Genomic DNA, 115,343 nt, shown 5'->3' on the forward strand with positions numbered 1-115,343 from the left:
TATGCTGATGCACCACGTCACGGCCGCGCTGCGCGCCCATGTGCTGTTTGCCCGTGATGTTGACTACATTGTGAAAGATGGTGAAGTTATCATCGTCGACGAACACACTGGCCGTACTATGCAAGGGCGCCGTTGGTCAGATGGCTTGCATCAGGCTGTTGAAGCAAAAGAAGGTGTGGAAATCCAGAACGAAAACCAAACACTGGCTTCCATTACCTTCCAGAACTATTTCCGTCTTTATGAAAAACTGGCCGGGATGACCGGTACGGCGGATACCGAAGCGTTTGAATTTAGCTCAATCTACAAGCTCGATACCATTGTTGTACCCACTAACCGCCCAATGATTCGTAAGGATTTAGCTGATTTGGTCTATATGACTGAACAGGAAAAAATTGGTGCGATTATCGAAGATATCCGTGAGCGTACTGCGAACGGTCAGCCAGTATTGGTTGGTACTATCTCGATTGAGAAATCTGAAGTGGTATCTGCCGAATTGACCAAAGCGGGCATTGAGCACAAAGTTCTGAACGCCAAGTTCCATGCCATGGAAGCAGAGATAGTCTCTCAGGCGGGTCAACCAGGCGCGGTAACTATCGCTACCAACATGGCTGGTCGTGGTACCGATATCGTGTTGGGGGGGAGCTGGCAGAGTGAGATTGCTTTGCTGGAAGATCCGACCGAAGATCAAATTGCCGCCATTAAGGCCGCCTGGCAGATTCGCCATGATGCCGTGCTGGCATCTGGTGGTTTACACATTATTGGTACCGAGCGTCATGAGTCACGCCGTATTGATAACCAGTTACGTGGTCGTGCGGGCCGTCAGGGTGATGCCGGTTCTTCACGCTTCTACTTATCAATGGAAGATGCCTTGATGCGTATTTTTGCCTCTGACCGTGTGTCTGGCATGATGCGTAAATTGGGTATGAAACCGGGCGAAGCCATTGAACATCCATGGGTGACGAAGGCCATTGCTAACGCACAGCGTAAAGTTGAAAGTCGTAACTTCGATATTCGTAAGCAATTGCTTGAATATGATGATGTCGCCAGTGATCAGCGTCGTGCCATCTATAGCCAGCGTAATGAACTGCTGGACGTATCTGATGTTAGCGAAACCATTAACAGCATTCGTGAAGATGTATTCAAAACAGTTATCGACAGCTACATTCCTACCCAGTCACTGGAAGAAATGTGGGATGTTGAAGGCCTTGAACTGCGCCTGAAAAATGATTTCGACTTGGATATGCCAATTGCACAATGGTTGCAAGATGAGCCACAACTGCATGAAGAAACGTTACGTGAGCGTATTCTTCAACAAGCAATTGAGGTGTATCACCGCAAAGAAGAAGTTGTTGGCATCGATATGATGCGTAACTTCGAAAAAGGCGTGATGCTACAAACGCTCGACTCCTTGTGGAAAGAACACTTGGCTGCAATGGATTATCTGCGTCAGGGGATCCATCTACGTGGTTATGCGCAAAAAGATCCTAAACAGGAATATAAGCGTGAATCTTTCGCCATGTTCGCTGCCATGTTGGAATCACTAAAATATGAAGTGATCAGTGTGCTGAGCAAAGTACAAGTGCGGATGCCAGAAGAGGTAGAAGCGCTGGAAGTACAACGTCGTGAAGAAGCCGAGCGTTTGGCGAAACAGCAGCAACTAAGCCATCAGTCTGACAACAGTGCCTTGATGTCAAAGGATGAAGTCAATGTAGCCGCTAGCCTTGAGCGTAAAGTGGGTCGTAATGATCCGTGCCCATGTGGTTCAGGCAAAAAATACAAACAGTGTCACGGCAGCCTACAGTAATACTTAAGGCCATTGGTAATACTGAAAATGAGGGCGGCTTAAAAACCGCCCTTTATTTTGTCGTTCTTTTTAGGACAGATACCAAGAGGCGATATAACTTACTGTTTATGCTCTGATCAGGAGAGAGAGAATTGAAACATTTACAGATAGCGGTAGGGATTATCCGCAACGCCCAGCAGGAGATTTTTATTACTCAGCGCGCTGCTGATTCTCATATGGCAGGTTTTTGGGAGTTTCCCGGTGGTAAGGTTGAGCAGGGTGAAACAGCGGAACTTGCTTTAAAACGTGAGCTGTCAGAAGAAGTAGGGATCGTGGTACAAGAGGCTGTGTTACTCAACGTCTTGGAGCATACTTTTACCGACCGTATCGTGACATTAAGTTTCTATATGGTTGAAGCGTGGGATGGTGAGCCCTTTGGCCGCGAAGGGCAACCCATTCGCTGGGTAAGGCAATCCGAATTGGTTGCCGAGGAGTTTCCGCCAGCGAATGCCGCAATCATTGCATTACTCACCCGATAACTCCGTGTTGCGCTTAATAAAATTGTAATTAATATAATGGGAAGGGAGCAAAATAGGATTGCTCCCCAATGATATGCGCATCAATGCGTTGGGGGTTCTTCCTCACTCCATTCATCACTGTCAGATAACTCGCCATGGCTTGAAATACGCTTTTCTTCGTCAGCCCATTCGCCTAGGTCGATCAGTTGACAGCGTTTGCAGCAGAAAGGGCGATATGGGCTTTGCTCTCCCCAGATAACGATTTTCCCACAGGTAGGGCAGTTAACTTCGATTTCTTCTAAGTCCATATTCTCTCCTTAAAAACCAACTGATTGATTGCCACATCAGCAGCAGGCTAATTCAAACGATAAACGGGCCGGAACGGTACCATTTTCACTGTCGAGCGGTAAAAAGCGAATAGCATACCGTGTTTTATGACCAGAAATTTGTGGGTATAGTTGTGGGTCTAATGGCAAGCGCAGCCGGAGTAGGTCAGCACCTTCGGCATTATCTTGAAAGAATCCATTCAAGCTGATTTGTGCCCGTAACGGACCCGACTGGCGAATTAAATCTAAAATGATGGTCAGAGACTGATTGAGTGGCGCTAAGCTTACCAGCAATTTATCAATATGTTGGTCACGCTGCTCCTGTGGTTGATGTAGCCAGGTATGTAACGTGGGTAAATCAAAGCTACAGTAGCCACCGGGAATACTAAGACGTTGGCGAACGACAGCGATTAAGCGGTCTTCTTTTAATGATTGCCCGATACGTGGCGCGGACATTAATACTGTGGCATGGCTTTTTAGTTTACTGCGCAAGGAGTCCACTCGCGACATATCCACACCGGGTATATCGGCCCATTGCTGTAACTTCTGTTGTTGGCGCTCAAGCTCTTTGAGCAAATCAGTGCGGACTTCGCCGCGATCCAAAACTTCAATCAAATCGCATGCGGCGCGAAAAAACGTTAATGCAGTGGCAATATTATCTAACGAACGTTGGCTTTCTAATTGTTGTAATAAAAATTCTATTCTCAGCCAGGTACGCATTTTTTCATTCAGCGGATGTTCAAAAAGTATTGTTGAGGTGAGGTCACTCATTGGTGTAGATCCTGTTGGGCCGCGGCTGCCAATATTAAATACTGTTGGTGTAATGAAGCAACTTGCGAGGCGATAATGGATGGATCGCCGCTATTGTCAATAATATCATCGGCACAGGCTAGCCGTTGTTGCCGCGAAACCTGTGACGCTAAAATATGTTCTGCCTGTTGGCGGGTAATACCATCTCTTGCCATCGTGCGCGTGAGTTGTATTTCAGGTGCTACATCTACCACTAACACACGATTAGCACGGTGCTGTAAACCATTTTCAAGCAACAAAGGAACAATCCAAAGTGCATATGGTTTATCAATATTCGCTAATTGGTGCTCAGTTTCTTGCTGAATAAGTGGATGCAACAGTGAATTTAACCATGCTTTTTCCTGCGGCTCACTGAAAATTTTTGCGCGTAATGCACTTCGGTTTAATGAACCATCTGCTTGCAAAATAGTTTCGCCATAGCGGGATGCGATAGCTGCCAATGCTGGCATACCCAGTTCAACAACCTGGCGAGCGATAATGTCAGCATCAACAAGGGGCACCCCAAAATCGGCGAATGCATCTGCTACGGTACTTTTGCCGCTGCCAATCCCGCCGGTGAGAGCCACAATATAGGTCATTGCCTAGCCTTGTATACTGTCAGTGAGTGGTCGAATTGTATCTGAAAGCAGGTGGGAAGAGATAGTAAGGTATGCATTCTGTTTGAGCTACGTGGAAAAATAAGTGAAGTGAGCGCGCAGATAAAAGAGTGGTTGCTATTCTCCAAGTAATTTGTGGGATTATAGCGTAAATAAAGGTGGATTCGCAGTCTTGCCGTAGAATTATTCATGCGTATGATAGCTTCACTGGGATGGCGTGATTTACGCCCGATCACTTTTTGCGATCTATCGCCACTAACCAGGAAATAATAAGCCATGCGTATTGAAGAAGGTTTGAAATTAGGTTTTAAAGATGTGTTAATCCGCCCTAAACGTTCCACACTGAAAAGCCGCTCTGAAGTAGAGCTCGAGCGCCAGTTTACCTTCAAACATTCAGGTTGGAATTGGTCTGGTGTACCTATCATCGCTGCTAATATGGATACTGTTGGCACCTTCCGCATGGCTGAAGTTTTGGCATCATTTGATGTGCTTACCGCAGTTCATAAGCACTACACGGTTGAACAATGGGCTGAATTTGTAAAACGGGTTCCTGAATCTGTATTGCGTCATGTCATGGTGTCGACAGGGACTTCCTCTGCCGATTTCGACAAAATGAAGCAAATTCTGGCATTATCACCGGCACTGAAATTCATCTGTATCGATGTAGCTAATGGCTACTCTGAGCATTTTGTTTCCTTCCTGCAAAAAGCTCGCGAAGCCTGCCCGGACAAAGTGATTTGTGCTGGCAATGTGGTGACTGGTGAGATGGTAGAAGAGCTTATCCTTTCTGGTGCAGATATTGTTAAAGTGGGTATTGGTCCAGGTTCTGTTTGTACCACGCGAGTTAAGACCGGTGTTGGTTATCCACAGCTATCTGCTGTGATCGAGTGTGCCGATGCTGCCCACGGTTTGGGTGGACAGATTGTCAGTGATGGCGGCTGCTCTGCACCGGGCGATGTGGCTAAAGCTTTCGGTGGTGGTGCTGATTTCGTGATGCTGGGTGGCATGCTAGCAGGGCACGATGAGTGTGAAGGCCGCGTGGTGGAAGAAAATGGCGAGAAATTCATGCTGTTCTACGGTATGAGTTCAGAGTCTGCTATGAAACGCCACGTAGGCGGAGTCGCTGAATATCGCGCCGCAGAAGGTAAAACAGTTAAACTGCCATTACGCGGTTCCGTTGATAACACGGTGCGCGACATTATGGGTGGCTTGCGTTCTGCTTGTACCTACGTGGGTGCTTCGCATTTAAAAGAACTGACCAAGCGCACCACCTTTATCCGAGTTGCAGAGCAAGAAAACCGCGTTTTTGGCAGTAACTGATTACGGATGGAAACAGGGCGTTATTTAACGCCCTGTTTCGACCTCCCTTTCCCCACGATACTTCGCCCTTAATACCCGTATTACCCAATAACATCCCCTAGTTGAAATATCGGTAAATACATTGCGATCACTAGAACCCCGACGATGCTGCCAATAATCAACATCAACAGTGGTTCCAACATTTGTGTGAGATTATCGGCTAAATCCTGTGTTTTTTGCCGATGCCAACCTGCTAGTTTTTCTAATAACACATCCAACGCGCCAGATTCTTCACCCACCCGAACCATTTGTTGGCATAGCGGCGGGAATAGATGATGTTGTGCAAGAGCGATATGCAGAGGCTCACCTTGGCTGATCTGTTGTTGAATATGTTTTAATGCTTGCTGATAGGTACAGTTATTGATGGAAAGGAGTGCGGCATCCAATCCGGCAGTTAGCGGTAATCCGGCATGTTGAGTGATAGCGAATGTTTGAAAAATTTGGCTAAGGCAACTTCCTCGGATTAATGTGGAGATGAGTGGGAGACGTAATAACAGTGTTTGCTCCCATTGTTGCACGTGCGCCTGACGCCGCCGCGCATAAAGGTATCCTATACATATTGATGTTAATAACACCGCAATATATGGCCCGTAAGTAGTAAGAAATACTGACATCAGCAGCAGCGTGGCAGTCAGTGTGGGTAATGGTGTATCAAATGATTGATAGATTTGTGCAAATTCAGGCAGCACCATGACCAGCATAACGAGGCTAACAACCATCGCGATAACGCAGACAAATATTGGATATTTGAGTGCCTTAATCACTTTCTTTTGTAATTTTTGTTGCCGTTCTTGGTGCTGTACCAACTGAATACAGCACTGTTCAAGGTTACCTGTCAGCTCCCCCATTGCAATCACTGGGGGGTATAATCGGGGGAACGTGTGTGGGTAACTCGCCATCGCTTCAGATAGTGATTGGCCCTGTGAAACCAGTTGGCTTATGTCCTGCAATAAGCAGCGCCACGGTAATGCATCTATCTCTTTCGCTAGCAGTTGCAGGCTATTAACCAAAGGCAGTCCGGCTTGCAGTAGTGTCGCCAATTGGCGAGTAACAGCCACCAGGTGCTCACCTTGCCAATAACTCATTGATAATCGCTTACCACCCTTAACGTTTAATGGTTGTAACCCTTGGCGGAACATTTGTTCATAAACAATATTTCGCTCTGTTGCCAATTGTGCTCCAGTCTGTAACTGTCCTGTAGTATCAATGGCTTTCCAGTAAAATAAACGTTGATGACTCACAGGATTACCTCGAATTCTTTCAGAGTTCCCACAACACGATTAATTTCACTAAGCGTAGTAACACCGCTTTCAACTAATGCCAAACCAGCAGAAAGTAATGTTACTTGTTCTTGCTCTTGTGCAATCTGAGTGAGCTTTGCCGGGCTGACATTGTTGAGCAAAGCTTGCTGGATTGGCGGGGTGACACTTAACATTTCGTAAATACCTGTGCGACCATAATAACCTGCGCAACAGTGTTCACAGCCCACGGCGAGATAATGTTGCAATGGACTCGCCCAAACACCTGCCGGAACCTGAAAAAGAGTGGGAGATGCCTGGCGACAGTGCAGGCAGAGCCTGCGAACCAGTCGTTGGGCGATAACTAACGTCAGGCTCGATGCAATTAAGTGACGTTCTATTCCCATTTGTGTCAGGCGTATTAGGGTTTCAGATGTTGAGTTGGTATGCAGTGTTGAAAGTACCAGATGCCCCGTTAATGCGGCCTTAACCGCTATCTCGGCAGTTTCATTATCGCGAATCTCGCCGAGCATAATCACATCAGGATCCTGGCGTAGCATCGCGCGTAATACGCAAGAGAAATCCAATCCAATTCTATTGTTAGTCTGAGTCTGATTTATGCCATCAACCTGGATCTCTATAGGATCTTCAACACTACAGATGTTTCTTTGCGGTTGATTGAGTTGGTCTAAACTGCAATAGAGCGTCACAGTTTTTCCACTTCCGGTAGGCCCAGTCACCAGAACTAAACCTTGCGGAGCAGATAATGCGCGCGTGAGTTGTTGGTGGGCCATGGTTGTCAGACCCAGACTGGCCAGCGTTGGTTGTTGATGAATATTCAGTATACGCAGCACCACTTTTTCACCGAACTGTACGGGGAGGGTGGCTATTCTTATGGAGTAGCGGGTGCCATTTAACACTAAAGCTAGCTGGCCATCCTGCGGTAACCGTTTTTCCGCGATATTCAATTTAGCCATAACTTTTAGGCAACTGCTGATACGGCTGGTTAATTCAGTTGTTGGAGGTGGGGATTCGTGTAAAACACCATCAATTCTTAAACGAATACGATAATGATGCTGATAAGGTTCAAAATGGATATCTGAGGAACGTTTCTGAATCGCCAATCTGAGTGTTTGCGTTATAAATTGAATAACGGGAATATCACTTTCATTATCCAGCAACGTCTCATCTAAATCCTGTTGTGGCAGAGAAGCTGAGCCTCCTCCTTGTCGTTTCCTCTCTTGTCGCGATACGCCTTGGCTATTTTCGGTAGATTCTACTTCTAGGTTTAGGTGCTCTTTTGCTGATGGCTCAAGGTTTAATAACTGTTCAATCTTAGCCTCAGGCCAGTATTCTACGGTAATTTTACGACCACAGGTAAAACGCAGAGCAGTTAATAATTCGTCATTCACTGGTTTGGATGACGCTATAGCGAGGTTTTTGCCATCGAGTTTTAAGGCTATTGCCCTATAACGACGACAGAGTTTGTGTAATTCAGCGCTGATTCGCTCGGGTTGGTGTGCCATGAATTCAGTCATTGGATTAGGCCTTATCATTGAAACGGAACACGGTCTTACAGCTATCAGCAAGGTTGTTATCTACGGTGGTACATGTTCTGGTCCAGACAATATTTCCACTACTACTAAGTGTGGGGGTCATCGAGAGAGTCAGGTCAGCAAGGGTATGTTGACCCGTAAGTGTAATCACACCTTGATCAATGGTTGTTGCACTGACATAACGCGATGGTTGCCCAGTCGGTACGCCGTTATTGCCCGCATTACAGCTATCGAACTTGGCATGCTCCAGAGCACAAAGTTCTACCGCCATTTTGTAGGGCACGATGGCTTGTAACATATCGGTGAGGGCTGCTTTTTGGATATAGCGCTGATAGGAAGGAATACCAATACCGCTAAGTACAGCAATGATGGCGATGGCAACCATTAATTCAATTAAGGTAAAACCCTGTTGCTTATTCATTTGTCACTCTCCTTGTGTGTGAGAAAACAAGGGAAGGGTGCAACTTTTTAATTGATGGCAACAGGGGCATTACATTGATTTGCGAAGCAGGCTGTCGAATATTTAGGTTGTTACAGTGAAGTCACAGATAACTTCGGCGATGCTCGCAAAAACAGAATTAGAGTCTGCTAATGGCTATCATCGGCCGAAGATAATTTGGTAGGCTTATTTAAATCGCATGGACAGGTCTAAAGCTGTCACGTGTTTTGTTAGTGCACCGACTGAGATGAAATCAATACCGGTTTCGGCATAGCTTCGCAGTGTTTCTAGCGTAACGTTGCCAGAAACTTCCAGTTGAGCACTCTCTTGGGTCTTAGCCAACTCATTACGCATGTGCACAGCATCACGCATCATTGGAATGGTAAAATTATCCAACATAATGATATCGGCACCAGCGGTTAATGCTTGTTGCAATTCATCAAGGGATTCAACTTCAACTTCGACGGGAACATCGGAATGAATCCAAAATGCTTTAGCAACCGCTTCTTTGATAGAGCCAGCAGCAATAATGTGATTTTCCTTGATAAGGAAAGCATCAGATAAGCCGAGTCGATGATTATTACCGCCACCGCAGAGGACGGCATATTTTAAGGCGGTACGCAGCCCTGGCAAGGTTTTCCTGGTATCGAGTAATTGTGTATGCAACCCAGAGAGCTCCGCCACATAACGGCTGACCTCGGTAGCGACACCGGATAAGGTTTGCAAGAAATTAAGTGCGGTGCGTTCACCGGTAAGTAGGATACGGGCAGGGCCAGTCAGATGGCAAAGTGTCTGATTAGCTATCAACTTGTCTCCATCGTTGACTAACCATTCAACTGTCACTTGGGCGCCAAGTTGAATAAACACTTCATTTAGCCAGCGCTGACCACAAAAGATACCAGCTTCGCGCGTAATAATCGTGGCATTAGCCTGTTTATCTGCTGGGAGTAATTGTGCGGTGAGGTCGCGATCTGCATTAACCTCACCACCCAGGTCTTCGCTCAAAGCTTGGGCAACAGTGAAAGGGATATCACATTGAATTCGTTCCAATAGCTCGGCACGGCGGCTGTCGGCATTATAGCTGCGGGTCGGCATATAAAACTCCGAAATGGCGGATAGATAATAGTTCAAACATGCTACTCTGTTGCTGGCTGAAGTGCCATAAAAGAGCCAGTTGAAGTGTACTATTAGGGGGCTTAGATAAACAATGCAGTTAGAAAATGGCTGGATTTTAGGGGTTAAACGGGTCGTTTCTCCCCATTTTGATCAACGGCCAGAATGCGAGGTACCTTCGCTGCTGGTAATTCATAATATCAGTTTGCCCCCTGGTGAATTTGGTGGCCCATATATCGATCAGCTTTTCACTGGCACACTAAATGCCGATGAACATCCTTATTTTGCTGATATTGTTCACTTGCGAGTTTCAGCCCACTGTCTGATTCGTCGTGATGGTGAAGTTATTCAATATGTTCCGTTTGATCAACGCGCTTGGCATGCTGGAGTCTCAAGCTTTGGCGGGCGTGAGCGGTGTAACGATTTTTCTATTGGGATCGAGCTGGAAGGAACGGATGTGTTACCGTTTACGCCCGCACAATATCGGAGTTTGAATGAGATAAGTGTGCTGTTATTTGCTCATTATCCGATAACTGTTGATCGGGTGACGGGCCATAGTGACATTGCGCCACAACGTAAAACCGACCCTGGCCCCGCTTTTGATTGGGCTTTGTATCAGCAGAGTTTAGTGAAGTTAACATCGCCATCGTGATGCTGGTGATTCAGTCTTCACCGCAGGTTTGTTGTCGAGCAGCTCAGCTGCTTGTTGCCTGGTTTTATAGTGTGGTTTATACATGCCGGGAGGCATATGCCCTGTTTCCAGGGCTGGTTAAGTGCAAAGGGAGAATAAGAGCTAATGACACTGTTTACGCTGTTGCTGGTGCTAGCATGGGAGCGCTTGTTTAAACTCGGCGAACATTGGCAGTTAGACCACCGCCTTGAAGTCGTATTCACGCGTTTACACCGTTTTTCGTTGGCACAAACTATTTTGCTGACTGCCGTGTGGATGGCCTTGGTATGGCTGATTTTGCAGTTAGTGCAGAATATCTTGTTTGGTTTCCCCCTGTTGTTGATTTGGATTCTGATTTGCCTGCTATGCATTGGTGCCGGGGGGATTCGTAAACACTATCGAGCCTACCTTAAAGCTGCCCGCCAAAATGATGCCCATGCCACCGATAAAATGGCAGAAGAGTTAGCATTAATCCATGGTTTACCCATGGATAGCGGAGAGAAAGCTCGCTTACAATCCCTACAAAATGCCTTGTTGTGGATAAACTTCCGTTACTATTTAGCGCCTATCTTCTGGTTTGTTGTATGTGTTAACTATGGCCCCGTAGCGCTAGCAGGCTATGCGATGTTACGCGGATATCAAACCTGGTTAGCCCGACACCATACACCTTTACAGCGTTCTCAATCTGGTATTGATCGTCTGTTACATTGGCTGGACTGGATACCTGTGCGGTTGGTGGGTGTGGCATATGCCTTGTTGGGGCACGGCGAAAGAGCATTACCAGCTTGGTTTGCCTCATTAGGCGATTTCAGAACTCAGCAGTATCAGGTTCTGACCCAATTAGCGCAGTACTCTTTGGCTCGTGAGCCTCATTTAGACCCAGTACAGACGCCAAGGTCTGCGGTCTCGTTAGCACGAAAAGTGACACTAACGGTGATTGTAGTCGTGGCTTTACTGACCATTTATGGTGCACTAGTTTAGTTTTCTGATTTATGGCACTGGCCGGAGAGTTTGTGCTCGGCCAGTGCGGTCTTAACGAAATATGATTAATTAGCCCGCATACCTCATCCCCATCTCATATCTGATCTTTTCCTTCACTATTAGTTCTGTATTCATGGATATTCTCTCCGTTTTGGATCAAAAACAGTCATTGAAGATGGATAATTGCTGTTCAATCGGGGAGATATCAGAAGTTAATGGTTATAGAGATGCACAAATGTACCATCGCCATCAAAGTCTGAACCAGACGGCAAAAAAGGAAACGTGATAAATTCAATACATAAGTAATATCAAACTGTTCATTATCTGGTTTGTACTGTTGGGACGCACAGCACTATAGGATCAATGGGTTATGGAAGATGGCGAGTCAGTCGAACACGGTTTTGTTAAACAATAAAATAAACGGGTCAGCGCTGTGGCTGACCCATTAGCTATGATGTCGTCAGATTCCCGAGAGAAATCTGCTATCAGGATTTGGCGCGTTGGTTACGATTTTTCAGGCTGTAGCCAATAGCCAGTAGCAATACCCAAGCTGGAATCAATAGCACAGAAATCTGGATACCCGGTGTCAGATACATAATGACCAAAATGCCGGTGAGGAACAGCAAGCACAGGTAGTTGCTGAACGGATACCAGAAGGCTTTGAACTGTGGGATCACACCTTGGCGGTTTTTAGCGGCACGGAATTTAAGGTGCGCAAGGCTAATCATCGCCCAGTTGATCACCAGCGCCGATACTACCAGTGCCATCAGTAATTCGAAGGCTCGGCCTGGGATCAGATAGTTAATCAGTACGCAGAAAGCGGTGGCAAATGCAGAGACGGCGATAGCAATAACAGGTACCCCGCGACCATCGACTTTTAGCAGCATTTTCGGGCCGTTGCCTTGTTTGGCTAAACCAAACAACATGCGGCTGTTACAGTAAACACAACTGTTATAGACCGACAATGCTGCTGTCAGTACCACGATATTCAATACAGTTGCGACCACATTGCTGTTCAGTGCATGGAAGATCAGTACAAATGGACTACCGCCTTCGACCACTTTTCCCCACGGGTAGAGTGATAATAAGATTGCCAGAGAACCAATATAGAACAGCAAGATACGGTAGATAACCTGATTGGTTGCTTTGGGGATGCTTTGGGCTGGGTTTTCGGCTTCTGCGGCGGTAATCCCGACTAACTCAAGGCCACCGAAGGAGAACATGATCACCGCCATTGCCATAACCAAGCCCATGACACCGTTAGGGAAGAAGCCGCCTTGTGCCCACAAGTTAGTCACAGTGGCTTCCGGGCCGCCTTGCCCGCTAAGTAGTAACCATCCACCGAACAGAATCATTGCAATGATAGCGACCACTTTAATGATGGCGAACCAAAACTCCATTTCACCATACACTTTGACATTTGCCAGGTTGATGGCATTGATAGCTAAGAAGAATACTGCCGCTGACACCCATGTTGGGATCTCCGGCCACCAATATTGTACATAGATACCTACGGCGGTCAGTTCGGCCATCGCCACTAACACATATAGTACCCAGTAGTTCCAACCAGAAGCGAAACCGGCAAAGTTCCCCCAATATTTGTAAGCAAAGTGGCTAAAAGAACCCGCGACTGGTTCTTCGACTACCATTTCTCCTAACTGGCGCATAATCAGAAACGCGATAAAGCCGCCGATTGCATACCCCAGTAGCACTGAAGGCCCCGCCATTTGAATGGTTTGCGCGATACCAAGGAATAATCCGGTACCAATTGCGCCACCTAAGGCAATAAGCTGTATGTGGCGGTTTTTAAGCCCCCGCTTTAGCTCTGCACCTTCCTGTTGAACACTCATTGTTGCATCCTCTGTCGTTGTCACTTTTAGCGGGCAAACCCGTCATCTTTCAAACTGCAAATATATTGGCTGTACTCGTTACTCAGCCCATCCTTGGAATAATCTCTTACCGCCTTCCCGCAACTTGAAATCTATTGGGTATAAATAGGTGCCGCTTGCTATGCGTAAGGTTTTGATTACATTATTTGTATTATTTTGTTTACGGTGGCTTTTCTGGGAATTTTCTCTTTGGGCTACCGTTTAAAAGAGAATAGTGGTAGGCGAGAATTATTGCATCTGCTTTTTATTTTAATCGGTGAAGTTTTAGCCAAAACAGCAAGAAAAATGTTGATGCGTGATCAAGCTGTTGTTTTGAGGAAAAGCAGGAATGTGCTTTTTTGGGTTGAAAAGCCACCAGTAAGCCATTTTTATAATGGTCATACCAGTTTTAAGGCGAGAGACAGAGGGATACAGACTTTTCTTGTTTTTGTTTGAATATAAATTCAAATTTACAGGATTTATATTCACAAATAAAATCACTTTAACGCTTCAGCTTGCCTAATTACCCGTTTCATAAAAGTTAAAACCCGAGGCTGCCAGGTAATGGTATTACCACTGCTACGTTATCACTTTGCATTGCTTTATCAGTGAAGTTGTTAAAATGTGCTGGGTTTCATGATTTTGGTCAAGGTCCGTATGGACAGCTAGTGAATACTTTGTTACTTTATCGTCACGTTTTTGAAATTGGTATTACCAATTGACTCCGCGCTACTCGCAGAGACGATTCACTCAATACGGCTTACAGCGCGACTTACAACAAATTATGGCCTACAACAAAATACGTCAGCCCAAATTATCAGATGTCATCGAGCAGCAGCTCGAATACCTGATCTTGGAAGGGACGCTGCGTCCGGGGGAGAAATTACTGCCTGAACGCGAGTTGGCGAAGCAATTTGATGTTTCCCGACCTTCTTTGCGAGAAGCAATTCAGCGCTTAGAAGCTAAGGGACTGCTGTTGCGTCGTCAGGGGGGCGGGACTTTCGTGCAAACCAATCTGTGGCAAAGCTTTAGCGATCCGCTGGCAGAGCTACTGGCTGACCATCCAGAATCACAATTCGATCTGTTAGAAACCCGTCATGCTCTCGAAGGTGTTGCTGCCTATTATGCAGCATTGCGCGGCACTGATGAAGATCTGCAACGTATCCGTGAATGCCATACTGTTATTCAGCAAGCGCAGGATAACGGCGATTTAGATGCTGAGGCAGATGCCGTTATGCAGTATCAAGTGGCTGTCACAGAGGCTGCGCATAATGTGGTTTTGCTGCATTTACTGCGTTGCATGGGGCCGATGCTGGAACAAAACGTAAGACAGAACTTTGAATTGCTTTACTCGCGCCGCGAAATGCTGGCAACAGTAAGCAGTCACCGCGCCGGGATTTTTGAGGCGATTGTGGCACGCGAGCCAGAGAAAGCCCGCGAAGCTTCACACCGTCACTTGGCGTTTATCGAGGAAATTCTGTTGGATCTTAGTCGGGAGCACAGTCGCCGTGAGCGATCTTTGCGTCGGCTCCAACAGCGCAAGGACTAGAAACGAATCATTCAGGTTGCGCCTCTGCAAGACCTCAATAACTCGTTTTATACCCCTCGTACTTGAAGCTACAGGGTTGTCAGCTGCGTGAACTCACCCGAATCACTGACTTGGGTCAGCTCATCGAGATTCGTTCTCTGGCAGCGCTGCCGTAACTCCAATTTCGTTGGGTAGTTATTCTCATTTGAGAATTATTAGCGGCAACTATACCCAAAATAATTCGAGTTGTAGGTAGGCGGCAAGGGAATGACAAATCGGTCGTAGGCCGATTTGAACAGCATTTATGCTAGCCCGTAGGGTGAGTCTCAAAGAGACTCATTAATCCTCAGGAGCTTACTTGGGTAAGTGACTGGGGTGAGAGAGTACAGCCAACGCCTCTACAGCTTGAAGTATGACGGGGACAAACTGATGGGCCTATCTTCCGGTGTTTTCACCAGGGCACGTGCTTTAGCCTGGGGTTAAAGCACAGGAAGATAGGCTCCAAATAAACCATTAGAAACAGATAAGGAATACCACCATGTCAGAACGTTTAAATAATGACGTGGATCCGATCGAAACCCGCGACTGGCTACAGGCGATCGAATCGGTCATCCGTGAAGAGGGTGTTGAGCGTGCTCAGTATCTGATTGATCAGGTTTTGGGCGAAGCCCGTAAAGGTGGCGTGAGCGTTGCGGCAGGTTCTGCCAACCGTGATTACATCAACACCATCGCGGTAGAAGACGAACCCGCTTACCCTGGCAACCTGGAGCTTGAGCGTCGTATTCGTAGCGCTATCCGTTGGAATGCTGTGATGACCGTGTTGCGTGCGTCGAAGAAAGATCTGGATTTGGGCGGCCACATGGCATCCTTCCAGTCTTCCGCTACCTTCTACGAGGTTTGCTTCAACCACTTCTTCCGTGCTCGTAACCAAAAAGACGGCGGCGATCTGGTTTACTTCCAGGGCCACATTTCTCCAGGTGTTTACGCGCGTGCTTTCCTTGAAGGCCGCCTGACTCAAGAGCAAATGGATAACTTCCGTCAGGAAGTCGATGGTAAGGGTCTGTCTTCTTACCCGCATCCGAAACTGATGCCTGAATTCTGGCAGTTCCCAACTGTATCTATGGGCCTTGGCCCAATCAGTGCAATCTATCAGGCCAAGTTCCTGAAATACCTCCATCACCGTGGTCTGAAAGACACTGCAGCACAGACCGTGTACGCCTTCTTGGGCGACGGCGAGATGGATGAGCCGGAATCCAAAGGTGCGATCACCATCGCGACCCGTGAAAAACTGGATAACCTGGTCTTCGTTATCAACTGTAACTTGCAGCGCCTGGATGGCCCGGTTACCGGTAACGGCAAGATTATCAATGAGCTGGATGGTATCTTCAATGGTGCTGGCTGGCAGGTTCTGAAAGTGATTTGGGGTAGTCGTTGGGATGAGCTGCTGCGTAAAGATACCAGCGGTAAACTGATCCAATTGATGAACGAAACCCTGGATGGCGACTACCAGACCTTTAAATCCAAAGACGGCGCTTATGTCCGCGAACACTTCTTTGGCCGTTTCCCTGAAACTGCTGCATTAGTGAAAGACATGAGCGACGATGAGATCTGGTCTCTGAACCGTGGCGGTCATGATCCGAAGAAAGTCTTTGCCGCACTGAAGAAAGCACAAGAAACCACCGGTAAACCAACTGTTATCCTGGCCCACACCATTAAAGGTTACGGCATGGGCGAAACAGCAGAAGGTAAAAATATTGCTCACCAAGTGAAGAAAATGAACATGGAAGGGGTTCACCACTTCCGCGATCGTTTCAATGTGCCAGTTGCCGATGCTGATATCGAAAAACTGCCTTACATTACCTTCGAGAAAGATTCCGAAGAGTACAAATATCTGCATGAACGTCGTCAGGCGCTGGAAGGCTATGTGCCAACCCGCATGCCTAAGTTCACCGAGAAGCTGGAAATCCCTGCGTTGTCAGATTTCAGCTCCTTGCTGGAAGAGCAGAACAAAGAGATCTCTACCACTATCGCCTTCGTGCGTGTGCTGAACGTGATGCTGAAGAACAAATCTATCAAAGACAGAATTGTTCCAATCATTGCTGACGAAGCGCGTACTTTTGGTATGGAAGGTCTGTTCCGTCAGATTGGTATTTACAGCCCGAATGGTCAGCAGTACACCCCGCAAGACCGTGAGCAGGTTGCTTACTACAAAGAAGACGAAAAAGGCCAGATCCTGCAAGAAGGGATCAACGAACTGGGTGCTGCCTCTTCATGGCTGGCTGCTGCGACCTCATACAGCACCAATGATCTGCCAATGATCCCGTTCTACATCTACTACTCCATGTTTGGTTTCCAACGTATCGGTGACCTGTGCTGGGCTGCGGGTGACCAACAGGCGCGTGGCTTCCTGATCGGTGGTACTTCAGGTCGTACTACTCTGAATGGCGAAGGTCTGCAACATGAAGATGGTCATAGCCACATTCAGTCACTGACTATCCCGAACTGTATCTCTTACGATCCGGCCTATGCTTATGAAGTTGCTGTCATCATGCATGACGGTCTGGAGCGTATGTACGGTGAAGCGCAGGAAAACGTCTATTACTACCTGACCACGCTGAACGAAAACTACCACATGCCAGCAATGCCACAGGGCGCAGAAGAAGGTATCCGTAAAGGTATCTACAAACTGGAAACTGTTGCAGGTAGCAAAGGCAAAGTGCAGTTGATGAGTTCAGGTGCAATCCTGCGTCACGTTCGCGAAGCGGCTCAGATTCTGGCTAACGACTACGGTGTTGGTTCTGATGTGTACAGCGTAACATCCTTCACTGAACTGGCCCGTGATGGTCAGGATTGTGAGCGTTGGAACATGCTGCACCCAACAGAAACGCCACGCGTTCCTTATGTGGCTCAAGTCATGAACGACGCACCAGCAGTTGCTTCAACTGACTACATGAAGCTGTTCGCTGAACAAATTCGTAACTTCATTCCTGCCAGCGAGTTCCGCGTTCTGGGTACAGATGGTTTCGGCCGCTCTGACAGCCGTGAGAACCTGCGTCACCACTTCGAAGTTGATGCTTCTTACGTTGTGGTTGCAGCTCTGGGTGAATTGGCTAAACGCGGTGACATCGACGCCAGCGTAGTTGCACAAGCAATTACCAAGTTTGGTATCGACGCCGATAAAGTTAACCCGCGTCTGGCATAAGAGGTAAAGAACAAATGGCTATTGAAATTAACGTACCAGACATCGGTGCAGATGAAGTGGAAGTCACCGAAATTATGGTGAAAGTAGGCGATACCGTTGAAGCGGAACAGTCGCTTATCACCGTTGAAGGTGATAAAGCTTCCATGGAAGTCCCATCACCGCAGGCGGGCGTAGTTAAAGAAATCAAAATTGCAGTTGGCGATACTGTCGCGACCGGCAAACTGATGATGATCTTCGAAGCAACAGGTGCCGCTGCGGCGCCTGCAACAGCCGAAGAAAAGCCAGCAGCCCCGGCTCAGGCAGCGGCTTCTGTGGCCAGCGCGGCGAAAGACGTTGCGGTGCCGGATATCGGTTCTGACGAAGTTGAAGTCACCGAGATTATGGTCAAAGTGGGCGACACTGTTGCGGCTGAACAATCGCTGATCACTGTAGAGGGCGATAAAGCCTCTATGGAAGTGCCAGCGCCATTCGCCGGTACCGTTAAAGAGATCAAAATCAGCACTGGCGATAAAGTCAGCACCGGTTCTCTTATCATGGTATTTGAAGTAGCAGGTGCTGCGGCACCCGCTGCGGCAACTGAGTCAGCACCGGCAGCAGCACCGGCGGCGGCAACAGCCTCTGCGGTTAAAAATGTCGACGTGCCAGACATCGGCGATGATGAAGTTGAAGTGACTGAAGTGATGGTTAAAGTCGGGGATAAAGTTGCCGCTGAACAATCACTGATCACCGTTGAAGGCGATAAGGCTTCAATGGAAGTGCCAGCACCATTTGCCGGTACCGTTAAAGAAATCAAAATCAACACTGGCGACAAAGTTAAAACCGGCTCGCTGATTATGGTGTTCGAAGTGGAAGGCGCAGCCCCTGCTGCCGCGCCTGCCCAGCAAGCGGCTCCTGCTGCTGCACCGGCTAAAGCGGCCAGCGCTCCTGGCGCGAAAGCTGAGAGCAAAGGCGAGTTCGCTGAGAATGACGCTTACGTGCATGCCACGCCGGTTATCCGCCGTTTAGCGCGTGAATTTGGCGTAAACCTGGCGAAAGTGAAAGGTACCGGCCGTAAAGGTCGTATCCTGCGCGAAGACGTTCAGGCCTACGTGAAAGATGCGGTCAAACGTGCTGAAACAGCACCAACTGCTGCCACTGGCGGCGGTCTGCCGGGCATGCTGCCTTGGCCGAAAGTTGATTTCAGCAAGTTCGGTGAGATTGAAGAAGTTGAATTAGGCCGTATCCAGAAAATCTCTGGTGCGAACCTGAGCCGTAACTGGGTCATGATCCCACATGTAACTCACTTCGACAAAACCGATATCACCGATCTGGAAGCGTTCCGTAAGCTGCAGAACGACGAAGCTGCCAAGCGTAAGCTGGACGTGAAGTTCACCCCAGTGGTGTTCATCATGAAAGCTGTTGCTGCTGCTCTCGAGCAGATGCCACGTTTCAACAGCTCACTGTCCGAAGACGGTCAGAAGCTGACACTGAAAAAGTACATCAACATCGGTGTCGCGGTAGATACGCCAAATGGTCTGGTCGTTCCGGTATTCAAGGATGTGAACAAGAAAAGCATCACTGAACTGTCCCGTGAACTGATGGCTATCTCCAAGAAAGCTCGTGATGGTAAGCTGACCGCTGGCGAAATGCAGGGCGGTTGCTTCACCATCTCCAGCCTGGGCGGTATCGGGACAACTCACTTCGCGCCGATTGTTAACGCGCCGGAAGTGGCTATTCTGGGTGTATCCAAGTCTGCGATAGAGCCAGTCTGGAACGGTAAAGAGTTCCAGCCGCGTCTGATGATGCCGATGTCGCTCTCCTTCGACCACCGTGTGATTGACGGTGCTGATGGTGCGCGCTTTATCACCATCATCAACAACATGCTGGCCGACATTCGTCGTCTGGTGATGTAATCGTCAAGGCCGGCTTAGCGCCGGCCTTGTTATACCTTTCGTTCTTGAAGTCGCAGGGGTGTTAACGCGCCTACAGTTTGAAAGATGAAGGGTATTTCGCCGGACAAACAATTAAGAGGTCATGATGAGTACTGAAATTAAAACTCAGGTCGTGGTACTTGGGGCAGGTCCAGCAGGGTACTCTGCTGCTTTTCGTTGCGCGGATTTAGGTTTGGAAACCATTCTGGTTGAGCGTTACTCTACTTTGGGTGGTGTTTGCCTGAATGTGGGTTGTATCCCTTCCAAGGCATTGTTGCACGTTGCCAAAGTTATCGAAGAAGCTAAGGCGCTGGCTGAACACGGTATCGTTTTTGGTGAGCCTAAAACTGACATTGATAAAGTCCGTGTCTGGAAAGAGAAAGTTATCAATCAGTTGACCGGTGGTTTGGCAGGTATGGCTAAAGGCCGTAAAGTCAAAGTGGTTAATGGTTTTGGTAAATTTACTGGCGCGAATACCTTAGTGGTTGAAGGCGAAAATGGCCCAACTACCATTACCTTCGATAACGCGATTATCGCGGCCGGTTCTCGCCCAATCCAACTGCCATTTATTCCTCATGAAGACCCACGTGTTTGGGACTCAACTGATGCACTGGCACTGAAAACCGTACCTGAACGTCTGCTGGTTATGGGCGGTGGCATCATCGGTCTGGAAATGGGTACGGTTTACCATGCGCTGGGCTCGAAAATTGATGTGGTAGAAATGGCTGACCAGGTTATTCCGGCTGCTGATAAAGACGTGGTGAAAGTTTTCACCAAGCGCATCAGCAAGCAGTTCAACCTGATGCTGGAAACCAAAGTGACGGCGGTAGAAGCCAAAGAAGACGGTATCTATGTCACGATGGAAGGCAAAAAAGCGCCAGCAGAACCACAGCGCTATGATGCCGTTCTGGTGGCTATTGGCCGTGTACCTAACGGCAAATTGCTGGATGCCGGTCAGGCTGGTGTAGAAGTTGATGAGCGTGGCTTTATCCACGTTGATAAACAACTGCGTACCAACGTGCCGCATATCTTTGCTATCGGTGACATCGTGGGTCAGCCAATGCTGGCACATAAAGGTGTGCACGAAGGTCATGTTGCTGCTGAAGTTATCTCCGGCCTGAAACATTACTTCGATCCGAAAGTCATTCCATCTATTGCGTACACTGAACCTGAAGTCGCATGGGTGGGTCTGACTGAGAAAGAAGCGAAAGAAAAAGGCATCAGCTTTGAGACCTCCACCTTCCCGTGGGCGGCATCGGGCCGTGCTATCGCTTCAGATTGCGCAGACGGTATGACTAAACTTATCTTCGACAAAGAAACTCACCGTATCATCGGTGGTGCCATTGTTGGGACTAACGGTGGTGAACTGTTAGGTGAAATCGGTCTGGCGATCGAGATGGGTTGTGATGCGGAAGATATCGCGTTGACCATCCATGCTCACCCTACCTTGCATGAATCTGTCGGTCTGGCTGCGGAAATCTACGAAGGTAGCATTACCGACTTGCCTAATCCGAAAGCGAAAAAGAAATAATTTTCGCTAATACAGCAAGATAATGAAGCGGCTCCTTAACAGGGGCCGTTTTTTTGTTTAAAGGTTTTTATCACTCAGGTATTTTTTATCGATCAAAAATCGATCCCGCCCGTAGTTGGCTGGGCGAGATATGAAAGGTCCGCCGCAGTGCGGTGGCAAAGTTGGCTGGGCTGGTATAACCAGCAATGGCGGCGGCTTGATCGATACTGACTCCTTCTTTCTGTAATGCCAGCATAGCCCGCTTTAAACGACAATGGCGCAGATATTCAAATACCGTAATGTGGTAACTTTCACGAAAACGTCGCTGCAAGGTACTCTGGCTCATATTCACCAGACCGGCTAATTCACTCATCGATAGGTGGTCAGCCTCACCACTTTCCAGCCAGTCACGTACCCGCTGAACTCGGTTCAATCCACGTAATGAGATTTTATTTTGCTGTTGAGCTTGCTGCTCCAGTGAACTGAACGCTTCAATGATCAGCCCAATACATTGTGTTTCCCATTGCAACCGCTCCAGCGGCGTTGAAAAGGGTGGGGCGCTCGCTATTTTCTGAGCAATGGCTTGCGAGTGAACTGATGGGCGCCATAAATGAATCGCCAGATGCTGTTGGGTAAAGTTATACAACGTATCCCATGCACCGGCTTGTGGCAGCAAATCGCCATACAGCCATTCACGGTCAAAAGTCAGTGTTAATGTGCGCTCGTGACTGTTGTTTTTACCGTGGCGAGTAAACAGGGTGCTTTCAGTTAATGAGACCAGCGAGGCATCGCCTTTTTCCTGCAAATGCAACTGTTGACCGCCGAATGAGATATGCGCGCTGCCACTAACCACAATAGCCAGTTTCAGTGCTGGATTAAGCCGGTTTTGTGTCTTGATATCACAGAGGTTGGTGACATTCGCGGTATGTAAAATCAGATGTGGGTTCAGACGCAATACTTGAAAGTCGCCAAACAATACCGGGTCAGTGGACAATGATTTCACGCTGCTCAGTTGATAATCACTGGCAACCAGATTCGATTGTTGCACAATTTGTTCACGATAAATCGGTTTGGATGAGGGAGAGACATTGCGTAATTTGTTTTGCTTCACCGCCGACATGACGAACTCTCCACTGACATTATGACAACATTGACGTTTTGACAAACAGATTTGCTGTTTGCACAAACCTTTTCCCTATATGCAAATGTAACAATTAACGCGATGAATTGATAATGGAAATAATTATCAATCTTGTTCGCTTTTATCGCCCAACGAATAGATTGCCAGAGATTTTACTCTGCGGATATTTGCTGTGGGCTTTTTTGCATCAGGGGAAAGTGTAATGAAAGTAAAATGGCAACGGCGTTCTCTGACGACATTGATCGGTATTTGCATATCGACTCCGCTCTGGGCACAAACTCAAGCGACAAATCAAGCTGAGTCCACAGCAGCGACACAGACGACAGCGCAAACAACCGCCACCACATCGCAGCAAGAGCCTGCTGTGGCCGGTGGGTCGGCAACCACCGGAGATACGCTGGTGGTGACCGCTCAACAGCAAGTTCGTCAGGCGCTGGGGGCATCCACTATCACCGCAGAAGATATCCGCAAACGGCCACCCGCGAATGACCTGTCCGAAATTATCCGCACCATGCCGGGTGTTAATCTTTCCGGTAACTCTGCCAGTGGTCAGCGTGGCAATAATCGCCAAATTGATATTCGTGGCATGGGACCTGAAAATACGCTGATTATGATTGATGGCATACCGGTCTCCAGCCGTAATGCGGTGCGTTATGGCTGGCGTGGTGAACGTGATACCCGTGGTGATACCAACTGGGTTCCCGCGAATATGGTTGAGAAAATAGAAGTTTTACGCGGGCCGTCAGCGGCACGCTATGGCAACGGTGCAGCCGGTGGTGTAGTGAATATCATCACCAAACAGCCGGACAAAGAACTACATGGTAGCTGGAACGCCTACATGAACCTGCCGCAGCACAGCGAGGAAGGCGCGACTCGTCGTACCGATTTCAGTCTGTTGGGGCCGCTAAGTGATACCGTCAGTTTCCGCTTGTATGGCGGATACAATAAAACCGATGCTGATGATTGGGATATTAACCAAGGCCATGAATCTGCCCGTACCGGTAACCAGGCCGGTACACTGCCTGCTGGCCGTGAAGGGGTACGAAATAAAGATATCAACGGGTTACTGCGTTGGGAATTTGCCCAAGGCCAATCTCTGGAGTTCGAGGCAGGTTATAGCCGCCAGGGAAATATTTATGCCGGTGATACACAAAACACAAACAGCAATGCCATAGTTCGCAGCTTATACGGTGCGGAAACTAACGTGATGTACCGCGATAATTTCTCGCTAACACACCGTGGCTTTTGGGATAACGGCGTCAGTACAACCTCCTATTTTCAGTATGAAGATACGCGCAACTCACGAATTAATGAGGGGCTGGCGGGCGGTACAGAAGGCATATTCTCAAATAAATATTTCAGTACTATCAAGCTGGACAACTATCTGGCCCACTCCGAGGTTAACCTGCCATTTGAATTGGGCGTTAATCAGGTGCTGACCGTGGGGGCGGAATGGAATGACCAGAAAATGAACGATCCAAGCTCTAATACCCAAACGACGAGTGAGGGTGGCAGTGTCAGCGGCTTGACGGGGACTGGGCGTAATACTCGTAGCTCGGCGCAGATAGCCTCGGTATTTGTTGAGGATAATATCGAGTTGACGGATACCACCATGCTCACCCCAGCACTGCGCTTTGATCATCACAGCACCGCGGGAAGTAACTGGAGTCCGGGCCTGAATCTGTCACAGGAACTGGGTGATTACTTCACCATGAAAATGGGTATTGCCCGTTCTTATAAAGCGCCAAATCTCTATCAAACCAACCCTAACTATCTGTTATATAGCCGTGGTCAAGGTTGCTATGGCGGTGGCGGCAGTTGCTACCTGATGGGTAATGATTCTCTGTCTGCTGAAACCAGCGTAAACAAAGAGATCGGGTTCGAGTTCCACGATGACGGCATTATTGCCGGTATCACTTACTTCCGTAATGATTATCGTAATAAGATCGAGCCGGGTTTGGTCTCCCTCGGGACTGCCAGTGGTGGTACCGGTGCTTATGCTAATTCCGATATCTTCAAGTGGAGTAACGTGCCGAAAGCGTTGGTGGAAGGGTTGGAAGGTAATCTGACCGTGCCCTTCACTGAGACAGTACAGTGGAGCAGCAATCTGACCTACATGCTGGAGTCGAAGAACAAAAGCACCGGTGATTACTTATCGATCACGCCGGAGTTTACTTTGAATAGTTCACTGAACTGGCAGGCAACTGATGATTTGTCACTGCTATCCACGGTGACCTGGTATGGGCGTCAGAAGCCGAAAAAATATGACTATCAAGGTCTGCCGGTTACGGGTACGGCACGCAATGAAGTCAGCCCATATGCCATCTTTGGTCTCAGTGCTAGCTATACAGTGACAAAAAATGTCAGTGTCACCACTGGGATTGAAAACCTGTTCGACAAACGCCAGTTCCGTGCCGGGAATGCTCAGAGCGTAGCCGGTATCGCGGGTGCAGGGGCAGCGACTTACAATGAGCCGGGCCGGACCTATTTTGTTAGCTTGAATACCCAATTCTAAATGCCCTTCATACTTGGGGCATAGAGTCTTTTATCAAAGCAGAAACAGTGGTTATCGACTGTTTCTGCTTCATTTATCGCCACAATATCTTCCCTTCGTTATTTATCACCCTAAAAGTCATATCAATAGCACGAGATTCTCATAGAGAGATGGTATCCATTCATTTACTGTGGTTATCATACAGCGGTGTTTTTGCGGATATTGCCCTACGGTGAGAGGCTAACTGAGAGCCATTATCAATACTTCAGGTGATTACACTGCGCTCAACGATTCAGCAAAAATTTAATGTTGCTTTTATGTGAACGAATTAACACTGAGTTCAAATACTGGTATGCTGGCTGGGCAAACTGGGCATCTTACTTACACCTACTGCATCAGTGATGATGGCTGGTGGCTACTGATAGCCTGGAAATATACCCAATAGATTTCAAGGTGCAGGAAGGCGGCCAACGAGAGAGTCCCGATGAGCTTACATAAGTAAGTGATTCGGGTGAGCGAGAGCAGCCAACACATCTGCGGTTTGAAAGATGATGGGTATAAATGACAATAAAAGCGAGGAGAGAGTCGTGCTAGAAGAATACCGTAAGCACGTAGCCGAGCGTGCTGCTGAGGGTATCGTCCCCAAGCCATTAGATGCATCACAAATGGCCGCGCTGGTTGAATCATTAAAAAATCCGCCGGCGGGCGAAGAAGAATTTTTGTTAGATCTGCTGATCAACCGTGTTCCACCCGGTGTTGATGAAGCAGCCTACGTTAAAGCCGGTTTCCTGGCGGCGATTGCCAAGGGTGAAGCCAACTCCCCTCTGATTAACGCTGAAAAAGCGATTGAACTGCTTGGCACTATGCAGGGCGGTTATAACATTCATCCGCTGATTGATGCGTTAGATAACGAAAAGCTGGCACCGATTGCGGGCAAAGCGTTATCTCACACCTTGCTGATGTTTGATAACTTCTACGATGTGGAAGAAAAAGCCAAAGCGGGTAACCCACACGCCAAGAAGGTGATGCAATCCTGGGCTGATGCCGAATGGTATCTCTCCCGACCGCCTTTGGCCGAAAAAATCACGGTCACCGTATTCAAAGTAACCGGTGAAACCAATACCGATGATTTGTCCCCGGCGCAAGATGCCTGGTCGCGCCCTGATATTCCACTACATGCCTTGGCGATGCTGAAAAATGCCCGTGAAGGCATTCACCCAGATCAACCGGGTAGCGTTGGCCCGATCAAACAGATCGAAGAACTGAACAAAATCGGTTTCCCGCTGGCCTACGTCGGTGATGTGGTCGGTACCGGTTCTTCCCGTAAATCCGCCACCAACTCGGTGCTGTGGTTTATGGGCGACGACATCCCTTACGTGCCGAACAAGCGCGGCGGCGGTGTGGTGCTGGGCAGCAAAATTGCCCCGATCTTCTTTAACACGATGGAAGATGCCGGTGCTTTGCCAATCGAAGTGGATGTTGCCAATCTAAACATGGGCGACGTGATTGATATCTTCCCGTATCTCGGCGAAGTACGCCGCCATGATACTGGTGAGATACTCGCGACCTTCGAGCTGAAAACTGACGTGTTGCTGGACGAAGTCCGTGCTGGTGGGCGTATTCCACTGATTGTTGGCCGTGGCTTGACCACTAAAGCTCGTGAGTCGCTGGGTCTGCCAGTCAGCGAAGTATTCCGTGTGGCGAAGCCAGTTGCCAAAAGCAATAAAGGCTTCTCGCTGGCACAGAAAATGGTTGGCCGCGCATGTGGTGTTGAAGGTGTGCGCCCAGGCGAATACTGCGAACCTAAGATGACCTCGGTCGGTTCACAAGACACCACCGGCCCGATGACCCGTGATGAACTGAAAGACCTGGCCTGTCTGGGCTTCTCCGCTGATTTGGTGATGCAGTCATTCTGTCATACTGCCGCTTATCCTAAGCCCGTTGATGTGACCACTCACCATACTTTGCCTGATTTCATTATGAACCGTGGTGGCGTATCGCTGCGTCCTGGTGATGGCATCATCCACTCGTGGTTGAACCGCATGCTGTTGCCAGATACGGTTGGTACCGGTGGTGATTCCCATACTCGTTTCCCGATTGGGATCTCCTTCCCGGCAGGTTCTGGTTTGGTGGCCTTTGCGGCCGCAACAGGTGTAATGCCTTTGGACATGCCTGAATCGGTGCTGGTGCGTTTTAAAGGTAAAATGCAGCCGGGTATCACTCTGCGTGATCTGGTGCATGCAATTCCTTACTACGCGATTCAGGAAGGCCTGCTGACGGTTGAGAAGCAAGGCAAGAAGAACATCTTCTCTGGCCGAATTCTGGAAATTGAAGGCCTGCCAGAGCTGAAAGTCGAACAGGCATTCGAGTTGGCCGATGCTTCCGCTGAACGTTCTGCTGCTGGTTGTACCATTAAATTGGATAAAGCGCCGATCACTGAATACCTGCAATCCAATATCGTCTTGTTGAAGTGGATGATTGCGGAAGGCTACGGCGACCGCCGTACGCTGGAGCGCCGGGTTAATGGTATGGAAAGCTGGCTGGCGAATCCAAATCTACTGGAAGGCGATGCCGATGCGGAATATGCAGCGGTAATCGAAATCGATCTGGCTGATATCACACAACCTATTCTGTGTGCGCCAAACGATCCAGATGATGCTCGCTTGTTGTCTGATGTGGCTAACAGCAAGATCGATGAAGTGTTTATCGGTTCTTGCATGACCAACATTGGCCACTTCCGTGCGGCGGGTAAGTTGCTGGATCAACATAAAGGCCAATTGCCAACACGTTTGTGGGTTGCACCGCCGACCAAAATGGATGCCGCACAGTTGACTGAAGAGGGCTACTACAGCGTCTTTGGTAAGAGTGGTGCCCGTATTGAGATTCCGGGCTGTTCACTGTGTATGGGTAACCAGGCTCGTGTGGCTGATGGTGCGACAGTGGTTTCTACGTCAACCCGTAACTTCCCGAATCGCTTGGGGAATGGGGCAAATGTCTATCTGGCGTCGGCTGAACTGGCGGCGATTGCATCACTGCTGGGGCGTCTGCCAACGCCTGAGGAATATCAAACTTATATGGCTCAGGTTGATAAGACCGCAGAGGATACTTATCGCTACCTGAACTTCGATCAGTTGAGCCAATATACGGACAAAGCTGACGGTGTTATCTTCCAAACCGCAGTCTAAACAGCTATACCCTTTGTCTTTGGAGTTACAGGGCTGTTAGCTTGCCGCCTATCTGTAACACCAATTACTTTGGGTATGATGTATAATACGTATCTGACGGGAGGCCTATGGCCTCCCGTTTCTATTTTAAACAAACCGTCTGGTAGTGAAATCTTAGTGGTATTTACCGGCTTTGCGAGCTTGCGCCAAGTGGGTGGGCTAAATACGGTTACAATAATTATAAGAGCATCAGGAGGGCATGCTATGGACTATGAATTCTTGCGTGATTTAACAGGGCAAGTGCTGGTCAGATTCTCCATGGGACATGAAGTGATCGGCCATTGGCTCAATGAAGAGATTAAGGGCGACCTGGCGAAACTCGATCAAATTGAAGCTGCCGCTATGGAAGTGAAAGGCAGTGAGCGCCAGTGGCAGTTGACCGGCCATGAATATACCTTGTGGCTGGATGGGGAAGAAGTGATGGTGCGTGCCAATCAACTGGATCTAGACGGCGATGAGATGGAAGAGGGCATGAATTACTATGATGAAGAAAGCCTCTGTCTGTGCGGGTTAGAGGACTTTCTGCTGGTATTGAAAGGCTATCGTAACTTCATTACTTCTAAATAAAATATTTACTCAAAGAACTTGGAGTTGCTGCCTATCTGCGGCTTCAAGTCCGAAGGGGATTGCGGCTGGCAGACCAGCACAGCAGAGAACCTACCACCACCATCGCCACTCCAGGCCAGAAAGCGGCTGAGGGCAGGGTATTGAGCCACAAGCTGGCAATCAATATCGATAGCAGTGGTGTGAAGTAGGATAGAGCAGCCACTAATGTGGCATTGCCCTTTTTCATGGCAATATCCCAACACAGATAGGCCAGCGCAGTGTTGGCTCCCATAAGTAACAGTTCAAATGTTGCCCGTGTGGTGAAATGCAACTTGCCGGGGGTCAGCATAAAGAACATGACCCACAAACACAGGGCGCAGGCGAGTAAAAACAGCGGCAACGCCCCTGGTCCACGGCTGTACAAACGGACCAGATTGGAATAAGCCGCCCAGGTAAACGCCGCGATGAGTGCCAGGCTGTAGGCCAGAGGGTTACTGCGAACATTGGTGCTCAATACGTTGATATCTAGTCCGTTTCCACCGCTGACTACCCAGATTACACCGAATAGAGCAAGTGCAACTCCCAGCCATAACCACCAACGGGCACGCAGCTTAAGTAATGGAACCGCTAACAGCAAGGTTAAACTCGGCCACAGGTAATTGATCAAGCCAATTTCCAGTGTCTGCTGACGGTCATTAGCCATACCAATAGCCAAAGCGAACGCCACCATATACACCACAAATAGTAAACCACAACCGTACAGATAAGCTGGATGCTGTCCACGTAACGTAGGTTTACCCGCCACCAACCACACCAAAACTCCACTCAGGCTGTAAATTGCCGCTCCGGCCCCAAACGGACCCAAGGTTTCAGATAGTCCGCGCGTTAAAGCGACACTCATGCTCCAAAGCAGGATTGCAATAATGCCATATAGGGTGGGGAGGCGGTTCATTCGCGGGGTCATTCCTTGAGTTGGAGGTATTAACCGGGCAAAAAGAGTTATGCCCGATTAATCGGTTTCTTGTCTGACTTATTACTGATTAATAACATATAAATACAGTGGTATTACCGGCAACGTATCACATTTCTGGCACATTGCGGCCATAGTAGATTTCCTGCATCTCTTTATATAACAGGCGAGTAATACGTTCTCTTTCTGCGGCACTCAGCTCTTCCGGCTTGGCGTTAAACAGATAATGCTTCAAATCGAAGTCTTTCAACATCATCTTGGTATGAAAGATGTTTTCTTGATAAACATTCACATCCATCATGTGATACAGCGACTTCATATCGTCAGACATGAAATTCTGAATCGAGTTGATCTTATGATCGATAAAATGCTTTATCCCATTGATATCACGGGTAAAACCTCGCACGCGATAATCCATCGTAACAATGTCGGACTCCAACTGATGGATAAGGTAATTCAGGGCTTTCAGCGGTGAAATCACTCCGCAGGTAGAGACTTCGATATCTGCGCGGAAAGTGCATAACCCCGCTTCAGGGTGGCTTTCTGGGTAGGTATGAACGCAGATATGGCTCTTGTCCAAATGGGCAACCACTGCATTTGGCAGCGGGCCGGGGTGCTCAGAGGTATCAACATCGCGCGGATCGACCGGTTCTTCGCTGACCAGAATGGTAACACTCGCCCCCTGAGGGTCGTAATCCTGACGTGCGACATTCAATATATTTGCGCCAATGATCGAGCAGGTTTCGCTCAAGATCTCGGTCAGGCGGTTGGCGTTGTACTGTTCGTCAATGTAGGCGATATAGCCATCGCGGTCGTCTGCGGTCTCGGCATAACAAATATCGTAAATACAAAAACTCAGGCTTTTGGTCAGGTTGTTGAAGCCGTGTAGTTTAAGCTTGGACAATTTAGTTCACCTCCTTATTTGGCTGTTAAGGCATCCAGCAGATACTGCGGCAAGGCAAAGCTGCCGACATGAATGGCTGGGTTATAGTAGCGGCAGTTTAGGCCTGCTTCAGCAAAACGCTGTTGTAGCGTGGCAAGATCCAACTGACGCAGCGAGGGGTTCTGAGTCGCCCACGCGAAGGTCATAATACCGCCATAATAGGTCGGAATTGCGGCCTGATAAAAACTGACATCACTGAAATAGTGGTTAAGCTTATTGTGGCTGCCGACGGCTTCATCCTGTTGTAGGAAGCATACGCCGTTTTGCGCCACAAAAATGCCGCCTTGGTTCAGGCTACGGGCACATCCCTCGTAGAAAACTGAGGTAAACAGGCTTTCTCCTGGGCCGATGGGATCGGTACAGTCGGAGATGATGACATCGAATTTTTCAGTGCTCTGGTTAACGAAATTAACACCATCATCAATAACTAATGTGAAACGAGGATCGTCATAGGCACCCGCACTGTGATTCGGCAGATATTGGCGGCAGAACTCCACGACACCGGCGTCAATTTCCACCATGGTAATCTGTTCGATATTTTTATGGCGGCTGACTTCACGCAGCATGGCACCATCACCACCACCGATGATAAGTACCTTCTTCACCTGACCGTGGGCCAGTAACGGCACATGAGTCATCATTTCGTGATAGATAAACTCATCGCGCTCGGTCGTCTGAACCACGCCATCCAGTGCCATGACACGGCCCAGCACGGGATTTTCAAAAATCACCAGATCCTGATGCTCGGTTTTCTCGTGGTACAGCACATTTTCTACTGAAAAATACTGACCGAAGTTGGCATGCAATGTTTCATACCATAGTTCTTTCTGTGACATGTTCGGGGCTTCTCCTTCGCAGTAACAGCCATGAAAAATGGGGGCAACATCATAGCCAACTCTGGATGAGGTTGCACGGTGGAATTTCAGACTGAAAGGATAAAGGCGGGATTGTTAGTTCGCGTAAGCCAATAAACTCAACGAGTCACGGGCCAGAGACTTGCATTTGGTAGGAACTGGAATAGCAATACCACGCAGGTCGCGATAACTCTCTTCGCCCAACGCTTTCATATTAAAGCTATTATAGTTACGCAGGTCCCAGCGATTTTGCTGAGCAAAATAGACGATAGCCCGTTTGATTTCGTTATTGGGTAATTCGTTATAACCACAATCATTTTTCAGATAGACAAATACCGCAGTCAGATCCGCAAGATCTTCTGCTTCGGATTCACTTAATGCAGAACTGGCAGATGAAAATCCGCACAGAGTAAGCAGCAGCATAACTAACGTTGTTCTTTTCATAGCGGAAACAGGCTTGTTCATTGTTAACAGACGTTATCACACTGTGATGGTTCAGAGTAAATTTTATTATACCCTTCGTACTTGAAGCCGCAGGGTTGTTAGCGATGCAGGTGACTCTCCCGCACCATGCGCCTTGCCAGGCGAGGTTACTGCAAGCAGATTTATCACCAGAATCACTTACCTGATTTGGATTGATTCACCAAGTGATTGATTACGTCTTGACCTTCCTGTAAGGGGAGGGTTTAAGCTCACAGACTGCTGTTTTTGTGTCTTGCAGGCACTCACTCATTATCAAGATGGAGACGACCATGCATCGCCGTGATTTTATTAAGTTAACGGCAGCTCTTGGAGCCGCCACTTCACTGCCGTTATGGAGCCGCGCGGCCTTGGCCGCAGATTTCTCACCACTGCCTATTCCACCTCTGCTCCAGCCCGATGCCAATAGCAAAATTAATTTGAATATCCAGACCGGTACTGTGGCCTGGCTACCCTCCGCAGCAACGCAGACCTGGGGTTATAATGGCAATCTACTGGGGCCTGCCATCCGTTTGCAACGAGGCAAACCGGTCACTATTGATATCACTAATTCCCTACCAGAAGCGACCACGGTGCACTGGCACGGACTGGAAATCCCCGGCGAAGTGGACGGTGGTCCACAGGCACTGATTCAACCCGGCACAACCCGGCAGGTTGTTTTTAGTGTCGATCAACCGGCGGCTACCTGCTGGTTCCATCCCCACACTCATGGGAAGACTGGCCAGCAAGTGGCCATGGGCTTAGGCGGATTGGTCCTGATCGATGACAGTGAGAGCGAGAAACTTCCTCTGCCAAAGCTGTGGGGTGTAGATGATATTCCGGTTATTTTGCAGGATAAATTACTGGGTAAAGATGGGCAGATTGATTATCAGTTAGATGTGATAACGGCGGCTGTTGGTTGGTTTGGCGATCGGATGTTTACCAATGGAGCACACTATCCGCAGCAAATCACCCCACGCGGTTGGGTGCGGCTAAGGCTGCTCAATGGCTGTAATGCCCGCTCCCTTAATTTGGCACTCAGCGATGGCCGCCCGATGTATGTGATTGCCAGCGACGGTGGCTTACTGGCCGAACCGGTAGCCGTGCGTGAGTTGCCAATACTGATGGGTGAACGTTTTGAGGTGCTGGTGGATACCGCTGATGGTAAGCCGCTTGATCTGGTTACTTTGCCAGTGAAACAGATGGGTATGACCCTGGCCCCGTTCGATAAGCCATTACCGGTATTGCGCATTCAGCCATCACTGGCCGCCGGTAGCAAGGTGCTCCCGGATTCGCTGGTTGTGGTACCGGCATTAGCCGATGCCACTGGCCTGCAAGAGCGCTGGTTCCAACTGATGATGGATCCGAAATTGGATATGTTAGGGATGCAAGCGCTGATGAGCCGTTATGGTATGCAAGCAATGGCTGGCATGAACATGGGTAACGGTGCCATGAATGGCATGGATCACAGCAATATGGCCGGTATGGAGAGTGGCAATATGAAAGGCATGGCGAGTGGCGCGATGAAAGGCACGGCAGCTTTTGATTTCAGCCATGCCAATATGATTAACGGCAAACCGTTCTCGATGACTGAACCGGCGTTTGACGCGAAGCTCGGGAAATTCGAGAAGTGGACCGTTTCTGGTGAAGGCGACATGATGTTACATCCTTTCCATGTCCACGGGACACAGTTCCGTATTTTGACAGAGAACGGCAAACCACCGGCAGAGCATCGCCGTGGCTGGAAAGATATTGTACGAGTGGAAGGTGCGCGCAGTGAGATATTAGTGCGTTTTAGTCACCTCGCACCAGCCAGTATGCCTTATATGGCCCACTGCCATCTGTTGGAACATGAAGATACTGGCATGATGTTGGGTTTTACCGTCAGCGCTTAGGGGGTATCAACAGGTTATGTGTGCGGCGGGTGAGTCCGTCGCAACATCGCTTAGGCTATGGTAAACTCAGCGGCTTTCTTGTGGCAAGTAACGTAAAAAAGCGACGTAAATACTTATGAAACACACTGTAGAAGTCATGATTTCCGAGCAGGAAGTCAAAGCCCGAATTGCCGAATTAGGCCGCCAAATCTCCGAACACTACCGCGACAGCGGCAGTGAAATGGTGCTGGTCGGGTTGCTCCGTGGCTCATTTATGTTTATGGCTGACTTATGCCGTGCCATTGATGTTTCCCATGAAGTCGATTTTATGACGGCCTCCAGCTACGGCAATGGCATGAGTACCACGCGAGATGTGAAAATCCTGAAAGATTTGGATGAAGATATCCGTGGTAAGGATGTGCTGATTGTTGAAGATATAATCGACTCCGGTAATACATTAAGTAAAGTGCGTGAAATTCTGCAATTGCGTGGGCCAAAATCATTGGCTATCTGCACGTTGCTGGATAAACCAGAGCGTCGCGAAGTTCAGGTGCCGGTTGAGTGGGTCGGCTTCGCTATTCCTGATGAATTCGTGGTGGGTTACGGTATCGATTATGCTCAAAGATATAGACATCTTCCTTATGTAGGAAAGGTTGTCATGTTTGACGAGTGATCAGGAACGGCTACTGTGCGTCGCCATTTTGAGATTACGCAGTACTTAGAATCCTCACGTACTACGTGTACGCTCCGGTTGTTGCGTGCTGGGCGCACTCAAACTGACTTAGCTCGCTACGCCTTATTTGCCGCTGGTCACTGCACGTCAATATTTTGAGTTCGAGTGTCTTTAGCAGCATTTAGGGATGGGAGAGGGTGTGCTTGAACACCCTCCCTGGCGACTGTTCAGTCTTTTCTATTAGGTTGCAGTAACTTTGCCATCGCTTCACGGTAAAGGACTTCAAGGCTACTGAGGCTGGTGGCCGAGACTTTCAAATCAGTCAGTTTGCCATCTTCAATACCATAGACCCAGCCGTGAATCATGGCTTTCTGCCCACGCTTCCAGGCGGACCGGACAATAGTCGAATGACCCAGGTTATAGACTTGTTCTACGACATTGATTTTACATAACATATCGCTGCGTTCTTCTTGTGGTAGCTCACCCAGCAGTGAGCTGTGCTTATACCAAAGATCACGAATATGCAGTAACCAGTTATCGATAAGGCCCATCTCTTCACCTTTGATCGCCGCTTCGACACCGCCACAACCAAGGTGACCACAGATAATGATGTGTTCGACCTGCAAAACATCGATGGCGTATTGCACCACGGACAAGCAGTTGAGATCCGTATGGATAACCAGATTGGCTACATTGCGGTGAACGAATAATTCACCCGCTTTCAGACCAGTTAGTTGCTCTGCGGGGACGCGGCTGTCTGAACAGCCAATCCACAGAAAACGGGGTTTCTGGGCTTGCGCCAAGTGTTCAAAAAAATCGGGGTCATCTTTACTGATAGAGTTTGACCACATGTCATTGTTCGCGAGGAGCTTCTCTATTTCTTTCATTAATGTAAATAGCCTGTAATGAACGGATTGCGATAAGATAATATACGGCAAGGATGACGATTTTGAAATCGGAACAGTGACCCTGTTGATCGCGCAATTTTCGTCTGCGTAACATCTTCTCGGTATCGACCCATGATCCCTTCTGCTCCCCGTAACTTGCCCTGACAGGCGAGCTAAGCAAGGCATGGGTATGCTGTTATCGCTGAGAAACTCATAGAATAAGGTTCTTTTTTACTTATGACATATGCACTGGAAATAACGCAACTAACCAAAACCTATGCAGGTGGCGTTCAGGCACTACGTGGCATTGATCTGCGCGTAGAGGCAGGTGATTTTTATGCCCTGCTTGGGCCGAATGGTGCGGGTAAATCGACCACCATTGGTATTATCAGTTCATTAGTGAACAAAACGTCCGGTAAGGTACAAGTTTTTGGTTACGATATTGATAACGATATCGTGAATGCCAAACGCCAACTTGGGTTAGTACCACAGGAGTTTAACTTCAACCCATTCGAGACGGTGTTGCAGATTGTGATTACCCAAGCGGGGTATTACGGCGTCACGCGGCGTGAGGCGTTACAACGTGCCGAGAAATACCTCACTCAGTTGGATTTGTGGAGCAAACGCAATGAGCGCGCTATCCGGCTGTCGGGCGGGATGAAGCGCCGTTTGATGATTGCGCGTGCGCTGATGCATGAGCCGAAGTTGCTAATCCTTGATGAACCTACCGCTGGGGTGGATATCGAGTTACGCCGCTCGATGTGGGGGTTCCTGAAAGAGCTGAATGCGCAGGGGACCACCATTATTCTGACTACTCACTATCTGGAAGAAGCAGAAATGCTGTGCCGTAACATTGGTATTATCCAGAATGGTGAACTGGTGGAAAATACCACCATGAAGCAGTTGCTTGGCAAACTTGAGTCAGAAACCTTTATTTTTGATTTGGGTATTAAAAGCCCGCTACCTAAGCTGGAAGGTTATGGCTATCGTCTGACGGACACCTCAACGCTGGAGGTTGATGTTAAGCGTGAGCAAGGTCTGAATGGTTTATTCAGTCAATTGAACGCTCAGGGAATTCAGGTACAAAGTATGCGCAACAAGGCTAACCGTCTGGAAGAGCTATTTGTCACCTTGGTTAATGGTAACGGGGGAGAGAAAGCATGACCCGCCTATATTGGGTAGCATTACAGAGTATTTGGATCAAAGAAATCACGCGTTTTGCTCGTATCTGGATTCAAACACTGGTACCACCGGTGATTACTATGTCGCTCTATTTCGTTATTTTCGGCAACCTGATTGGTGCCCGAATTGGTGATATGGGCGGTTTTAATTATATGCAATTTATCGTTCCCGGCTTGATTATGATGGCGGTTATCACCAACTCATATGCCAACGTCGCTGCATCGTTCTTTGGTGCTAAATTCCAGCGCAGTATTGAAGAGTTGCTGGTAGCACCGGTACCCACACATATTGTGATTATCGGTTATGTCGGTGGTGGGGTCGCCCGTGGGATCTGTGTCGGTATTCTGGTAACGATTATCTCACTGTTCTTCGTACCGTTGCATGTCCACTCTTGGTCAATGATTGCACTGACATTGATGCTGACGGCCATTCTGTTTTCCCTCGGTGGGTTACTGAATGCGGTATTTGCCAAAACGTTCGATGATATCAGCCTGGTGCCTACTTTTGTGCTGACCCCCTTGACGTATCTGGGCGGGGTCTTTTACTCGCTATCATTACTGCCCCCTTTTTGGCAGGCGGTATCGAAACTAAATCCTATTGTGTACATGATAAGCGGGTTTCGTTATGGCTTCCTTGGGATTTCTGATGTGCCATTGGTATTGACCATTGGTGTTTTGGTGGTATTCATCGCGGTGTTTTATGCGTGGGCTTGGTATTTGATAGAGCGTGGTCGTGGGCTACGCACCTAATACCCTTCGGCCTTGACGTTACAGCGGTGTTGGCTACGTTCACTTACCCGAATCACTTACTACTGTAAGCTCATCGGGATGCGCTGACTTGCCGCCTTGCTGTAACGCCAATGACTTTGGGTATTCTTTTCGGCCTTGACGTTACAGCGGTGTTGGCTACGTTCACTTACCCGAATCACTTACTGCTGTAAGCTCATCGGGATGCGCTGACTTGCCGCCTTGCTGTAACGCCAATGATTTTGGCTATTAGCAGAGATTGATCGTGAATTATTAGTTAGTTAATTGTTGTTAATACTGGAATTTAAACGTAATAAATAATGTCCCCATCTAATATCGTCTTTCTCAACTTCTGGCGTCTCGTGCTATGCTGGCGCACCAGATTTTCCCCTTTTCAATTCAGCGCCAAATGCGCATAAGTAGAACGATAATGTGGCATAAAAACAGAATAGCTATTGGGATGCTACTCGGTCTTGTCATGTCGGTAATGATACCGGCAACCCATGCAGATCTCTTACCTGATGAAGCAACACTTACGCCTAAATATATGGTTGCACAGCGTGATAGCGAAATATATTCACTGGTTGGTGAGAAGGTCATTCCTGTCGGTGAGATTAAAGAAGATCAACTTATTCAGGTTTTACCCGCCGCGGCAGAATACTATGAATTTAAATTTGGTAATGGCATCGGCTTTATTGATAAGGACGATTTAGAAGATATCAACAAAGCACGAAAAACCAACGATATCTTGGGTGATTTGAATAAACCCCTGCCCAATCAAAATATATTGATCAAGCGCGAAACTCCTGTCTATCTGGCGGCGGATGTGCGCAGTGAGCAGTTTGCTACGCTGGTAGATAACTTGCGTTATCCTATCGTGGGTAAATTGAAAGACCGGTTAGGGAATACCTGGTATCAGGTCAATATTGGTGATCGCTTAGGCTATGTCAGTAGTGTCGATGCTGAAATCGATAACGGCATCCCGATCCTGACCTATCACCATATGTTGAAGAATGAGGAGAATAAACGTTTCCTCAATACATCAACCACCACCTCTGATGCGGCATTCAGTAACCAGATGACCTATCTCAAGCAGACAGGTTACGACACGATTTCGCTCTATCAGCTTGAAGGTTATCTCAATAACAAGATTAATCTGCCCGCAAAAGTTGTAGTACTGACCTTTGACGATGGTCTTAAATCGGTCCACCGCTACGCATATCCTATATTGAAAGAAAATGGCTTCCGGGCTACGGCGTTTATTATTTCATCACGAATTAAGCGCCATCCACAAAAATGGAACCCTGATTCATTACAGTTTATGAGTATCTCTGAATTGAAAGAGATTCAGGATGTATTTGATGTTCAGTCTCATACTCATTTTTTACACCGGACTGATAATAAACGTAACCCTATCTTATTGAGCCGTTCTTATCACAATATTGTTTTTGATTTTGAACACTCACGACGAGCGTTATCTCAATTTAATCCGCACGTGATCTTTCTGTCATATCCGTTCGGTGGCTTTAATCAAACTGCGATTGATGCTGCTAAAAATGCCGGTTTCCATTTGGCGGTGACCACCATACAAGGCAAGGTTAAACCCGGTGATAATCCGTATACCCTCAAACGGCTTTATATTCTGCGTACTGATTCAATACCGACTATGGCAGAGCGTATTGCCAATGAACCTGGCCAGCCGGTTGCCCCTGCACCTGCGGTGATGGAATCGGATTAACAACTCGATGGTATGAAGAGGATATGAAAGATGGTGCTCTGGTAAGGCACCATTTTTTATCTTGAAAGACCAAGAATACAGGTGAGCAAACGTGGCTAACCTGAGCCTTCAGTAAGAAGGATATTACCCAAAGTAATTGGAGTCGCAGGTAGGCCAGCAAGTAAACGCATCCCGAGGAGGTGACTGAAGTCAGTGATTCGGGTAAGTGAACGTAGCTAACACCCCTGCGGCTTCAAGTACAAAGGGTAATTAAGCGACTTGAACCGGTACCGCTTTAGCTTTGCGTTGCAGTTGATTCTGACCTTCAAAATACGCCACTTTAGGGTGGTGCAATCGGGCATCAGCATCAGACATCTGTACGTAGGAACAGATGATCAGCTTATCACCGACACAAGCACAACGCGCCGCGGCACCATTCACCGAGATAATCCGTGAACCGCGTTCGGCGGCGATAGCATAAGTGGAAAAACGCTGACCATTATCAACGTTATAAATATCAATGGCTTCGTATTCCAAAATCCCAGCGGCTTCCAGAAAATCCTGATCGATAGCGCAGGAACCTTCATAGTGCAAATCAGCTTGAGTGACTTTGACCCGATGCAGTTTGCCTTGCAACATAGTGCGTATCATAACTCTTACCTTTGACCCCGGTTATTACCCAGAATAAGTCTGGCATCCTATCCCATCATCGATTGATTTAGGGAGAAGCATCCAGTTTTGCTGATTTTATACCGCTTGTCTATGGCTCAGCGATTGAGTGATAAAAACAGGAGACTAAAACGGGTCTGCGGCTAGCGGAACAGGGACTTGCTATCAAGCCCCCGATCCCATCGGTCTATCGGTTGCTTGTGCAGACTTTGGTCGCAGATATAGGCATACTGGGTCGCCACTAGGGGTGGAGATTGTGTATTTATTGGTGTTAATGTTCATTCTTATATTTAATATAAATTCGTCATTTTTATCAGTAATAGTGAAATGTTGCTCTTGGTTATTAGACCCCTTAGGCTGAGAAAATCTCTCTTCATATCCTGGTGCTGCTAACTGTTTTAATTGATTAAATGCTTTTGCTATGTTGCCGCGAATTTCCTCCGGGTTCATTGCATCGGTATTATTCAGAGGATGGTACAGTTGATAGAGACAATCCAATGCTTCAGCATGATGGGTACAACAGAAAAAGTCCTTTATTATCTCCCATAGACTCATCGATGGTGGTGTTGTGTTTTTCGCTATATTTGCGATGACTGAGTGACTAATCTCAGTGGAAAACAGATGATTTCCAACCCTAATTCCCATCTTCAACCCCCTTTTATTTATGCGATGTATTACATACAAAAGGCAGAGAAAATGCTTTCGGGTTAACACCTTGTTTGGTGAAGAATAAGAGGAGCAGGGAAGGGGGATGTGCGGTGAAAACCGGGCTCGGCCGCTATTCACCGCAGTCAGGGGTTAACTACGCAAATCAACCTGTTGGTTATCAATCAGGCGTGCTTTACCCAGCCAGGCGGCCAGCAGGATAACGGCTTGTTGACTGTCGATGGTCAATGGTTGCAAAGTGTGGGCATCGCGGATAAACAGTTCATCCGGGGTAAAACCGGCATGGCGTAATTGCTCTGCGGTGTCAGCCAGCAAATCATCAATCTGCCTTTCACCCAAGATCAGTTTCTCGGCCAGAGCTTGCATTATCTTATTGAGCTGCGGGGCGATTTTTCGCTCTTCAGCCGTCAGATAGCCATTGCGGGAACTCAGTGCCAGACCATCTTTCGCCCGCACAATCGGCACCCCGACAACATTGATGTCATAGCCCATATCCGCCACCATTTTACGGATCAGTGCCAGTTGCTGATAATCTTTTTCACCAAAACAGGCAACATCTGGTTGCACCAGATTGAACAGTTTGCTGACGATAGTGGATACACCACGGAAATGACCAGGGCGACTGGCACCTTCTAAAATAGTAGACAGGGCAGGGACGTCGACATAGGTCTGGCTTTCCAGACCGGCTGGATAGACATCGACTGCCGCAGGGGCGAATACCAGATCCACACCGTGACGGGTCAACTTCTCGCAATCTTCCTGCAAAGTGCGTGGGTAGCGAGCTAAATCATCCGGGCGTTCAAATTGCAGCGGATTGACAAAAATACTCACGACCACCACATCGGCACGGGTTTTGGCATCTTCCACTAATGTCATATGCCCTTCATGCAGGTTACCCATGGTTGGTACCAGTGCAACTCGCTTTCCTTCCTGACGCCAACGGCGAATTTGCTGACGCAATAGCGGCAGGGTTTCAATAATCAGCATTCTTCTCTCCGATACCGGTCATCTTTCAAATTGCAGGTGTGTTGGCTGCGGTGATTACTCGACCCATTCATGGGCCTCGCCTCTGCTTGCCGCCTTCCTGCATCTTGAAATCTATTGGGTATAAATAGGATGTAATAGCAGCGTATTATCCGCAAAATTTACTGGAATGTATGTTCTTCCGCCGGATATAGGCCACTTTCAACTTCCTGAATATACAGCTTAATGGCGGCGCGAATATCACCGGCACTTTGTGCCAGGAAATTCTTACTGAATTTAGGGGTATGACCGCCAGTAATGCCCAGCGCATCGTGCATAACCAGTATCTGCCCGTCAGTGACATTACCAGCACCAATACCAATCACCGGAATAGCCAGCTCTTCGCTAACCCGTTTTGCCAGTTCTACTGGCACGCATTCCAGTACCAATAATTGCGCCCCCGCGAGTTCAAGTGCCAGTGCATCTTTCAGTAGCTGATTTGCTGCTACTTCTTCGCGGCCTTGTACTTTGTAGCCACCGAAGATATTAACTGACTGCGGGGTTAATCCCAGATGCCCGCATACCGGAACGGCACGTTCAGCGAGCATGCGCACGGTATCACATAACCAGCTACCGCCTTCCAGTTTGACCATATTGGCGCCGGCGCGCATCAACTCTGCGGCATTAGTAAATGTTTGCTCTGGTGTGGCATAACTCATGAAGGGCATATCTGCCAATAATAGGCAATGAGGCGCACCTCGGCGCACCGCACGGGTGTGATAAGCCACATCCGCGGTGGTTACTGGCAGAGTCGAGTCGAAGCCTTGTAACGTCATACCGAGCGAATCACCCACCAGCAGTACCTCAATACCTTGCTCGACAAACAACTGGGCAAAACTGGCATCATAGGCTGTCAGTGTGGCGAACTTACGCTTTTCTTGTTTCCATTGACGCAAGTGGCTCATGGTGGTGGCTTTCATCACTCTTTTCTCCTGAGACAAGGGGTTAAGATGGTGGGGATATCAGATAGGGATGCTATATGTTGAATTTGGCAAGTATGAGTTACCAAGGCACCAGACCGTTTTTATCCACCCATTTAAGGCGTTCTGATAATGCTTCGCCATCGGGGAAAATCAGGTCAGGTGCGATATCAGCCAGCGGATAGAGCATAAACTCGCGCTCTTTCAAACCATAGTGCGGCACAGTCAGGCGATCGGTTGTTATCACCTGTGAGCCATACAGCATGATATCCAGGTCCAGCGTTCGTGGCCCCCAGCGTTGTTCTTTCCTTACCCGGCCCTGATTGCGTTCAATGGCTTGAGTGTGGTCCAGCAGTTGCTCGGGTGGTAGTGAGGTATCTAACGCTACCACGGCATTAAGAAAATCTGGCTGATCTTGTGGGCCTAACGGTTTGGTGCGATAAAATGGCGAACATGCAACTAACCGGGTGCGTGGCAGATGCTCCAACGCTTCCAGGGCGGTTTTAACCTGTTGCAGTGGCATAGCCTGATTGCTGCCTAACGCGATATAGACCCGGATCATGATGCGAATTATGCCCCTTCTTTACGTGGTGCTGGCTTACGTGGGCGGCGGGGACGAGAGCGTCGTGGTGCCGGATCAGCCCCTAACGTATTCAGCATGGTTTTCTGCTGTAGCGGTGTGGCTTCCTGGAACTCCCCCCACCATTGTGTCAAACGCTGCAACTCATGGTTATTTTCCACTTCAGCCCGCAGCGCTAACAGATCATAAGCAGCACGGAATTTCGGATGTTCCATCAACTTGTGCGCACGTTTACCCTGACGGCGAGACAGGCGCAGTTGCAGCAGCCAGATATCTCGTACCAGTGAGGTAATACGTTTTGGAACGGCCAGCGAACGGCACTCTTCATCCAGCACATCATTCATTGCCAGCGCAAAGGCATCGTAATACGCCAAACCGCTTTCCTGCGTCAGTTTTTGCGCATGTTCAATCAACGGATACCAAAGCATAGCCGCAAATAAGAACGCTGGGTTGACGCGTTGATCATTATGCAAACGATGGTCAGTATTTTTTAGTACCTGAACCAGAATGCGCTCCATCGGAGAGTCATGCTGCTCAGTGAAATTGCGTGCAATCAATGGGAATAATGGTTGGAACAACTGATATTCACACAGTTTTAAATAGGTTTTATAACCATAACCCGATTGCAACAGTTTGAGTGATTCTTCAAACAGGCGCGCTGGCGGGATCTCGTGCAGTAATGAGGCCAGACGTGGGATCGGCTCAGCGGTTTCCTGGCTGATCGTCATATCCAATTTGGCGGCAAAACGCACTGCACGCAGCATGCGCACGGGATCTTCACGGTAACGAGTTTCAGGATCACCAATCAGCCGGATAATGCCTTCTTTCAGATCACGCAAGCCACCGGTGTAATCACGCAGGGCAAAATCAGAAATACCGTAGTAGAGGCTGTTAATGGTGAAATCACGGCGCTGAGCATCATCTTCGATGGTGCCAAAAATATTGTCACGCAGCAGCATGCCATTTTGCGCTTGCTGGGAAGAGTTCTTGTCGCTATCTTCCGCCGGTTGTTGCTCATGGTGGCCACGGAAAGTGGCAACTTCAATGATCTCAGGGCCAAACATGACATGGGCCAGGCGAAAACGGCGGCCAACCAGACGACAGTTACGGAATAATTTCCGCACTTGTTCTGGTGTCGCGCTGGTGGTGATATCAAAATCTTTCGGTTTTTTGCCCAGTAACAGGTCGCGGACGCCGCCGCCAACCAGATAGGCTTCATAGCCTGATTTATTCAGGCGATAGAGAACCTTCAGCGCATTATCGCTGATTTCTCTACGGGAAATATTGTGCTGATCTCGCGGAATAATCGTCATCGCACTCTGTTGTGAAGCAGGCACCGCATGATTCTTGCGGCCAGTATTTGTTCTGGCAGGCCTTTTCTCTTTGCGGGCCACGCTATCTTCACCGGGCACTTTATCTTTACGGGCACTACCATCACGGGCCGTATCATCACGGACAGCTTTGTTATCGCGTTCTGATTTATCATCGCGAATCAGTACCTTACGGCAGAAATTGGCTACTCGGGTAAAAATGGTACACCTCGATAGTGGCTAATAAATAACAGAACTACAGAAAAACAGCGGCTAATCATAGCTCACCGTGCTTACTTTGAGAATGCCGTTGTGTTTTCAGTGACTGCTATTGTCCCGTGAAGCGGAATTGCTGCCAACGTCCAATTTTCGACTGCAAAACGTAATAATAACGGTAAATCAAGATCTTGCCAGCATTCTGGCAGCGGTTGATGTAAAAACTTCAATGCATCAACCAAAATCGGGCGCGGATCGCCATCCGGTAGCGGTGTTGCATGGTTTTGCTTGGATAACTTATTACCGTCATGATTCAGTGCCAATGGCAAGTGCAAATAGCTCGGAACGGGCTGTTGTAACTGTTGGTAGAGGGCTATTTGGCGCACGGTAGGTTCAATCAAATCAGCCCCACGCACAATTTCTGTCACGCCTTGAAAAGCATCATCAACCACCACAGCTAAATTATAAGCAAACAAGCCATCTCTGCGGCGGATAATAAAATCCTCTTGTGCCAGCGCAGATTCAACATGCAACTCACCCAGTAATTTATCATAAAAGGCATAAATCGGCTGTGTCTGTCGCAAACGAATGGCGGCACTATCAGCAGGTAAATGGCGGTCACGGCAATAACCGTCGTAGAATCCCCCTAGCTGTTGAATGCGGCTGCGTGTACACGTGCAGTAATAACTCAGACCCTGCTGTTTCAACCAGTCTAATGTGGCGCGATAGGCTTCATGACGCTGGGACTGATAGATAACCTGACTGTCCCAATGGAGGCCATAGTGATCTAATGCCGCCAGGATACGGGAAGCAGCTCCGGGAATTTCTCGAGGGGGGTCAATATCTTCAATGCGAACTAGCCAGTTCCCGCGTTGAGCACGGGCTTGCAGGTAACTTCCGAGTGCGGCAATCAGTGAACCAAAATGTAAATCACCAGACGGGGATGGGGCAAAACGGCCCACGTACTTATGTTGCCGAACATCGTGTTGCTGAACATAATGTTGCAGCACACTGGGCTGTTGAGTACTGATATCTTCGGACATAAAAAGGGAAGGGAATTCCGCGTAATAGATACGGTGCCGGAGGTGACTCTGGCACCGTGTTATACCCTTCATATTTGGAGTTGTAGGGTTGTTAGCTACGCCTCTCGCCCGAATTACTTACGTTTGTTAGCGCATCGGGATTCGTTCGCTTGCTGCCTATCTACAACGCCAATTTCATTGGGTATGCAGTTAGCCTGCCATCTGCTTTTCGCGGATTTCGGCCAGGGTTTTACAGTCAATGCACAAATCTGCAGTTGGCCGTGCTTCCAGACGACGGATACCAATTTCTACGCCACAAGACTCGCAGAAACCGAAATCGTCATCCTCGACTTTTTTCAGCGTTTTTTCGATCTTTTTAATCAGTTTACGCTCGCGGTCGCGGTTACGAAGTTCAAGACTAAACTCTTCTTCCTGCGCAGCACGGTCTACCGGATCAGGGAAATTAGCGGCTTCGTCTTGCATGTGCGATACAGTACGATCCACTTCATCCCTGAGCTGGTTGCGCCATGCTTCAAGAATCAGCTTGAAATGCGACAGCTGGGCGGCATTCATATACTCTTCGCCTGGCTTCTCTTGGTACGGTTCTACCCCAGCGATGGCGAGAATGCTCAAGGACGAGGTTTTACGTTTTTGCCCTTCTTGCATGATGCTTCTCCTACATTCATACGCACTATCGAAATCCCCAATACGGGGAAAAATCAGGCCGCTATAAATACCAGAAGGAAGGTAGGTTAGCAATTATTCCTGTCGCCTGCTTGACAATGGTGTGAAGGAAGGCGTATTTGGCGAACAACTTTCTCCAATAATCGCTTCTTTATTCAGCGCTTGTTGGTGAGAGCGTTTCAGCCAGTAATAACGGTATGCGGGCGTCCAGCGCAATACCGTCAGGCGATAGTTGAAAACCGTAGCAAATAACCTCCACTCCTGCTTGCTGAGCCTGGGCCAGCAATTCTGCATAGCGATTGTCAATGTGTCGGGCCGCAGCGACTTGCCTGATGCCCGTATGCAATACGGCAAAAAAAAGTACCGCCCGGTGACCGTCGGCAACCATGCTTTGTAACTCCCTGAGATGCTTCTGACCCCGTAGGGTGACGGCATCCGGGAAATACCCACACTGTTGCTGTAATAAGGTAACCGACTTGACTTCAATATAGCAGTTAGACCTATTTTCTGCCTGCAATAACAAGTCTATACGGCTGTTCTCGTCTCCATATTTAATCTCTCTTTTGACAGAAGTGTAACCAGATAATTCAACAATATGGTTTTTATCTATCGCAGAGCTGACTAACTCATTGGCCCGTAAGGTATTTACGCAAATCCAATCACCACTTTGGGTGTGCGTTAACTCCCAACTGTGGGGATACTTACGTTTCGGGTTATCTGAGGTCGAATACCAAACTGTATCACCGGGCGTCGCGCAACCCGTCATTGCCCCGGTATTAGCGCAATGAATGGTTAATGATTCTCCAGCGGGTGTCACAATATCAGCTAAAAAGCGTTTATACCGCAGGATAAGTGTGGCGGGCTGTAACCGTGGGTTAAAAGATAACAATTGAGGGTTAGACGTCATCAAATTTCCTTTCGCCGCCAGCCAGCGGCCAGCTTTGTATCAGGGTATAGCGGGTGCGACCGCGCACCAATACTGACTCATACAGTGAGAAGTGGTCTACGCACAAGCGTTGATTATTGGTTTTGGCCGGTATAGCTACCGGGCGGGTAGCGCCACGCAACAAGGTCACATGGGGGTGGAATGGCAGTGATGTTTGGGCGCAACCACTGCGCGCAGCCTGAGATCGCAGCAACTGCGCCAACTGCAACAGGCCCCGGGGCGGATTTTTACAGCCAAGCCAAATCACGCCCGAACCAGGCCAATGGCCGACATCATCTAAGGTTACGCTGAAGCCAGTCTGGCTGATACGCCCGGCTTGCTGCTGCAATACCTGTGCTTTAGCGGCACTTATATCGCCAAGAAATGCCAGTGTCAGGTGCATATTAGCGGCTTCGATAGGGCGACCGGCCTCGGGTGGGAAGCTCGCCGCCCGCCATTGCACAATATCCTGCTGCATGGTTTCAGGCAGTGTCAGGGCAAAGAACATGCGACGGAAACTTGTTTTAGTTTTATCAATGGTATTTATCATCTGGTTGGCATAATCACTCGGCTAAATACGCTCTACGGCCATGATGTTACAATGACTGATGATGAAAGTAGAGCATGGAGACAAATGTGGTGGTGAACCAGAAAGAGCGTGATGCGACAGTGATTGCTTTACCGGTAAGTGAAGTGCTCAGCGAGATACTCTCTGCGTTGCAAACCTCATCGCAAGTCTTACTCCATGCCCCGACCGGCGCGGGAAAATCGACCTGGTTACCGCTGCAAATCCTGCAATACAGTGGGTTGCCAGGGCGGATTATCATGCTGGAACCACGGCGGCTGGCGGCGAAAAATGTGGCTTACCGCCTGGCGCAACAACTGGGGGAACAACCCGGCCAGACGGTAGGCTATCGGATGCGTGCTGAAAGCAAAAGCGGGCCAGATACGCGTTTGGAAGTAGTAACCGAAGGCATTTTGACGCGCATGCTCCAGCAGGATGCTGAGCTAACGGGCGTCTCGCTGGTGATCCTCGATGAATTCCATGAACGCAGTTTGCAAGCTGATTTAGCGCTGGCGCTATTGCTGGATGTACAGCAGGGGCTGCGCGATGACCTAAAACTGTTAATCATGTCCGCGACTCTGGACAACCAGCGTCTTTCCTCGCTACTTCCTTGCGCGCCAGCCATTGTCTCGGCTGGGCGCAGCTTTCCCGTCGATCGTTGCTATCAGCCGCTATCAAGCCATGAGCGGCTTGAAGATGGGGTTGCCAGTCGGGTTAAGCGTTTATTAAATGAGCAAACCGGTTCTTTATTGCTATTTTTACCCGGTGTCGGTGAAATCCATCGCGTGATGGAGCGCTTGCACGGTGCCGTAGCCAACGACACAGATCTTTGCCCGCTGTATGGTGCGCTGCCGCTCAATGAACAGCAGAAAGCGATTCAACCGGCTCTCGCCGGACGGCGCAAAGTGGTGCTGGCGACTAATATTGCCGAAACCAGTTTGACCATTGAAGGTATTCGGCTGGTGTTGGACAGTGGCCTGGAGCGGGTAGCGTGTTTTGATGTGAAAAATGGCCTGACCCGATTAGTCACCCAGCGTATCAGTCAGGCCTCAATGATTCAGCGTGCCGGGCGTGCCGGGCGGCTGGAACCGGGTATCTGCTGGCATTTGTTTGCTAAAGAGCAAGCCGATCGAGCAGCGGAATACAGTGAGCCGGAAATCCTCAACAGCGATCTATGCAGCTTATGGTTGGAACTGCTGAATTGGGGCTGTCAGGATGTGGCACAACTGAGCTGGCTGGATCAACCGCCGCAGGCGGCACTCATTGTCGCGCGCGAATTATTAATGCGACTCGGGGCCATCAACACCCATGGCCACCTTAGTGCTACGGGGCGCAGTATGGCGAGTTTAGGTTGTGAACCGCGTTTGGCGGCCATGTTGTGCTTTGCCGCTGAACAAAGCCCCGATGCGTTGGCAACGGCGGCATTGCTGGCCGCCATTTTGGAAGAACCACCCCGTTCTGGTCAGATTGATTTACACGATTGGCTTAGTCGGCCGCAACCTCACTGGCAGCGCCGGGCACGGCAATTGACGCAAAGAGTCAACCGCCGTTCAGGCAACGTGGACAGTAATCTCGCCGGCCAATTGCTGGCACTGGCTTACCCTGATCGCATCGCGCAGCAGAGAGGGCTGGATGGTCGCTACCTGTTGGCTAACGGTATGGGGGCTGCAATGGCTCAGGATGAGGCGCTGTCACGTACCCCCTGGCTAGTGGCCGCCAACTTATTACAAAGCAACAGCGGGCCGGATGCGCGTATTTTGCTGGCATTGCCGATTGATGTTGAACAACTGGTAAAACAATTACCCCGGTTAGTCGACGAGCGGACGGTGGTGGAATGGGATGAAGAAAAGGGTACGCTGCGGGCCTGGCGACGCTGGCAAATCGGGCGTTTGACCTTACGGGCGCAACCGTTAGCCAAGCCGAGCGATGAGGCATTGCAATCGGCATTACTTAACTGGATACGCGAGCAAGGGTTGCAGGTACTCAATTGGGATGAGCATGCCGAGCAGTTACGCGTTCGATTACAATATGCTGCCCGCTGGCTACCTGAGGAGCCTTGGCCTGCGATGGATGATGACAGTTTGCTGAGCAAACTTGAGCTGTGGTTACAGCCGTCGCTGTCCGGCGTGCGGGCTTTCCGCGGATTGCGGCAAGTGAATATTAGCGAGGCATTAACCCGCTTGTTGAGCTGGCAGTTACGTCAACGGCTGGATACTGAGCTGCCAACTCATTACACTGTGCCCACGGGGAGCCGCCTGCCAATCCGTTATTATGTCGAGCGGCCACCGGTACTGGCGGTGCGTTTGCAGGAGGTCTTTGGCGAACAACACAGCCCGATGCTGGCCTGCGGGCGGGTGGCGGTGGTGTTAGAACTGCTCTCCCCGGCACATCGGCCATTACAGATTACGGGTGATCTAGCCGCTTTCTGGCAAGGCGCATATCGGGAGGTACAAAAAGAGATGAAAGGGCGTTATCCCAAACATGTCTGGCCGGATGACCCTGCCAATACCCGGCCAACCCGCAGGACCAAGAAGTATCAGAGCCAATAATTTCAGATGTTTCCCCTTTCTATTCGATAAATTGGGGAACACATTAAGCCGCAATAATCGCCAATGCGCGTGGAGATAAATACATGTCTGGGGATGACCGCGAGCCAATAGGGCGCAAGGGCAAGAAAGCCCTACCCAAAGTCGCATCGAAACGGCCACTGCGCCGGCGGCGTGATGAAGATGAGTTCGAAGAAGAAGACTATTTAGATGACGAAGAGCACGACGATGATGACTACGATGACGAGGAAGAGCCGATGCCAAGAAAGGTAGCATCACGTACGCCCCGTAAAAAACGCCGCTGGCTCGGCTTATTTATCAAACTGTTTTTAGTCGGTGCCGTGGTGCTGGCTATTTATGGGGTTTACCTCGATTCGCAAATTCGCAGCCGCATCGATGGCAAAGTTTGGCAACTGCCAGCCGCTGTGTATGGCCGCATGGTTAACCTTGAACCGGGGATGTCCTACAGCAAAAAAGAGATGGTCGATTTGCTGGAAGGGATGCAATACCGGCAGGTTACCCGTATGACCCGTCCAGGTGAATTCACGGTTCAGGGCGATAGTATTGATATCTTGCGCCGCCCATTTGATTTCCCTGATGCGAAAGAGGGCCAGATCCGCGCGCGTTTGGTGTTTAAAAACGATCGTCTGGCCCAGATCCAAAATCTGGATAATCAGCGTGATTTCGGTTTCCTGCGCCTTGATCCTAAGTTGATTACCATGCTGCAATCACCTAACGGTGAACAGCGTCTGTTTGTGCCGCGTGCCGGTTTCCCTGATTTGTTAGTCGATACTTTGCTGGCAACCGAAGACCGCCATTTCTATGAGCACGATGGCATCAGCCCGTACTCCATTGGCCGCGCAGTAGTCGCTAACCTGACTGCCGGTAAAGCGGTGCAGGGCGGCAGTACCCTGACGCAGCAATTGGTGAAAAACCTGTTCCTGACCAACGAGCGTTCACTGTGGCGCAAACTTAACGAAGCCTATATGGCTCTGTTGGTGGATTACCGTTACAGCAAAGATCGGATTCTGGAACTGTATCTGAACGAAGTGTATCTCGGTCAAAGTGGTAGCGATCAGATTCGTGGTTTCCCGCTGGCAAGCCTGTATTACTTTGGTCGCCCGGTAAATGAACTGAGCCTTGATCAGCAAGCGATGCTGGTGGGTATGGTGAAGGGGGCGTCGCTGTATAACCCATGGCGTAACCCAACGCTGGCACTTGAACGTCGCAATCTGGTGTTGCGCCTGTTACAGAATCAAGGTGTGATTGATGCAGAGCTTTACACCATGCTTAGTGCCCGCCCGCTGGGGGTACAGCCAAAAGGCGGTGTTATTACTCCCCAGCCAGCCTTTATGCAGATGGTGCGTCAGGAACTGCAACAGAAACTGGGTGACAAGATTAACGATCTATCTGGTGTGAAGATCTTCACCACACTGGATCCAGTTTCACAAGATGCAGCAGAAAAAGCCATTGAAGACGGCATTCCGGCGCTGAAAGCCGCTCGTCATTTGGATGATCTGGAAGCGGCGATGGTGATTGTTGACCGCTTCAGTGGCGAAGTTCGTGCCATGGTGGGCGGCGCACAGCCGCAGTATGCAGGCTTTAACCGTGCAATGCAGGCTCGTCGTTTAGTCGGTTCTCTTGCCAAGCCACCCACTTATCTGACGGCATTGAGTGAGCCAGATAAATACCGCCTTAACACTTGGTTATCTGATCAACCGTTGTCGATCAAATTACCAAACGGTTCATCATGGCAGCCAAAAAACTATGATCGCCAGTTCCGTGGTCAGGTGATGTTGGTTGATGGGCTGGCTAACTCGCTGAACGTGCCGACGGTGAATCTAGGAATGTCGGTTGGGTTGGATCAAATCAGTGCGATGTTGCAGCGATTAGGGATCCCGAAAGCCGCTATTACTCCAGTTCCGGCCATGTTACTGGGGGCGATTGACCTGACTCCGGTTGAAGTGGCACAGGAGTATCAGACTATCGCCAGTGGCGGTAACCGTGCACCGTTATCGGCGGTGCGTTCGGTTATTGCCGAAGATGGCACCGTGCTGTATCAGAGCTTCCCACAGGCGGAACGTATGGTACCTGCTCAGGCGGCCTATTTGACACTTTATGCGATGCAACAAGGGGTGGCCCGTGGTACCTCTCGTTCGCTGTCAGTGAAATTCTCCAAATACACACTGGCGGCCAAAACCGGTACTACCAACGACCTGCGTGATAGCTGGTTTGCCGGTATTGATGGTAAGGAAGTGGCGATTGCCTGGGTTGGTCGTGACAATAACGGCCCGGCAAAACTGACCGGAGCTAATGGTGCGCTAACCTTGTATCGCCGCTATCTGGAGAACCAGACTCCACTGCCGTTGGTGTTGCAACCACCGGAAGGGATTAGCGAGATGAGCATTGATTCGGCGGGTAACTTTGTCTGTGGTGAGGCTGGTGGTATGCGCACCATTCCTGTCTGGACTGAAAACCCACAGGGGTTGTGTAAGGCGGCTCAGCCCGCTTCGCAACCACAAGCCGAAGGCGACGGTGTTGCCGGCTGGATAAAAGATATGTTCGGCCAGTAACAGTTAACCCACTGGCACGGTTATCGCGACCGTGCCAGTCTATTCATGCTCCACAGCTCCACTGTTTTGCCTCCGCACCTTATCCCCTCATTTCTTACTACTCAATCGGCTGGCTTAGCGCTTGCAGTTCGTCGCAGGTTACGCATAAACTACCTGCTTTGATAATTATTTCACTTTGATAATTATTATCGTTTCGATTCACTTTCTCGCTATTTTTCGATAACGTTCGGGTCGCAATAATTGTTAAACCCGTTAACTTTTAATCGCAGGGCACCATCTTGGACCAACAGGCAAGCCAATCCAGCACCTTTATCCTCCGTGAGCTGAGTTTTTCGGTTCCCGGCCGAACCTTATTACAGCCACTGTCACTGACATTCCCACAAGGCAAAGTCTGCGGACTTATCGGCCATAATGGTTCCGGTAAATCAACACTATTAAAAATGCTGGGTCGCCATCAGCCACCATCAAGTGGCGAAGCCTTACTCAATGATGTGCCATTAGCACTGTGGGACAGCAAAGCGTTTGCCCGTGAAGTTGCTTATTTGCCACAACAGTTACCGGCGGCTGAAGGGATGACGGTACGTGAATTGGTGGCGATTGGCCGCTATCCGTGGCATGGCGCGTTAGGCCGTTTTCGTCAGGAAGACCGCCAACAAGTGGAAGAGGCAATTGCACTGGTCGATTTAAAACCCTTGGCTAGCCGGTTGGTTGACAGTTTATCCGGTGGTGAACGGCAGCGTGCCTGGTTGGCCATGCTGGTGGCACAAAATAGCCGCTGCCTATTGCTCGATGAACCGACTTCGGCACTGGATATTGCGCACCAGGTAGAGGTATTAGGGTTAATTCAACATCTCAGTCGTGAACGCGGATTGACAGTCATTGCTGTGTTGCATGATATCAATATGGCCGCCCGTTATTGCGACCACTTAGTGGCATTGCGTGGCGGGGAGATGATTGCACAAGGGCCGGCTGACAGCCTGATGCAGGGAGAGGTATTGGAGCAAATCTACGGTATCCCAATGGGGATATTACCGCATCCGGCCGGTGGTGCGCCGGTAAGCTTCGTGTACTAATGACAACACATTTATCCATGGTTGAATCTCATTGCGCGATGCCAGATCACTCTCGGCGCAGACTGCTTACCGCATTAGCACTATCGCCGTTACTGCTGTCATTGCCCAGTTGGGCGCAGAATAGCGGCAAGATTGATGCTAATCGAGTTGTCACGTTAGAGTGGTTACCCACTGAGTTACTGTTGGCATTGGGGGTTACACCTTATGGTGTGGCTGACACCCATAATTACCGACTATGGGTTGAAGATCCTGAATTGCCTGCCAGTGTTATTGATGTGGGGCAGCGTACTGAACCTAACCTGGAACTGCTACAGCAAATGGCACCGTCGCTAATCCTGATGTCGCAAGGCTTTGGCCCTTCGCCGGAAAAACTCGCTCCTATCGCTCCCTCGATGAGTTTTGCCTTTAATGAAGAGGGCAGTTCACCGCTGGCAGTTGGCCGGAACTCATTGCGCACGCTGGGCCAACGGCTAGGGCTAGAAACGGTTGCGGAGCAGCATATTGCTGACTTTACCCACTTTATGCAGGTAGCTCGTCAACGTCTTTATCACACCAGCCAGGCACCACTACTGATGTTTACTCTGTTGGACACTCGCCATGCGCTGGTTATCGGCAAAGGCAGCCTATTCCAAGATGTATTGGACCAATTGAAGATTGAAAATGCCTGGCAGGGAGAAACCAATCTCTGGGGTAGCTCGGTTGTGGGTATTGAACGTTTAGCGACCATAAAACAGGGGCGCGCCATCTGCTTCGATCATGGTAATCGTGAAATGTTACAACAGGTTGCTGGCACTCCGTTGTGGCAATCTATGTCATTTGTGCGTCAAAACCAATTACGAATATTGCCGCCGGTGTGGTTCTACGGCTCAACGTTGTCTGCCATGCGTTTTGTGCGTCTTTTGGAGCAGGCATGGGGTAATGCATCATGATGGCAACCCATCCACGCAAGAGCGGGTTACTGCCCATTGGATTACTTGGGCTGTTATTGATAATTGCCGTGGCACTGACTCTATATAATCTGCGCCAATTATTGCCCGTTTCATTATGGGCTGAAGCGTTATGGCGGCCAGACAACAATGATGTGCGCCAGATGTTATTCCATTACAGCCAGTTACCTAGGTTGGTCGTCGCACTGCTCACCGGTGCTGGGTTAGGGTTAGTCGGTGTTTTATTCCAGCAAGTGCTGCGTAATCCATTGGCCGAACCCGCCACACTCGGTGTCGCGGCGGGTGCCCAACTTGGGCTGACAGTCGCTACCCTATGGATGTTACCTGGTGGCGAATTGACCCGCCAACTGGCAGCAATGGCTGGTGGTATGGTCATCGGTGCGTTGGTATTTGGTGTCGCTTGGGGAAAACGACTCTCGCCTGTCACTCTGATTCTGGCTGGCCTGGTTCTTGGTTTGTACTGTGGTGCAGTTAATGGTCTGTTGGCACTATTTAACTATGACCAGTTGCAGGGGCTGTTCTTATGGAGCAGTGGCGCACTGAATCAGCAGGATTGGAGTACGGTGCAATTTATTCTGCCACGCTTAGTGATTACCTGCATATTGGCAGCTTTACTGATACGCCCATTAACCCTATTGGGGCTAGATGATGGCATTGCTCGTAATCTAGGACTGGGGTTATCACTGGCGCGGTTGAGTGCGCTGGGCGTGGCAATTATTTTCAGTGCGATGTTAGTTAATGCAGTCGGAGTCATTGGGTTTATCGGTCTATTTGCGCCACTGTTGGCGAAAATTTTTGGTGCGCGGCGGTTATCTCAGCGCTTGATACTGGCACCGGTAGTCGGGGCGTTACTGCTCTGGGTTACCGATCAGAGCATCATCTGGCTGACGCAAGTCTGGCGGGAGATCCCTACCGGTGCGGCGACCGCCTTGATTGGTGCACCACTACTGTTGTGGCTACTACCACGTTTACACAGTGCGACCGCACCCAATATGGATTTTGGCGATAATGTTCCTGCTGAACGACAGCATTTAGGATTATGGATAAGTGTTGGTTTGCTGTTACTGCTGGCTGGGTTGACGGTAGCGCTTATGCTCGGCCGCGACAATCAGGGCTGGAGTTGGATTACCGGTGATGAACTTCAGGCAGTGTTACATTGGCGCTGGCCACGTGTGCTCGCGGCATTATCGGCCGGTATGATGCTGGCGGTGGCGGGGACCTTAATCCAAAAACTGACGGGTAACCCAATGGCTAGCCCCGAAGTTCTGGGTATCAGCTCTGGTGCTTCTTTCGGGGTGGTGGTCATGATGTTTATCGTGCCAGGTAATGCGTTGCTATGGTTGCTACCCGCCGGGAGCTTAGGGGCTGCGGCCACGTTATTGTTGATTCTGGTGGTTGCTGGTCGTGGCGGGTTCTCTCCAGGCAGAATGCTATTAGCAGGGATTGCACTGAGCACCGCCTTTACCACGGTAATCACTATGTTACTGGCCAGTGGCGACCCACGTATGCGCGGCTTGCTGGCGTGGATTTCTGGCTCTACCTACTCGGTTAATGGAACACAGGCAGTAACAACCGGTTTAGTTGCTTTGGTGCTGATTACATTAGCGCCACTGTGCCGCAGATGGTTAATGATTTTGCCATTGGGCAGTGTCACAGCCAGAGCACTGGGTATGGCGCTTGCACCTAGCCGGTTAGCCATTTTGTTATTGGCTGCCATCTTAACTGCCGCGGCTACCCTGACAGTTGGACCTTTAAGTTTTGTCGGGCTGATGGCACCACATATGGCGCGTATGATGGGCTTTCGCCGAGCCATTCCACAACTGTTTATCGCGGCTATTTTAGGTGGACTGCTGATGGTATTTGCCGACTGGTGTGGCCGCATGCTGTTGTTCCCGAACCAAATCCCCGCAGGGTTGTTGGCAACATTTATTGGTGCTCCTTACTTTGTTTATTTATTGCGTAAACAAGGGCGGTAAGCGGTTATTATGTCAATAATCTGCTTCGTTTGAATATGGATTCTGAACTGTAGTTAGATTTTTTATCAAATATATCATCGAGCTATTAATTATGAGTCGATGATATGGAGGATATTGGGTTAATTTATAGTAATATTATTTAATGATTATTGTATTTAAAATTATTATAAATAAAAATACTACATGCATTGTTAATTATATTTAAACCCAGTTAAATTTAATAAGTAATAAAGTATTGTTCATGAGTTTTTATATGATAGTGTGAAAGAATCAGGCAGAAAATCCATCGCGTTACTTAGACGCTAATTGTGATTGTCAATTTGATAGTTACCTGTATGTTATCAAGCTAAATAATGCAATGTAAATTATTTTTAAGTTATTAGTTTGTCTGATTATTCTACTCATTATTTAGTGGTAATTAAATTGGAGAGAAATAAGATGACTGAATTAATTCATGAAAAAAGTAAGTTTTTTCTGCATGGGGTTAATGACAAGGTGTTGATTAATATCTTGTTAATATATGGTCTGATAGTGACAGGCTTTGGTGTGTTACTCATTTCCGATGTATTAACTTTTTCTCTGACGACGCACATTGATACTGTTCAACCAGTAACCCGTAATATAATAGATTATCACCCAGTTGAAGTTAACATGCCTACACTTCCTATGGGGCCAAGTTGGAATGGTAGTAGTGGTGGTGATATTCCACAGTATGTAGAAATATCAGAATTACTTTATACCGTTAATCGGCATTAAATTAATTAAGCGCATTAAACCTCTGGGCTTTAATTTATAACCACCTCCAGCGTTTTGGCGGTGGTTATAGTATCTATAGATATTAAAGTTTGGCAAAGCACCGGCGGGCAGCATCGACGGTTCTCTGGATATCCTCTTTGCTATGTGCGACGGACATAAAACCGGCTTCAAACGCAGAAGGGGCCAGATAGACGCCTTCTGCCAGCATCAAATGGAAGAAACGTTTAAAGCGTTCAACATCACAATTCATGACATCCTGATAGCAGGTGACCGTTGGTGAATTGCTAAAGAAGATACCAAACATGCCACCAACGTGGTTAACCACCAGCGGGATATTCTCTGCTTGTGCTGCATCGAGCAGGCCAGTTGCCAGTAAATCGGTTAACTCGGTCAGGGTTTCATGAATACCTACCTGTGCCACTTCAGTTAAACAGGCATAACCCGCCGCCATAGCGATAGGGTTCCCGGAGAGAGTACCCGCCTGATAAACTGGTCCAGTCGGTGCCAGTGCCTCCATGACATCACGGCGACCACCGAAAGCACCCACCGGCATACCACCACCGATAATTTTCCCCAGACAGGTTAAGTCAGGAATGACATGGTAGTAATCCTGCGCCCCGGCTAATGCCACCCGGAAACCCGTCATGACCTCATCAATAATCAGCAATGCACCAAATTCATCACATAGATCACGCAGCCCCGGCAGGAATTCTGGCTGCGGTAGTATGCAGTTCATATTGCCAGCGACAGGTTCAACAATGATACAGGCGATTTCTTGTGGGTATTGCTCAAAGGCTTCACGTACAGAGGCGAGATCGTTATAAGTACAGGTCAGAGTGTGCTTAGCGAAATCAGCCGGTACCCCCGGAGAGTTTGGCTGACCGAGGGTCAATGCGCCAGAGCCTGCTTTTACTAATAGGCAGTCGGCGTGGCCGTGATAGCAGCCTTCAAACTTGATGATTTTATCGCGCGCAGTGAAACCTCGGGCTAGACGAATGGCGCTCATGGTGGCTTCGGTACCGGAGTTAACCATCCGTACCATATCCATGGTTGGCACTAATTCTGTCACCAACTCAGCCATTTTGACTTCCATCGCTGTCGGTGCGCCAAAGCTTAGGCCGCGCTCGACTGCTTCAATTACGGCCTGACGAATGGCGGGATGATTGTGACCAAGCACCATCGGACCCCAGGAGCCGACATAATCGATGTAAGCTTTACCATCGACATCAAATAGATAAGCGCCGTCAGCACGTTCAATAAACAATGGAACGCCACCGACACCGGTGAATGCACGCACCGGAGAGTTAACCCCGCCTGGGATCACCTGCTGTGCCTGGGCATACAGACTTTCGGACTTACTCATAAACTGGCTCCTGAATTGGGCTTGATGACATTGGCTGAGATGATATTATATTAAATAACAGTGAGTTATATAAAATGAATGTTGTTAACATCAGCTATGACCATAGACAATGGTACCTATTCTAAAGAACTGGCCGCGGTTATCAAATGATTGGGCATAATTAACTGCTAGCTTGCGCGACGTGCCGCATATTCGAAACTTTCATCGCTAAACTTACATTCTAAGCCAGAGTGTTTCATCGACGTTTAAGCAGGCACATCATGATGATGTAGTCTAAACTCAGACTACTGTTCATTTGTATTACTTATTATTCAATTGATAAATAGACTAATCATGACTGATTCAACGCAACCAATGCCTGCTGAAGGCGTTACTGAACTCAAACGGGGTCGTTTTATCCGAGCATTGGTTAATCGTGATAAAACGCCGTTGGTTATTCTTATTATGGCTGGTGTGGTCGGGGTTGTTACCGGTTTGCTGGCTGTGGCTTTTGATCGCGGCGTCGATTGGATCCAACAACAAAGGTTGGCAACGCTGGCCAAAGTCGCGGATTACGCAATTTTGGTATGGCCGCTGGCTTTCGTTATGTCGGCGTTGCTGGCGATGGTAGGTTATTTTTTGGTGCGTCGTTTTGCTCCTGAGGCTGGTGGTTCAGGTATTCCTGAAATCGAAGGGGCAATGGAGGAAATGCGGCCAGTGCGCTGGTGGCGGGTTATTCCGGTTAAATTTATTGGCGGCCTTGGAACATTAGGGGCGGGCATGGTGTTAGGCCGGGAAGGGCCGATGGTACAGATGGGGGGTAATAGCGGGCGGATGATTGTCGATATCTTTCGTCTGCACAGCCCTGAAGCACGTCACTCATTGCTGGCAACAGGTGCAGCTGCCGGGTTGTCTGCGGCCTTCAATGCCCCGCTGGCGGGGATTTTGTTCGTTATTGAAGAGATGCGCTCTCAGTTCCGCTACAGTCTGGTATCAATCAAAGCCGTATTTGTCGGGGTGATAACATCTACTATCGTCTACCGCTATTTTAACGGTGAACATGCGGTTATTGATGTCGGTAAAATGAGCGAAGTGCCACTGGACACATTATGGCTTTACCTTGTGCTGGGGATTATTTTCGGTGCCATCGGTGTGATATTCAATGCGTTAATATTCCGCACTCAGGATATGTTCATGCGTTTCCACGGTGGTGATTGGCGCAAGTTAGTTTTGCTTGGCGGCCTACTGGGAGGAATGTGTGGTTTATTGGCATTGTTTCACGGCGAGGCTGTGGGGGGCGGTTTTGCATTAATTCCTATTGCGACAGCCGGTAACTTCAGTATCGGCATGTTGCTATTCATTTTTATTGCTCGAGTTATTACGACACTATTGTGCTTTGGTTCTGGTGCACCTGGCGGGATATTTGCTCCAATGTTGGCTTTAGGAACTATTTTGGGTACTGCTTTCGGCTTGTCCTGCGCGTATTTTTTCCCCGAATACGGCATTGAGGCCGGGACTTTTGCTATTGCCGGGATGGGGGCGCTGTTTGCTGCATCGGTACGTGCACCACTGACTGGGATAGTTTTGGTGTTGGAGATGACCGATAATTATCAGCTTATTTTACCAATGATAGTGACCTGCTTGGGCGCCACATTAATAGCACAATTTATGGGGGGTAAGCCCTTGTATTCAGCTATTTTAGCCCGCACATTACAAAGACAAGAGCAGGCTGCATCTGCGAGTGAACAACAACAACCGGTGGTTGAAAATGATACTCAAACAGGTAGATAATATATAACATTAGCCAGCAATACTTGAATGAATTACTCAGGTATTAGATAATTGATGATTAGATCAGGCTGCCATTGTAGTAACCTGCAACTCGAACACCGGTTGGGAGTGATGAGTATGAGCGATGAAACAGTACTGCCCCTACAGTTTACTGAGGCAGCAGCTAAGAAAGTTAAACTGCTGATTTCTGATGAGGAAAATCCGAATCTGAAGCTGCGGGTTTATATTACCGGTGGCGGATGCAGCGGGTTCCAGTATGGTTTTACTTTCGATGATCAAATCAACGATGGGGATATGACCATCGAAAAGCAAGGCGTGGAATTGGTTGTTGATCCGATGAGCCTGCAATATCTGGTCGGCGGTGCGGTGGATTATACCGAAGGGTTGGAAGGCTCACGCTTTATTGTGACGAACCCGAATGCGAAAAGTACCTGTGGTTGCGGTTCTTCTTTCAGCATTTAATTTATCCTGTGTCCTTGATGCTACAACGACGTTAGCTGTATTCACTTAACCGAACCACTGAATTGCAGCTCATCGGGATTAGTGAGCCTCATTTTGAAGGCACACTCTACGGGCTAGCATCAATGCTGTTCAAATCGCTTCTGACTGATTTGTCGTTCGTTTACTGCCCTGCTGTAACACCAATGACTTTGGGTATAATTAGTCCACTCAATTTCCGATAAAAAACCGCAACTTTAATAGTTGCGGTTTTTTTCATCTGAATATTACCATTCTACAGTGATCAACTGTGTCATCTGGCTGTTACTGGTTTGGCTGAGTAATGAGCCATCTGTCGCAATAAAAGAATGGCTGATTTTAGGTTCGCTAACCAAGCCACCTCCTCGTTGGCAGTGTATTTGTGGATAATTTACTTTTGCATCGTTAGCTATGTGTTCATTTTGATTCGGTGATTGCACCTGACAAGATGGCACGATAGTTAAGCTTAATTCTATTGTGCCGCTTAGCCCCTGAGCCAGCGACGGACTGGCAATAAATGCCAGCCAAAACGTAAACAAAAAATATTTCATGATTTATGACTGCATTTTTATCTGTCGGTGTCCCATTCAGCCAGCTAAATGGGGATATCCTGCTTATTGACGCCGCAGCGTTGTTAGCTATCAGGGCCAATTATTTTGGATAGATATATCGGCTAATTATTTAAAAACTTGAAGATTTAGATCATACAAATTAGACCAATCACTCTATTAGTGCTCTATTTCAAATGTGGGTAGTTTTAAACGCCAGCGGATAGCTGCAAGCCGGATACCGAGCGTAATCACCATGCCCAGCATCATTGCTTGTTGTAAGGGCATACCAAAAGTATAGAACGCGGTAGCATGAACGATACCACCAATAATGCAGGCGGTAGCATAAATTTCAGTGCGCAGGATCATTGGGATCTCGCGGGCTAATACATCGCGGATAATCCCACCGCCGACTCCGGTTATAACACCCATACAGATAGCCACTAACGGGCTGGCACCAGCCGCAAAGGCTTTATTGACGCCGATACCGACGAATACTGCCAGACCAATAGCATCAAGCACCGGCAGGATCCATTTAGGTGTTCGACGAGGTTGACGCACCAACAAAATGGTTGCCAGACAGGTCACCATTGCAACCACTAAGTCAGTAGGATCTTTCACCCAAAAAACCGGGCCATTGGCCAAGGCCATATCGCGGATTGTTCCCCCACCGACAGCCGTCACCACCCCTAAAACCAGCACACCAAACGGGTCCATACGCAACTTCCCCGCTAGCAATACACCAGAGATAGCAAATACCGCAGTACCTAAAATATCCAGCCAATAAACCAGCATTAATGTGACTCCGCCACGGGGGATTGAAAGCTGGCCATTTGTTGGCACAACTGTTCAGCGGCCAGCAGGATACGCGGACCCGAACGATTAAACCAGTCCTCATTCAGCGTTATAACAGGAATTGCAAGCTGAGGTTGCCAGAAGGCTCTGACATTATCAGCTTGTGGCTGGTCACCGCTGACTACGATCACCTGTGGTTGGCGTGTCATGACTTGTTCCCGACTGACTTGAGGCCAAGGAACACGACTGCCAGCAAAAATATTTTCTCCACCACACAGGGAAATAACCTCACTTTGTAACGTATGCCCAGAGCTGGTAAACAGCGGCTGAGTACCAAACTGTAAAAAGGTACGCAAGGGCGTGTTACGGGCATTGTGGCGACGTAATTCAGTAACCTTCTGACGGAGTTGAGCTGCGGCTTGGTGGGCCTGTTCAGGATGCTGGCTGTATTGCGCCAATTTATCCAGATCACCAGCAATTTGATCAATATTTACCGGATCAGAATAGAAGATTGGAATACCAAAGGCGGCGAGTTGATCAAGCGGGCGTTGTGGATTACCGCCACGCCACGCGAGGATCAAGTCTGGCTTTAATGCCAAAATACGTTCGACATTCACGCCTTGCCAGGATGCAACTTGCTCAAGCTTTTTAGCCGCTTCCGGGTAATCAGAGTAAGCACTTACTGCAACCAGTTTATCGCCTAATCCCGCGGCATAAGCCAGTTCAGTGGTGCTGGGGGATAAGCTGATAATCCGCTCTACTGCTACTGCGTATGGTGCAAACAGGGCAAACGAAAACAGGCCGAGCAACAACGTTATTGCTGCTCGTGATAGGGCGAAAATACGGGAACGGACCATTAATTGCGATTAGCCAGTGTGGTTAACATGGCTTCGATCATAAGCGTCGACTGCTGAGCGGCGACCACTAAGAACTCTTCAAAGCTCAGATGAGACTCCTGATCAGCCACATCAGAAATCGCACGAACCACAACGAAAGGTGTCTCGAACAGATGGCAAACATGGCCGATAGCGGCGGCTTCCATCTCGACTGCTGCCACCGACGGGAAGGCCGCGCGGATACGGGCCAGGGGGGCTGAACCATTAATAAAGGCATCGCCGCTGCAAATCAGGCCGCGTACTGCATGTAAGTTCAATTGATTAATGCAGCTTTCTGCCAGTGCAATCAACTCAGCATCAGCAATGAAAGCGGGAGGGCAACCGGCCATTTGGCCTGCTTCATAGCCGAATGCGGTCACATCAGCATCGTGATAGCGAACTTCGTTAGAAACAACGATATCACCCACTTTCAAACTGGAGGCTAAACCACCCGCAGAGCCGGTATTGATTACCACGTCTGGCTGGCAATGCTCTAACAGCAATGTTGTTCCCATGGCCGCAGAGACTTTACCAATGCCGGATTTTAGTAATGCGACATCAACGCCATTGAGTTTACCGGTGTAAATTTCGCAACCTGCTCGTGTCAAGGTTTGGCGATTTTCAATTTTATCACGCAGCAACGTAACTTCTTGCTCCATCGCACCAATAATGCCTACTTTCATATGGATACCCGCTGATTTTAAAGAGTGGATTAGGTTGTAATTATCAACGCACAGTTTATCAGTTAAGTGAGATATCCGGGTAGCTCAGCAAAGATAATGCGTAATGTGCCGCAGTTCATGCGTAATCAATTGCATCTGTTGGCGGGAGTCGGTATCACTGTTTATATTAAATGATCAGGGGGATAACATGTCCGGGATCGACTTTAAGCAGAAAATCAGTTTTCAGCGGCCGTTTGGTAAATCCAGTTCGGCGGAAGATGAATATGAGATTACCCGAGTATTTGAAAGTGATCGGGGTCGGATTGTGAATTCTGCCGCCATTCGGCGTTTGCAGCAAAAAACACAGGTCTTCCCACTGGAACGTAATGCCGCTGTTCGTAGCCGTTTAACCCACTCGTTGGAAGTGCAACAAGTGGGGCGTTATATTGCCAAAGAGATCCTTAATCGGTTTAAGCAGGATAAAAAAATCACAGCTTATGGGCTGGATAAGCTGCTTGATCCCTTTGAAAGCATAGTGGAAATGGCTTGCCTGATGCATGACATCGGTAATCCTCCCTTTGGCCATTTTGGTGAATCAGCTATCAATAACTGGTTTACAAAACAGATGGACCCTAACGGCGGTGGTGCGGAACCTCGTGGTAAGGATCATTGTCAGGTTAATGCATTAAGGCTGCGGGAAGGGGAAACAGAACTTAATATCCTGCGCAGTAAAATCCGCCATGACCTAAGCCAGTTTGAAGGTAACGCACAAGCCATTCGGTTGGTTTACAGTTTATTAAAACTGAATCTGACTTATGCTCAGGTAGGATGCATTCTTAAATATACCAAACCGGCGTATTGGTCAGGCGATATTCCTGCTTCTCATCACTATTTGATGAAGAAACCAGGGTTTTATCTGGCTGAAGAAGACTATGTTAAAGATTTACGTCGTGAACTCAATATGGGAGAGTTCAATCGTTTCCCTCTGACATATATTATGGAAGCTGCGGATGATATTTCTTATTGTATTGCTGACTTAGAAGATGCAGTAGAAAAAAGTATTTTCAGCGTTGAACAACTTTATGATCATATGATGCAAGAGTGGGGCGAAGTTACCCATGGCGACTTGTTTGATAAAGTTGTTGGTGGCGCATTCCGGCAATTAGGTCGCGGGCAAGGCCGGCGCAGTTCGGAAGATCAATTCTTTATGTATTTACGGGTAAATACTGTCGGGAAGTTAGTTCCCCATGCAGCACAACGGTTTATTGAAAATTTACCCACGGTATTTTCTGGCTCGTTCAATCAGGCATTATTAGAAGACTCCAGCCCTGCGTGTAAATTACTGCAAATTTTTAAAAAGGTGGCAGTAAAACATGTGTTTAATCATCCTGAAGTAGAACAGCTTGAATTACAAGGATATAGAGTTATTAGTGGGCTACTTGATATTTACAGCCCATTATTATCTATGCCGCAAACGGCCTTTACACAGTTAGTGGCAGAAGACAGCCACCGCCAGTATCCTATTGAGACGCGGTTGTTCCATAAATTGTCTACTAAGCATCGCTTGGCTTATGCGGAATCGACAGAGCGGTTACGTAATTTATCGTCAGAACAACATGAGATCTATGAATATTATTATCGTGCTCGTTTAATTCAGGATTATATCAGTGGGATGACGGATCTTTATGCTTATGATGAATATCGGCGATTGATGGCTGCGGAATAGTATCCAAGCAAAGTGAGTTGTCCGTTTAATTAACTGTAGTTTTGTAAAGACGGACAATATTTTTTACTATTCCGATTATTGGTTCTATGAACTTCATCCCCCATATTTAATCTTACTATGCAAGACGGCTATATCCTTCTCTTGGCGTTGCCGCGTAGTGAGTGGCTTTCGTTACTCGACCTATCCCTATCGTTGAGCTTTAGTTCGCTCATTAGGATTCGCGCGATTGCTCACTGACTGCTACGTCAATTATTTTGGATATAAGTCAGTTATACCCTTTGTCTCTGAAGCTGCTAGGTTGTTAGCCGCAACTTCAATTTCTTTGGGTATATATACCATTTATTGACCCCTTATTAATTGTACAGCGAGAACCAGAATACATGAAAAAAACAACTTTAGTGTTAAGTGCACTGGCATTGAGCATCGGTTTAGCCATGGGGCCGGTTTCTTCTGCTATTTCGGCAGAGACGGCCTCTTCTAGCAGCCAGCAGCTCCCTAGCCTGGCGCCAATGCTAGAGAAAGTGATGCCTTCTGTTGTGAGCATCAACGTGGAGGGTAGCACCCAGGTTAGCAACTCCGGTGCTGGTGGCGTGCCACCACAGTTCCAGCAGTTCTTTGGTGATGACTCGCCGTTCTGTCAAGACGGTTCACCGTTCCAAGGCTCCCCGATGTGTCAGGGCGGGCAGGGTGGCAAAGGGGGATCACCTAGCAAGCAGGATTTCCGAGCGCTCGGTTCAGGTGTCATTATTGACGCTGCCAAAGGTTATGTCGTTACCAATAACCACGTGGTAGATAATGCGACTAAAATCAGCGTTAAACTGAGCGATGGCCGTAGCTATGAAGCAAAAGTGATCGGTAAAGATCCGCGAACTGATATCGCGTTATTGCAGTTAAAAGATTTTAAAAATCTGACTGCAATTAAAATCGCAGATTCTGATCAATTGCGTGTGGGTGATTATACCGTTGCTATCGGTAACCCATATGGTCTGGGTGAAACCGTAACATCCGGTATCGTGTCTGCTTTGGGGCGCAGTGGTCTGAACGTGGAAAACTACGAAAACTTTATCCAGACTGATGCCGCGATTAACCGTGGTAACTCCGGTGGCGCATTGATCAACCTGAACGGTGAGCTGATTGGTATCAACACTGCGATCCTGGCACCAGATGGCGGTAACATCGGTATTGGTTTCGCTATCCCAAGTAACATGGTGAAAAACCTGACATCTCAAATGGTTGAATTTGGTCAGGTGAAACGTGGTGAATTGGGCATTATGGGCACCGAGCTGAACTCTGAGCTGGCCAAAGCCATGAATGTCGATGCACAGAAAGGTGCCTTTATCAGTCAGGTCTTGCCAAAATCTGCGGCGGCCAAAGCCGGGATCAAAGCTGGTGACGTGATTGTCAGCATGAATGGTAAAGCAATCAATAGCTTCGCAGGTTTCCGTGCTGAGATTGGTACTCTGCCAGTGGGCAGTAAAATGACCTTAGGTCTGCTACGTGACGGTAAACCTGTCAATGTGGAAGTGGCCTTAGAGCAGAGCAGCCAAACTCAGGTTGATTCCGGTAATCTCTATACTGGAATTGAAGGTGCGGAGCTGAGCAACTCTGATGTTAATGGTAAAAAAGGTGTGAAAGTTGATAGCGTGAAAGCCGGCACTGCCGCTGCACGTATTGGCCTGAAAAAAGGCGATATCATCATGGGGATTAACCAGCAGTCAGTTCAAAATCTGGGTGAGCTGCGGAAGATTCTCGATACCAAACCATCAGTGCTGGCGCTGAATATTCAGCGTGGTGACACTTCACTCTATTTATTAATGCAGTAATCGGCATTAATAACGCCAAAAGGGCGCAGTTCATTATGACTGTGCCCTTTTTTTATGTTGAAGCGGGGGTGTGCTAAGCAGTACCTAAATAGCTTTTGGCAGCATAGCGAACATTCTCTATCTCATCTAATAATTCAAGCCATTCAGGTTGCAAGCCTTGTAAATCTGTTTGCTGGCGCAATTGCTGCTCAATTGTCATGCACAATTGCTTCAGTCGCGGCACACCGCTACATGCACAACTGCCATGGAACTTATGAATTAGGTTCAGAATATCGTTGTCATGACTACCTGCCAATATAGCCTGCACGCGACCTATCACTTGCGGCATAAATTCTAATAACATAGTTAACAGGTCTCTGGCGAGAGCCTCTTTATTGGCTGCTTGCCTGACTGCCAGTGGCCAATCTATCACCCCGTCACATTCAGATTGAAGTACCGGCAAGTGAGCAGCCTGCACCAGAAGGGGGGCTGAACTATCATGCTGAAAGCGGGAAAGTGCCTGAATTAATCGAGCTTCATCAATCGGTTTTGCCAGATAGTCAGCCATCCCCAGTTTTAACAACTGTTCTTGCTGGCCTCTTACGGCGTGGGCGGTGACTGCAATAATGGGGGTATCCAGATGATGGGACATCTGATGAATGACTTCGCTGGCACGGATACCATCAATTTCAGGCATTTGAATATCCATTAAGATGATATCCAGCGTGTTTTCTCGGGCATAGGCAATGGCTTTCGCGCCACTGTCACACAACACGGTCTCTTCGACCTGTTCTTCAAGCAGGGTGCCAATGAGTTTTAGGTTAGCTGGATTGTCGTCAACTGCCATTACCTTAAACGGTAATTTAGCCAACTTGTCCGCTTGCTCCACTACGGGTAATTCACTGTGAGGTTCTTCAGATAACAGCAATGGAATCAATCTATTCGATGACAAAGGTTTGACCAGACATGCTTTGGCACCGAGCTGTTTAAGTTGCTCAGCCTCCACCTGTGACTGGCTTGGTAGAGCCAGAATTATGCGCTCGGAAATTTTCAGCGCCGCTACCAGTTTATCTTGATGAACCGCCATATTATTACGGAACGGAATGGGTACCCCCACCAGCAGGAAATCATAATGTTGGCGCGGTAATTGCGCTAACGTCGGGCTATGAGTGACCTGCAAGGGCGTGACACTCAGAATATCTAGCGCGGCCCTTGCTGCACAAGTATTGCGCTCAACATAGGCGAGTGTTTTCCCCTCTAAGTACGACATATCAGGATGGCGATAAGAGAGGGTTTCGTTAAGATCCAGTGTGAGATTGAACCTAAAGGTTGAGCCGCGATCTACTTGGCTGTGAAAGCTAATATCGCCCCCCATCTCTTTGACCAATCTTTCGGTAATGACCAATCCAAGGCCGGTCCCTCCGTGTCGACGCGAGATACTGGCATCCGCCTGACGAAAAGCCTGGAATAGCTGAGCCTGTTGGGATTCAGAAATACCAATGCCCGTATCGTGAATCTCTACTACCAGAGTGACTTGTTGTGCTGTCTTCGCCTGCACAGCAACCAGAATATCGATATTGCCCTGTTCGGTGAATTTAATCGCATTACCGAGCAAGTTCGTGACAATTTGCTGCAAACGCATCGCATCCCCGACTACCTGCTCGGGGACATCATTATTAACATGCAGTGTCAGCTCCAGCCCTTTCTCATGTGCGGTGTGTGCCAGTAAGATAATGACTTCATCCAGTGCACCACGTAGTGGGAAGGGAATGTGTTCAAGAATGAGTTTTTCGGCCTCCAGTTTGGAGAAGTCGAGAACATCATTAATGATGCATAACAGGTTGTTGGCTGAACGTTGGATAGTCTGCAAATAGTCAGTTTGTGTGGGGGTTAGCGAAGTTTTCAACGTTTGGCGCGTAAAACCAATGACACCATTTAGCGGAGTTCGTAGCTCGTGAGACATGTTAGCCAGAAACTCCGACTTAATGCGTGCCGCTTCCTGTGCCCGCTTTTTTGCCAGCCCCAGCTCAACATTTTGTATCTCCATCTGTTCCAGTGTTTCGCGTAAATCAGATGTCGCTTGATCGATATTTTGCTGCATCTCTTCGTGATAGGCCGCCAACGACATCGCCATCGAATTGATACCATTTTTCAGAATATTCAGCTCGCCGAGCATATGTCCTTCGACCCGGCTATCCAATTGTCCTCGACGAATACGGTCAACAGCATTCACCATGTTACGGATTGGGCCGGTAACATCGCGCATCAAACGATAAGCAAACAAAATCGCTACACACATGCAAAACAGCAACAGCAGGGTTGAAATAAAGATCTCTTTGTATTGCTGCAAACGCACCGATTGTAAATCCAAATCTATGGCGATATAGCCTAGTGGCTGATGGGTTATATCCGAATCCGAGACTCTGTCACTGGATAAGTTGGATTCCGAGACAATAGGCATTCGCATAATCAGCGAGTCGCCGCGATAAGAGAGCATCAGCGACTCAGGGATAGAATCACCTTTAGGTAACCTTAATTGTGAGGAATTGTAATTATAGTTAGATGTGACAAAAAGATTGTTATCTGCGTCGAAAACGGATATTGACCGAACAATATTCGAGTGACGGCGATGAAGCAGGTTAATCAACTGACGGACAGTATCGCGGTTGCGAAAGGTCATGCCATATTCACTGGCAACCGCCAACGGTTCGATAATATTAGTGCCTGCATTAACTATTTGTTTTTGAAGCTCATTATAACGATTTACCATAAAGGAAGTACTGAGTAACAGCCCAAGAAGCAGCGTGGGGGCCAGGATTAAAATCATCATGCGCGCGCGAAGACTGTATTTGGTCATGGTATTCCAATGTGGGAGAATCGGCAGCTTACAAAACCAGTGCTTGATCAATCAATATGGCGCAATTCTACTCTCCAAACCGACGTGTGACGACCCGACAAACGATAACTGTGACAGTAAATTCTCTTGATCCCTTTGGTCAGGGGGTTGCACGCGATAAAGGCAAAGCTATTTTTATCCCCGGGGTTCTACCGGGAGAGCAAGCTGAAATTGAGCTGATCGAGCAAAAACGCCAGTATGGTCGCGGTAAACTTAAACGTTTGTTGAACCAATGTAGCGAAAGAGTGGCTCCTCCTTGCCCTCACTTTGGAATTTGTGGAGGCTGTCAGCAGCAGCACGCTTGTAGCCAATTGCAACAAGATAGCAAAGTAGATTCGCTCAGGCGACTGCTGGTGCAGGCAACGGGGGGCTGCCCTGCATTAGACTCGGTTATCTGTGGGCCAGAGTATGGTTATCGGCGGCGGGCGAGGTTGGGGTTGCTCTATCAGCCAAAACAGCAGCGATTACAAATGGGCTTCCATCAAACTGAATCTCACGACTTGGTTAGCATAAAACATTGTCCCGTCCTGCGGCCTGAATTGGAGCGCCTGCTACATCCGCTCTATCAATGTTTATCTGCCTTACAGGCTGTGCGCCGGTTAGGGCATGTGGAACTGGTACTGGCTGATAATGGGCCGTTGCTGGTTTTACGCCACCTTGATACCCTTAATGAGGTAGATCGTGCAGCGCTTATAGATTTTGCTCTGCGGGAGGGGGTTGCCGTTTATCTGGCTGCCGACAGCGAGAATCTGGAAAAACTCTTTGGTGAGGACCCCTATTACCAGATAGACGGTCTACGCTTAGCATTTCATCCACGGGATTTTATTCAGGTCAATGATACGGTCAACCAACAAATGGTGGCTCAGGCTCTGGCATGGCTTGATGTACAACCTGACGAACGGGTACTGGATCTCTTCTGCGGTATGGGTAATTTTACATTGCCGCTAGCAAAGCGTGCGCGTGAAGTTGTCGGGGTGGAAGGAGTTGCGGAGCTGGTGGCGAATGGGCAGTATAATGCGCAGAACAATGCATTAGCCAACGTGTCATTTTTTCATGAAAATCTGGAATCCGATATCAGTCGTCAGCCGTGGGCGATACAAGGATTCGATAAAGTATTATTAGACCCCGCTCGCGCAGGTGCTGCCGGGGTGATGTCACATATAGTCAAACTGGCGCCAAAGCGGGTGGTGTATGTTTCGTGTAATCCCACTACGCTGGCACGGGATAGTCAGGTGTTGTTAGCCGCCGGTTACCGTCTTGCTCAGGTGCGAATGTTGGATATGTTTCCCCACACCGGGCATCTTGAATCTATGGCGCTGTTCATGCAGGAGCCAGGGGTCGCAAAGTAGGGAGAAGTTATGGTTGCGGTACGAAGTGCACATTTGAATCCGGCGGGTGAGTTTGCTCTCGACGACTGGATCGCCAGCTTGGGGCTTCCTAATCCGCAGTCAGGTGAGCGATTGGCCGAAACCTGGCGTTACTGTGAGCAACAGACGCAAAACCATCCTGATGCCTCGTTATTGTTGTGGCGCGGTCTTGAAATGGTTGAGATTCTTTCCACTCTGAGCATGGATAACGACAGTATGCGCGCGGCGCTACTGTTCCCGCTGGTGGATGCCAATGTGGTGGATGAAACCACCCTGACTGAGCAATTTGGCAAGGGTATCACCTATCTGGTGCATGGCGTGCGTGACATGGACGCTATCCGCCAATTAAAAGCGACTCACAACGACTCCATGAGCTCTGAGCAAGTGGATAACGTGCGCCGTATGCTGCTGGCGATGGTGGAAGATTTTCGCTGCGTGGTCATCAAACTGGCTGAGCGTATTGCTCATTTGCGTGAAGTGAAAGATGCACCGGAAGACGAACGCGTGCTGGCGGCCAAAGAGTGTTCCAATATTTATGCCCCGCTGGCTAACCGCTTGGGTATTGGTCAGATTAAGTGGGAGTTGGAAGACTTCTGCTTCCGCTATCTGCATCCCGATGAATATAAACAAATTGCTAAATTGCTTCATGAGCGTCGTATTGATCGTGAACAATTCATTGATGATTTTGTCGCTTCATTGCACAAAGCAATGGCGGATGAAGGTATCAAAGCTGATATTTATGGCCGACCAAAGCATATCTACAGTATTTGGCGCAAGATGCAGAAAAAGTCGTTGGCCTTCGATGAGTTATTCGATGTGCGCGCTGTGCGAGTGGTCGTCGAGCGTTTGCAGGACTGCTATGCCGCATTGGGGATTGTGCATACTCATTTCCGTCATTTGCCTGATGAGTTTGATGATTACGTCGCTAACCCTAAACCCAATGGCTATCAGTCAATTCATACTGTAGTCCTCGGGCCACGTGGGAAAACGCTGGAGATTCAGATTCGTACCCGCCAGATGCATGAAGATGCTGAATTGGGGGTTGCCGCCCACTGGAAGTACAAAGAAGGTGCTGTGGCGGCGGGGCGTTCTGGCTATGAAGGGCGCATTGCCTGGTTACGTAAGCTGATTGCCTGGCAGGAAGAGATGGCAGATTCTGGCGAGATGCTGGATGAAGTGCGCAGTCAGGTATTTGACGATCGGGTCTATGTGTTTACCCCGAAAGGCGATGTTATTGATTTACCTGCCGGTTCTACCCCACTCGACTTTGCTTATCATATTCACAGTGATGTGGGGCACCGCTGCATAGGTGCTAAAATCAGTGGCCGAATTGTGCCGTTTACCTATCAGTTACAGATGGGTGATCAGATTGAAATTATCACCCAGAAGCAACCCAACCCAAGCCGTGACTGGCTGAATCCTAACCTCGGTTATGTCACTACTAGTCGTGGGCGATCCAAGATCCATAACTGGTTTAGAAAACAAGATAGAGACAAGAATATTCTTGCTGGCCGGCAGATGCTGGACAACGAATTGGAACATATGGATATCAGCCTAAAAGAGGCTGAGAAGCTGCTAGTTCCGCGCTATAACATGAATTCGATGGATGAAGTGTTGGCGGCCATTGGCGGTGGTGATATTCGTCTGAATCAGATGGTCAACTTCCTGCAAGGCAAGCTGAACAAGCCAACAGCGGAAGAGGCTGATTTAGAGGCATTGCGCCATCTGAATAATAAGCATCAGCCACCACCACGCAACGCTAGCAAAGACAGCGGGCGCATTGTGGTCGAAGGTGTTGGCAATCTGATGCACCATATTGCCCGTTGCTGCCAACCGATTCCCGGTGATGAGATTATTGGTTTTATTACCCAGGGGCGGGGGATATCCATTCATCGTGCTGATTGTGAACAACTGGCTGAATTGCAGTCTCATGCACCAGAGCGGATTGTTGATGCGGTTTGGGGTGAAAGCTACTCCAGTGGCTATTCATTAGTAGTGCGGGTGACCGCCAATGATCGCAGTGGCTTGTTACGTGATATCACCACCATACTGGCGAACGAAAAGGTCAATGTATTAGGGGTTGCCAGCCGCAGCGATACTAAAAAGATGCTCGCTACCATCGATATGGATATCGAGATTTACAACTTGCAGGTGCTGGGCAGGGTGTTAGCCAAGCTGAATCAGTTGCCGGATGTGATAGATGCCCGTCGGCTCCACGGCAATTAAGTTTTTGATCTGGACGGCTACTGCGCTTTGGCATATTGATATTGGGCAGTGCTCGCCCTCCTCACGTACTGCGTGTACGCTCCGGGGGCTGTGCGCTGGCCGCAATCAATCTGCCTGCGCTCGCTACGCCTCGAATTTTAAACAGCAAAAAAGTGAATAAATTGAGATGACCCAGCCAGTAACTACCCCTGATATCACCGCCTTAGCTCTGCAACGTTTGTTGGATATTATGCGTACCTTGCGTGACCCGGAGCACGGCTGTCCGTGGGATCGTAAACAGACGTTTGACACCATCGCTCCCTATACATTAGAAGAAACCTATGAGGTGCTTGACGCGATTCAGCGCAAGGATTTTGATGATTTACGTGATGAACTGGGCGATTTGCTGTTTCAGGTGGTGTTTTATGCCCAAATGGGGCAGGAACAGGGGTTGTTTGCGTTTGATGATGTTTGTCATGCCATCAGCGACAAACTGGAGCGTCGTCACCCGCATGTATTCCCTAATGCTGCGCTAAACGCCACTGACGTAGCGATTGGCAGTGAAGCGGCGCTGGCGGGTTGGGAATCGCGTAAAGCCGAGGAAAGAGCGGAGAAAGCCCTGTATTCGGCACTGGATGATATTCCCGATGCACTACCAGCATTGATGAAAGCCCATAAAATCCAAAAGCGCTGCGCAGTGGTTGGTTTTGATTGGGACACACTTGGTCCGGTTTTGGACAAAGTCTATGAAGAGATCGATGAAGTGATGTTCGAAGCTCGCCAAGCGGTGGTGGATGAAGAAAAACTGGGGGAAGAAATTGGCGATTTGCTGTTTGCTACGGTTAACTTATCTCGTCATTTAGGCCATAAAGCTGAAAATGCCTTACAGGCAGCTAACCGCAAGTTTGAACGTCGTTTTCGTCAGGTAGAACAAATAGTTATGGCATCAGGGAAGAGCATGGAGAGCGCGACGCTGGAAGAAATGGAAGCCGCCTGGCAGCAAGTTAAAAAGCAAGAAACTGAAATTTAAGGTGTTTTAATTCATTTGGCGGATGGTTGTTGGATTTTAATTACGTTAATATATTGAATTATAACGGATAGCAAGACGATGTTCCGTGCGGTTTTGGTAGCGAAAATGGCCACTGGCGCGGAGATAGTTTGTAGCGAAACCAAGGTTCGAGTATACTACTTTCCCGTCTTGGTTCTTCCATCGTCTTTAAACCTAAACTCTCAGGTTCAGCATGACAACTAATTATATTTTTGTGACCGGCGGGGTCGTATCCTCTCTGGGTAAAGGCATTGCCGCAGCCTCTCTGGCGGCTATACTTGAAGCCCGTGGCCTCAACGTTACCATCATGAAACTGGACCCGTACATCAACGTGGATCCGGGCACCATGAGCCCGACTCAACACGGGGAAGTTTTCGTCACCGAAGATGGTGCTGAAACCGATCTGGATTTAGGGCATTACGAGCGTTTCATTCGCACCAAAATGACCCGTCGTAACAACTTCACCACTGGCCGTATCTATTCTGAAGTTCTGCGTAAAGAACGCCGTGGCGACTATCTGGGTGCGACTATCCAGGTTATCCCTCATATTACCAATGCTATCAAAGAGCGCATCATCGAAGGCGGCGAAGGCCACGATGTGGTTTTGGTTGAAATTGGTGGCACCGTGGGCGATATCGAATCCTTGCCATTCCTGGAAGCTATTCGCCAGATGGCAGTTGATGTTGGCCGCGAGCACACGCTTTATATGCATCTGACGTTGGTTCCTTACCTGGCAGCTGCCGGTGAAGTGAAAACTAAGCCAACGCAACATTCGGTAAAAGAGCTACTTTCCATAGGTATTCAGCCAGATGTGCTGATATGCCGTTCTGATCGCGCAGTTCCTGCTAATGAACGGGCCAAAATTGCCTTGTTCTGTAATGTGCCAGAAAAAGCGGTTATCTCCCTAAAAGATGTTGATTCCATTTATAAAATCCCAGGGCTATTGAAATCACAGGGCCTTGACGATTATATTTGTAAACGATTCAGCTTAACTTGTCCTGAAGCAAATCTTGCTGAATGGGAACAGGTATTATACGAAGAGTCGAATCCAGGTGGCGAAGTGACCATCGGGATGATCGGTAAATACGTAGAATTGCCGGATGCTTATAAATCTGTGATTGAAGCACTCAAACACGGTGGGCTGAAAAATCGCCTGACTGTGAACATCAAGCTGATTGATTCGCAAGATGTTGAGACACGCGGCGAAGAGATGCTGAAAGGACTGGATGCTATTCTGATCCCAGGTGGCTTTGGTTACCGTGGTGTGGAAGGCAAGGTTCTGGCAGCGCGTTATGCCCGTGAACACAATATTCCTTATCTGGGTATTTGCCTGGGTATGCAAGTTGCACTGATGGAGTTTGCCCGCAACGTAGCGGGGATGGAAAACGCAAACTCCACCGAATTTGTGCCAGACTGTAAGTATCCGGTGGTTGCATTAATCACCGAATGGCGTGATGAAGACGGCAACGTTGAAGTACGCACGGAAGAGAGCGATTTGGGCGGTACCATGCGGGTGGGTGGGCAACAATGTCACCTGACCGAAGGTAGCCTGGTACGTCAGATGTATGGCGAACCTACCATCGTTGAGCGCCATCGTCATCGCTATGAAGTAAATAACATGTTGTTGAAGCAGATTGAATCCGCCGGGTTACGTGTAGCAGGGCGTTCTGCGGATAACAAACTGGTGGAAATTATTGAGTTACCAAACCACCCGTGGTTTGTAGCTTGTCAGTTCCATCCAGAATTTACTTCGACGCCACGTGATGGTCACCCGTTGTTCGCCGGCTTTGTTAAAGCGGCTGGTGATTATCAGAAGCGCCAGGTGAAATAAAATATTTGGTAGAAGGGGCGGCAGTGATGTCGCCCCCTCTGTCTGGAGTTTTAGTTTAACTTGTACTGAGGAAAATCTAATGTCCAAAATCGTTAAAGTCATCGGTCGCGAAATCATCGACTCCCGTGGTAACCCAACTGTAGAAGCTGAAGTTCATCTGGAAGGCGGTTTTGTTGGTTTGGCTGCGGCACCATCAGGTGCTTCTACCGGTTCCCGTGAAGCACTGGAACTGCGTGACGGTGACAAATCCCGTTTCCTGGGCAAAGGCGTTCTGAAAGCCGTTGCAGCAGTAAATGGCCCAATTGCTCAGGCAGTTATGGGTAAAGATGCTAAAGACCAGGCTAACATCGATAAAATCATGATCGATCTGGATGGTACTGAGAACAAATCCCAGTTTGGTGCTAACGCCATCCTGGCTGTTTCTCTGGCAGCAGCGAAAGCAGCAGCAGCGTCTAAAGGCATGCCTTTGTACGAGCACATTGCTGAACTGAACGGCACCCCAGGCAAATTCTCTATGCCACTGCCTATGATGAACATCATCAACGGCGGCGAACATGCTGATAACAACGTTGATATTCAAGAGTTTATGATTCAGCCAGTAGGCGCGAAAACTCTGAAAGAAGCGGTTCGCATCGGTTCAGAAGTGTTCCATACTTTGGCTAAAGTTCTGAAGTCTAAAGGCATGAGCACTGCGGTAGGCGACGAAGGCGGTTATGCACCAAATCTGGGTTCTAACGCCGAAGCACTGGCTGTTATCGCTGAAGCGGTAAAACAAGCAGGCTACGTGTTGGGCAAAGACGTTACTCTGGCTATGGACTGTGCGGCATCTGAGTTCTACAAAGATGGCAAATATGTTCTGGCTGGTGAAGGCAATAAAGCGTTCACTTCTGAAGAGTTCACTCACTTCCTGGAAGACCTGACCAAACAGTACCCAATCGTCTCCATCGAAGATGGCTTGGACGAATCTGACTGGGCTGGCTTCAAATACCAGACCGAAGTTCTGGGCGACAAAATTCAGCTGGTTGGTGACGACCTGTTTGTAACCAACACCAAGATCCTGAAAGAAGGTATCGAGAAAGGTGTTGCTAACTCTATCTTGATCAAATTCAACCAGATCGGTTCTCTGACCGAAACTCTGGCTGCTATCAAGATGGCGAAAGATGCAGGTTACACCGCGGTTATCTCTCACCGTTCAGGCGAAACCGAAGATGCTACCATTGCCGACCTGGCAGTAGGTACCGCAGCAGGCCAAATCAAAACTGGTTCAATGAGCCGTTCTGACCGTGTTGCTAAATACAACCAGCTTATTCGGATTGAGGAAGCGCTGGGTGACCGCGCACCATTCAACGGTCTGAAAGAAGTGAAAGGCCAGTAATTACTGCGCGTTACCTTCAGTAAAACAGTTTGTTGATAAAGCCCGCCTTAATAGGCGGGTTTTTTTATGGGATATGGCGGGGCAAGCTTCGGTAATATGCTGGCCGTGAGCTGTCATTGTTACAAATTAGCCTGTTATTACCACTTACTTACCTCTGCGGGATTAATCTGAATCTCACCCACCCCACACATCGGCTTCACATCTCTTACACCGCTGCCGTGCAGATAATTCATCACCCGTTATCATTAATGTGTACCCGAATGATTCGACAATAATGCATAAAGGAAGATAACGGATGAAACTGAAATACTTAATGTTGCCAGCGATGCTTTTTACCAGCAGTGTGCTGGCTGCAGGCGTTACTGTGACCATGAACGAAGCACTCCCTGAAGGTAATGGTAAAGCTCTGGGCACGGTGACAGTGACTGAAACACCTTATGGTTTATTGTTCACGCCCAATTTGACCGGGCTGGTGGCGGGGATTCATGGATTCCATCTGCATGAAAACCCAAGTTGTGCACCAGGGCAGAAAGACGGCAAACCCGTGCCAGCCCTTGCTGCTGGCGGCCATTTTGATCCACAAAAAACTGCCGTACACCTTGGCCCTTATAATGACAAAGGGCATCTAGGGGATTTGCCGGGACTGGTTGTGAATGCTGATGGCAGCGCGACTTATCAGGTATTGGCTCCACGGCTGAAATCACTCTCTGAACTGAAGCAGCATGCCCTGATGATCCATGCCGGTGGCGACAACTATGCCGATCATCCAATGCCGTTAGGCGGTGGTGGTGCGCGCATGGCTTGTGGCGTGATTGAGTAATACTCTGATACAGACAAACTGGCAGCATAAGCGTTGCCAGTTTGGTCACAGTCAGAGAATCTGCGATAATCGCCGATTGGCTTGAATGAATATAGAGAAACTGATGCTGTACCCGATTAATGAGATGTTCCAAACCTTGCAAGGCGAGGGTTACTTCACCGGTGTACCGGCGATCTTTGTGCGTTTGCAGGGCTGCCCGGTAGGTTGTAGCTGGTGCGATACCAAACACACTTGGGAAAAGGAAGCCGATCGGGAAGTCGATATGCAGCGTATTATGGTGAAAACTGCCGAAAGTGATGCCTGGGGGGAAGCCAGCGCACAGCAGCTATTAGATATTTTCTCTCAGCAGGGATATACCGCACGCCACGTTGTCATCACTGGTGGAGAACCCGCTATTTACGACTTGTTCCCCTTAACCTCATTGTTGGAGCAGGCCGGTTATAGCTGCCAGATTGAAACCAGCGGCACGCATGATGTGCGGTGTTCAGCGACGACCTGGGTGACGGTTTCGCCAAAAGTGAATATGCGCGGTGGCCTGAAAGTATTGCCTCAGGCATTGCAACGCGCCGATGAAATCAAACATCCGGTTGGCCGCATGCGTGATATCGAGGCATTAGAGGCACTGCTTGCCACGCTGGATGACGACAAAAAGCGGATTATTGCGCTACAACCCATCAGCCAGAAAGACGACGCCACTAAGCTCTGTATCGAAATTTGTATTGCCAAGAATTGGCGGTTGTCGATGCAGACGCATAAGTATTTAAATATCGCTTAATCCCCTTCGTCCTTGCCGCCGCAGCCGTGTTGCGGCGCTCATTCACCCAAATCACTTACTCATGTAAGCTCATTGGGATTCATTCACTTGCTGTCTTGCTGCAACATTAATGACTTTGGGGATCCCCTTCGTCCTTGCCGCCGCAGCCGTGTTGCGGCGCTCATTACTCGGCCCGTCCATGGGCCTCGCCTCTGTGAGGCCGCTGCAAGCAGCGTTCAAATCTGCTCCCGACAGATTTGTCACCCAAATCACTTACTCATGTAAGCTCATTGGGATTATGAGCCTTATAAGAGGCTCACCCTGCGGGCCAGCACAAGCGCTGTTCAAAATGGTTTACAACCAATTTGTCATTCACTTGCTGTCTTGCTGCAACATCAATGACTTTGGGTATCGATTTGTTAGTCGCGATTTATTACCCGCGATAAACGCAGCCCGCAGAACAGGTCTCTTTCACCATCACTGCGCTCAGTTCTGGTAGCTGCGGTTTAAGCTGTTGCCAAATCCAACTGGCCAGCACTTCACTGGTCGGGTTTTCCAAACCAGGAATATCATTCAGATAGTAGTGATCCAGTCGTTCCCAAATAGGTTTAAATGCCGCTTTCAGATCAGCAAAATCCATCACCCAGCCGGAGTGAGCATCGACTTCACCGGTAACCTCGATACGGACCATAAATGAATGACCGTGCAAACGGCCACACTTATGACCTTCCGCAACATGGGGCAGCCGGTGAGCGGCTTCAAATTGAAAATCTTTAAATAGGGTGGTGCTCATAGTCCTGACCTTATTGACTCAAAAAACCGCCGCATAGTACCGGAAAGCACCTCTGCTGGCTATGAAAGCGCACAACGGGGAGCGCTTCTTGGCCCCTGCCAATCCAGTCTTTTACCCGTAGCTTACTGATTTATATGTAGACGTAGTAAATTAATAGCTTGATATGGGTTAGTGAAAATTTTCTTAATAAGTTGAACACTTTAACTCATATCCATTACCTGAAAAACCGCTTAGTCGTTTTGGTTATTTATTATTTCTATCGCTTCTTTAATTGTTATTATCGGGATGGTTAACCTTACAAACATTAAGAAATATGTGCTGAAAATAGATCGACTGACACTGGCTAAAGCTTAAGGGAATGCGTACTGCAATGACGACTCAGGTTCCTCCTACTTCTTTACTTCCGCTATCGCCGGAGCAGTTAGCCCGCTTACAGGCGGCGGTTGGTGAGTTTTCCCCAACCCAAATGGCATGGTTGTCCGGTTATTTCTGGGGCATGGTTAATCAACAGCCAGGTGTGGCTGCAACCCCAGCGGCAGTGGCTCCGCCAGCGCTGACGATTACCCTTATTTCTGCCTCTCAGACAGGTAATGCACGCCGCTTGGCGGAACAGCTACGTGATGACCTTCTGGCGGCTAAACTTAATGTCAATTTGGTCAATGCGGGTGATTATAAGTTTAAGCAAATTGCACAAGAACGCCTATTAATTATCGTTGCCTCCACTCAGGGCGAAGGTGAACCCGCGGAAGAAGCGGTTGCATTGCACAAATACTTATTCTCTAAAAAAGCGCCTAAGTTGCCGGAAACCGCCTTTGCTGTGTTTGGATTAGGGGACACCTCTTACGAGCACTTTTGCCAAGCAGGTAAAGATTTCGACAGCAAATTGGCGGAACTTGGTGCTCAGCGCTTATTGGATCGTGTCGATGCGGATGTGGAATATCAGGAATCGGCACAGCAGTGGCGTCAGCAGATCGTTGCAGTGTTACAGGCTCGGGTGCCGGCACAATCGGCAACTGCGGCGGCGGTAACGCAAAGTGGTGTCGTGGATGAAATAACGTCCAGCCCATACAGCAAAACGGCACCACTGACCGCGCAATTATCGGTACAGCAGAAAGTGACAGGCCGTAACTCCGAAAAAGATGTCCGCCACATTGAAATAGATTTAGCCGATTCAGGTCTGCGTTACCAACCCGGTGATGCACTGGGGGTCTGGTTTGATAATGACCCGGCCCTGGTAGACGAGCTACTCGCTCTGTTGTGGCTTAAAGGCGACGAACAGGTCAGTGTCGACGGGCAGAATCTGCCACTGGCGCAGGCATTGCGCAGCCATTTTGAACTGACACAAAATACGACGCTGATCGTTGATAAGTATGCGGCACTTTCCCGTGATGAGAAGCTGATTGCGCTGCTGGCAGATAAACCGGCGCTGCAACAATATGCCAAAAATACCCCGATCGTTGATATGGTTAGACAGGCCCCGTCTGATCTCAATGCTGATCAGTTGATTGCGCTGTTACGGCCACTGACGCCGCGTTTGTACTCCATTGCTTCCTCACAGGCTGAGACTGAAAACGAAGTACATATCACTGTGGGTGTGGTGCGCTATGACATTGATGGGCGACCACGTACCGGAGGGGCGTCAGGGTATTTGGCTGATCGGCTGGAAGTGGAGGGTGATATTCGTGTCTTTATCGAACATAACGATAACTTCCGCCTGCCTGCTAACCCGGAAACGCCAGTTATCATGATTGGTCCCGGTACCGGTATTGCACCTTTCCGCGCCTTTATGCAACAGCGTGAGGCCGATGGTGCGAGTGGCAAGAATTGGTTGTTCTTTGGCAACCCTCATTTCACCGAGGATTTCCTCTATCAGGTTGAATGGCAGCGCTATGTTAAAGACGGCTTGCTGACCCGCATTGATCTGGCTTGGTCGCGCGATCAGGCCCATAAAATATACGTACAAGACAAACTGCGTGCACAGGGCGCAGAACTGTGGAACTGGATACAACAAGGTGCCCACATTTACGTCTGTGGCGATGCTAACCGCATGGCCAAAGACGTTGAGCAGGTTTTACTGGACGTGGTGGCTCTGCACGGTGCAATGGATACCGAGCAGGCTGATGAATATTTAAGTGAGCTGCGCCTGGCGCGCCGTTATCAGCGGGATGTGTACTGATGAATGAAAAACACCCAGGACCATTAGTCGTTACTGGAAAACTGTCTGATGGCGAACGTATGAAGTCGGAAAGCAATTTCCTGCGTGGGACCATTGCCAAAGACTTGAATGACGGTCTAACGGGTGGTTTCAATGGCGACAACTTCCTGTTAATCCGCTTCCACGGTATGTACCAGCAGGATGACCGTGATATCCGCGCCGAACGCGCCGAGCAGAAGCTGGAACCACGTCATGCCATGATGCTACGTTGCCGCTTGCCGGGGGGGATTATTACCCCACAGCAATGGTTGGGAATTGATAAGTTTGCGGCGGATAACACCTTATACGGCAGTATCCGTATCACCAATCGCCAGACATTCCAGTTCCATGGCATTCTGAAAGGTAATGTTAAACCGGCCCATCAGTTGCTTAATCAATTGGGGCTGGATGCGTTGGCGACGGCAAACGATGTAAACCGTAATGTACTGTGTACGTCGAACCCGGTGGAATCGGTGCTACATCAGGAAGCCTACGAATGGGCGAAAAAGATTTCTGAGCATTTGCTGCCGCGTACTCGCGCTTATGCCGAAATTTGGTTGGATGCGGAAAAAGTGGCGACCACCGATGAGGAGCCGATTCTCGGCGCGACCTATTTACCGCGTAAATTTAAAACCACAGTTGTTATTCCGCCGCAAAATGATGTGGATCTACACGCCAACGATCTCAACTTTGTGGCTGTCGCTGATAAAGGCAAACTGATTGGTTTTAACGTGTTAGTAGGCGGTGGGTTATCCATTGCTCATGGTGATAAGAATACCTATCCCCGTAAAGCGAGTGAATTTGGTTACATTCCGCTGCAACACACGCTGGCTATCGCTGAAGCGGTTGTTACCACGCAGCGGGATTGGGGCAATCGTACTGATCGCAAAAATGCTAAAACCAAATATACGTTGGAGCGAGTAGGGGTAGAAACGTTCAAAGCGGAAGTTGAAAAGCGCGCAGGCGTCAGTTTCGGGGCTATTAAACCTTATCAATTTACTGGTCGTGGCGATCGTATTGGCTGGGTCAAAGGGATCGATAAAAAATGGCATTTAACCCTGTTTATCGAAAATGGCCGTTTGCTAGATTATCCTGGCCGTAGCCTGAAAACCGGTGTGGCAGAAATTGCTAAAATCCATCAGGGTGATTTCCGCTTAACTGCGAATCAGAACCTGATTGTGGCAGGGGTGCCGGAAAAAGATAAAGCCCGTATTGAGGCGCTGGCCCGTGAGCATGGCTTGATGGATGACAGTGTCAGCCCGCAGCGTGAGAACTCCATGGCGTGTGTTTCATTCCCAACCTGCCCATTGGCTATGGCAGAAGCTGAACGCTTCCTGCCAGAGTTTGTTACCCGTATTGAAGGTATTTTGCAGCAACACGGTTTGCCCAATGAACATATTGTGATGCGAGTTACTGGCTGCCCGAACGGCTGTGGCCGTGCTTTACTGGCAGAAGTAGGGCTGGTGGGTAAAGCCGTTGGTCGTTATAACCTGCATCTGGGTGGCAACCGGGAAGGCACTCGGATACCGCGGATGTATCGTGAAAACATCACCGAAGATGAAATTCTGTCAATTACCGATCAGTTGGTTGGGCGCTGGGCAAAAGAGCGCCATGCTGATGAAGGTTTCGGTGACTTTGTGATTCGCGTTGGTGTAATTGCTCCAGTGATTGATTCAGCCCGTGATTTTTATGACGTACAGGAGGCGGTGTGAGCCAATTTAACTTGAGTGAACTTAATGCCCTGCCGAAAGCAGAACAAGCGGCGGCACTGGCACTGGTTAACGGTCAACTTGAGCATTTAACCGCGCAAGAGCGGGTGAGCTGGGCATTGGAAAATCTACCGGGCGAGTTTGTACTTTCTTCCAGCTTTGGTATTCAGGCCGCCGTTTGTTTGCATCTTGTTACGCGGCAACGTTCTGATATTCCAGTAATTCTTACTGATACCGGTTACCTATTCCCAGAAACTTATCAGTTTATTGATGACTTGACTGAGAAGCTTCAACTTAACTTACAGGTATTTCGTGCCCCTCATAGCTCGGCTTGGCAGGAAGCCCGTTACGGTAAATTGTGGGAGCAAGGAGTCGAGGGTATTGAACGTTACAATGACCTGAACAAAGTGGAACCCATGAATCGGGCGTTGGAAACGCTGGGGGCTCAAACGTGGTTTGCTGGTCTTCGCCGTGAACAATCAGGCAGCCGGGCGCAGCTACCGGTGTTAGCCATTCAGCGCGGTGTCTTCAAGTTGCTACCGATTATCGATTGGGACAATCGGCAGATTTACCAATATCTGACTCAAAATGGCCTGAGCTATCACCCTCTTTGGGAACAGGGTTACTTATCGGTTGGGGATACTCATACCACCCGTAAATGGGAACCGGGAATGAGCGAAGAGGAAACTCGCTTCTTTGGTTTGAAACGCGAATGCGGCCTGCATGAAGGCTGAGGCTAATATCAACGCTATTTATAGCCCTGTGAGTGTTACAGCTCAGTGAGTGAAAAGTAGACCGCCCCCGATGGGCGCTCCGGCGATTGATGCGTAACGGCTACACCCAACTGCACGTTCTCCCTTTATTTGAATTTGTCTGTGGTCTGAGGGCGCTGCCTGCGCCCTCATTTTCATTATCTATTAGCTGATGATTCTCTCACGTGCCAATTCAGCCAGAAATTGGCTACGGTTCTTATAACCCCGGTGTGTGGCGATAAACTTATCAATGGCGGTCAGCAGATTTTGCGACATGGTCAGATTGAATTTGACCGCCTTACTTTCATATTTGGCCGGATCAATCTCAACAAACCCCAAAATCCCCCCTTCTTCTTTTAACCGGGGATCCCCAATGTAACGTTGTGGATCTTTCGGGGGCGTGGGTAATGGAAAACCTTCATCCATCAGTGCTTCAATATGAACAGCAAAGGCTTCTTCGGCATTTTTACTGATATCGGCAAAGGTATTGCCAGCAAAGAAACAACCGTCAAGATCGGGAAAATATCCATCGAATCCTTCAGTGGTACTGAAAATAAAAATAGGGTAGATCATGGTTAACTCCCTAAGCGTTTATACCCGCCATCATTCAAACCGTATGTGTGGAGGCGGTTCCCAGTGGGTGATTTCACACCTTCCAGCAACTTGAATGATTTAGGGTATGCGGCTTTGTTTAAATCAATTTAATTCCGGCAATCTGCTGAGCCTGCCGCAGAACACCTTTGGATGTATCCTTGCGCGGATGGGGCAGCGTAATGATCTTGCGTACACCCGGTTTGCACATCGTGACATGGCTACCGCCATTGGTTTTTTTACAACCCCTGATTTGCCAGCCCGTATCCTGCAATCGCTTTATTAATTCGCCACTCTCCATGTGACCTCCTGGTGAGTCGCTGGTGGGTATCATACCTACCAGCGAGATTGAGTCAATTAATTATGGGTGCCATACCCACCAAGAGTTATACGTGAAAAGCACGAAAAAGGGCGATCATAATGATCACCCTGACGTTGAATTTATTGGTTTTTATCGGTGTTTTGCGCGAAGTTACGCAAAGCCCATATTATTTTTTATCGGCAGCGAGCGCTTGTATCAGGGGCAACAATATTTTCACACTATCGTGTGAACGTTTACTAATACGACCCGGTAAGTACTTATCCAGATAATTTAAGTTATCTAGCTGGCTTTGATGACGGGTTATACCTTGAGGAAAGTGGCTACTGATGGCCCGTTGCTGACAACCCTCTTTGTTACCCAGGCTGTAGTTGCTTGCTTCGACAGACAACACCGGTAATCCGGCGCTATAGAAGATATTTTTATCCGCCCTACAGGGGGAGCTAATCTGGTTTTTAACTGTGGCGGCAGTAATGCCATACCGACGTGCCAACGCAAGTGCTTGATCCCTTGCAGCAATGGCTGTGGGCTGGTTACTGGCATTAAAATAGAGCCGGTCACCGGTTATCAGACTATCTAAGTTGATCACTAGCAGTGTGTTGGCTTTCTCCGTTTTACTCATTCGTTGCAGATAGTTCTCGGCACCTTGTGCACCTATCTCCTCGGCGCTGAGTGCCACAAAACGCAAATCATAGCGCAATGGTGTGTCTTTCAGATGTTCAGCCAGTTCCAGCATAACGCCGACCCCTGCCGCATTGTCATCGACCCCTTGTAGCGTCAGCCCACCCAGATTCTTATCTAAATCTTTATCACTTTGCGGTGTGTAGGTATCAAAGTGCGCCATGATAATTATCTGTTTCTGGTCATCCGCTTTGCCAGTCACCTGCTTTTTATCGAGAGTTGTCATGTTGCGAGCGGCAATCACCGAGGTGGCAGTCAGTGTGTGCCAGCTTGGTTTACCGTTTTTACTGGTATACAGATAACGGGTATTAAAACCCCGCAGGTTGCTTTGATAACCCATTTGCTGAAAACGGTGGTTGATATACTCAGCAGCCAGTAATTCTGCCGGGCTACCCGCCATACGGCCGGGAAAGTAGGTGCTGATATGGCGGATTTGTTGTTCAGCGATTCGACCAACGGCCTGAGTCGTAGCGGCATGCAACGGTAAGACGGTACTGAAACACAGGGTGAATAGTGCCCACTTTAGGCGACGGCGGGAAAACATACCGAAATATCCTTGTTATAGTCTGGGCCATGCCTCGCAGCATGGACAATACAGCTCTTTCCGGTGCTTAGTATGAAACTGTCTACACCAATAGACAATTTGTATACTTCCTAAAGTGTAGAAATTTTATGTCAGTAAGTAAGAAAATCGCCCTGAGTGCGAATTGGCTAACTTAGCTGCAAGCCATGCTGTTACGCCTATATATCATTATGGAACTTGTAATTACTTTTCGTCATTTCATAAGGCCATGCCCCCCCCCTATAGTCACCCTACGCTTTATCATGTAATTGAAGGACGTTGTGGACTATCTACCTCTATTTGCCGACTTGAAACAGCGCCCAGTATTGGTTGTTGGCGGCGGCGAAGTCGCTGCGCGAAAAATTGAATTACTCCACCGCGCGGGTGCACAGGTGAGGGTAGTGGCACAGACTCTTTCATCTGAACTGGAACAACAGCATCAGGATGGCCGCATTAACTGGCTGGCAAAGGTTTTCTTGCCGGAACAGTTGGATGATGTTTTTTTGGTGATTGCCGCCACGAACGATACCGTGCTGAATGCCGCTGTTTTTACTGCTGCGGATCAGCGACATCTTTTGGCTAACGTGGTTGATGACCAACCCCGCTGCTCGTTTATCTTCCCGTCGATTGTCGATCGCTCCCCTCTGGTGGTGGCTATCTCCTCTGCCGGTCAAGCTCCGGTGCTGGCGCGTTTACTACGTGAGAAGTTAGAGGCCCTGCTACCGGCCAGCCTGAGTGATATGGCCGCCGTTGCCGGGCGCTGGCGTGGTCGGGTTAAACAGCATATCGCCTCGATGGGAGAGCGCCGTCGCTTTTGGGAAAATGCGTTTAGTGGCCGCTTTGCGAGTCTGATTAGCCGTGGTCAGTTAGCCCAAGCCGAAGAGGAATTACAACGAGAGCTGGAGGGGCAGCGCAGCACTCAGGGTGAGGTTGCTTTGGTGGGGGCGGGGCCTGGTTGTGCAGGTTTGCTGACATTACGTGGTCTGCAAGTGATTCAGCAGGCTGATGTGGTGTTATATGACCATTTAGTCAGCCCGGAAGTGTTGGATCTGGTACGGCGTGACGCTGAACGTATCTGTGTCGGCAAACGGGCAGGAGCACACTCGGTAGCACAGGAAGAAACCAATCAATTACTTGTCTCGCTGGCGCAGCAGGGGAAACGGGTAGTGCGGCTGAAAGGCGGTGATCCGTTTATCTTTGGCCGTGGTGGTGAAGAGCTGCAAATGGTGGCGCGTGCGGGCATCGCGTTTCAGGTGGTGCCGGGAGTGACGGCGGCAAGTGGGGCGACAGCCTATGCGGGTATCCCCCTGACGCATCGTGACTATGCTCAGAGCGTGACCTTTATTACCGGGCATTGCCGCGCCGATGGCGATGATTTGGATTGGCAGGCACTGGCTCGAGGCCGCCAAACTTTGGCGATTTATATGGGAACAGTGAAAGCCGCCGAGATTAGCCGTCAGCTCATAGCCCATGGTCGGGCAAGCACCACCCCTGTAGCGGTAATTGGCCGGGGAACCCGTGCTGACCAACAAGTTCTGACGGGCACACTGGCCCAACTGGAATCATTAGCACATCAGGCGCCGACCCCAGCACTGCTGGTTATCGGTGAAGTGGTGGATTTACATCACCAAATCGCCTGGTTTGGGCAACAACCACAGACTGAACAGGCTATCAGCCCGTCAGTCGTGAATTTGGCATAAAGGATCTGTTATGGACGAAAAACGACTCACTCATTTGCGGCAATTGGAGGCGGAGAGTATCCATATCATCCGTGAAGTGGCCGCTGAATTCGGTAATCCGGTGATGCTCTATTCTATCGGTAAGGATTCCTCTGTGATGCTGCATTTGGCGCGCAAGGCATTCTTCCCCGGTAATTTGCCATTCCCGTTATTGCATGTGGATACCGGTTGGAAATTTCGCGAGATGTATGAATTTCGCGACCGTACCGCTAAAGCATTTGGCTGCGAGCTACTGGTCCACCGCAACCCGGAAGGGGTAGCGATGGGCATTAACCCGTTTGTTCACGGCAGCGCCAAACACACTGATATCATGAAAACCGAAGGCTTGAAGCAAGCGCTGAACAAATACGGTTTTGATGCTGCATTTGGTGGCGCCCGGCGTGACGAAGAGAAATCCCGCGCCAAAGAGCGTATTTATTCGTTCCGTGACCGCTTCCATCGCTGGGATCCAAAAAATCAGCGCCCGGAACTGTGGCACAACTACAACGGCCAAATTAACAAAGGCGAAAGTATCCGCGTGTTCCCGCTGTCCAACTGGACTGAGCTGGATATTTGGCAATATATCTTCTTGGAAAAAATCGACATTGTTCCACTGTATCTGGCAAAGCCTCGTCCGGTGGTTGAGCGTGATGGCATGTTACTGATGGTGGATGACGACCGAATTGATTTACAACCGGGTGAAGTCATTACTCAGAAGATGGTGCGTTTTCGCACCTTGGGCTGTTGGCCATTGACTGGCGCGGTAGAGTCCGAGGCTGAAACTTTACCTGCCATCATCGAAGAGATGCTTATCTCTACTACCAGTGAACGCCAGGGTCGAATGATCGACCGTGACCAATCCGGCTCGATGGAGCTTAAAAAGCGTCAGGGATATTTCTGAGGAGCGCCCAATGAGCACGAAATTACAAGATCAGCCCGTTGTTGATGAGCTGCCAGTTTCAGAGAACAAATCGATGATTTTACAAAACACCTCTATCGCCCAGCAGATTGCCAACGAGGGGGGAGTAGAAGCTTACCTGCATGCCCAACAGCATAAAACGATGTTGCGTTTTCTGACCTGCGGCAGTGTGGATGACGGTAAGAGCACCCTGATTGGGCGTTTACTGCATGATACCCGCCAAATCTATGAAGATCAGTTATCAACGCTGCACACTGACAGTAAACGTATTGGCACTCAGGGTGAAAAATTGGATTTGGCGTTATTGGTTGATGGCTTGCAGGCCGAGCGTGAGCAGGGCATCACCATTGATGTGGCTTATCGCTATTTCTCAACCGAGAAACGCAAATTTATCATCGCAGATACGCCTGGGCATGAGCAATACACCCGCAATATGGCGACCGGGGCTTCTACCTGCGATCTGGCGATTTTGTTGATCGATGCCCGCAAAGGGGTGTTGGATCAAACTCGCCGTCACAGCTTTATCGCTACATTGCTGGGGATCCGCCATTTGGTAGTGGCGGTGAATAAGATGGATTTGGTGGAATATCAGGAAAGCGTCTTCGAACAATTTAAAGAAGATTACCTGAGTTTTGCCGAGCAATTACCCACGGATCTCGACATCAAGTTTGTCCCTCTATCTGCGCTGGATGGCGATAATGTGGCATCACCGAGCGAGAAAATGAATTGGTATTCCGGCCCGACACTACTGGAAGTGCTGGAAAGTGTTGATGTGGTCAATGCCAGCCGGCAGCAGCCGCTGCGCTTCCCGGTGCAGTATGTTAACCGGCCAAACCTGGATTTTCGTGGTTATTCTGGCACCTTGTCTGCCGGTGTGGTGCGCGTTGGGCAGAGAGTAAAAGTGCTGCCGTCCGGTGTGGAATCAAGTGTGGCGCGCATTGTTACTTTTGATGGTGACTTGGAGCAAGCCATCCCTGGCGAAGCCATAACCTTGGTGCTGACTGATGAAGTGGATATCAGCCGTGGCGATTTATTGGTTGATGCCAGTGAAACCTTAACAGCGGCGCAAAATGCGCTGGTGGATGTGGTGTGGATGGCGGAACAGCCGTTAGTGGCTGGACAAAGTTATGACATCAAAGTAGCGGGGAAAAAGACCCGTGCGCGGGTGGAAAATATTCAATATCAGGTGGAAATCAACTCATTGACCCAGCGGGTAGTTGACAGCCTGCCGCTTAATGGTATTGGTTTGGTTGAACTGGCATTTGATGAACCGCTGGTGCTCGACAGCTATCAACGCAACCGGGATACCGGTGGCATGATCTTTATTGATCGGCTGACTAATGTCACTGTTGGTGCGGGGTTAATCCGCGAAACGCTGGCGTCGGTTTATCAGGAAAATACTGAATTCAGTACGTTTGAGCTAGAACTGAATGCTTTGGTTCGCCGCCATTTCCCACACTGGGGCGCGCGTGATCTGTTAGGGGGTAAATAACTTGTACGCCGATCCGTTGAAAACGCATGATGTTAATGAATCGGGCGCTCTGCCAGCTGATGAGAATATCATCTGGCATCCCCATGCGGTGACCCGAGAGGATCGGGAGCAACAGCATGGGCACCAAGGGGTGGTGCTGTGGTTTACCGGTTTATCTGGCTCAGGGAAATCTACCCTTGCCGGTGCGCTGGAACAGGCACTGTTTGCTCGCGGTGTTAGCACTTACTTACTGGATGGCGACAATGTGCGCCATGGTTTATGCCGTGATTTGGGTTTTTCTGATACTGACCGGCGCGAGAATATTCGTCGCGTCGGGGAGGTGGCCAAACTGATGGTAGATGCCGGGTTGGTGGTGCTGACGGCGTTTATCTCACCTCATCGGGCTGAGCGGGAAATGGTGCGCGATATGTTGGCATCAGGCCAGTTTATTGAGGTATTTGTCGATACACCGTTGGCTATTTGTGAGGCCCGTGACCCTAAAGGTTTGTACAAAAAAGCCCGTGCTGGCGAGCTGAAAAATTTTACTGGCATCGACTCTATTTATGAATCACCCGAACACGCTGATATTCATTTGCCGGGTGAACAATTAGTAACAAATTTGATTGAACAATTGTTAGACGTACTGCGTGGTCGAGCTATTATCAAATCCTAAATGATACCCTTTGTACTTGAAGCTACAGGGCCGTTAGCTGCACGCATTCACCCGAATCACTTGACTGTGTAAGCGCATCGGGATGTATTAGCTTGCTGCCTACCTGTAACGCTAATTACGCTGGGTATCTATACTAATGGCTATCGGCAAAACGCCCTTAGAGCGTGCTGGTAAACTGTGCCCACAGGATTGCTATGCAGAATATCACCCAAATTATTATCGACGAACAGCGGGAAAGGGAGGAGCCGTCATACTCCTTTCTCGGTGGCGTTACAGGCTTTGTTTTCTATTGGCTGGCGTTTGCGATACCTTTCTTTGTCTATGGTCCCAATACCGTCTTCTTCCTGCTGTACACTTGGCCGTTCTTTCTGGCCCTGATGCCGGTTTCAGTGTTGGTAGGTATTGCCTTGAGTGTGTTATCGCGCGGTAATCTCTTATTTACCATTGGTGGGAGTGGTATTGCAGTATTGTGTTTATTCTGGATGCTGTTTTCATTTCTTACTGGTTGGTGAGCAAATCGGCGGGCTATTCGGTTTCACCTGATAATAACCCGCTTCAATTTGTAACATCTTCAATGGGTAACCGTTTACCCTTGCGCTGAAAGCACCTTACTGAGAAATGCCTGAGTTCGCGGATTAGTAGGGGCGGTAAAGATTTTTTCCGGTTGCCCCTCTTCCTGTATCACCCCTTGATCAATAAACAGCACCCGGTCGGCCACATCTCGGGCAAAGCCCATTTCATGAGTCACTACCACCATGGTCATCCCTTCCAGTGCTAATGCTTTCATCACCGCTAGCACTTCACCGACTAACTCCGGGTCCAGCGCTGAAGTCGGTTCGTCAAACAACATGATTTTAGGTTCCATTGCCAAGGCTCGGGCAATGGCAACGCGTTGCTGTTGACCGCCAGAAAGACTGCTGGGATAGGCATCAATCTTATCGAGTAATCCCACCTTGCGTAACAACAATTCAGCCCGTTCTATGGCTTGTGCTCGTGGCAGCTTTTTAACATCCATAGGTGCCATGGTTAGGTTTTCCAACACCGTCATATGAGGGAAGAGATTAAAACGTTGGAACACCATGCCGACACTTTCGCGCATCCGGTTGAGATCGGTTTTCGGCTTATGGATCTCAAAACCATTAACGGTTATTTCTCCCCCGGATAACGTCTCCAACGCATTAATACAGCGCAAAAAGGTGCTTTTACCCGAACCGGATGGGCCAATGATGCAAACCACTTCTTTTGGCTGAATGTCGCAAGAAATGCCACGCAACACATGGGTTTCGCCAAATTGTTTTTGTAGGTTATGTACGTGAATCACTTTTACCGAACCTCTTTTCCATATGCCGCACTAATAGCGAAAGTAAGAATGTGATAACCCAATAAACCAGTGAGATAGTCAGGTAGGGTTCCCAATAAGTCGCATAGGCACCAGAAACGGTGCGAGCAGCATAGGCTAAGTCAGCCAGGCCAATCGCAGAGGCCAGCGATGAATCTTTTACGATAGCGATGGCATTGTTACCCAGTGGCGGTAACATCCGGCGGAAAGCCTGAGGCAGAATAACCTTGCGCATCGTTTTGCCGTAGCTCATTCCCAATGAGCGCGAGGCTTCCATCTGGCCGCGATCAATTGACTGAATACCCGCGCGGAAAATCTCAGAAACATAAGCACCCGCGTTCAGCGTGATAGCCACGACACAGGATAAAAAAGCACCGTAATCTGAGCGCAGCATTCTGGCAAAATCAGAAGACATAATGCCATTGGTGACCAGAATGCCATCCCGTGGGTTAATAAACAGTGGCACCAGCGCGAAATGCACCACCATTATCTGCACAAATAAGGGTGTGCCACGAATAGCACTAATATAGATGCGTACTGGCCATTGAACGAAATAGTACAATACTGGCTTCCAGATACCGTGAGGCGCTTGCGCCAGACGGCCCAGACCGAGGGTTAACCCCCAGGTTGTGCCCAAAATCACACAGATAATGGTGCACTTAATTGTCATCCAGGCACCGTCCATAAACAGTGGGGCGTATTCCTGAATGATTTCCCAACGAAATCCTGACATAGGGTGATCCGGTCAATCAAGCCACCGCGCATTCACGCAGCGGTGGCGTATATAAGAAAGGGTTATTTTGCTGGCTGGGTTGCGGCTGGCAGTGTTGGTACCTGTGCATCAAACCATTTTTCATAGATTTTGGCGTAAGTGCCGTCAGCAATGATTTTCTGCAAACCACTGTTGATTTTGGTGCGCAATTCTTCATTACCTTTCGCCACCGCAATACCGAAATATTGGCGCTCAAACTTGGTATCGGAAACCAGTTCAAATGCTTTTTCCGGGTGAGTTTTCAGGTAGAACTTGGCGACACCTACATCACCTACGGCGGCAGCGATGCCATCTTCGTAGAGTTCTTGCAGCATCAGTGGCGTGTTATCAAAGCGTTTGATCGCAGTGCTGTTTTTACCCAGAACATCGGATACCACGATGTCGCCGGTGCTTGAGTTCACCACGCCAACATTCAGATCTTTCAGTGCCGCAATGGAATCAACTTTAGAGCCTTTAGCCACGACGATAGTTTGTTCGGCAGGGAAATAAGGATCTGAAAAATCAACCATTTGTTTACGTTTATCGGTAATGGTGATACCCGAAATGATGATATCGCGATCACCGGAGCCTAATGTGGCAAAAATCCCTTCCCAAGGCGTATTCACCAATTTGACCTGAAAACCTTCAGCTTTACCGATAGCTTTGATGATATCTATATCAAAACCTTCCAGTTGTTTTTGGCTATTTTCATACTCAAATGGGCGGTAGGTACCACCGGAACCGACAACATAAGTCGGCTCGGCTGCAACAACGCTACCCGCAGACAATACGGCGGCCAGACAAGTTCCGACCAGCATTAAACGTTTAAACATGTGAATCTCCCGGTAAAAAGTAGCAACGAGTTAAGGTACATTTTTTATTTATGCAGTTTGAGTGCATAAAAATAAACTTTTATACATATAAACTCAACTGTAATGGGGTTTATTTGTTTTTGACGAGATTAAATATGCATTTTTAACTTGAGTATTGGTATAAGCTAATGCCAAAAACAGTTTTTGCAGTGTTTATCTCTGCATGATTTGCAGGGGGGCAATAAGAGGTAGTGACAGCAGGAGTTACCGTGCACTCAAAACCAGCAACTAATGACATTTTGTAGATTTGCATGGTATTTTTGCCGGAAATCATCCTTAATCTGAGCTTTATGACCTATTTCCTTCACAGAGTGGAGTCCGACGAAAAGTTGTGGGATGATTATACCCGTCATACTTCAAGTTGCATGTGTGTTGGCTGTCTTCGTTCACCCCAGTCACTTACTTGTGTAAGCTCCTGAGGACTCGCTCAGTTGCTGCCTTCCTGCAACTCGAATTATTTACGGTATAGGCAGTTTTTCAGGGGGCGGGAATGGGAAAACTTACACTACTATTGCTGATTTTACTTGGCTGGCTACAGTATTCACTGTGGTTGGGCAAGAATGGTGTTCATGATTTTGTTCGGGTTAAGGATGACGTGGCGCTGCAAGAGGCCAATAACGGCAAACTTAAAGCTCGGAACGATCAGCTATTTGCTGAAATTGATGATTTAAATGGTGGTCAAGAGGCTATCGAAGAACGCGCACGTAACGAACTGGGCATGATCAAGCCTGGCGAAAGTTTCTATCGTCTGGTTCCTGACCAATCCAGACGTAATGCGGGTATCCCTTCGTCGTCAAATAACGCGCAATAATAAATAATGAGTAATTTTGCAGTTTCCCTTCCTGATATCATTGCGGTATTACCGGCTGCAGGTATTGGCAGCCGTATGCAGGCTGATTGCCCTAAACAGTATTTAACTGTGGCTGGCAAGACAATCATTGAACATGCTATTTTTTCTTTGCTTCGGCATCCACGTGTCCAGCGGATTATTGTGGCAATACATCCTCAGGATACGCAGTTTTCAACGTTACCTATTGCGCAGGACCCGCGGATCACGCTTGTTCACGGTGGTGAGCAGCGGGCTGATTCGGTGATGGCTGGCTTACAATGTGCAGGGCAGACTGAGTGGGTGCTGGTTCATGATGCGGCTCGTCCTTGTTTGCATCTCGATGACCTTGAAAGGTTGTTGTCGATTATCGACCATAGCCATGTCGGGGGTATTCTGGCAGCACCAGTACGTGACACCATGAAGCGCAGTGAGGCCGTTGTCCAAATTGGCGATCATCCGGCCATTGCCCATACTGTAGATCGTCAAGCGCTGTGGCATGCCCTGACACCTCAACTTTTCCCGCTTGAGTTATTAAAAACATGCTTGGCCCGCGCCTTGCGCGAAGGGGCGGTGGTCACTGATGAAGCTTCTGCATTAGAACATTGCGGCTATCATCCGATATTAGTGTCTGGTCGTTCGGATAATATCAAAGTGACGCGCCCTGAAGATCTGGCCTTGGCCGAGTTTTATTTAACCCAACGTCAATAGCCCAATTAATGGGTGTTGCAGCCAGTAAATTCCAGCAGGCTTGGCCCAGTCATTGTGATTCTGGTGAGTAAGAGCGGCTAATGCTGCTGCAACCTCAAGTAATAAAGGCATTATAAGGAGTGCAATTAATGCGAATTGGTCATGGTTTCGATGTTCATAAATTTGGCGGAGCTGGCCCACTTATTATCGGCGGTGTGCGTATCCCATATGAGATGGGCCTATTGGCACATTCCGACGGTGATGTCGCATTACATGCTGCTACCGATGCAATATTGGGGGCGGCTGCGTTAGGTGATATCGGCAAATTATTCCCTGATACCGATCCGGCATTTAAAGGTGCTGATAGCCGTGCTTTGCTGCGTGAAGCTTATCGCCGTATTCTGGCGAAAGGCTACCGGCTGGGTAATCTGGACATTACCATTATTGCCCAGGCACCTAAAATGGCTCCCCATATCCCGCAAATGCGCGTGCATTTGGCGGAAGACCTACAATGTCATATGGATGATATCAACGTAAAAGCTACCACCACGGAACAACTTGGTTTTACTGGCCGTGGTGAAGGTATTGCATGTGAAGCAGTGGCGCTTTTGGTTAAAGCATAACAGGGTTAAGGCATAACGATGGACATGGAAAATCTAACCTGGCTGCACGGCAAACCCAAAGCGAGTGGCATTTTAAAAGCCAATCCCGAAGATTTTGTGGTGGTTGAGGACTTAGGCTTTGAACCTGATGGCGAAGGCGAACATTTGCTGATCCGTATTCGCAAAAATGGCTGTAATACGCAATTTGTTGCTGACTATCTGGCGCGTTTTGCCAAGCTTCATCCGCGTTTAGTGAGCTATGCGGGTTTGAAAGATCGCCACGCTGTCACAGAGCAGTGGTTCTGTTTGCACCTACCGGGCAAAGAAGCACCGGATCTCGCTACGTTCGAGCTGGAAGGGTGTGAAGTGCTGGAAGCTGTGCGGCAGAAACGTAAGCTGCGTATCGGTTCACTGAAAGGCAATGCTTTTACCCTGGTGTTGCGTCATATCACTGATCGTCAGGATGTAGAACAACGGTTGCAGCAAATTGCCGCACAGGGAGTGCCCAACTATTTTGGCAGCCAACGGTTTGGCCGTGGTGGTAATAATCTGGTGCAGGCTCGTCTGTGGGCGAATAATGAGATTCGGGTCAAAGAGCGCAGTAAACGTAGCTTTTACTTGTCCGCTAGCCGTAGTGCAATGTTCAACCTGATTAGCAGTTGCCGTCTGGCGCAACAGCAAGCAACCACGGTGCTGACAGGCGATGCTTTACAGTTAACTGGTCGTGGCAGTTGGTTTGTGGCCAGTGCTGATGAATTGGTGGCGTTACAGCAGCGTGTTGATGCGGGTGAATTGAATGTGACGGCCCCACTGCCAGGCGACGGCGAACTGGGTACGCAGGATGAAGCATTGGCTTTTGAGCAGTCATGTATAGCGGATCAAAGTGAATTACTGGCGTTGATTAAGCGTGAACGTGTTGAGGGTGCTCGCCGGGCTGTACTGCTAAAGCCACAGAATATGGTGTGGAGCTGGTGGGATGACGTAACCCTTGAACTCAGCTTCTGGCTACCCGCGGGCAGTTTTGCCACCAGTGTGGTAAGGGAAATAATGAATCAGGATAATGCCGATGCTGCGGATATTGCTGAGTAACGACGACGGTATTTCTGCGCCAGGGATACAAGCGCTCGCCGCTGCATTGCGCGAGTTTGCGCAGGTACAAATCGTCGCCCCAGATCGTAATCGCAGCGGTTCTTCCAATGCACTGACTTTGGACTGTGCATTACGCATTACCACATTATCCAATGGCGATATTGCCGTGCAGCAAGGTACTCCGACAGATTGTGTCTATCTCGGAGTAAATGCGTTAATGCGCCCCCGGCCCGACATTGTGGTTTCCGGTATCAACGCAGGCCCGAACCTGGGGGATGATGTTATCTATTCCGGCACGGTGGCCGCCGCAATGGAAGGGCGGCATTTAGGCTTTCCTGCTCTGGCCGTGTCACTCAACGGTCATCAGCATTATGCTACGGCAGCAGCAGTCACTTGCCGTTTATTGCGTGCTTTACAACAAAAGCCGTTGCGTACCGGTAAGATACTTAATATTAATGTACCTGACTTACCCTTATCTGAAATTAAAGGTATTCGAGTCACACGTTGTGGTAGTCGCCATCCAGCAGAGCAGGTATTTTGTCAGCAGGACCCACGGGGGCAAGATCTCTATTGGATTGGGCCGCCGGGGGAGAAATTTGATGTAGCACCGGACACTGATTTTGCTGCGATTGAACAAGGTTATGTTTCTATAACACCACTTCAAGTTGATTTAACCGCCTATGCGGCGCAAGACGTGGTTGAAAACTGGTTAGCCAACATTACTGGTTAAAACACCTAGGGTGACGAGGAATGGTAAATAAACGCATGCAGACATTGTTGATGCTGTTACGTCAGCAAGGTATTCACGACGAGCGCTTGTTACAGGCGATCGAAGCGGTGCCGCGCGAGCGTTTTGTTGATGAGGCGTTGTCCCATAAGGCATATGAGAATACAGCTCTACCTATAGGTTCAGGGCAAACTATTTCTCAGCCGTACATGGTGGCACGGATGACCGAATTGTTGCAATTGACACCGACTTCTCGGGTATTAGAGATAGGTACCGGTTCTGGCTATCAGACCGCAATTTTGGCGCATTTAGTCGAACATGTCTGTTCAGTTGAACGAATCAAAGGGTTACAGTGGCAGGCAAAGCGTCGCCTAAAGCAACTGGATCTGCATAATGTCTCCACCCGCCATGGTGATGGCTGGTTAGGTTGGGCATCACGCGGGCCATTTGATGCGATCATTGTCACAGCAGCTCCACCAGAAATTCCAAGTGCCTTACTTGAACAATTGGATGAAGGTGGGATATTAGTTCTTCCCGTTGGGGAGCAGGCTCAAACCTTGAAATGTGTGCAACGCCGTAACAATGAATTCCAAATTGAGACGGTAGAGGCCGTGCGTTTTGTTCCTTTGGTTAAAGGTGAATTGGCCTGAATAAATGCCTTTAGACCCATCATACTTCAAGCTGCATGTGCGTTGGCTGCGCTCAATTGCCGCCTTCCTGCAACTTGAATTATTTAGGGTGTATTTCAGTCTTAATCTTTAACTAAAGTCGAAGTGCAGTTTTTTTGTGCTAAAGATTGGCCGAAAATCAGTAATATAAATTTTATGGTATGGCAGGCGCGGTATTGATAGCATGCGCGCTTCTGTATCTTGTTTCTTCAGTGCGAGTCAGCATGTGTCTTGGCCTGCGCTGTGGAACCTTTTAATACTCGAAAATGAGTGGAATAGTCGTATTCGGCATGGCGTTTTAACAGTCGTTAACTGACCACTTTAACTACAGTGTAAAAGGTATTTTGGATATATCGCTTATTATTGCTGTCATGGGGGAAGCATGAGCACGGGAAGCCCAATGATTACATTACGCCGGGTAGCGGCATGTACGGTTATGAGTTTATGGTTGGTAGGTTGTAGTAATGACTCCTCAACATCTGCGCCAATCAGCAGTGTTGGCGGTGATCGTTCAGGGACCATGCTAAGTGGCTCGGATACGAATAGTTCCGGTAGCCGCATCGTTTATAACCGTAGTTACAACAGTATCCCCAAGGGAAGTTACAACGGTAATACCTATACCGTTAAGCGTGGTGACACGCTGTTTTATATTGCCTGGATAACCGGGAATGACTTCCGTGATCTGGCAGCAAAAAACAATATTGCTGAGCCATATAGCCTGAATGTTGGACAATCTATCCAGTTGGGTAATGGGTCGGGTGGTGGAATGTTAGCCGCGACCGATGCCACATCAGGTGGAATGACAAAACCGCCGGCAAATATTCAGAACACAACTACAACGGTTGATTCTCAATCAACTAGCGCGTATTCTGGAAACTCGGGTAAACAGAATGTTGGTAAAATGTTACCAGCGTCAGGGGCAGTTGTCGCATCGACCGCACCTGTTACCGCGCCAAGCAGTACCATCAGTGATCCAACCAGTAATGGTGGTCCAGTCAGTAGCTGGAAATGGCCAACTGAGGGTAAAACGATCGATAGCTTCTCGGCTTCCGAAGGGGGCAATAAAGGGATAGATATCGCCGGTTCTCGTGGGCAACCCATCTTCGCTACAGCAAACGGGCGAGTTGTGTATGCTGGGAACGCACTGCGTGGTTACGGTAATCTTATTATCATCAAACATAATGATGATTACCTGAGCGCCTACGCTCATAACGATACAATGCTGGTCCGGGAACAAGAAGAAGTGAAGGCGGGTCAAAAAATAGCAACCATGGGTAGCACCGGAACCAGTTCAGTTAGATTGCATTTTGAAATTCGTTACAAGGGGAAATCCGTAAACCCGCTGCGTTACCTTCCGCAGCGATAGATTGGGCAGAATACGCTGTATTCTGCTCGCCGGATTCACGGGTAGGAGCAGCATATGAGCCAAAATACGCTGAAAGTTAACGAGTTGCATGAAGATGCTGATTTTGATGAAAACAGTACGGAAACTGAAATTTTCGACGAAAAAGCATTAGTAGAGGATGAACCTACTGAAAGCGAGTTAGCAGAAGATGAGCTGTTGGCGCAAGGTGTTACCCAGCGAGTGCTGGACGCGACGCAGCTCTATCTTGGTGAGATTGGTTATTCGCCGCTGTTAACCGCAGAAGAAGAGGTTTATTTTGCCCGGCGTGCATTGCGCGGTGATGTGCCTTCACGTCGGCGTATGATTGAAAGTAACTTGCGGTTGGTGGTGAAGATCGCCCGCCGTTACAGTAATCGCGGTTTAGCACTGCTGGATTTGATTGAAGAGGGAAACCTCGGTCTTATTCGGGCGGTGGAAAAATTTGATCCTGAACGCGGTTTCCGTTTCTCCACTTATGCCACTTGGTGGATTCGTCAAACGATTGAACGGGCGATAATGAACCAAACCCGGACCATCCGTTTACCTATCCATATCGTTAAAGAATTAAACGTTTATTTGCGTACTGCACGAGAACTTTCTCATAAATTGGATCATGAACCGAGCGCTGAAGAGATTGCTGAGCAACTCGACAAACCGGTTGATGACGTGAGCCGTATGTTACGTCTGAACGAACGTATCACTTCTGTTGATACACCGTTAGGCGGCGACTCAGAGAAAGCCTTGTTAGATATTCTGTCCGACGAAAATGAAAATGGTCCAGAAGATACAACGCAAGATGACGATATGAAGCAAAGTATCGTTAAATGGCTGTTTGAATTGAATGCTAAACAGCGCGAAGTGCTGGCCCGTCGTTTTGGTCTTTTAGGATATGAAGCAGCAACGCTGGAAGATGTTGGCCGTGAAATTGGTTTGACGCGTGAGCGTGTCCGCCAGATTCAGGTTGAAGGCTTACGTCGTTTGCGGGAAATTTTGCAAACACAAGGCTTGAGCATCGAGGCGTTGTTCCGTGAATAAATTTACCCGCCTTTCTGCAACACGAAATAGTTAGGGTATAGATAGTTATTCTTATAAAACACAAAAACGGTGAACAGATGTTCACCGTTTTTTTATGCCCGTTTACACCATATTCTTCAGGCGATAAATCCATTCCAATGCCTGACGTGGTGATAATGAGTCTGGGTCCAGTGCTTCCAATGCTTCAACCGCAGGTGGTGTCTCTTCATTTAACAATGTCAGTTGTGAGCCATCAATCTTGCTGGCTGCGGCATTATTAGACAATGACTCGAGCTCTTTCAGTTTTTGCCGTGCCCGCTTAATCACATCACGTGGTACACCGGCCAGGGCTGCGACTGCCAGACCATAACTTTTACTGGCTGCCCCATCCTGCACACTGTGCATGAAGGCGATAGTTTCGCCATGTTCCAGAGCATCAAGGTGGACGTTTACCACACCTTCCATTTTTTCCGGTAGGGTGGTTAACTCAAAGTAATGAGTGGCGAACAGCGTCATCGCTTTAATACGGCTCGCCAGATTTTCAGCACAAGCCCAGGCCAATGAAAGGCCATCATAAGTGGATGTACCGCGACCAATCTCATCCATCAGCACCAGACTTTGCTCCGTGGCGTTATGCAGGATATTGGCTGTTTCCGTCATTTCGACCATGAAGGTGGAACGGCCTGAAGCCAGATCGTCAGCGGCACCTACGCGGGTAAATATGCGATCAACCGGGCCAATGATAGCGCTTTCCGCTGGAACATAACTCCCCATGTGTGCCAACAAAACTATTAAGGCTGTTTGGCGCATATAGGTACTTTTACCCCCCATATTCGGGCCGGTAATGATCAGCATCCGCCGCTGAGGTGATAACGTCAGCGGGTTAGAAATAAAGGGCTCACTGAGAACCTGCTCGACGACCGGATGGCGGCCAGCGGTAATTTTAATCCCCGGTTTATCACTCAGGGTTGGGCAGTTGTAGTTGAGTGTTTCCGCTCTTTCAGCCAGATTCGCCAGTACATCCAGTTCCGCCAACGCATTAGCACTGATTTGCAATTCAGGCAGATGTGGCAACAGAAGATCGAAAATCTCTTCATATAACCCTTTTTCAATCGCCAGCGCTTTGCCTTTAGAGGTCAGAACCTTGTCTTCATACTCTTTCAGTTCTGGAATGATATAGCGCTCAGCATTCTTCAGGGTTTGTCTACGGACATAATGAATCGGAACCAAGTGGCTCTGACCACGACTTACCTGAATGTAATAGCCGTGGACGCCATTAAAACCGACCTTCAGTGTATCCAGGCCCAGCTTTTCACGCTCACGGATCTCCAGCCGATCCAGATAATCGGTAGCACCATCGGCCAGAGCTCGCCATTCATCGAGTTCAGAATTATAACCCGGCGCAATGACACCACCATCACGTACTAACACTGGCGGTGCTTCTACAATTGCCCGCACCAACAGATCCTGTAATTCATCAAACTGGCCGACTTGTGACAACAAATTTTGCACGTGGGGAACATCCACCGATTGCAGTAGACGGTGAATCTCCGGCAATTGCTGGAAAGCATGGCGCATCCGCGCTAAATCTCTTGGGCGCGCAGTGCGCAGCGCCAAACGAGCCAGAATACGTTCTAAGTCGCCTACCTGACGCAACGGCGTTTGCAGTTCGGCGGTGATATCTTGTAAGCCGCCGATTGCTTGTTGGCGATCGCTTAATACCTTGATATCGCGAACCGGCATATGCAGCCAGCGTTTTAGCATGCGGCTGCCCATTGCGGTCACACTACAATCGAGAATAGCAGCTAACGTATTTTCAGACCCACCAGACAGGTTCTGGGTCAGTTCAAGGTTACGACGGGTCGCGGCATCCATAACAATGCCATCTTGCTGGCGCTCCATGGTTAAACCGCGGATATGGGGTAGAGAGGTACGTTGGGTATCTTTGACATATTGCAGTAGGCAACCCGCAGCGCGCAGTGCTTGATGGGCTTGCTCTACACCAAACCCGATTAAATCACGGGTGCCGAATTGCAGATTAAGCTGCTGACGGGCGGTTTCTAGCTCAAACTCCCATAATGGACGGCGGCGCAAGCCATGCCGGTGTTCTATCAACGACATCTGCTCAAAGTTTTCTGGGTAAAGTAACTCTGCGGGATGCGTTCGCTGCAACTCGGCAGCCATGGTTTCAAGATCTGCGGGTTGTGCAACCCTAAAACGACCGGAGCTGATATCTAACGTCGCATAGCCAAAACCGCGCGCATCCTGCCAGATAGCCGCCAGCAGATTATCCTGACGTTCTTGTAGCAGAGCTTCATCACTGACAGTACCTGGTGTCACGATACGCACTACTTTACGCTCAACTGGCCCTTTACTGGTGGCGGGATCACCGATTTGCTCGCAAATTGCGGCAGACTCACCTAACTGGACCAGCTTCGCCAGATAGTTTTCTATCGAATGATAAGGTACCCCAGCCATCGGAATAGGCTCACCTGCGGAGGCTCCGCGTTTAGTGAGTGAGATATCCAGTAGCTGTGAAGCTCGCTTGGCATCACTGTAGAACAGTTCGTAAAAATCCCCCATCCGGTAGAACAATAGAATGTCAGGATGCTGGGCCTTGAGCCGAAGATACTGCTGCATCATCGGGGTGTGAGAATCGAGTTTATCGGTATTGTTCATGTGGTTATGATTTATAGTCCATTGAATTTAAAGTTAATTGTGATTTTTATTATTATCGTTAGCTATCACATGATTTTACGGTTAACACGGAAATCTCGCTATCAATGCCGGCACAACAGCCGATAAAAATAAGCTATGAGCTTGAAACAGAAGGGCTGTAATTACAACCATTCATCAAGTCCTTTTTCCAGCCGATATACTAGCCCAGCAGCCCCAAAACTGACATAGGTAAAACTCGAGGCTGCCCGCAAACGGTGTAATAAGCCCCTTGATTTAGGGGCCAGGTGATTTGTGATTGCTGATAAGGTCGGCGTTATTGAAAGGCTGGGTTGGCGGGGAATAAAGCGCGAGCAGTTTGGTACAACTGATCGGCGTAAGCTGTTTCCTTCTGATACCGAGCAATCATGATCAGACTTTGATAAACATTCGGATCATTGTGTAATTGAATATACTGCTCGGCCCATACCCTAAATTGGCGTAATAACATGGGGTCAGGATGCTGGTTAAATCGCAATAATAGATTAACATTTCTTATATATTGATACCTTTCCCACTGGATATAGGGATTGGTCAGGCTATCTAAAGGCTGCATGTTAACCAAGCCACTTCTCTCGGCCAGTGTGAGTACCCGGCCAGTTTTAAAGCCTGTCACCATAAACACCAGTGTGCATAGCGCCGATAAAATCACGGCAGTGTGCAGCCAGCGTTGCCAGCAAGTTGGCTTCGATGTGGTGGGTTGCAGCATATCTTCTGTAACCATCAGGCGGCCAAGTAAAATCAGCACCAGCCAGTGGGCTGCTGATTGATAAAGAGGGAACTCCGTCATCAAATGCAACGCGATCGGCAACGTGAGAACCCACAGAGGGAAAACGGTTTTTGGTTGCATTAAGAGTGGCTTCACATAGCCGATAGCCAATAGCAACATCCCGATCAGTGCGGCAATGCCACCCTCAACCCAACCATAAAGCACTTCATTATGAGGGTGGGAAGGATAGGTTAAGTAAGTCGGTACCCGCCAATGCTGCGCCAACTCATGGGCAAAACTTGACTCAAAGCTACCATATCCCCAACCCTGCCATGGGTGCTGCTGTATCATCTGCCAGGTATATTGCAGTATCAGCCAGCGCTCGGTGTTGCTGGCATCTTTGGATACATGCATACCGATATTCATCTGTTCCAACAGATAAACGGCGACCAGTAAACTCAGCAGGCTACTCAGCCACACCCAGGCTATCTGTCGCTGACGCCAGTAATATAGCGACAGTAATAGCAAGGTTGTTATCCCGCCAACCCAACCGATCCTTGATTGCAACAGCACCAATAAGCCTGGGAATAGCAGCAGGGTAAGTGTGCTGATGCCTCGAACGGCCCGCTTGCTTGATAACATAAACAGATAGATTGCAATGCTATAACCGGTTGCCAGGTAACTGGCCAGTACATTGGTTTGCTGGAATATGCCATAAGGCCGCTGTGCACTATCAAATTCCATCCAATTATCGGATGTAAAAACAAAAAATTGCAACAGAGTCAGCACAGCTTGCCCCCAGGCCGACAAGAGGATGATCACCAGCCATCTCTGTCGCAGGGCTACATTCAGTTTCAGGCGGAACAACCCCAGTAGCAGTATTATCCCACCCCACAGGCCTAAAATCCGCGGTAACCAGGCAACGACATGCTGTAATGAGGCAGGAAATAGCCCCGGCAGGCTTATCATCAAGGCGCCAAACAGCAGCCACAAACGGCCAGGAGAATTTACAAGCTGAGTGGCTTCAGTATGGGGTAAATAGAGTGTTATCGTCAGCAGTGCCATCATGGCCCAGATGATTATATTGGCAGGAAGATGAAGCCCAGCCCCTCCTCGGTTGATTTCATAGTGCATCATGGTGACAAAGGTAATGGACATCAGCGCCATAACAACAAGGTTGAGCACTGGTACTGAAAGAGTGGGTCTTATAGATGGGGGTAAACAAAGTTTCATTTTTCTATCAACAAGTTACATATATAGCTAACATCCTGTTGTACGGAAACAGGTTAACTAATTGTCCAATATTGGGGTTATAACAGCTCAATGGGATAGTGTCTGGCAGCAATTAAAGCTGAATCTTTATCGCTATTCAAATTTATCTCGTTGAAAAATAATGTTTTTATTCTAAGATGATGGCCGTTTCATTTTTTTTCTGGCTGAGTAACAAACCAGCGTAATGAGTTCATCACTTTGGTTTCTGACATTCTGGCCCTGTCTTCCTCGACTAGCTTCATTAATACCAATCTTGCCGTATAAATATCCAAGTGCGCTTTATCGGCAAGTTCTCTGGTTTTTGGCCAATTGATAACAGGTGGTGGCGACTCAGTAAACTGCTCCATTAACGAATTACAGTGGTCCTCCAGAATACCCATCACTTCTTCTTTTCTCTGATTCTTCGGTTTCATTGTTATTTACCCTATTAAATTTATATGTTGAGAATGTATAACTTTAAATTTCCTATATTCTTTATTTCTAATCAGTGCTTCCTACATATTATGTGGATATTTCCTACGCTATCGGTAATTGTTCTTACATTAACGTGGTTGTGTTCTCATTCCTTTTTATATGTTTTTATATTCTGTATTTTGTCACCCAGTATCTTACGCTCAGGATTTAACTTTTTGTCATTTTTGCCGCATAAGGAAAATAGGGTTATTAATTTGCATGTGAAATAAATGATATTTTAAGTAATTTAATAAAAACCTTTAAAATCAATCTATTGATTTATTTTTTATGGGTTTTGTTGAGATTTAACATATAAAAAAACCAAGCTAACCTAAGAAGGAATCAAAGGGTTCTCGGGTGTTTATACCATTATTACTAAGGTTTTTCTGCTTCTTAGGCTGAAATGTTAAGGATTTAATGTCGATTATAGATTGGGTTATGAAATAAGCAATCATTAATTTTGAAAAATCGCTCTTTAGCGATCAAATGTGTCGGGATGCTTATTTTTGGAGTGTTATATATCGAGGGTATAATGTTTATCGATCAATCTTATCGATTTTATTTCGTTACTGTAATCAATTAAGTTAAACACTCTGAATTATAGTTATTTGAATTAAATGACTATCAACTAGATGCCTATATTTGTATTATCTGCCTCGAACAAAATAAGGGCTTTAAACGTTATTTGAATTTTTTTCTTAATGTGCAGGCGTTACCAATGCCTACATATTGACTTTATGGCTCTGTGCAGTTATCAGCTTGTCCTTTGGTATTTTAACGGCAAGAAGCAACATGCATTTGTATTTTAAAACAACTTCTACGCGGTATTTACTTTGATTTTTTCAAAGCAAATCAGTGTATTAAATTTTAATTGTGTATAAAGGAATCACGTAATGAAACTGAATAAAACAATCTTGGCTGCTGCTCTGGTATTAGGTTTTGCTTCTATGGCTAACGCTGCTGATCAAGGCCAGGGTACTGTGACTTTCAATGGTTCAATCATTGATGCACCTTGCTCAATCGCATCAGGTTCTGATTCTCAGACTGTTGAAATGGGTCAGATCTCTAACGTACTTCTGCAGAATGGCGGCAAATCAAACCCTGCCAAAAAGTTCGACATCAAACTGGAAAACTGTGACATCGCTACTCTGAAAACTGTAACCACTACTTTTAGCGGTGCAGAATCAGAAGCAGTACCTGGCCTGCTGGGCATCACTGGTCTGGCTGAAGGCGCTGGTATCGCCATCGTTGATGGTACTGGTTCTGTTGTGAAACTGGGTCAAGCAACTGCTGAACAGACTCTGATCACCGGCAACAACACTTTGGCATTCTCTGCTTACCTGCAGGGCAGCACAGCTTCTGACGCTATCAAACCAGGTAGCTTCTCAAGCGTAGCTAACTTCATGCTGGCTTACCAATAAGCCCCCCTTTTTTAATTGGACATGCGGATTTATCCGCATGTCTTTTCTCTTGAGAAAGATACGTATTGGATGAGTTAGGTGATTTATGTCCAGGTCTTTTTTTTTGATAGTGCCTCCTTCCTTACTGATGGCGTTATTGCTGAGTTTACCGGTAACGGCAGATCCCATGAAAACAGCCTGGGGCCGCGTGAGTATGGAAGGAAGTATTACTGATACTGCTTGTGCGATAGAGCCCGGAAGCTTGGAACAGACCATCGATATGGCGATTTTGCCTATTGGTAAATTGGTTCAGAACGGTGCAGGGGATGAACACCCGTTTGAGATTCGGTTGCTGCATTGCACGATAGCTCACCCTGATCCAGATAAGTCGAACCAGCAGCATTTTGTTGTGACATTTGACGGTGCCGCAGACGGTAATAATTTTGCAGTTAATGGTGAAGCCGAAGGAGTGGCAATGCAAATTATTGATGATAAAGGCAATGTTTCGACGCCAGGGGTGGCATCACCGGAGATCAATATAATTCCTGCTGATATGAAACTCAATTATGCCCTGCGGTTAGTGGGCAATGGTAAGACACTGCGTGCTGGAACTTATCATTCTAGCGTTCGTTTCAAATTGGATTATTACTGATTTCAATGAGTAAGGTGACATATCCCATGGTATCCGCTCGTTCCATCACCTCCGGTTTTGCCCGTCGTGATTTATTGCGAATTTTGATTGCAGTTGCATTAAGTGGCAATGCTTATGGAGCGCAAGCCCGTGATGATATTCAGTTTAATACCGATGTGCTGGATACCAAGGATCGCGCTAATTTTGACCTGAGTCAGTTCTCCCAACGCGGCTACATCATGCCTGGGCACTATAACTTATTGGTTAGTATGAATAAGCAGGAGCTCAGCGAACAGCCGGTTGTGTTCTACGTCTCAGAAAAAGATCCTAATAAAAGTGAGGCCTGTTTAACACCCCAGTTAATTGAGTTGCTGGCATTGAAAGAAGACAGCTTCCAAAAGCTGACCTGGTCGCGTAATGGGGAGTGTCTCGATATCAGCAGCTTACCCGGTCTGACCGTGGAAGGTGATTTGGCGAAGTCAGCACTGTACCTGAGTGTGCCGCAAGCCTGGCTGGAATACAGCGAACCCGATTGGGATCCCCCTTCTCGTTGGGAGGATGGTATTCCCGGAGTGCTGTTCGATTACAACTTGTTAGGGCAATTGAACCGCCAGGAAACGAACAATACCAATAACAATACGTTAAGCGGAAACGGGACCACCGGCGCTAACTTGGGTGCCTGGCGATTCCGTGCTGATTGGCAAACGCGGGTTGACCAATCATCGGGTTCATCGACTGAGCGTCAGTGGGATTGGAGCCGCTATTACGCCTATCGCGCTATCCCGAATTTGGGTGCCAAGTTGACGCTGGGTGAAGATTTTCTGAACTCCGCCATCTTTGATAGCTTCCGCTTTAGCGGCGCTAGTCTGGCGACCGATGACAATATGTTACCGCCTAATTTGCGTGGCTATGCCCCTGAAATTACTGGTGTTGCCCGTACCAACGCGCGAGTTGTTGTGAGTCAGCAAGGGCGTGTGTTGAGTGAAACACTGGTCGCGGCCGGTCCTTTCCGTATTCAGAACTTGAACAGTTTTGTTTCCGGCACGCTGGATGTGCGAGTCGAGGAACTTGACGGACAAGTTCAACAATTCCAAGTGAATACCGCCAGTATTCCTTATCTGACCCGCCCTGGCATGGTGCGCTATCGCATGGCTGCCGGTAAGCCTTCGGATATCGGACGTCGGTCTGAAGGGCCAGTATTTGGTACCGGGGAATTCTCCTGGGGGATCAATAGCGGCTGGTCATTGTTTGGTGGTGGGATCAGTGGTGAAAACGAATATCAAGCGGCATCCATCGGGGTTGGCCGTGATTTGATGGAATTTGGTGCCGTATCGGTTGATATGACCCAATCTTGGGCCAATTTACCCGAGCAAGGTACGTTGAGTGGCGGCTCTTACCGAGTCAACTATTCGAAAAACTTTCAGGAAACAGGCAGTCAGGTGACATTTGCTGGCTATCGCTTCTCTGAACGTAACTTTATGAGCATGACTGAATATCTCGACGCGCGTTATCGCAACAATGACGTGGGTGGCAATAAAGAGATGTACACCATCAGCTTCAACCAGCAATTTCAAGATCTGGGGCTGAGCGCGTATCTGAACTATAGCCATCAGACCTATTGGGATCGCTCGGCGAATGACCGCTATAACCTGTCGCTCTCGCGTTATTTTGATATCGGTAAAGTGAAAAACGTCAGTTTGACCTTCTCGGCTTACCGTAACCGCTATAACGAAAGCAATGACGATGGCGTGTATCTCTCCATGTCGATGCCGTTTGGTAACAGCGCAACAATCAGTTATAGCGCGACGGTGAGTGGCCGTGAACACAGTCAGCGAGTGGGTTATACCGATCGTCTGGATGCTCACAACAACTACCAGATCAATACCGGCGTAGCACGTAGCGGCGCGCTAGTCAGTGGTAACTATAACCACATAGGTAATAGTGCGGATATCAATGCCAACGCCAGCTATCAGGAAGGACAATACTCTTCTGTTGGTTTAGGTATTCAGGGCGGGGCAACTATCACCCCTGAAGGCGGGGCTTTGCATCGGGTTAATACCCTTGGCGGCACTCGCTTGTTACTCGATACCCAAGGGGTATCCGGCGTTCCGGTTCAGGGATATGGCTCATCGATACGGACCAACCAGTTTGGTAAAGCTGTGGTTGGTGATGTGAATAGCTACTACCGCAATCGGGCCAGTATAGATATCGATAACCTGGCAGACGATGTTGAAGCCAGAGGAACCATAGCCCAGGTCACATTGACTGAAGGTGCTATTGGTTATCGCCGCTTTAATGTGATTTCCGGCGAAAAAGCGATGGCCATGATACGTATGGCAGATGGCACATCACCGCCATTTGGGGCCACCGTGTTAAATGAAAATCAGCAAGAGACCGGCATTGTTAATGACGACGGTTCCACCTATCTCAGTGGGATCAAAGCCGGTGAAACCATGTCAGTACACTGGAATGGGAAGGCGCAATGCAGCATCACTCTGCCGCAGGCTCTTTCTCCAGCAATACTGGCGAATCTACTGTTGCCTTGCCAGCCAATAGCGACGGGGGATAAACCTCCGGTGTCGCAGTAGAAAGGTTTGGTAATGAACCTGCGGGTAACCGCCCGTTCAGCTAAGTGAAAACGATCGGCGCCACCAGGTTCTGACAAGATTAATTCGAAGGAAAAGGTAATGAAATTGAATAACAAACTGCGTATCACCGCGATTTTGGTGACGGCACTTATGGCTCAGCAAGCAACAGCAGCGATTGCACTGGATAGAACCCGGGCGATTCTTAATGGCGGCGATAAGTCGATCAGCTTGAACATCAGCAACCAGAATAAGGAGCTACCTTATCTGGCGCAGGGATGGATTGAAGATGAGCAGGGTAACAAAATCAATTCACCGTTGACGGTAGTTCCACCGGTTCAGCGAGTAGAGCCTGGCGCGATGAGTCAGTTAAAAATACAAAGCTTGCCTGCTGTGAGTCAGTTGGCGCAAGACCGGGAAACCTTGTTCTATTTTAACCTGCGTGAAATTCCACCGCGGTCGGACAAACCCAATACTTTGCAGATTGCACTGCAAACGCGCATCAAACTTTTCTACCGCCCAGTTAGCATCGTGCCACAAAAGGCTGATATGTCGACACCTTGGCAAGAGAAGTTACAGCTGACTCGTCAGGGTGATCGTTATCAGGTTAATAACCCAACGCCGTATTACATCACGTTGGTCGATGCCAGTGACGGCAAAGCCGGGAAAACAGCAGCCGACTTCAAGCCGCTGATGATCGCACCAAAAGCGCAAAGCATGTTGGATGTCAGTGCCGCCGCATTGGGCAGCAAACCGGTACTAACTTATGTCAATGATTTTGGCGGTCGTCCCAAGCTGATATTTAGCTGTTCGGGGAGCACGTGTTCTGTGGTTGAAAGCATCAAGTAACGGTGTATTTCAGGGCGCTGCATAAGAAGAATACTGGGCGGGTGTCAGGCTGAACGATGAATAAGGAATATGGGATGACTGTTGTTTGTAAGGGAATAGTTACCCGGCGGGCCATGACGTCCATCTTTGGGATGACAGCCATCGTAGGGACAGCGGCCGCAGTGATGACTATGTTGTTAAGTAGCTCAGCATGGGCATTAAATAAGTCTGCGACAGTCAATGTCTCAGTCACTATTTTTGCCGCACCGCCTTGCGAGATTAACGGTAACAATACTATCAACGTTAATTTTGGCGATACCGTCCTGACATCAAATATTGATGGTAGCAACTACATGCAGCCGGTGAATTATACGTTGAACTGTACTTCGGCCGCCTCTAATGCACTGAAATTAAGCATTAATGGTAATGGGGCAAATTTTGATACCAGTGTCTTGAAAACGAGTAATTCAGGTCTGGGGATCAAGTTGATACGTAATGGGCAGTCATTCCCACTGAATACGGCATCCAACTTTACCTATCCGAATGTTCCTGTATTGCAGGCGGTACCGGTTAAACAAACAAATGCAACGTTGAGCACGGGCTATTTTTCCGGCTCAGCGACCCTGGTTGTGGAGTACCAGTAATGAAAATTAATTCACTGATTTCACGCTGTTCCATTGCGGTGGTACTGACTCTCGGCAGTACGTTGGCCTATGCGGACAACATGCTGTTCTCCGGCACATTAATTAATCCTCCGCCCTGCGTGATTAACAATACCGGCACTATCCTTGTCGGTTTTGGCAATGATGTTCTGACTTCGCGGGTTGATGGCACTCAGTATATGCAGCCGGTGACCTATACATTGAATTGTACTGGGGCTGTATCCAATGCGCTGAAAATGACAATTAAAGGAAATGGTGCGGGTTTTGATTCCAGTGTCTTGAGCACGAATAATTCGGCGCTGGGGATCAAATTACTACGTAATGATCAAGCATTGTCACTGAATAGTGCTTTCACCTTTTCCTATCCGACTATCCCGGTGCTGAAGGCCGTACCGGTCAAACAACCCGGTGCAACGTTGAGCGCGGGAGATTTTTACGGTACAGCGACCATGGTTGTGGAGTATCAGTAATGAAAAACGGATCACTGATATCGCGTTGTTCCATTGCGGTGGTACTGACACTGAGTAGCACGCTGGTGTATGCGGATGACGTATTGTTCACGGGGACATTAATTAACCCCGCCCCTTGTGTGATTAATGGGGGAAATACGATAGATGTGCCTTTCGGGGAAAATCTGGGCGTGAACAAGATCGATGGTATTAATTATACCCGGGATGTGCCTTACAGCATGACCTGCGAAACAACCAGTAGCAGTTTGGAATTAGGTCTAACGATTGTCAGTGCATCGGTTACTACATTTGACTCCGCAGCGATACAAACCGATGTTCAGGATCTGGGTATTCGTTTACTGAAAAACGGTGTTCCTTTTGCACTTAATACCCGTGTTGCTTATGACAAAAATAACCCACCGGTACTTAAGGCCGTACCTGTTAAAGCTGCTGGGGCAACATTAAGTGAAGGAAGTTTTGAGGCTACCGCTACTTTATTAGTGGATTATCAATAGGATCAAATGATGACTAATTTAAATCTGCTGATGCGCCGTGGGCGAGCTATTTTAAGTATTCTAATTCTGAATTTATTTTGGATGATACCGGTATCGGCCGCTGACAATATGCGTTTTCATGGCGCCTTGGTCGCAGAGCCTTGCACTATTCGTCCCGGTGATGAAGCTATTAGTTTGAATTTTGGCACTATCGTCGATAAATATCTGTATTCGAATCAGCGTACATCAGGCAAACAGTTTCAACTACATCTGGTCGATTGCGATATCAGCTTAGGTACGACAGCCAATATTGTATTTACTGGTAATGATAGTGTTAATTTACCTGGGTTATTGGCGGTTGATGGCAGTGATGTTGGAATCGCCATTGGTCTTGAAACAATGGCGGGGACACCTCTGTATCTGAATCAGTCGAGTGACGATATTGCACTTGATACAGGAAATAACGTTATTACCTTGAAAGCTTATGTTCGGGGTGAACCCGAGGCGATATCTCAACGTACTATTAAGCGCGGTGAGTTCAATGCGGTCGCAACATTTAATCTGCAATATTATTAATGGGATCTCCCCTCTAATCTTATTTCAATACGAATATGTTAACGCTGAAAATCATTATCAACAGCTTAAATGCCGATATGCGGATAGAGACAATGGAACTTAAACGAATGACAAAGCCTAATATGCGACTAAGTCATAAATATTGCTGGCTAATTGCTTGCGTACTGTTTTTATTTCCGCTTTATAGTCAGGCCAGTGCCTGGGTTTCGACACAAACGCGGGTAGGGCAACAATACCAAGGGACATTCTCTTGGCCGAGCGAAGAAATGCAGGGGGTACTTTGTACTGCTGATACTTGCTCTGTAGCGATATGTCACTATTCGAATAGTGATTCCGAAATATG

At 48.5% G+C, this 115,343-nt stretch carries 100 protein-coding genes (2 of these 100 running past the window's edge); 60 read left to right on the top strand and 40 right to left on the bottom strand.

Annotation, left to right across the window (positions count from 1 at the left end):
- Window positions 1-1,804, top strand: partial view of a preprotein translocase subunit SecA gene (secA, locus tag Q2T72_RS03875; RefSeq protein WP_083160511.1) — the 3' portion only. Its footprint begins 911 nt before the window's first position; only the last 1,804 of its 2,715 coding nucleotides appear in the window; its start codon lies beyond the left edge, outside the window; the stop codon is at window positions 1,802-1,804.
- A gap of 131 nt (window positions 1,805-1,935) precedes the next feature.
- The gene (gene mutT, locus Q2T72_RS03880) at window positions 1,936-2,322 is read left to right on the top strand and encodes an 8-oxo-dGTP diphosphatase MutT (RefSeq protein ID WP_050132916.1); all 387 of its coding nucleotides are present in this window, start codon (window positions 1,936-1,938) and stop codon (window positions 2,320-2,322) included.
- An 80-nt stretch (window positions 2,323-2,402) separates the two neighbouring features.
- On the opposite strand, the gene yacG is transcribed toward mutT, so the two are convergent.
- The 3 genes from yacG to coaE are packed head-to-tail and all read right to left on the bottom strand — an operon-like array spanning window position 2,403 to window position 4,015.
- Complete coding sequence (gene yacG / locus Q2T72_RS03885) at window positions 2,403-2,609, bottom strand: DNA gyrase inhibitor YacG (RefSeq protein WP_050086102.1); 207 nt, start codon at window positions 2,607-2,609, stop codon at window positions 2,403-2,405.
- Window positions 2,610-2,645: 36 nt separating this feature from the next.
- Window positions 2,646-3,398, bottom strand: a complete 753-nt coding sequence (zapD, locus tag Q2T72_RS03890; protein ID WP_083160506.1) for a cell division protein ZapD — start codon at window positions 3,396-3,398, stop codon at window positions 2,646-2,648.
- Window positions 3,395-4,015 (bottom strand): dephospho-CoA kinase, encoded by a 621-nt coding sequence (gene coaE, locus Q2T72_RS03895; RefSeq protein WP_083160504.1) that lies wholly within the window; start codon window positions 4,013-4,015, stop codon window positions 3,395-3,397. The genes zapD and coaE overlap by 4 nt, the downstream gene beginning before the upstream one ends.
- A gap of 294 nt (window positions 4,016-4,309) precedes the next feature.
- Between coaE and Q2T72_RS03900 the strand changes: the two genes are divergently transcribed.
- Window positions 4,310-5,353, top strand: coding sequence for a GMP reductase (locus Q2T72_RS03900; protein WP_083160502.1), 1,044 nt, complete (start codon window positions 4,310-4,312; stop codon window positions 5,351-5,353).
- 80 nt (window positions 5,354-5,433) lie between these two features.
- On the opposite strand, the gene hofC is transcribed toward Q2T72_RS03900, so the two are convergent.
- From hofC to nadC, 4 genes are all read right to left on the bottom strand, one after another.
- Window positions 5,434-6,633, bottom strand: coding sequence for a protein transport protein HofC (gene hofC, locus Q2T72_RS03905; RefSeq protein ID WP_372568676.1), 1,200 nt, complete (start codon window positions 6,631-6,633; stop codon window positions 5,434-5,436).
- The gene (gene gspE, locus Q2T72_RS03910; protein ID WP_372568677.1) at window positions 6,630-8,168 is read right to left on the bottom strand and encodes a type II secretion system protein GspE; all 1,539 of its coding nucleotides are present in this window, start codon (window positions 8,166-8,168) and stop codon (window positions 6,630-6,632) included. The genes hofC and gspE overlap by 4 nt, the downstream gene beginning before the upstream one ends.
- Before the next feature lie 4 nt (window positions 8,169-8,172).
- Window positions 8,173-8,607: a prepilin peptidase-dependent pilin gene (gene ppdD, locus Q2T72_RS03915; RefSeq protein ID WP_372568678.1), complete on the bottom strand. Its 435-nt coding sequence runs from the start codon at window positions 8,605-8,607 to the stop codon at window positions 8,173-8,175.
- A gap of 204 nt (window positions 8,608-8,811) precedes the next feature.
- Entirely contained in the window at window positions 8,812-9,720 is a 909-nt protein-coding gene (gene nadC, locus Q2T72_RS03920; RefSeq protein ID WP_083160496.1) for a carboxylating nicotinate-nucleotide diphosphorylase, read from the bottom strand.
- A 112-nt stretch (window positions 9,721-9,832) separates the two neighbouring features.
- Here nadC and ampD point away from each other — a divergent pair, with 112 nt between their 5' ends.
- Window positions 9,833-10,390 (top strand): 1,6-anhydro-N-acetylmuramyl-L-alanine amidase AmpD, encoded by a 558-nt coding sequence (gene ampD, locus Q2T72_RS03925; RefSeq protein WP_372568679.1) that lies wholly within the window; start codon window positions 9,833-9,835, stop codon window positions 10,388-10,390.
- 144 nt (window positions 10,391-10,534) lie between these two features.
- Window positions 10,535-11,389, top strand: coding sequence for a beta-lactamase regulator AmpE (gene ampE / locus Q2T72_RS03930; RefSeq protein ID WP_083160492.1), 855 nt, complete (start codon window positions 10,535-10,537; stop codon window positions 11,387-11,389).
- 485 nt (window positions 11,390-11,874) lie between these two features.
- On the opposite strand, the gene Q2T72_RS03935 is transcribed toward ampE, so the two are convergent.
- The gene (locus tag Q2T72_RS03935) at window positions 11,875-13,239 is read right to left on the bottom strand and encodes an amino acid permease (RefSeq protein WP_372568680.1); all 1,365 of its coding nucleotides are present in this window, start codon (window positions 13,237-13,239) and stop codon (window positions 11,875-11,877) included.
- Window positions 13,240-13,467: 228 nt separating this feature from the next.
- Here Q2T72_RS03935 and Q2T72_RS03940 point away from each other — a divergent pair, with 228 nt between their 5' ends.
- From Q2T72_RS03940 to lpdA, 5 genes are all read left to right on the top strand, one after another.
- On the top strand, window positions 13,468-13,713 hold the full coding sequence (locus Q2T72_RS03940; protein WP_372568681.1) for a hypothetical protein: 246 nt from the start codon (window positions 13,468-13,470) through the stop codon (window positions 13,711-13,713).
- 328 nt (window positions 13,714-14,041) lie between these two features.
- The gene (pdhR, locus tag Q2T72_RS03945) at window positions 14,042-14,806 is read left to right on the top strand and encodes a pyruvate dehydrogenase complex transcriptional repressor PdhR (RefSeq protein WP_049613280.1); all 765 of its coding nucleotides are present in this window, start codon (window positions 14,042-14,044) and stop codon (window positions 14,804-14,806) included.
- Between the two features lie 517 nt (window positions 14,807-15,323).
- Window positions 15,324-17,987, top strand: a complete 2,664-nt coding sequence (gene aceE / locus Q2T72_RS03950) for a pyruvate dehydrogenase (acetyl-transferring), homodimeric type (protein WP_083160488.1) — start codon at window positions 15,324-15,326, stop codon at window positions 17,985-17,987.
- A 14-nt stretch (window positions 17,988-18,001) separates the two neighbouring features.
- Entirely contained in the window at window positions 18,002-19,879 is a 1,878-nt protein-coding gene (gene aceF, locus Q2T72_RS03955) for a pyruvate dehydrogenase complex dihydrolipoyllysine-residue acetyltransferase (RefSeq protein ID WP_372568682.1), read from the top strand.
- Window positions 19,880-20,003: 124 nt separating this feature from the next.
- Window positions 20,004-21,428 carry a dihydrolipoyl dehydrogenase gene (gene lpdA, locus Q2T72_RS03960; RefSeq protein WP_050086092.1) on the top strand — a complete coding sequence of 475 codons (1,425 nt, stop codon included), beginning with the start codon at window positions 20,004-20,006 and terminating at the stop codon, window positions 21,426-21,428.
- An 85-nt stretch (window positions 21,429-21,513) separates the two neighbouring features.
- Here the strand turns inward: lpdA and Q2T72_RS03965 are convergent, their stop codons facing one another.
- Window positions 21,514-22,527, bottom strand: coding sequence for a helix-turn-helix domain-containing protein (locus Q2T72_RS03965; RefSeq protein ID WP_372568683.1), 1,014 nt, complete (start codon window positions 22,525-22,527; stop codon window positions 21,514-21,516).
- 223 nt (window positions 22,528-22,750) lie between these two features.
- Here Q2T72_RS03965 and Q2T72_RS03970 point away from each other — a divergent pair, with 223 nt between their 5' ends.
- The 3 genes from Q2T72_RS03970 to yacL all read left to right on the top strand — a co-directional run bounded on the left by Q2T72_RS03970 (window position 22,751) and on the right by yacL (window position 28,833).
- Window positions 22,751-25,063, top strand: coding sequence for a TonB-dependent siderophore receptor (locus Q2T72_RS03970; RefSeq protein WP_153046286.1), 2,313 nt, complete (start codon window positions 22,751-22,753; stop codon window positions 25,061-25,063).
- Between the two features lie 566 nt (window positions 25,064-25,629).
- On the top strand, window positions 25,630-28,227 hold the full coding sequence (gene acnB / locus Q2T72_RS03975) for a bifunctional aconitate hydratase 2/2-methylisocitrate dehydratase (protein WP_372568684.1): 2,598 nt from the start codon (window positions 25,630-25,632) through the stop codon (window positions 28,225-28,227).
- A gap of 243 nt (window positions 28,228-28,470) precedes the next feature.
- Window positions 28,471-28,833, top strand: a complete 363-nt coding sequence (gene yacL, locus Q2T72_RS03980) for a protein YacL (RefSeq protein WP_083160480.1) — start codon at window positions 28,471-28,473, stop codon at window positions 28,831-28,833.
- Between the two features lie 43 nt (window positions 28,834-28,876).
- On the opposite strand, the gene yddG is transcribed toward yacL, so the two are convergent.
- The 4 genes from yddG to Q2T72_RS04000 form a co-directional block, all read right to left on the bottom strand.
- Window positions 28,877-29,764: an aromatic amino acid DMT transporter YddG gene (gene yddG, locus Q2T72_RS03985; protein WP_083160478.1), complete on the bottom strand. Its 888-nt coding sequence runs from the start codon at window positions 29,762-29,764 to the stop codon at window positions 28,877-28,879.
- Window positions 29,765-29,891: 127 nt separating this feature from the next.
- Entirely contained in the window at window positions 29,892-30,686 is a 795-nt protein-coding gene (speD, locus tag Q2T72_RS03990; protein WP_083160476.1) for an adenosylmethionine decarboxylase, read from the bottom strand.
- 14 nt (window positions 30,687-30,700) lie between these two features.
- Window positions 30,701-31,561: a polyamine aminopropyltransferase gene (speE, locus tag Q2T72_RS03995; protein WP_083160474.1), complete on the bottom strand. Its 861-nt coding sequence runs from the start codon at window positions 31,559-31,561 to the stop codon at window positions 30,701-30,703.
- Window positions 31,562-31,675: 114 nt separating this feature from the next.
- Entirely contained in the window at window positions 31,676-32,023 is a 348-nt protein-coding gene (locus Q2T72_RS04000) for a YacC family pilotin-like protein (protein WP_016266377.1), read from the bottom strand.
- 308 nt (window positions 32,024-32,331) lie between these two features.
- Here Q2T72_RS04000 and cueO point away from each other — a divergent pair, with 308 nt between their 5' ends.
- Window positions 32,332-33,933 carry a multicopper oxidase CueO gene (gene cueO / locus Q2T72_RS04005; RefSeq protein WP_372568685.1) on the top strand — a complete coding sequence of 534 codons (1,602 nt, stop codon included), beginning with the start codon at window positions 32,332-32,334 and terminating at the stop codon, window positions 33,931-33,933.
- 115 nt (window positions 33,934-34,048) lie between these two features.
- Window positions 34,049-34,585, top strand: coding sequence for a hypoxanthine phosphoribosyltransferase (gene hpt, locus Q2T72_RS04010; protein WP_083160470.1), 537 nt, complete (start codon window positions 34,049-34,051; stop codon window positions 34,583-34,585).
- Window positions 34,586-34,812: 227 nt separating this feature from the next.
- Here hpt and can read toward each other — a convergent pair whose 3' ends face one another.
- A complete protein-coding gene (gene can / locus Q2T72_RS04015; protein ID WP_050086084.1) occupies window positions 34,813-35,472 on the bottom strand; it encodes a carbonate dehydratase in 660 nt (219 codons plus the stop codon).
- 237 nt (window positions 35,473-35,709) lie between these two features.
- Here can and Q2T72_RS04020 point away from each other — a divergent pair, with 237 nt between their 5' ends.
- From Q2T72_RS04020 to Q2T72_RS04030, 3 genes are all read left to right on the top strand, one after another.
- Window positions 35,710-36,636, top strand: a complete 927-nt coding sequence (locus Q2T72_RS04020; protein WP_083160468.1) for an ABC transporter ATP-binding protein — start codon at window positions 35,710-35,712, stop codon at window positions 36,634-36,636.
- On the top strand, window positions 36,633-37,403 hold the full coding sequence (locus Q2T72_RS04025; protein ID WP_083160466.1) for an ABC transporter permease: 771 nt from the start codon (window positions 36,633-36,635) through the stop codon (window positions 37,401-37,403). The genes Q2T72_RS04020 and Q2T72_RS04025 overlap by 4 nt, the downstream gene beginning before the upstream one ends.
- 427 nt (window positions 37,404-37,830) lie before the next feature.
- Window positions 37,831-39,138: a polysaccharide deacetylase family protein gene (locus tag Q2T72_RS04030; protein ID WP_102970472.1), complete on the top strand. Its 1,308-nt coding sequence runs from the start codon at window positions 37,831-37,833 to the stop codon at window positions 39,136-39,138.
- Between the two features lie 249 nt (window positions 39,139-39,387).
- On the opposite strand, the gene panD is transcribed toward Q2T72_RS04030, so the two are convergent.
- The 10 genes from panD to thpR form a co-directional block, all read right to left on the bottom strand.
- Window positions 39,388-39,768 (bottom strand): aspartate 1-decarboxylase, encoded by a 381-nt coding sequence (gene panD, locus Q2T72_RS04035; protein WP_032905470.1) that lies wholly within the window; start codon window positions 39,766-39,768, stop codon window positions 39,388-39,390.
- A gap of 183 nt (window positions 39,769-39,951) precedes the next feature.
- Window positions 39,952-40,431, bottom strand: coding sequence for a hypothetical protein (locus tag Q2T72_RS04040; protein WP_372568686.1), 480 nt, complete (start codon window positions 40,429-40,431; stop codon window positions 39,952-39,954).
- 153 nt (window positions 40,432-40,584) lie between these two features.
- Entirely contained in the window at window positions 40,585-41,439 is an 855-nt protein-coding gene (gene panC, locus Q2T72_RS04045) for a pantoate--beta-alanine ligase (RefSeq protein ID WP_372568687.1), read from the bottom strand.
- A 158-nt stretch (window positions 41,440-41,597) separates the two neighbouring features.
- On the bottom strand, window positions 41,598-42,395 hold the full coding sequence (gene panB, locus Q2T72_RS04050) for a 3-methyl-2-oxobutanoate hydroxymethyltransferase (RefSeq protein ID WP_083160460.1): 798 nt from the start codon (window positions 42,393-42,395) through the stop codon (window positions 41,598-41,600).
- A gap of 82 nt (window positions 42,396-42,477) precedes the next feature.
- A complete protein-coding gene (gene folK, locus Q2T72_RS04055; protein WP_083160458.1) occupies window positions 42,478-42,957 on the bottom strand; it encodes a 2-amino-4-hydroxy-6-hydroxymethyldihydropteridine diphosphokinase in 480 nt (159 codons plus the stop codon).
- Window positions 42,958-42,965: 8 nt separating this feature from the next.
- A complete protein-coding gene (gene pcnB, locus Q2T72_RS04060; RefSeq protein ID WP_265331657.1) occupies window positions 42,966-44,288 on the bottom strand; it encodes a polynucleotide adenylyltransferase PcnB in 1,323 nt (440 codons plus the stop codon).
- Between the two features lie 290 nt (window positions 44,289-44,578).
- The gene (gene gluQRS / locus Q2T72_RS04065; RefSeq protein ID WP_372568688.1) at window positions 44,579-45,544 is read right to left on the bottom strand and encodes a tRNA glutamyl-Q(34) synthetase GluQRS; all 966 of its coding nucleotides are present in this window, start codon (window positions 45,542-45,544) and stop codon (window positions 44,579-44,581) included.
- A 189-nt stretch (window positions 45,545-45,733) separates the two neighbouring features.
- The gene (dksA, locus tag Q2T72_RS04070; protein WP_002209354.1) at window positions 45,734-46,189 is read right to left on the bottom strand and encodes an RNA polymerase-binding protein DksA; all 456 of its coding nucleotides are present in this window, start codon (window positions 46,187-46,189) and stop codon (window positions 45,734-45,736) included.
- Between the two features lie 169 nt (window positions 46,190-46,358).
- Window positions 46,359-47,114, bottom strand: coding sequence for a DNA/RNA nuclease SfsA (gene sfsA / locus Q2T72_RS04075; RefSeq protein WP_193784723.1), 756 nt, complete (start codon window positions 47,112-47,114; stop codon window positions 46,359-46,361).
- Window positions 47,104-47,682: an RNA 2',3'-cyclic phosphodiesterase gene (gene thpR, locus Q2T72_RS04080; protein ID WP_083160454.1), complete on the bottom strand. Its 579-nt coding sequence runs from the start codon at window positions 47,680-47,682 to the stop codon at window positions 47,104-47,106. The genes sfsA and thpR overlap by 11 nt, the downstream gene beginning before the upstream one ends.
- Before the next feature lie 74 nt (window positions 47,683-47,756).
- Here thpR and hrpB point away from each other — a divergent pair, with 74 nt between their 5' ends.
- The 6 genes from hrpB (at window position 47,757) to Q2T72_RS04110 (ending at window position 57,568) form a co-directional block, all read left to right on the top strand.
- Window positions 47,757-50,246, top strand: coding sequence for an ATP-dependent helicase HrpB (hrpB, locus tag Q2T72_RS04085; RefSeq protein ID WP_372568689.1), 2,490 nt, complete (start codon window positions 47,757-47,759; stop codon window positions 50,244-50,246).
- Between the two features lie 83 nt (window positions 50,247-50,329).
- Entirely contained in the window at window positions 50,330-52,816 is a 2,487-nt protein-coding gene (mrcB, locus tag Q2T72_RS04090; RefSeq protein ID WP_372568690.1) for a bifunctional glycosyl transferase/transpeptidase, read from the top strand.
- Window positions 52,817-53,094: 278 nt separating this feature from the next.
- The gene (fhuC, locus tag Q2T72_RS04095; RefSeq protein WP_083160448.1) at window positions 53,095-53,889 is read left to right on the top strand and encodes a Fe3+-hydroxamate ABC transporter ATP-binding protein FhuC; all 795 of its coding nucleotides are present in this window, start codon (window positions 53,095-53,097) and stop codon (window positions 53,887-53,889) included.
- A gap of 38 nt (window positions 53,890-53,927) precedes the next feature.
- Window positions 53,928-54,818: a Fe(3+)-hydroxamate ABC transporter substrate-binding protein FhuD gene (gene fhuD, locus Q2T72_RS04100; protein WP_372569852.1), complete on the top strand. Its 891-nt coding sequence runs from the start codon at window positions 53,928-53,930 to the stop codon at window positions 54,816-54,818.
- The gene (gene fhuB, locus Q2T72_RS04105) at window positions 54,815-56,812 is read left to right on the top strand and encodes a Fe(3+)-hydroxamate ABC transporter permease FhuB (protein ID WP_083160444.1); all 1,998 of its coding nucleotides are present in this window, start codon (window positions 54,815-54,817) and stop codon (window positions 56,810-56,812) included. Before fhuD ends, fhuB begins: the two co-directional genes overlap by 4 nt.
- Before the next feature lie 438 nt (window positions 56,813-57,250).
- Complete coding sequence (locus Q2T72_RS04110) at window positions 57,251-57,568, top strand: nuclease (protein WP_372568691.1); 318 nt, start codon at window positions 57,251-57,253, stop codon at window positions 57,566-57,568.
- 82 nt (window positions 57,569-57,650) lie between these two features.
- On the opposite strand, the gene hemL is transcribed toward Q2T72_RS04110, so the two are convergent.
- Entirely contained in the window at window positions 57,651-58,931 is a 1,281-nt protein-coding gene (gene hemL / locus Q2T72_RS04115; protein WP_372568692.1) for a glutamate-1-semialdehyde 2,1-aminomutase, read from the bottom strand.
- Between the two features lie 333 nt (window positions 58,932-59,264).
- On the opposite strand from hemL, the gene clcA reads away from it, so the two are divergent.
- Both clcA and erpA read left to right on the top strand, forming a co-directional pair.
- Entirely contained in the window at window positions 59,265-60,701 is a 1,437-nt protein-coding gene (gene clcA / locus Q2T72_RS04120; RefSeq protein ID WP_372568693.1) for a H(+)/Cl(-) exchange transporter ClcA, read from the top strand.
- A 117-nt stretch (window positions 60,702-60,818) separates the two neighbouring features.
- Window positions 60,819-61,163, top strand: a complete 345-nt coding sequence (gene erpA / locus Q2T72_RS04125) for an iron-sulfur cluster insertion protein ErpA (RefSeq protein WP_004706254.1) — start codon at window positions 60,819-60,821, stop codon at window positions 61,161-61,163.
- 263 nt (window positions 61,164-61,426) lie between these two features.
- On the opposite strand, the gene Q2T72_RS04130 is transcribed toward erpA, so the two are convergent.
- The 4 genes from Q2T72_RS04130 to mtnN all read right to left on the bottom strand — a co-directional run bounded on the left by Q2T72_RS04130 (window position 61,427) and on the right by mtnN (window position 64,079).
- Window positions 61,427-61,729 carry a hypothetical protein gene (locus Q2T72_RS04130; protein WP_372568694.1) on the bottom strand — a complete coding sequence of 101 codons (303 nt, stop codon included), beginning with the start codon at window positions 61,727-61,729 and terminating at the stop codon, window positions 61,427-61,429.
- 177 nt (window positions 61,730-61,906) lie between these two features.
- Window positions 61,907-62,521 carry a TRIC cation channel family protein gene (locus Q2T72_RS04135; RefSeq protein ID WP_019211026.1) on the bottom strand — a complete coding sequence of 205 codons (615 nt, stop codon included), beginning with the start codon at window positions 62,519-62,521 and terminating at the stop codon, window positions 61,907-61,909.
- Window positions 62,521-63,378 carry a vitamin B12 ABC transporter substrate-binding protein BtuF gene (gene btuF, locus Q2T72_RS04140; protein ID WP_372568695.1) on the bottom strand — a complete coding sequence of 286 codons (858 nt, stop codon included), beginning with the start codon at window positions 63,376-63,378 and terminating at the stop codon, window positions 62,521-62,523. Before btuF ends, Q2T72_RS04135 begins: the two co-directional genes overlap by 1 nt.
- On the bottom strand, window positions 63,378-64,079 hold the full coding sequence (gene mtnN, locus Q2T72_RS04145; protein WP_372568696.1) for a 5'-methylthioadenosine/S-adenosylhomocysteine nucleosidase: 702 nt from the start codon (window positions 64,077-64,079) through the stop codon (window positions 63,378-63,380). Before mtnN ends, btuF begins: the two co-directional genes overlap by 1 nt.
- A 187-nt stretch (window positions 64,080-64,266) precedes the next feature.
- Here mtnN and dgt point away from each other — a divergent pair, with 187 nt between their 5' ends.
- Both dgt and degP read left to right on the top strand, forming a co-directional pair.
- Window positions 64,267-65,784, top strand: a complete 1,518-nt coding sequence (gene dgt / locus Q2T72_RS04150; RefSeq protein ID WP_083160434.1) for a dGTPase — start codon at window positions 64,267-64,269, stop codon at window positions 65,782-65,784.
- A gap of 380 nt (window positions 65,785-66,164) precedes the next feature.
- Window positions 66,165-67,607: a serine endoprotease DegP gene (gene degP / locus Q2T72_RS04155; protein WP_372568697.1), complete on the top strand. Its 1,443-nt coding sequence runs from the start codon at window positions 66,165-66,167 to the stop codon at window positions 67,605-67,607.
- 73 nt (window positions 67,608-67,680) lie between these two features.
- Here the strand turns inward: degP and barA are convergent, their stop codons facing one another.
- Window positions 67,681-70,443, bottom strand: coding sequence for a two-component sensor histidine kinase BarA (barA, locus tag Q2T72_RS04160; RefSeq protein WP_372568698.1), 2,763 nt, complete (start codon window positions 70,441-70,443; stop codon window positions 67,681-67,683).
- Between the two features lie 56 nt (window positions 70,444-70,499).
- On the opposite strand from barA, the gene rlmD reads away from it, so the two are divergent.
- The 7 genes from rlmD (at window position 70,500) to queE (ending at window position 79,903) form a co-directional block, all read left to right on the top strand.
- Window positions 70,500-71,831 (top strand): 23S rRNA (uracil(1939)-C(5))-methyltransferase RlmD, encoded by a 1,332-nt coding sequence (rlmD, locus tag Q2T72_RS04165; protein WP_372568699.1) that lies wholly within the window; start codon window positions 70,500-70,502, stop codon window positions 71,829-71,831.
- A 9-nt stretch (window positions 71,832-71,840) separates the two neighbouring features.
- Window positions 71,841-74,075: a GTP diphosphokinase gene (gene relA / locus Q2T72_RS04170; RefSeq protein WP_083160425.1), complete on the top strand. Its 2,235-nt coding sequence runs from the start codon at window positions 71,841-71,843 to the stop codon at window positions 74,073-74,075.
- A 166-nt stretch (window positions 74,076-74,241) separates the two neighbouring features.
- Window positions 74,242-75,084, top strand: coding sequence for a nucleoside triphosphate pyrophosphohydrolase (gene mazG, locus Q2T72_RS04175; RefSeq protein WP_083160423.1), 843 nt, complete (start codon window positions 74,242-74,244; stop codon window positions 75,082-75,084).
- A 211-nt stretch (window positions 75,085-75,295) separates the two neighbouring features.
- A complete protein-coding gene (gene pyrG, locus Q2T72_RS04180; protein WP_083160421.1) occupies window positions 75,296-76,933 on the top strand; it encodes a glutamine hydrolyzing CTP synthase in 1,638 nt (545 codons plus the stop codon).
- 79 nt (window positions 76,934-77,012) lie between these two features.
- A complete protein-coding gene (gene eno / locus Q2T72_RS04185) occupies window positions 77,013-78,308 on the top strand; it encodes a phosphopyruvate hydratase (protein WP_050086475.1) in 1,296 nt (431 codons plus the stop codon).
- 295 nt (window positions 78,309-78,603) lie between these two features.
- The gene (sodC, locus tag Q2T72_RS04190; protein ID WP_083160419.1) at window positions 78,604-79,128 is read left to right on the top strand and encodes a superoxide dismutase family protein; all 525 of its coding nucleotides are present in this window, start codon (window positions 78,604-78,606) and stop codon (window positions 79,126-79,128) included.
- A 103-nt stretch (window positions 79,129-79,231) separates the two neighbouring features.
- A complete protein-coding gene (gene queE, locus Q2T72_RS04195; RefSeq protein ID WP_372569853.1) occupies window positions 79,232-79,903 on the top strand; it encodes a 7-carboxy-7-deazaguanine synthase QueE in 672 nt (223 codons plus the stop codon).
- 412 nt (window positions 79,904-80,315) lie between these two features.
- Here the strand turns inward: queE and queD are convergent, their stop codons facing one another.
- Complete coding sequence (gene queD / locus Q2T72_RS04200) at window positions 80,316-80,675, bottom strand: 6-carboxytetrahydropterin synthase QueD (protein ID WP_372558054.1); 360 nt, start codon at window positions 80,673-80,675, stop codon at window positions 80,316-80,318.
- Between the two features lie 370 nt (window positions 80,676-81,045).
- Between queD and cysJ the strand changes: the two genes are divergently transcribed.
- Genes cysJ through Q2T72_RS04215 form a run of 3 tightly spaced genes read left to right on the top strand, consistent with a single transcriptional unit; the run spans window position 81,046 to window position 85,312 of the window.
- Window positions 81,046-82,851 (top strand): NADPH-dependent assimilatory sulfite reductase flavoprotein subunit, encoded by a 1,806-nt coding sequence (gene cysJ / locus Q2T72_RS04205; RefSeq protein WP_372568700.1) that lies wholly within the window; start codon window positions 81,046-81,048, stop codon window positions 82,849-82,851.
- Window positions 82,851-84,581, top strand: a complete 1,731-nt coding sequence (gene cysI / locus Q2T72_RS04210) for an assimilatory sulfite reductase (NADPH) hemoprotein subunit (RefSeq protein ID WP_372568701.1) — start codon at window positions 82,851-82,853, stop codon at window positions 84,579-84,581. The genes cysJ and cysI overlap by 1 nt, the downstream gene beginning before the upstream one ends.
- The gene (locus Q2T72_RS04215; protein ID WP_372568702.1) at window positions 84,578-85,312 is read left to right on the top strand and encodes a phosphoadenylyl-sulfate reductase; all 735 of its coding nucleotides are present in this window, start codon (window positions 84,578-84,580) and stop codon (window positions 85,310-85,312) included. Before cysI ends, Q2T72_RS04215 begins: the two co-directional genes overlap by 4 nt.
- Before the next feature lie 183 nt (window positions 85,313-85,495).
- Here the strand turns inward: Q2T72_RS04215 and Q2T72_RS04220 are convergent, their stop codons facing one another.
- The 3 genes from Q2T72_RS04220 to Q2T72_RS04230 form a co-directional block, all read right to left on the bottom strand.
- A complete protein-coding gene (locus tag Q2T72_RS04220; protein ID WP_005181621.1) occupies window positions 85,496-85,903 on the bottom strand; it encodes a type II toxin-antitoxin system HicB family antitoxin in 408 nt (135 codons plus the stop codon).
- 118 nt (window positions 85,904-86,021) lie between these two features.
- Entirely contained in the window at window positions 86,022-86,222 is a 201-nt protein-coding gene (locus tag Q2T72_RS04225) for a type II toxin-antitoxin system HicA family toxin (protein ID WP_005181624.1), read from the bottom strand.
- 187 nt (window positions 86,223-86,409) lie between these two features.
- Window positions 86,410-87,465, bottom strand: a complete 1,056-nt coding sequence (locus tag Q2T72_RS04230; RefSeq protein WP_372568703.1) for an aminopeptidase — start codon at window positions 87,463-87,465, stop codon at window positions 86,410-86,412.
- Window positions 87,466-87,764: 299 nt separating this feature from the next.
- Here Q2T72_RS04230 and cysG point away from each other — a divergent pair, with 299 nt between their 5' ends.
- The 5 genes from cysG (at window position 87,765) to Q2T72_RS04255 (ending at window position 92,776) form a co-directional block, all read left to right on the top strand.
- Window positions 87,765-89,183 carry a siroheme synthase CysG gene (gene cysG, locus Q2T72_RS04235; protein WP_372568704.1) on the top strand — a complete coding sequence of 473 codons (1,419 nt, stop codon included), beginning with the start codon at window positions 87,765-87,767 and terminating at the stop codon, window positions 89,181-89,183.
- 10 nt (window positions 89,184-89,193) lie between these two features.
- Complete coding sequence (cysD, locus tag Q2T72_RS04240) at window positions 89,194-90,102, top strand: sulfate adenylyltransferase subunit CysD (protein ID WP_004706274.1); 909 nt, start codon at window positions 89,194-89,196, stop codon at window positions 90,100-90,102.
- A 10-nt stretch (window positions 90,103-90,112) separates the two neighbouring features.
- Entirely contained in the window at window positions 90,113-91,612 is a 1,500-nt protein-coding gene (cysN, locus tag Q2T72_RS04245; protein ID WP_193784722.1) for a sulfate adenylyltransferase subunit CysN, read from the top strand.
- Between the two features lies 1 nt (window position 91,613).
- Window positions 91,614-92,264, top strand: coding sequence for an adenylyl-sulfate kinase (gene cysC / locus Q2T72_RS04250; protein WP_372568705.1), 651 nt, complete (start codon window positions 91,614-91,616; stop codon window positions 92,262-92,264).
- 194 nt (window positions 92,265-92,458) lie between these two features.
- Window positions 92,459-92,776 (top strand): DUF3561 family protein, encoded by a 318-nt coding sequence (locus Q2T72_RS04255; RefSeq protein WP_083160403.1) that lies wholly within the window; start codon window positions 92,459-92,461, stop codon window positions 92,774-92,776.
- A gap of 74 nt (window positions 92,777-92,850) precedes the next feature.
- On the opposite strand, the gene Q2T72_RS04260 is transcribed toward Q2T72_RS04255, so the two are convergent.
- The 3 genes from Q2T72_RS04260 to Q2T72_RS04270 form a co-directional block, all read right to left on the bottom strand.
- Window positions 92,851-93,585 carry an amino acid ABC transporter ATP-binding protein gene (locus Q2T72_RS04260; RefSeq protein ID WP_083160401.1) on the bottom strand — a complete coding sequence of 245 codons (735 nt, stop codon included), beginning with the start codon at window positions 93,583-93,585 and terminating at the stop codon, window positions 92,851-92,853.
- On the bottom strand, window positions 93,569-94,336 hold the full coding sequence (locus tag Q2T72_RS04265) for an amino acid ABC transporter permease (protein WP_005181636.1): 768 nt from the start codon (window positions 94,334-94,336) through the stop codon (window positions 93,569-93,571). The genes Q2T72_RS04260 and Q2T72_RS04265 overlap by 17 nt, the downstream gene beginning before the upstream one ends.
- A gap of 62 nt (window positions 94,337-94,398) precedes the next feature.
- Window positions 94,399-95,187: a basic amino acid ABC transporter substrate-binding protein gene (locus Q2T72_RS04270; RefSeq protein WP_372558063.1), complete on the bottom strand. Its 789-nt coding sequence runs from the start codon at window positions 95,185-95,187 to the stop codon at window positions 94,399-94,401.
- A 529-nt stretch (window positions 95,188-95,716) separates the two neighbouring features.
- Between Q2T72_RS04270 and ftsB the strand changes: the two genes are divergently transcribed.
- The 8 genes from ftsB (at window position 95,717) to rpoS (ending at window position 102,247) form a co-directional block, all read left to right on the top strand.
- Window positions 95,717-96,037, top strand: a complete 321-nt coding sequence (gene ftsB / locus Q2T72_RS04275; RefSeq protein WP_083160397.1) for a cell division protein FtsB — start codon at window positions 95,717-95,719, stop codon at window positions 96,035-96,037.
- A gap of 6 nt (window positions 96,038-96,043) precedes the next feature.
- The gene (gene ispD, locus Q2T72_RS04280; protein ID WP_372568706.1) at window positions 96,044-96,763 is read left to right on the top strand and encodes a 2-C-methyl-D-erythritol 4-phosphate cytidylyltransferase; all 720 of its coding nucleotides are present in this window, start codon (window positions 96,044-96,046) and stop codon (window positions 96,761-96,763) included.
- A gap of 128 nt (window positions 96,764-96,891) precedes the next feature.
- Window positions 96,892-97,365, top strand: a complete 474-nt coding sequence (ispF, locus tag Q2T72_RS04285) for a 2-C-methyl-D-erythritol 2,4-cyclodiphosphate synthase (RefSeq protein WP_083160395.1) — start codon at window positions 96,892-96,894, stop codon at window positions 97,363-97,365.
- Window positions 97,366-97,383: 18 nt separating this feature from the next.
- Window positions 97,384-98,433 carry a tRNA pseudouridine(13) synthase TruD gene (truD, locus tag Q2T72_RS04290; protein WP_083160393.1) on the top strand — a complete coding sequence of 350 codons (1,050 nt, stop codon included), beginning with the start codon at window positions 97,384-97,386 and terminating at the stop codon, window positions 98,431-98,433.
- Entirely contained in the window at window positions 98,411-99,163 is a 753-nt protein-coding gene (gene surE, locus Q2T72_RS04295; RefSeq protein WP_083160391.1) for a 5'/3'-nucleotidase SurE, read from the top strand. The genes truD and surE overlap by 23 nt, the downstream gene beginning before the upstream one ends.
- A gap of 20 nt (window positions 99,164-99,183) precedes the next feature.
- Entirely contained in the window at window positions 99,184-99,810 is a 627-nt protein-coding gene (locus tag Q2T72_RS04300; RefSeq protein ID WP_050086457.1) for a protein-L-isoaspartate(D-aspartate) O-methyltransferase, read from the top strand.
- Window positions 99,811-100,228: 418 nt separating this feature from the next.
- The gene (gene nlpD, locus Q2T72_RS04305) at window positions 100,229-101,194 is read left to right on the top strand and encodes a murein hydrolase activator NlpD (RefSeq protein WP_193784841.1); all 966 of its coding nucleotides are present in this window, start codon (window positions 100,229-100,231) and stop codon (window positions 101,192-101,194) included.
- A gap of 54 nt (window positions 101,195-101,248) precedes the next feature.
- Window positions 101,249-102,247 carry an RNA polymerase sigma factor RpoS gene (gene rpoS / locus Q2T72_RS04310; protein WP_019210991.1) on the top strand — a complete coding sequence of 333 codons (999 nt, stop codon included), beginning with the start codon at window positions 101,249-101,251 and terminating at the stop codon, window positions 102,245-102,247.
- 102 nt (window positions 102,248-102,349) lie between these two features.
- Here rpoS and mutS read toward each other — a convergent pair whose 3' ends face one another.
- From mutS to Q2T72_RS04325, 3 genes are all read right to left on the bottom strand, one after another.
- Window positions 102,350-104,905, bottom strand: a complete 2,556-nt coding sequence (gene mutS / locus Q2T72_RS04315; protein ID WP_083160387.1) for a DNA mismatch repair protein MutS — start codon at window positions 104,903-104,905, stop codon at window positions 102,350-102,352.
- Window positions 104,906-105,218: 313 nt separating this feature from the next.
- Complete coding sequence (locus tag Q2T72_RS04320) at window positions 105,219-106,808, bottom strand: Wzy polymerase domain-containing protein (RefSeq protein ID WP_372568707.1); 1,590 nt, start codon at window positions 106,806-106,808, stop codon at window positions 105,219-105,221.
- A 263-nt stretch (window positions 106,809-107,071) separates the two neighbouring features.
- Window positions 107,072-107,335, bottom strand: coding sequence for a faeA-like family protein (locus tag Q2T72_RS04325; protein WP_083160383.1), 264 nt, complete (start codon window positions 107,333-107,335; stop codon window positions 107,072-107,074).
- A 933-nt stretch (window positions 107,336-108,268) separates the two neighbouring features.
- Between Q2T72_RS04325 and Q2T72_RS04330 the strand changes: the two genes are divergently transcribed.
- The 9 genes from Q2T72_RS04330 to Q2T72_RS04370 all read left to right on the top strand — a co-directional run.
- Complete coding sequence (locus Q2T72_RS04330; RefSeq protein WP_083160381.1) at window positions 108,269-108,796, top strand: fimbrial protein; 528 nt, start codon at window positions 108,269-108,271, stop codon at window positions 108,794-108,796.
- Between the two features lie 127 nt (window positions 108,797-108,923).
- Window positions 108,924-109,427 carry a fimbrial protein gene (locus Q2T72_RS04335; protein WP_193784840.1) on the top strand — a complete coding sequence of 168 codons (504 nt, stop codon included), beginning with the start codon at window positions 108,924-108,926 and terminating at the stop codon, window positions 109,425-109,427.
- Window positions 109,428-109,453: 26 nt separating this feature from the next.
- Entirely contained in the window at window positions 109,454-111,994 is a 2,541-nt protein-coding gene (locus tag Q2T72_RS04340) for an outer membrane usher protein (protein ID WP_193784720.1), read from the top strand.
- Between the two features lie 99 nt (window positions 111,995-112,093).
- A complete protein-coding gene (locus Q2T72_RS04345) occupies window positions 112,094-112,840 on the top strand; it encodes a fimbria/pilus periplasmic chaperone (RefSeq protein WP_372568708.1) in 747 nt (248 codons plus the stop codon).
- Between the two features lie 74 nt (window positions 112,841-112,914).
- Window positions 112,915-113,463, top strand: a complete 549-nt coding sequence (locus Q2T72_RS04350; protein WP_193784839.1) for a fimbrial protein — start codon at window positions 112,915-112,917, stop codon at window positions 113,461-113,463.
- Window positions 113,463-113,951, top strand: a complete 489-nt coding sequence (locus tag Q2T72_RS04355) for a fimbrial protein (protein WP_083160371.1) — start codon at window positions 113,463-113,465, stop codon at window positions 113,949-113,951. Before Q2T72_RS04350 ends, Q2T72_RS04355 begins: the two co-directional genes overlap by 1 nt.
- The gene (locus Q2T72_RS04360) at window positions 113,951-114,445 is read left to right on the top strand and encodes a fimbrial protein (RefSeq protein ID WP_083160369.1); all 495 of its coding nucleotides are present in this window, start codon (window positions 113,951-113,953) and stop codon (window positions 114,443-114,445) included. The genes Q2T72_RS04355 and Q2T72_RS04360 overlap by 1 nt, the downstream gene beginning before the upstream one ends.
- A 9-nt stretch (window positions 114,446-114,454) precedes the next feature.
- Complete coding sequence (locus tag Q2T72_RS04365) at window positions 114,455-115,000, top strand: fimbrial protein (protein WP_083160367.1); 546 nt, start codon at window positions 114,455-114,457, stop codon at window positions 114,998-115,000.
- Window positions 115,001-115,092: 92 nt separating this feature from the next.
- On the top strand, window positions 115,093-115,343 hold the beginning of the coding sequence (locus tag Q2T72_RS04370; RefSeq protein ID WP_372568709.1) for an exotoxin. The gene runs 583 nt beyond the window's last position; 251 of the gene's 834 nt are visible here — the first part of the coding sequence; its start codon is at window positions 115,093-115,095; the stop codon falls past the right edge of the window.

Source organism: Yersinia sp. 2466 StPb PI, assembly GCF_041538325.1.
GTDB lineage: Bacteria > Pseudomonadota > Gammaproteobacteria > Enterobacterales > Enterobacteriaceae > Yersinia > Yersinia enterocolitica_E.

What these genes read in the sequence shown, in the direction of transcription:
- yacG (WP_050086102.1), bottom strand. Translation starts at nt 2,609, where the DNA reads ATGGACTTAGAAGAAATCGAAGTTAACTGCCCTACCTGTGGGAAAATC.
- zapD (WP_083160506.1), bottom strand. Translation starts at nt 3,398, where the DNA reads ATGAGTGACCTCACCTCAACAATACTTTTTGAACATCCGCTGAATGAA.
- coaE (WP_083160504.1), bottom strand. Translation starts at nt 4,015, where the DNA reads ATGACCTATATTGTGGCTCTCACCGGCGGGATTGGCAGCGGCAAAAGT.
- Q2T72_RS03900 (WP_083160502.1), top strand. Translation starts at nt 4,310, where the DNA reads ATGCGTATTGAAGAAGGTTTGAAATTAGGTTTTAAAGATGTGTTAATC.
- gspE (WP_372568677.1), bottom strand. Translation starts at nt 8,168, where the DNA reads ATGACTGAATTCATGGCACACCAACCCGAGCGAATCAGCGCTGAATTA.
- ppdD (WP_372568678.1), bottom strand. Translation starts at nt 8,607, where the DNA reads ATGAATAAGCAACAGGGTTTTACCTTAATTGAATTAATGGTTGCCATC.
- nadC (WP_083160496.1), bottom strand. Translation starts at nt 9,720, where the DNA reads ATGCCGACCCGCAGCTATAATGCCGACAGCCGCCGTGCCGAGCTATTG.
- ampD (WP_372568679.1), top strand. Translation starts at nt 9,833, where the DNA reads ATGCAGTTAGAAAATGGCTGGATTTTAGGGGTTAAACGGGTCGTTTCT.
- ampE (WP_083160492.1), top strand. Translation starts at nt 10,535, where the DNA reads ATGACACTGTTTACGCTGTTGCTGGTGCTAGCATGGGAGCGCTTGTTT.
- Q2T72_RS03935 (WP_372568680.1), bottom strand. Translation starts at nt 13,239, where the DNA reads ATGAGTGTTCAACAGGAAGGTGCAGAGCTAAAGCGGGGGCTTAAAAAC.
- pdhR (WP_049613280.1), top strand. Translation starts at nt 14,042, where the DNA reads ATGGCCTACAACAAAATACGTCAGCCCAAATTATCAGATGTCATCGAG.
- aceE (WP_083160488.1), top strand. Translation starts at nt 15,324, where the DNA reads ATGTCAGAACGTTTAAATAATGACGTGGATCCGATCGAAACCCGCGAC.
- aceF (WP_372568682.1), top strand. Translation starts at nt 18,002, where the DNA reads ATGGCTATTGAAATTAACGTACCAGACATCGGTGCAGATGAAGTGGAA.
- lpdA (WP_050086092.1), top strand. Translation starts at nt 20,004, where the DNA reads ATGAGTACTGAAATTAAAACTCAGGTCGTGGTACTTGGGGCAGGTCCA.
- Q2T72_RS03965 (WP_372568683.1), bottom strand. Translation starts at nt 22,527, where the DNA reads ATGTCGGCGGTGAAGCAAAACAAATTACGCAATGTCTCTCCCTCATCC.
- Q2T72_RS03970 (WP_153046286.1), top strand. Translation starts at nt 22,751, where the DNA reads ATGAAAGTAAAATGGCAACGGCGTTCTCTGACGACATTGATCGGTATT.
- yacL (WP_083160480.1), top strand. Translation starts at nt 28,471, where the DNA reads ATGGACTATGAATTCTTGCGTGATTTAACAGGGCAAGTGCTGGTCAGA.
- yddG (WP_083160478.1), bottom strand. Translation starts at nt 29,764, where the DNA reads ATGAACCGCCTCCCCACCCTATATGGCATTATTGCAATCCTGCTTTGG.
- speE (WP_083160474.1), bottom strand. Translation starts at nt 31,561, where the DNA reads ATGTCACAGAAAGAACTATGGTATGAAACATTGCATGCCAACTTCGGT.
- Q2T72_RS04000 (WP_016266377.1), bottom strand. Translation starts at nt 32,023, where the DNA reads ATGAAAAGAACAACGTTAGTTATGCTGCTGCTTACTCTGTGCGGATTT.
- cueO (WP_372568685.1), top strand. Translation starts at nt 32,332, where the DNA reads ATGCATCGCCGTGATTTTATTAAGTTAACGGCAGCTCTTGGAGCCGCC.
- hpt (WP_083160470.1), top strand. Translation starts at nt 34,049, where the DNA reads ATGAAACACACTGTAGAAGTCATGATTTCCGAGCAGGAAGTCAAAGCC.
- can (WP_050086084.1), bottom strand. Translation starts at nt 35,472, where the DNA reads ATGAAAGAAATAGAGAAGCTCCTCGCGAACAATGACATGTGGTCAAAC.
- Q2T72_RS04020 (WP_083160468.1), top strand. Translation starts at nt 35,710, where the DNA reads ATGACATATGCACTGGAAATAACGCAACTAACCAAAACCTATGCAGGT.
- Q2T72_RS04025 (WP_083160466.1), top strand. Translation starts at nt 36,633, where the DNA reads ATGACCCGCCTATATTGGGTAGCATTACAGAGTATTTGGATCAAAGAA.
- Q2T72_RS04030 (WP_102970472.1), top strand. Translation starts at nt 37,831, where the DNA reads ATGTGGCATAAAAACAGAATAGCTATTGGGATGCTACTCGGTCTTGTC.
- panD (WP_032905470.1), bottom strand. Translation starts at nt 39,768, where the DNA reads ATGATACGCACTATGTTGCAAGGCAAACTGCATCGGGTCAAAGTCACT.
- Q2T72_RS04040 (WP_372568686.1), bottom strand. Translation starts at nt 40,431, where the DNA reads ATGGGAATTAGGGTTGGAAATCATCTGTTTTCCACTGAGATTAGTCAC.
- panC (WP_372568687.1), bottom strand. Translation starts at nt 41,439, where the DNA reads ATGCTGATTATTGAAACCCTGCCGCTATTGCGTCAGCAAATTCGCCGT.
- panB (WP_083160460.1), bottom strand. Translation starts at nt 42,395, where the DNA reads ATGAAAGCCACCACCATGAGCCACTTGCGTCAATGGAAACAAGAAAAG.
- folK (WP_083160458.1), bottom strand. Translation starts at nt 42,957, where the DNA reads ATGATCCGGGTCTATATCGCGTTAGGCAGCAATCAGGCTATGCCACTG.
- pcnB (WP_265331657.1), bottom strand. Translation starts at nt 44,288, where the DNA reads ATGACGATTATTCCGCGAGATCAGCACAATATTTCCCGTAGAGAAATC.
- gluQRS (WP_372568688.1), bottom strand. Translation starts at nt 45,544, where the DNA reads ATGTCCGAAGATATCAGTACTCAACAGCCCAGTGTGCTGCAACATTAT.
- dksA (WP_002209354.1), bottom strand. Translation starts at nt 46,189, where the DNA reads ATGCAAGAAGGGCAAAAACGTAAAACCTCGTCCTTGAGCATTCTCGCC.
- sfsA (WP_193784723.1), bottom strand. Translation starts at nt 47,114, where the DNA reads ATGACGTCTAACCCTCAATTGTTATCTTTTAACCCACGGTTACAGCCC.
- thpR (WP_083160454.1), bottom strand. Translation starts at nt 47,682, where the DNA reads ATGATAAATACCATTGATAAAACTAAAACAAGTTTCCGTCGCATGTTC.
- hrpB (WP_372568689.1), top strand. Translation starts at nt 47,757, where the DNA reads ATGGAGACAAATGTGGTGGTGAACCAGAAAGAGCGTGATGCGACAGTG.
- mrcB (WP_372568690.1), top strand. Translation starts at nt 50,330, where the DNA reads ATGTCTGGGGATGACCGCGAGCCAATAGGGCGCAAGGGCAAGAAAGCC.
- fhuD (WP_372569852.1), top strand. Translation starts at nt 53,928, where the DNA reads ATGCCAGATCACTCTCGGCGCAGACTGCTTACCGCATTAGCACTATCG.
- fhuB (WP_083160444.1), top strand. Translation starts at nt 54,815, where the DNA reads ATGATGGCAACCCATCCACGCAAGAGCGGGTTACTGCCCATTGGATTA.
- Q2T72_RS04110 (WP_372568691.1), top strand. Translation starts at nt 57,251, where the DNA reads ATGACTGAATTAATTCATGAAAAAAGTAAGTTTTTTCTGCATGGGGTT.
- hemL (WP_372568692.1), bottom strand. Translation starts at nt 58,931, where the DNA reads ATGAGTAAGTCCGAAAGTCTGTATGCCCAGGCACAGCAGGTGATCCCA.
- clcA (WP_372568693.1), top strand. Translation starts at nt 59,265, where the DNA reads ATGACTGATTCAACGCAACCAATGCCTGCTGAAGGCGTTACTGAACTC.
- erpA (WP_004706254.1), top strand. Translation starts at nt 60,819, where the DNA reads ATGAGCGATGAAACAGTACTGCCCCTACAGTTTACTGAGGCAGCAGCT.
- Q2T72_RS04130 (WP_372568694.1), bottom strand. Translation starts at nt 61,729, where the DNA reads ATGAAATATTTTTTGTTTACGTTTTGGCTGGCATTTATTGCCAGTCCG.
- Q2T72_RS04135 (WP_019211026.1), bottom strand. Translation starts at nt 62,521, where the DNA reads ATGCTGGTTTATTGGCTGGATATTTTAGGTACTGCGGTATTTGCTATC.
- btuF (WP_372568695.1), bottom strand. Translation starts at nt 63,378, where the DNA reads ATGGTCCGTTCCCGTATTTTCGCCCTATCACGAGCAGCAATAACGTTG.
- mtnN (WP_372568696.1), bottom strand. Translation starts at nt 64,079, where the DNA reads ATGAAAGTAGGCATTATTGGTGCGATGGAGCAAGAAGTTACGTTGCTG.
- dgt (WP_083160434.1), top strand. Translation starts at nt 64,267, where the DNA reads ATGTCCGGGATCGACTTTAAGCAGAAAATCAGTTTTCAGCGGCCGTTT.
- degP (WP_372568697.1), top strand. Translation starts at nt 66,165, where the DNA reads ATGAAAAAAACAACTTTAGTGTTAAGTGCACTGGCATTGAGCATCGGT.
- barA (WP_372568698.1), bottom strand. Translation starts at nt 70,443, where the DNA reads ATGACCAAATACAGTCTTCGCGCGCGCATGATGATTTTAATCCTGGCC.
- rlmD (WP_372568699.1), top strand. Translation starts at nt 70,500, where the DNA reads ATGGCGCAATTCTACTCTCCAAACCGACGTGTGACGACCCGACAAACG.
- relA (WP_083160425.1), top strand. Translation starts at nt 71,841, where the DNA reads ATGGTTGCGGTACGAAGTGCACATTTGAATCCGGCGGGTGAGTTTGCT.
- mazG (WP_083160423.1), top strand. Translation starts at nt 74,242, where the DNA reads ATGACCCAGCCAGTAACTACCCCTGATATCACCGCCTTAGCTCTGCAA.
- pyrG (WP_083160421.1), top strand. Translation starts at nt 75,296, where the DNA reads ATGACAACTAATTATATTTTTGTGACCGGCGGGGTCGTATCCTCTCTG.
- eno (WP_050086475.1), top strand. Translation starts at nt 77,013, where the DNA reads ATGTCCAAAATCGTTAAAGTCATCGGTCGCGAAATCATCGACTCCCGT.
- sodC (WP_083160419.1), top strand. Translation starts at nt 78,604, where the DNA reads ATGAAACTGAAATACTTAATGTTGCCAGCGATGCTTTTTACCAGCAGT.
- queE (WP_372569853.1), top strand. Translation starts at nt 79,232, where the DNA reads ATGCTGTACCCGATTAATGAGATGTTCCAAACCTTGCAAGGCGAGGGT.
- queD (WP_372558054.1), bottom strand. Translation starts at nt 80,675, where the DNA reads ATGAGCACCACCCTATTTAAAGATTTTCAATTTGAAGCCGCTCACCGG.
- cysJ (WP_372568700.1), top strand. Translation starts at nt 81,046, where the DNA reads ATGACGACTCAGGTTCCTCCTACTTCTTTACTTCCGCTATCGCCGGAG.
- cysI (WP_372568701.1), top strand. Translation starts at nt 82,851, where the DNA reads ATGAATGAAAAACACCCAGGACCATTAGTCGTTACTGGAAAACTGTCT.
- Q2T72_RS04220 (WP_005181621.1), bottom strand. Translation starts at nt 85,903, where the DNA reads ATGATCTACCCTATTTTTATTTTCAGTACCACTGAAGGATTCGATGGA.
- Q2T72_RS04225 (WP_005181624.1), bottom strand. Translation starts at nt 86,222, where the DNA reads ATGGAGAGTGGCGAATTAATAAAGCGATTGCAGGATACGGGCTGGCAA.
- Q2T72_RS04230 (WP_372568703.1), bottom strand. Translation starts at nt 87,465, where the DNA reads ATGTTTTCCCGCCGTCGCCTAAAGTGGGCACTATTCACCCTGTGTTTC.
- cysD (WP_004706274.1), top strand. Translation starts at nt 89,194, where the DNA reads ATGGACGAAAAACGACTCACTCATTTGCGGCAATTGGAGGCGGAGAGT.
- cysN (WP_193784722.1), top strand. Translation starts at nt 90,113, where the DNA reads ATGAGCACGAAATTACAAGATCAGCCCGTTGTTGATGAGCTGCCAGTT.
- Q2T72_RS04255 (WP_083160403.1), top strand. Translation starts at nt 92,459, where the DNA reads ATGCAGAATATCACCCAAATTATTATCGACGAACAGCGGGAAAGGGAG.
- Q2T72_RS04265 (WP_005181636.1), bottom strand. Translation starts at nt 94,336, where the DNA reads ATGTCAGGATTTCGTTGGGAAATCATTCAGGAATACGCCCCACTGTTT.
- Q2T72_RS04270 (WP_372558063.1), bottom strand. Translation starts at nt 95,187, where the DNA reads ATGTTTAAACGTTTAATGCTGGTCGGAACTTGTCTGGCCGCCGTATTG.
- ftsB (WP_083160397.1), top strand. Translation starts at nt 95,717, where the DNA reads ATGGGAAAACTTACACTACTATTGCTGATTTTACTTGGCTGGCTACAG.
- ispD (WP_372568706.1), top strand. Translation starts at nt 96,044, where the DNA reads ATGAGTAATTTTGCAGTTTCCCTTCCTGATATCATTGCGGTATTACCG.
- ispF (WP_083160395.1), top strand. Translation starts at nt 96,892, where the DNA reads ATGCGAATTGGTCATGGTTTCGATGTTCATAAATTTGGCGGAGCTGGC.
- truD (WP_083160393.1), top strand. Translation starts at nt 97,384, where the DNA reads ATGGACATGGAAAATCTAACCTGGCTGCACGGCAAACCCAAAGCGAGT.
- surE (WP_083160391.1), top strand. Translation starts at nt 98,411, where the DNA reads ATGCTGCGGATATTGCTGAGTAACGACGACGGTATTTCTGCGCCAGGG.
- Q2T72_RS04300 (WP_050086457.1), top strand. Translation starts at nt 99,184, where the DNA reads ATGGTAAATAAACGCATGCAGACATTGTTGATGCTGTTACGTCAGCAA.
- nlpD (WP_193784841.1), top strand. Translation starts at nt 100,229, where the DNA reads ATGATTACATTACGCCGGGTAGCGGCATGTACGGTTATGAGTTTATGG.
- rpoS (WP_019210991.1), top strand. Translation starts at nt 101,249, where the DNA reads ATGAGCCAAAATACGCTGAAAGTTAACGAGTTGCATGAAGATGCTGAT.
- mutS (WP_083160387.1), bottom strand. Translation starts at nt 104,905, where the DNA reads ATGAACAATACCGATAAACTCGATTCTCACACCCCGATGATGCAGCAG.
- Q2T72_RS04320 (WP_372568707.1), bottom strand. Translation starts at nt 106,808, where the DNA reads ATGTCCATTACCTTTGTCACCATGATGCACTATGAAATCAACCGAGGA.
- Q2T72_RS04325 (WP_083160383.1), bottom strand. Translation starts at nt 107,335, where the DNA reads ATGAAACCGAAGAATCAGAGAAAAGAAGAAGTGATGGGTATTCTGGAG.
- Q2T72_RS04330 (WP_083160381.1), top strand. Translation starts at nt 108,269, where the DNA reads ATGAAACTGAATAAAACAATCTTGGCTGCTGCTCTGGTATTAGGTTTT.
- Q2T72_RS04335 (WP_193784840.1), top strand. Translation starts at nt 108,924, where the DNA reads ATGGCGTTATTGCTGAGTTTACCGGTAACGGCAGATCCCATGAAAACA.
- Q2T72_RS04340 (WP_193784720.1), top strand. Translation starts at nt 109,454, where the DNA reads ATGGTATCCGCTCGTTCCATCACCTCCGGTTTTGCCCGTCGTGATTTA.
- Q2T72_RS04345 (WP_372568708.1), top strand. Translation starts at nt 112,094, where the DNA reads ATGAAATTGAATAACAAACTGCGTATCACCGCGATTTTGGTGACGGCA.
- Q2T72_RS04350 (WP_193784839.1), top strand. Translation starts at nt 112,915, where the DNA reads ATGACTGTTGTTTGTAAGGGAATAGTTACCCGGCGGGCCATGACGTCC.
- Q2T72_RS04355 (WP_083160371.1), top strand. Translation starts at nt 113,463, where the DNA reads ATGAAAATTAATTCACTGATTTCACGCTGTTCCATTGCGGTGGTACTG.
- Q2T72_RS04360 (WP_083160369.1), top strand. Translation starts at nt 113,951, where the DNA reads ATGAAAAACGGATCACTGATATCGCGTTGTTCCATTGCGGTGGTACTG.
- Q2T72_RS04365 (WP_083160367.1), top strand. Translation starts at nt 114,455, where the DNA reads ATGACTAATTTAAATCTGCTGATGCGCCGTGGGCGAGCTATTTTAAGT.